Below are 107,699 nucleotides of genomic sequence, written 5' to 3'. Positions count from 1 at the left end.
AGCAGCGCTGCTCGAAGGCGGTCAGGTCGGCCTCGGCCTGGCTGTTGAGCCCGACCATGGCGAAGACCTGCACCTCGAACCCGAGTTCGCGGCTGTCGACCTCGGCGTGGTAGCCCTTGATATACCCCGCCTCTTCAAGCGCGCGCACCCGGCGCAGGCAGGGCGGCGCGGAAATGCCGACCTTCTCGGCCAGCGCCACATTGGTCATCCGCCCGTCGGCCTGAAGCTCGGCGAGGATGTGGCGGTCGATTTCATCAAGTTTGGAAGTGGCCATATTCTCCCCCGGTTTGGCGGTTTTTACTCTGGGGCACGACTTTGCGCAAGAATGTTTCGTGTTTGCGCAAGAACCGGAACGCCTGTCCTGCTGTAAGGCCCCTGCCCTTTCTCTTGCCGGTCGGGAGGCCTATATGGCCTGACACAGTTGATTCCAGCGAGGCAAGGGGACCGCCATGAGCGAGACGCGCCACACCAAGACCCTTATCATCGGCTCCGGTCCGGCGGGCTACACGGCGGGCGTATATGCAAGCCGCGCCATGCTCAACCCGATCCTCGTGCAGGGCATCGAGCCGGGCGGGCAGCTCACCACCACCACCGAGGTCGAGAACTGGCCCGGCGATACCGAGGTGCAGGGCCCCGACCTGATGGTGCGGATGGAAGCCCACGCCAAGGCGATGGGCTGCGAGATCATCGGCGACATCATCGTGGAGCTGGATACCGAGAGCCGCCCCTTCGTGGCGAAGGGCGACTCGGGCAACATCTACACCGCCGACTCGGTCATTCTGGCCACCGGCGCGCGGGCCAAGTGGCTGGGGCTGGAGAGCGAGGAGAAGTTCAAGGGCTTCGGCGTTTCGGCCTGTGCCACCTGTGACGGCTTTTTCTATCGCGGGCAGGAGATTGTGGTGATCGGCGGCGGCAACACCGCCGTGGAGGAGGCGCTGTTTCTGACCAACTTCGCCAGCAAGGTGACGCTGATCCACCGCCGCGACGAGCTGCGGGCGGAGAAGATCCTGCAGGACCGGCTGATGAAGAACCCCAAGATCGAGACGCTGTGGTTTCATGAGCTTGAGGAAGTGGTGGGCGAAGACAACCCGCTGGGCGTGGAGGGCATTCGGGTGCGCCACACCAAGACCGGCGAGATCACCGAGATCCCGGCCAAGGGCGTTTTCGTGGCGATCGGCCATGCCCCGGCGACCGAGCTCGTCAAAGGCAAGCTGGAGCTGCACAACGGCGGCTATGTAAAGGTGAAACCCGGCACCACCGAGACCTCGGTGCCCGGCATCTTTGCCGCCGGCGATCTGACCGACCACAAGTATCGGCAGGCCGTGACCTCTGCCGGCATGGGCTGCATGGCCGCGCTCGACGCCGAGCGCTGGCTGGCCGAGCAGGGCGAGGCCGCCGAGCCTGCGCCGGAAGCCGCCAACGAGCCTGCGAGCGCCTGACTTTATTTTGCATCGGCAGCCGTCCGCCCCTTCACGGGCGGGCGGCGCAACTTATCTGCTGATCGCGGCGTTATGCGCCGGGTGGTCCCTTGGCGTGGTGCAACATGGCAGACATTGCCGGTTTCGTGACGGAATGGCAGGTGGTGATCGCGCTGGCGCTGATCGGCCTGCTGCTGGTGCTCTTCGTGCTCGAGCTCTACCCGCCCGAGGTGCCTGCCGCCGGGATCGCCGCGGTTTTCGTGGCGCTGGGATATGTCGACGGCAAGGAGATGCTCGGCGTCTTCTCCAACTCCGCCCCGCTGACGGTGGCGGCGATGTTCGTGCTGTCGGGCGCGCTGGTGCGGACCGGGGTGCTGGAGGCGGTGTCGGATGCGGTGATTGCGCGCTCGGCGCAGCATCCGCGCCGGGCCCTCGCGCTGATGGTGGTGGTGACGCTGCTGGCCTCGGCCTTTGTCAACAATACGCCGGTGGTGCTGGTGCTGATCCCGGTGGTGATCCGGCTGGCGGCCGCGCTTGGCCTCGCCTCGACCCGGCTGCTCATTCCGCTCAGCTACATTGCCATCCTCGGCGGCACCTGCACGCTGATCGGCACCTCGACCAACCTCGTGGTGGACGGGGTGGCGCAGGCGCAGGGGCTTGAGGGCTTTTCGATCTTCGAGATCACGCCGGTGGGGCTGATCGTGGCGGGTGCGGGCATGGTCTACCTGTTCCTCGCCGGGCGGTTTGCGCTGCCCTCGCGCCCCGACAGCGACCCCGGCGCGCTGATGGGCGAGGCGACCTACATCACCGAGGTGGCGGTGCTCGACAACGGGCTGGTGGGCAAGGCGCTGGGGCAGGTGCCGGCGCTGAACCGCAACGGCATGAAGGTGACCGGCCTCAAGCGCCGGGGCGAGACCCGCCGCAGCGAGCTGGCGAGCCAGGTGCTGGAGGCGGGCGACCGGCTGATCGTGACCGCCACCACCTCGGAGCTGCTGACGCTGCACGAGGCGGCGGGCCTCAGCGTGGGCCTGCGCCGGGGCGACCGCTTTGAGGGCGAGGTGGCGCAGGTGGAGGTGGTGGTGGCGCCGCAGAAATCGCATGCCGGGCGGAGCCTGCGCGAGCTGTCGCTGGGGCGGCGCTACGGGGTGCGGGTGCTGGGGGTGCATCGCCACGGACATGCGACCGCCGGGCCCGACCTTGGCTCGGTGCGGCTGCGGGCCGCCGACAAGCTGCTGCTGGAGGGCCCGCCCGAGGCCTTCTCGACGCTGGAGGAAGAGGCGCAGCTGATCTCGGTCAGCCGCCCGGTGGGCCGCGCCTTCCGCCGCGGCCGCGCCCCGCTGTCGCTGATTGCCCTGCTCGGGGTGGTGGCGCTGGCGGCCTTCGGGGTGATGGATATTGCGACCCTTTCCATGCTGGCCGTGGCCGCGATGCTGATCTTGCGCTGCATCGACGCCGACGAGGCATGGGGCGCGCTGGACGGGGCGATTTTGGTGCTGATCTTCGCCATGCTCATCATCGGCATCGGGTTGCAGAACACCGGCGCGGTGGAGGCCATCGTGGGCGCGGCAACCCCGGTGCTGGCCGGGATGCCGCCGGTGATCGCGCTGGCGCTGGTTTACCTGCTGGCCTCGGTGCTGACGGAGACGGTGACCAACAACGCCGTGGCCGTGCTGCTCACCCCCATCGCCATCGGCCTCGGCTCGGCCCTCGGGGTGGACGCGCGGGCGATGGTGATCGTGGTGATGTTCGGCGCCTCGGCCAGCTTTGCCACGCCGATCGGCTACCAGACCAACACGCTGGTCTATGGCGCGGGCAACTACCGCTTCACCGACTTCCTGAAGGTGGGCGTTCCGATGAACATCGTTGCCGGGCTGGCGACGATCGCGGCGGTCTGGGCGCTCTATCTCTGAGGCGGCCCCGGAAGGCGGGCAGGACGCGGTGTTTTGGCAACAAATTGCCGCAGGCGTGTATCTTCGGGTTTTCTTTACGCCTCTCATGTCAGATGTGTTCATCAATGAACACACTTTGAGTCGCCTGCGATGACCACGCATCAGCCCCGCCTGCCCCTGCCGGAAGAGGACCAGCTCTTCCGCCTTCTGCGCCAGCTCGACACGGCGCCGGAGGCCTCGCAGCGCATGACGGCCGAGGCGCTGGACATTTCACTGGGGCGGCTCAACGCATGGCTCCGCGCCGCCACCGAAGCCCGGCTGGTGCAGGTGACCGAGCGCCCCGGACCCGACCGCCGCCAGCGCTTTGCCTATGCGCTCACGCTGCGCGGCGCCTCCGAAAAGACACGGCTCACCGACCGCTTTCTTGCCCGCAAACTTGCTGAATATGACGCCCTGCATGCCGAGCTGACCGGCACCGCAAGTGGCCTCGTCCCTCTCAAATACAGGAGAATTCCAATGCAGAACAACCTCGCGCCGATCCCGGAGCTCTATGTTTCCTACGAGAGCGCCCAGAAGCTGAAGGTCGAAGCCGCCGACCTGACCTCGCATGACCTGACCCCGCGCCAGATCTGCGACCTCGAACTGCTGATGAACGGCGGCTTTACCCCGCTGAAGGGCTTCCTGTCGGAAGAGGATTACAACGGCGTCGTCGAGAACATGCGGCTGGCCGATGGCAGCCTCTGGCCGATGCCGATCACGCTGGACGTGGGCGAGAAGTTTGCCGAGGGCATCGAGCTGGGACAGGACATTGCGCTGCGCGACCAGGAAGGCGTGATCCTCGCCACCATGACCGTGACCGACAAGTGGGAGCCCAACAAGGCCCGCGAGGCGGAGAAGGTCTTCGGCGCCGACGACTCCGCCCATCCGGCGGTGAACTACCTGCACAACCAGGCCGGCAAGATCTATCTCGGCGGCCCGATCACAGGTTTGCAGCAGCCGATCCACTACGATTTCCGCGGCCGCCGCGACAGCCCCAACGAGCTGCGCGCCTACTTCCGCAAGCTCGGCTGGCGCCGCGTCGTCGCCTTCCAGACCCGCAACCCGCTGCACCGTGCGCACCAGGAGCTGACCTTCCGCGCCGCCAAGGAAGCCCAGGCCAACCTGCTGATCCACCCGGTCGTGGGGATGACCAAGCCCGGCGACGTCGACCACTTTACCCGCGTACGCTGCTACGAGGCGGTGCTCGACAAGTACCCGGCCGCCACCACCACGATGAGCCTGCTGAACCTTGCCATGCGCATGGCCGGCCCGCGCGAGGCGGTCTGGCACGGGCTTATCCGCAAGAACCACGGCTGCACCCATTTCATCGTCGGCCGCGACCATGCCGGCCCCGGCAAGAACTCTGCCGGTGACGACTTTTACGGCCCCTACGATGCGCAGGACCTGTTTCGCGAGCACGAGGAGGAAATCGGCATCGAGATGGTCGATTTCAAGCACATGGTCTGGGTGCAGGAGCGCGCGCAATACGAGCCGATGGACGAGATCAAGGACAAGGATGACGTCACGATCCTGAACATCTCGGGCACCGAGCTGCGCCGCCGTCTGGCCGAAGGGCTGGAAATTCCCGAATGGTTCTCCTTTCCCGAGGTGGTGAAGGAGCTGCGCCGCACCCGTCCGCCGCGGGCCAAGCAGGGCTTTACCGTGTTCTTCACCGGCTTCTCGGGCTCGGGCAAGAGCACCATCGCCAACGCGCTGATGGTGAAGCTGATGGAGATGGGCGGCCGCCCGGTGACGCTGCTCGACGGCGATATCGTGCGCAAGAACCTCTCCAGCGAGCTGGGCTTCTCGAAGGAGCACCGCGACCTGAACATCCGCCGCATCGGCTATGTCGCCAGCGAGATCACCAAGAACGGCGGCATCGCAATTTGCGCCCCGATCGCGCCCTATGCCACCACGCGCCGCGCGGTGCGCGAGGACATCGAGGAGTTCGGCGCCTTCATCGAAGTGCATGTCGCCACCTCGATCGAGGAGTGCGAAAAGCGCGACCGCAAGGGGCTCTACAAGCTGGCGCGGGAAGGGAAGATCAAGGAGTTCACCGGCATCTCCGACCCCTACGACGTGCCCGAAACCCCCGAGCTGCGGGTTGAGACCGAAGGCACCGACGTGGACCACTGCGCCCACCAGGTGCTGCTCAAGCTGGAGCAGATGGGGCTTGTTGCGGGCTGATGTGCCCGGCAGCGGACTGAAGTGATCGGAAAGCCCCCGGCCAGAGTGCGCGGGGGCTTTTCATTGGTGCCATTGCCTCTTTTTCGCCCTGCGCCTACTTCTTGCTCATGCGCACACCCCGCCTTGTCATCAGCCTCACGTCCATTCCGAGCCGCTTCCCGGAGATCGGCCCGACGCTGGACGCCCTCTTGGCCCAGACTGCACAGGTCGAGGAGATCAGGCTGCACATTCCGCACCGGTACAGGCGATTTCCGGAATTCGACGGAACGCTGCCGAAGGTGCCTGCTGTCATTCGCATCGTGCGGCCCGAAGAAGACCTGGGCCCCGCAACCAAGGTGCTGTTCACGGCCGAGGATCTGCGCGGTGAAGAGGACGTGCAGATTCTGTTTTGCGATGATGACCGGCGCTATGCACCGGATTGGGCCGCGACCCTTGCAGCGGCACAAGCGGAGCGGCCCGGCGAGGCGGTGGCGCTGTCGGGCTGGGAAGTGGACGAGCGCCTTGGCCTTGCCACACCAGCCGGCCGGCGCGAGCCCCGCCATCGCCGCCGCGATCGCCGATGGGACTGGGCCTATCGCCGGGCGCGCATCAAGCAGCAATGGGCCCTGCGCAGCCTTCGAGCCACCCGCCGCAAGCCGCCTCGCCGGCTGATGGACCGGGCCGGCTATGCCGATGTGTTCGAGGGCTTTGGCGGGGTGGTCGTGCGCCCGCAGTTCTTTGGACCCGAGGCACATGACATTCCGTCCGTGGTCTGGACTGTCGATGATGTCTGGCTTTCGGGCCAGCTCGCGCGCAAGGGGATCCCGATCTGGGTGCCGCAGGGCCTCTATGCGCCGCAGACCACCGACGCCGATGATGCCGATGCGCTTTGGCGCAACGTGATCGACGGTGCCGACAACCCGACGGCCAACCTCAAATGTGCCGAACTGATGCGCGATCAATATGGCGTTTGGGGCCCGTAGAAAACGAATACCAGGGACAGGCCCGACATCTCCGATCTCATCATCTCGCTGACCACGATCCCTCCACGGTTTGCCGCCGTTCGGGAAACGCTGGAAACACTGCTGTGGCAGACCGCCAAACCGGCGGAGATACGGCTTTATGTGCCGCGATACTATCGGCGGTTCTCTGATTACGATGGCTCCCCGCCCGAGGTGCCCAAGGGTATTCGAGTCATCCGCACGGAGGACGACCTTGGCCCCGCGACCAAGGTGCTTCCCGCAGCGGCCAGCTTGCAGGGAAGCCCGGATGTGCAACTGCTCTTCTGCGATGACGACCGGCTTTACGACCGGGGCTGGGCCGCGTCGCTCAGCCGGTTGCAGCAGGTGCGGCCGGGCCAGGTTGTGGCCTTGTCGGGCCGCGACATTGACGTGGATCTTGGCGTGGAGCCACCCGCCGACAGGGCAGTTGGCCCGCGCTTCAGAGTGCGCAGCGGCTGGCGCCGTAGCCTCGACGCAGGGTACTTCGTCGACAGCGTCGTGCGACAGCTTCGCGCGGGCAGCCTGCGTCAGCAGCCGCGCGCGGAGCGGGCGGCGCGCCGGTGGGTGGGGCGGGCCGGGTATGCGGATATCCTGCAGGGCTGGGGCGGGGTTGTGGTGCGCCCGAGGTTCTTTGGCCCCGAAGATCTGGACGTGCCTGACGAGGCCTATCACGTAGATGATGTCTGGCTCTCGGCCATGGTGGCACGCAGAGGCGTGCCGATCTGGATCGCCAGCGGCCTGCCCGCGCCGCGCACATCGAAGGCTCACGAACATGAAGCGCTCTGGCAGTTCGCTGCCAGCAGGGGCGACCCGGACGAGCCGGATCGCACCTGCATTTCGTATGTGCGCCGGACGTTCGGGGTTTGGCCGACCTCGGCGGGCCGGAACCCGCCCCTCAGTGCACCGTGACCGGGGACATGTCGTGCTGGCGGGCGAGCACGAAGGCGAGTTCGCGGCCCTGGACCAGCGCGAGGCGCTCGCCCTCGTCGTTGTGCACGGCGTAGATGTCGTCCTGGATCTCGGCCTGGGCGCGGACCTCGTCGGGGAGGTCGTCGACCTCGACCTTGCGGACGTAGACGATGGGGCGCTCGGCCCCGGTGGTTTCTTCGTTAGCAGCAAACTTCGTGTCCATCACACGTCTCCTTTGCAGGTTGCCCGTCCCTCGAAAGTTTCGGCTGGGCTGCCGCGCTCAGGCGCGGTCGATCTTAATGGTCTGCACCACGGTTTCGGGCTCGGCGCGGGTGAGGTCCACGTGCAGGAGCCCGTTTTCCATGGTTGCGCCCGCCACCTCGACGCCATCGGCCAGCACGAAGCTGCGCTGGAACTGCCGCGCGGCGATGCCCCGGTGCAGGAACACCCGGCCATCTTCGTCGTCGGTGTGACGGCCGCGGATGACCAGTTGTGAATCCTCAACCGTGATCGAGAGATCCTGTTCCGAAAAACCGGCCACGGCGAGGGTGATCCGATAGGAACTGTCGCCCGATTGCTCGATGTTGAAGGGGGGATAGCCCTCGTTGCCCGACTTGGCGGTGCGCTCGACCAGCCGTTCAAGCTGCTCGAAACCGAGGAGAAACGGGTGAGCCCCGAGTGTAAGTTTGCTCATCTGGCACAGCCCTTTAGCTTAAGCGACAATGCGGAACGCAGCCCCTTCATGGCGGCCACGAAAGAAATATGGGGGCAGAAGGGCGCTGCGGCAAGGGCTGGGCATTGAGCGGGAGGCCAGAATCCTTATATTCTGCCGCACCTGCCCCAGAGTGAAGACCACCACAAAATGAACGCTCCCGGCGAAATGAGCCATGAAGAGGTGCTCCGCGTGAAGCTGGAAGTGCTCAAGCGCGAGCACCGCGAGCTGGACGAGGCGATTCATGCGATTCTGGAAAAGGGCAAGGGCGATGGCTTTACCCTCCAGCGGATGAAGAAGAAGAAGCTGGCGCTGAAGGACGAGATTGCCCGCGTCGAAGACGAGCTTTACCCCGATATCATTGCGTAACATTGCGTAACCCGGCGGCGCGGCTATAAAGGCCGCTCTTTCGCGGCAGAGGAGCCTTGAAGCATGGCAGAACCCGTTGTGGGCATCATCATGGGCAGCCAGTCGGACTGGCCGACGATGAAGCATGCCGCCGATGTGCTGGACGAGCTTGGCGTGGCCTGGGAGGCGAAGATCGTTTCGGCCCACCGCACGCCCGACCGGCTCTGGGCCTACGGCAAGGAGGCCGCCGGACGGGGGCTGAAGGTGATCGTTGCGGGCGCGGGCGGGGCGGCGCATCTGCCGGGAATGATGGCCTCCAAGACGCGGGTGCCGGTGGTGGGCGTGCCGGTGCAGACCAAGGCGCTGAGCGGGGTCGACAGCCTGTATTCCATCGTGCAGATGCCGCGCGGCTTTCCGGTGGCGACCATGGCGATCGGCGAGGCCGGCGCGGTGAACGCGGGGCTGATGGCGGCGGGCATCCTTGCGGTCTCCGACGCGGCGCTGGCGGAGCGGCTGGAGGCCTGGCGCGAGGCGCTTTCGGCCTCGATCCCGGAGGAGCCGAGCGATGTCTGAGCCGCTCGCGCCGGGGTCGGTGATTGGCATTCTGGGCGGCGGGCAGCTGGGGCGGATGCTTTCGGTTGCCGCCGCACGGCTGGGCTACAGGGCGCATATCTTCGAGCCGGGGGCGGCCCCGGCGGGGGATGTGGCGGCGCGGGTGACACAGGCGGGCTATGACGACGAGGCGGCGCTGAGGGCCTTTGCCGAGAGCGTCGATGTCATCACCTACGAGTTCGAGAACATCCCCACCGCCGCGCTCGACGTGCTGGAGGCGGTGCGCCCGATCCGCCCCGGACGCGAGGCGCTGCGGGTCAGCCAGGACCGGCTGACGGAGAAGGAGTTTCTGCGCGGGCTCGGGCTGGAAACCGCGCCCTTTGCGGCGGTGGCCTCGGAGGCCGAGATGGCCGAGGCGGTGGCGGCAATCGGCGCGCCCTCGATCCTGAAGACCCGGCGGCTGGGCTATGACGGCAAGGGGCAGGCCCGGCTGAAGGCGGCAGAGGATGCCCCCACGGCCTGGGCCGCGATGGAAGGCGCCGAGGCGGTTCTGGAGGGCTTCGTGGACTTCAGCCTCGAGGTTTCGGTGATCGCCGCGCGGGGGCTGACGGGGGAGGTGGTGTGCTTCGACCTTGGCGAGAACCTGCACAAATCCGGCATTCTGGCCACCACCACCGTGCCCGCGAAGCTGCCGCCCCGGCTGGCGGTGGATGCTTCACTTATGGCGGGCAAGATCCTGAATGCGCTGGATTATGTGGGCGTCATGGGGGTGGAGCTTTTTGTGACGCCGGGCGCGCTGATCGTGAACGAGATCGCCCCGCGTGTGCACAATTCCGGCCATTGGACGCAGAACGGCTGCACGGTGGACCAGTTCGAGCAGCACATTCGCGCCGTGGCCGGATGGCCGCTGGGCGATGGCAAGCGGCACTCGGACGTGGAGATGGAAAACCTCATCGGCGACGACATCCTGCGGGTGCCGGAGATTGCGCGGGAGGCCCATGCGGCGCTGCATCTCTACGGCAAGGCCGAGGCGCGGGCCGGGCGGAAGATGGGGCATGTGAACCGGGTGAAGCCGGTTACTCGGTGATCTCCTTCAGCCCCATGGCCACAGCGTCGGCGTAGCCGAGCGAGGGGTCGAAGGCGCCGGTATCGAGAAAGGTCATCACCTGTGCCATGACGACCGGGTTGGTCATCATGAAGGTGTGGGTGACGGGCAGCGCGAGCCAGTCGGCCTCGCCCTCGACATGGGTGTGATCGACGGCGACCTTGCTGTCATCCGGGCCGGGGATGATCGAGGAATAGACCGGGTTGAAGCTGAGGGTGCCGGCGATGATGCCGGGGCCGAACCACGCCGGGCCGAGGGTGTTGGGCACCGAGGCCGGGTCGGTGCCGAGCTGGTCGCCCGCCGGGCCGTTGACGGCAGAAAACAGCGCCCAGTCGGAGAGCGTATCGACCAGTTCGCTGCCCTCGTTGGGCGGCCCCATCATCACCACCCGGCCAAGCCGTTCGGGGCGGGCCTCTTCCAGCCACATCCGCAGCAGGATGCCGCCCATGGAGTGGGTGACGAAATGCACCCGCGCGCCCTCGCAGGCGGCATAGGCGGCGGGCACGGCGGCGACGAGGGTTTCAACCGGCTGGCGGGTGGAGGGGTAGCCCTTGTTGACCACGTTGTAGCCCGCCTCGGTGAGCGCCAGTTCGAGCGGCGCCATGGAGCCGGTGCCGCGGGCGAGGCCGTGGAGCAGCACCACGCAGTCTTTCGCCGCGGCGGGGGCGGCGGAAAGGGCGAGGAGGAGGGCGAGCATCAGGCGCATGGGAGGCATGTAGGCACGGCAAGCGCCCCTTGCCACTCCCGCGCCGCAGCGTCACGGTGCGGCCATGCCCATCCGCCTCGCCACCCGTGCCATCATCGTGCAGGACAACCGCCTGCTGATCGTCAACGCCTGGGCCGATCCCAAGAACCAGCTCTGGTGCGCGCCCGGGGGCGGGGCGGAGATGCACGCATCGCTCCCCGAGAACCTCGCCCGCGAGGTGCATGAGGAGACCGGGCTGACGGTGGAGGTGGGGCCGCCCTGCCTTGTGAACGAGTATCACGAGAAGGCGACGGGCTTTCATCAGGTGGAAATCTTCTTTCGCTGCAAGGTCTTGGCCGGTGAGGTGACGGACGATTGGGAAGACCCGGAGAAGGTGGTGAGCAAGCGGCGCTGGGTGACGGCGGGCGAGCTGGCCGCCCTGCCCCACAAGCCGGACAGCCTTGGCAGCGTCGCCTTCAATCGCGGGTTTGGCTACGATCCGCTGGAGCCGCTGGCGCGGTGAGCGCCAGCGCGATGCCGCCCAGCACGGCGGCGCCGGCAATCAGCAACTGAAGGCTCAGCGCCTCACCCAGAATCAGCGCGCCCGCGACCACGGCGATCACCGGCACGGAGAGCTGCACCACGGCGGCGGTGGTGGTTTCGATCCGGGGAAGCACGCCATACCAGAGCACGTAACCCAAGCCCGATGTCACCGCCCCGCCGACCATCGCGAGGACCACGCCGCCGGGCGCGGGCCAGTCTGGGCGGGCGAGCACGGCGGCCAGGGCGACAAGCGGCAGGCACCATAGAAAGTTGCGGGCACTGGCGGCCAGCGGGTCGGCTGTGCCGCGCCCTTGGAGGGTGTAGAAGGCCCAGCCGATCCCCGCCACGGTCATCAGCGCCGCGCCTGCCGGGTCGACAGATATGCGACCGCCGGGCCAGAGCAGAAAGGCCAGGCCGGAAAAGGCGGTAACTGCCCCGGCCAGCCTTTGGGCCCCGAGCGCGGCACCGGTAGTGACAGCGACGGCAAACATGGTGATCTGGATCACCCCGAAGAGGATGAGCGCACCCAGTCCCGCACCGAGGGTGAGGTAGGCCAGCGAGAAGCCCAGCATGTAGGCGGTGAGGGAGATCGCCCCTGCCACGGGCACCGGTTGTACAGACAGTCCCCTGCCCCGCAGCGCCAGCAGCAGCCAGAGCATTGCCGCGCCCGAGGCCACGCGTATCAGCGCATAGCCCAGCGGGTCGGTCAGCCCAGCATCCACCGCCGCGCGGTTGAGCAGCGAGTTGGCGGCGAAGGCGGCCATGGTGAGGGCGATCAGGAGGGCGAGGCGCATGGCGATGCCTAGCCTGCGGGAGCGCAAAGAAAAAGGGCCACCCGAAGGCGGCCCTTTCCCGTAGTCTCGAAAGCCGGGCTGGCTTACATCATGCCGCCCATGCCGCCCATGCCGCCCATGTCGGGGGCACCGCCGCCGGCACCCTCTTTGGCGGGCTTGTCGGCAACCATCGCCTCGGTGGTGATGAGCAGGCCGGCCACGGAAGCAGCGTCTTCCAGCGCGGTGCGAACCACTTTGGCGGGGTCGATCACGCCGAACTTGAACATGTCGCCATATTCTTCGGTCTGGGCGTTGAAGCCGAACGACTTGTCGTCGCTTTCGCGGATCTTGCCCGCGACGACGGAACCGTCGACACCGGCGTTCTCGGCGATCTGACGCAGCGGAGCTTCGAGCGCCTTGCGCACGATGGCCACACCGGCGTTCTGGTCGGAGTTGGCACCGGTCACACCGTCGAGCGCCTTGGCACCCTGGATCAGGGCCACGCCGCCACCGACGACAACGCCTTCCTGAACGGCAGCGCGAGTCGCGTTGAGCGCGTCATCGACACGGTCCTTGCGCTCTTTCACTTCCACTTCGGTCATGCCGCCGACGCGGATCACGGCAACACCGCCGGCCAGCTTGGCCACGCGCTCTTGCAGCTTCTCACGGTCGTAGTCCGAGGAGGTCTCTTCGATCTGCTGACGAATCTGCGACACGCGAGACTCGATTTCTGCCTTCTCGCCATGGCCGTCCACGATGGTGGTTTCGTCCTTGGTGATGGTCACGGTCTTGGCGGTGCCGAGCATGTCCATGGTGACATTCTCGAGCTTCATGCCGAGATCTTCGGAGATCACCTGACCGCCGGTCAGGATGCCGATGTCTTGCAGCATGGCCTTGCGGCGATCGCCGAAGCCCGGTGCCTTGACGGCAGCGATCTTCAGGCCGCCACGCAGCTTGTTGACCACGAGAGTTGCGAGGGCTTCGCCTTCGACATCCTCAGCGATGATCAGCAGCGGCTTCTGCGACTGGATCACCTGCTCGAGCAGCGGCACGAGCGGCTGAAGCGAGGTCAGCTTTTTCTCGTGAAGCAGGATCATGCAGTCTTCCAGCTCCGCGATCATCTTCTCGGGGTTGGTCACGAAGTAGGGCGACAGGTAGCCGCGGTCGAACTGCATGCCTTCGACAACTTCGGTCTCGGTCTCGAGGCCCTTGTTCTCTTCGACGGTGATGACACCCTCGTTGCCGACCTTCTGCATCGCGTCAGCGATCTGCTGGCCGATCTCGGCTTCGCCGTTGGCGGAGATGGTGCCGACCTGAGCCACTTCGGCGCTGTCGTTCACTTCGCGGGCGGCGTCCTTGATGGCCTGAACCACTTTGGCGGTGGCAAGGTCGATGCCGCGCTTGAGGTCCATCGGGTTCATGCCGGCGGCAACCGACTTGAGGCCTTCCTTGATGATGGCCTGGGCCAGCACGGTTGCGGTGGTGGTGCCGTCGCCGGCTTCGTCGTTGGTGCGAGAGGCAACCTCTTTCACCATCTGGGCGCCCATGTTCTCGAACTTGTCTTCCAGTTCGATTTCCTTGGCGACCGAAACACCGTCCTTGGTGATGCGGGGCGCGCCGAAGGATTTTTCGAGCACGACGTTACGGCCTTTGGGGCCGAGGGTGACCTTGACCGCATCGGCAAGGATGTTGACACCCTTCAGCATGCGGTTGCGGGCGTCGGTGTTGAACTTGACGTCTTTTGCCATTTTACAATTCTCCTATGTCTCTGAGGACGTTGGTGAAATTCGGGTGACTCAGGCGATGATGCCCATGATGTCGGACTCTTTCATGATCAGCAGCTCTTCGCCGTCGATCTGAACTTCGGTGCCGGACCATTTGCCGAACAGCACGCGGTCGCCGGCCTTCACATCGGGGGCGATGCGGGCGCCTGCGTCGTCACGCGCACCGGCGCCAACGGACACAACTTCGCCCTCGGCGGGCTTTTCCTTGGCGCTATCGGGGATGATGAGGCCGCCGGCGGTCTTTTCGTCGGATTCGACGCGGCGGACGACAACACGGTCATGAAGCGGGGTAAATGCCATCTCTGAACGCTCCTTCGTTCGAGGTTAATCTTGCCGTTAGCACTCACCATGAGCGAGTGCTAACGGAGCCGATGTAAGGAGGTGTGGGAGGGGAGTCAACCGAAGGCTTGCGGAAAATTCGCCCTAGCCGCGTTCGTCCTTGGGAGAGCAGACAACAACATAGGTCGTGATGGATGTCACCTGCGGCAAGGCGCCCAGGATGTCGGTGTGAAATGTCTTGAAGCTGGCGATGTCTTCGACCTCGACGCGCAGCAGATACTCGATGGTTCCCGTCACGCCATGCACCTCGCGCACCTGCGGCGCGTGCAGCATGGCGCGCTCGAAGTCTTCCTGCGCCGTCTTGGTATGCACCGACAAGCCGACGCCCAGCATTGCGACGAAGCCCTTGCCCATGGCCACCGGGTCGAGCACGGCGCGATAGCCCTTGATCACCCCGCTGCGCTCCAGCTCCTGCACCCGGCGCAGGCAGGCGGAGGGCGAGAGGCCCACCCGCTCGGCCAGATCGGTGTTGCTGATGCGGCCATCGCGGCTGAGTTCGCGCAATATTCGGCGGTTTATGTCATCAATCTTCGTCATATGTTGCGCATTATTCGCCTGCGCACCGGGAAAACGCAAGCACCTGCCGCAAGACCGCGGCGATAGTTGCGCCATGACCGACTCGCTCCTCTTCGCCCTCATCGGCTTTGCCTTTGTCTGCACCGCCACGCCGGGGCCGAACAACATGATGCTGCTCGCCTCGGGCGCCAACTTCGGCTTCCGCCGCTCGCTGCCGCATATGTTCGGGATCGTAGTGGGGATGCTGGTGCTGTTCTCGGCCGTGGGCGCGGGGCTGGCCGCCGTGTTCGAGGTGTTTCCGCAGGCCGAACTGGTGCTGAAGGCGGCAGCGGTGGGGTACATGCTGTGGCTGGCGTGGAAGATCGCCAATGCGGGCGCGCCGCGGGAGGCCAGCGCCGAGGGCCGGCCGCTGACGCTGCTTCAGGCGGCGGGGTTCCAATGGGTGAACCCCAAGGCCTGGACCATGGCGCTTTCGGGCCTGTCGCTTTACGCGCCCGACCACAGCCTGCCCGCCGTGGCTGCGGTGGTGCTGGCCTTCGCGCTGGTTGCCTTTCCGTCGATCAGCCTCTGGACGGCGCTTGGCCAGCAGATCCGCCGCCTGCTTACCTCCCCTGCCCGGCTTCGGGCCTTCAACATCACGATGGCGCTGCTTCTGGTGGCCTCGCTTTACCCCGTGCTGATGTGAACCACACCGCCGCCCCGCGCGTTTAGCCGGAGCCGCCTAGACGCGGCGATTGCCGGAGCGCGCGCCATGCTTTTTCTCACCGTTGCCGTGGTTTCCGCCGCGCTGATCATTGGCGCGGCCTGGGGCCTCTGGGGGAAGCTGCCCAAGGGGTTGGAAGGCTTCATGGTGGCCATGGCGGGCGGGGCGCTGATGGTTTCGGTGACGATCGAGCTGATCCAGCCCGCGCTGCAACAGACCTCGCTGATCGAGCTTTCGGTGGCGGTCGCCGCAGGCGCGCTGGTGTTTACCGGGCTGGACTGGTGGATCGAGAAGCAGACCGAGGGCAGCGAGGGCGCGGGGCTGTTGCTGGCGATCACGCTGGACGGCATCCCCGAGAACCTCGCCCTCGGTGTGGCGCTGATCGGCGCGGGCGTGCCGGAGGTGGCAGCACTGGCGGGCTCGATCCTACTTTCGAACCTGCCCGAAGCGGCGGGCGGGGCCAAGGAGATGCGGGAGGGCGAGATGGGGCGCGGGCGGATCATGTGGCTCTGGACCGGCACCGCGCTGATCCTCGCCGCCGCCGCGATCATCGGCAACTTCGCGCTGGCGGGCGTGGATGACGAGGTGCTGGCGCTGATCCGGGGCTTCGCGGCGGGCGCGGTGACGGCCTCACTGGCGACGGAGGTGTTTCCGCAGGCCTTCCGCGAAGAGCGCTATGGCACCGGCGTTGCCGTGACGCTGGGGCTGCTGATTGCCTTCGCGCTCTCGACCCTCTCGGGCGGCTGATCGTCACCCCGCGGGTGACAAGGCCCCCTGCCCCGCCTATAAGGCGCGCGACTCCTCCTCAAGACACGCAGGCACCACATGACGATCAAGGTTTTTGGCCACAAATCCCCCGACACCGACAGCACCGGCTCCCCGCTCATCTGGGCGTGGTACATGTCTGAGCATCGCGGCCAGCCCGCCGAGGCCGTGCTGCTGGGCGAGCCTAACACCGAGGCGGCCTTCGTGCTGAAGAAATGGGGCTACGAGCGGCCCGCGATCATCAGCGGCGTCGAGGCTGGTGAGAAGGTGGTGATCGTCGACACCAACAACCCCGCCGAGCTGCCCGAGGCGATCAACGACGCCGACATCCTCCAGATCATCGACCACCACAAGCTGACCGGCGGGATCGAGACCAAGGGGCCGATCGACATCACCATCAAGCCGCTGGCCTGCACCGCGACCATCATGCACAACCTGATGGGCGACAACGCGGCCAAGATGCCCGAGGGGATCAAGGGGCTGATGCTCTCCTGCATCCTCTCCGACACGCTGGAGTTCCGCTCGCCCACCACCACCGATCAGGACAAGGCGCTGGCCGAGGAGCTGGCCGCCGATCTTGGGCTGGACCTGAGCGCCTATGCTTCAGAGATGTTCGAGGCCAAGAGCGATGTTTCGGCCTTTTCGGATGCCGAGCTGCTGCGGATGGACAGCAAGGAATACCCCGTCGAGGGCACCAAGTTTCGCGTTTCCGTGCTGGAAACCACCGCGCCCAAGATCGTGCTCGACCGCAAGGAGAGCCTGATGGAGAGCATGAAGGCCGTGGCCGCCGAGGATGGCGTGGACCAGGTGCTGCTCTTCGTGATCGACATTCTGGCCGAGGAGGCCACGCTGCTGGTGCCGAACGAGCTGGTGAAGACCGTGGCCGAGAAGAGCTTTGGTGCTTCGGTCAGCGGTGACAGCGTGGTGCTGCCCGGCGTGATGAGCCGCAAGAAGCAGATCATCCCGGCGCTCAAGCTGTGAGCCGCATCGTCGAGAGCCTCGCGGAGGTTTCGCACCTTTACGACGCGGCTTTCGTCGATCTTTGGGGCTGCGTCCACAATGGCGTCACCGCCTTTCCCGAGGCGGTGGCCGCGTTGCAGACGTTTCGCGCTGCCGGAAAGAAGGTGGTGTTGCTCACCAACGCGCCCCGCGCCCGCGCCGAGGTGCAAAAGCAGCTTGGCAAATGGGGCGTGCCCGATGACGCATGGGATGTGATCGCCACCTCGGGCGATAGCGCCCGCGCGGCGATGTTCACCGGCGCGGTGGGCAGCAAGGTGTGGTTTGTCGGCCAGCCCTTCGACCAGACCTTCTTTGAGCCGCTGCACATTGTGAAAGACCCGGTGGCGATCGAACAGGTGGCGCTGGAAGAGGCCGAGGGCATCGTGTGCACCGGCCCGTTCGACCCGTTTGCCGACCCGTCGGAGATGCGCGCGCAGTTTCTCTATGCCAAGCAGAAGGGGCTGAAGCTGCTCTGCGCCAACCCCGATATCGTGGTGGACCGGGGCGAGAGCCGCGAGTGGTGCGCCGGGGCGCTGGCGCAGCTTTACACCGAGATGGGGGGCGAGAGCCTGTATTTCGGCAAGCCGCATCCGCCGATCTACGACCTTGCCCGCGCCCGTCTGGCGGAGGTGGGGGGCGACCCTGCGGGGCCGGTGCTGTGCATTGGCGACGGGGTGCTGACCGATGTGAAGGGGGCGATGGGCGAGGGCCTTGATTGCCTGTTCATCTCCGGCGGCCTCGGTGCGCTGGAAACCGGCACCGCGCCGGGCGGGCAGCCGGTGCAGGGCAAGCTCGACGAATACCTCGCGCATCACCAGATGGCGACGACCTACGCGATCGGCTTTCTGCGCTAGTTCACTTCGGTCTGGATGTAGCGGCGGCCAAGTTCGACCTCGCCGCGCCGGTGGATCACCGTGCCGATGTAGATGCCCCATGGCCAGCCGGCCGCGGGGGTGCGCTTGCCATAGGCGCGCAGCACGAAGGGCTGGGCCTTGTCGAGCACATCGGTATGGCGGCCGATCTCGCCCTCGGGGCCTTCGAACACAATCTCGATCTCGTCTCCGGCTTCGCCCGCAAAGGCATAGCCCCAGATCACCATGGCGGGCGTCTTGGGCGCCGTGACGGGCGCGGTGCGCAGGCCGGCGCGGACCTCTGCGATGCTGGGCACGGCGGAGGTGAGGCCCACGGCGATGAGGCCGCCGGGCACATAGGCGGGCGGCTCGAGCCAGAGTCCGGTGCGGCCGCCGGGGGTGGCGCGGGTGGCCTGCTCGGGCGCGGGCGCGTCGCCCTGCGCCCCGGTGGGGAGCGCGCAGGCGGAGGTGGGATCGGGCGCGAAGGGATCGACCTTGTCGGGGCCCTGCCGGACGCTCAGGTGCATATGCGGAAAGGAGGCCCGGCCCGACATGCCGATGAGCCCGAGCGGGGTGCCCATGGCAACGCGCTGGCCTTCCTCGACCACAACGGAGCCTTGGCGCATGTGGCAATACTGGGTGGTCCAGCCATCGCCGTGGTCGATCACGACGCCATTGCCGCAATTGCGGCCCTCGAGGTCGGGCGCGTCGTCGGACATGGAGGAGATGTCGGGCATCCCGTCGCGCAACCCGCGCACCGTCCCCGGGGCGGCGGCGATGACCGTGACCCCGGCGGCGACCTCGGCCAGGGTGGCGACGGCAAAATCGGTGCCGCCGTGGCCATCGTTGGCGAGCGCGCCACAGCTGAAGTCCTGCACCTCGCCGGGGGCCGGGTCGCGGTCGAAATATTGCTGGATGTAGCAGGTGCGCCCCAGCTCGCAATCGACCGGCAGGCCCAGCAGGGGCGGGCCGGCGAGCGCGGGGGCGGAGGAGAGGGCGAGGGCCAGAAAGGCGAAGGGGAGCGCCCGAAGGCGCCCCCCTGTTTCTGCTGGCCGTGCCGTCATTCGGCGGTGAGAAGCGGTGGCTTCTTCTTCGCCCCGAGGCGGGCCTTGGCCGGCTCCTCGATGCGCAGGTCGATCTCGCCGTTCTTGACGCCGACCTTGACGATACCGCCCTTCATCAGCCGGCCGAAGAGCAGCTCTTCCGCCAGCGGCTTCTTGATGTTTTCCTGGATCACGCGACCCAGGGGGCGGGCGCCCATCTTGTCGTCATAGCCCTTGTCGGCGAGCCATTCGGCGGCCTTGGGGGTGAGCTCGATGGTCACGTCGCGGTCCATCAGCTGGGCCTCGAGCTGGAGCACGAACTTTTCGACCACCGAAACGATGGTTTCCTTGCCCAGCGGCGAGAAGCTGATGACCGCATCCAGACGGTTGCGGAACTCCGGCGTGAAGGTGCGCTCGATGGCGGCGGTATCCTCGCCGACGCGGCGATCACGCCCGAAGCCGATGGCCTCCTTGGCCTGCTCCGCCGCACCGGCGTTGGAGGTCATGATGAGGATCACGTTGCGGAAGTCGGTTGTCCGGCCGTTGTGGTCGGTCAGCTTGCCGTGGTCCATCACCTGCAGGAGGATGTTGTAGACATCCGGGTGCGCCTTCTCGATCTCGTCGAGCAGGAGCACGCAATGCGGGTTCTGGTCGACGCCATCGGTGAGCATGCCGCCCTGGTCAAAGCCGACATAGCCCGGAGGCGCGCCGATCAGCCGCGAGACCGCGTGCTTCTCCATGTATTCCGACATGTCGAAGCGCATCAGCTCCACGCCGAGTTGCGACGCGAGCTGCTTGGCGACCTCGGTCTTGCCCACGCCGGTGGGCCCGGCAAACAGGTAGTTGCCGATCGGCTTTTCGGGCTCGCGCAGGCCCGCGCGGGCCAGCTTGATGGCCGAGGAGAGCGCGGAAATCGCTTTGTCCTGCCCGAAGACCACGCGCTTGAGCGAGGCTTCCAGATCCTTGAGAACCTCGGCGTCGTCCTTGCTGACGTTCTTGGGCGGGATGCGGGCGATCTTGGCCACGACGGCCTCGATCTCCTTGGTGCCGATGGTCTTGCGGCGCTTGCTTTCGGCCACGAGATGCTGGGCTGCCCCCGCCTCGTCGATCACGTCGATCGCCTTGTCGGGCAGCTTGCGGTCGTTGATGTAACGGGCCGAAAGCTCGACAGCCGATTTGATCGCGTCGGCGGTATACTTGATGTCGTGGTGCTCCTCAAAATAGGGCTTGAGGCCCCGGAGGATCTTCACCGAGTCTTCGACGGTGGGTTCGCTGACGTCGATCTTCTGGAAGCGCCGCGACAGGGCGCGGTCCTTCTCGAAGTGCTGGCGGAACTCCTTGTAGGTGGTGGAGCCCATGCAGCGCAGCTTGCCGCCCTGAAGCGCTGGCTTCAGCAGGTTGGAGGCATCCATCGCCCCGCCGGAGGTGGCCCCGGCGCCGATGACGGTGTGGATCTCGTCGATGAAGAGCACCGCGTCGGGGTGCTTTTCAAGGTCGGTCACCACGGCCTTCAGCCGCTCCTCGAAGTCGCCGCGATAGCGGGTGCCGGCGAGCAGCGCGCCCATGTCGAGCGAGAAGATGGTGGAGTTGGAGAGCACCTCGGGGGTTTCGCCCTGCACGATCTTGCGGGCCAACCCCTCGGCAATAGCGGTTTTGCCCACGCCGGGATCGCCCACCAGAAGCGGGTTGTTCTTGCGGCGGCGGCAGAGCACCTGGATGCAGCGCTCGACCTCGGACTCGCGCCCGATCAGCGGATCGACATCGCCGTCGCGCGCCTTGGCGTTCAGGTCGACGCAATACTTGGTGAGTGCGCTTTCCTTCTCTTCGGGCTCGGCATTGACGGTTTCGGCGCTGGCGCTCTCTTCATCCATGTCGGTTGCGCCCGACACCGAGCGGGCCTCGCCAAAGGCGGGGTCCTTTGCAACGCCATGGGCGATGAAGTTGACCGCGTCGTAGCGGGTCATGTCCTGCTCCTGCAGGAAGAAGGCGGCGTTGCTCTCGCGCTCGGCGAAGATGGCCACCAGCACGTTTGCGCCCGTCACTTCGGTGCGGCCGGAGCTTTGCACGTGGATCGCAGCCCGCTGGATCACGCGCTGGAAGGCGGCGGTTGGCACGGCTTCGGAACCTTCGATCTCGGTCACGAGAGTCGACAGGTCTTCGTCGATGAAGTCGTTGAGAGTGCTGCGAAGTTCGTCCAGATCGACCGAGCAGGCCTGCATCACCTTGGCGGCGTCAGGCTCATCGATCAGCGCCAGCAGGAGATGTTCCAGCGTGGCGAGCTCATGGCGGCGTGCGTTGGCCAGCGCCAGAGCGGCGTGGATTGCTTGCTCGAGGGTGTTCGAAAACGATGGCACGCGATGTGCTCCTTTCCCTGGTGGCCTAGGTGGGGTTGGCCCGTCCTTGACCGTGGCCTCATATGATTAAAGTTCGGTGGAAAACCCGAACCTTCAAGTCTTTTGTGAGAGTTTTTTCACGCGAGGGCCGGATTTGCACAAATTGTGATCGGCAAACCCGAGTGCGGCGCGGCGCCCCGAAAAGCGTTCGCGGCATTATAGGGCCCCGCGCTCAAAATGCATCCTTTCTCCGCCGGATTTCGGCAAAAACCTCTGCATCGGTGGCGTTTTCCATGCCGACTGTGGCGCGGATGCCTGCGTCACCGCACCGCAGGAAGGGGTTGGTGGCCAGTTCCTCGGCCAGCGTGACCTGCGCGGTGGGTTCGCCGGCCTCGCGCCGGGTTGCCACTTTCTTGACCCGTTCGAGAAGCGCGGGGTTGTCGGGATCGACGCTGAGGGCGAAGCGGGCGTTGCTCATGGTGTATTCGTGCCCCGAGTAGACCATGGTTTCGGGCGGAAGGGCAGCGAGTTTCTGCAGCGAGTTGTGCATCTGCTCGAAGGTGCCCTCGAACACCCGGCCGCACCCCAGCGCCATCAGGCTGTCGGCGGTGAAGAGCGCCCCGCCGTTGGGAAAATGGAAGGCGAGGTGGCCGAGGGTGTGGCCGGGCACCTCGAGGGGCACGGTGTAGCCCTCGCCGTTGCCCCCGTTCATCCCTTCGGCAAGCGCCATGTCGAGCGGGGGCAGCTTGGCCTCCTCGGCCTTGGGGCCCATGACCTTGAGGCCGTATTTCTCGCGCAGCTCCTCCACCCCGCCGACGTGGTCGTGGTGGTGGTGGGTGATCATCAGCACGCCCGGGGTCCAGCCGCTGGACTCCAGCGCGTCGATGATCGGCGCGGCCTCGGGCGCATCTATCAGGCAGACCCCGTCGGGGCCCTTGACCACATAGGCGTAGTTGTCGGAGAGGCAGGGGACGGTGAGGATTTCGAGGGGCATGGCGTTTCCCTTTCGCGCTGATATGGTCTGGCCAGACTAATCCAATCCCGACCCCGACCCAAGCGAGGGCTACCGGCAACCGATGCATCTGGACGTTCTCGACCTGAGGAACTTCTATTACCGCACCCAGCTAGGGCGTGTGGCGCAACGGGCAATCCGGGACCAGGTGACGACGCTCTGGCCGGAGGCAAAGGCACAGACGGTGGCGGGCTACGGATTTGCAACGCCGCTGCTGCGCCCCTACCTCGCGGATGCGCGGCGGGTGATGGCGCTGATGCCGGGCGCGCAGGGCGTGGCCCCGTGGCCCGCCGGCGGGCCCAACCATTCGGTGCTGGTGGAAGAGACGCTCTGGCCGGTCACCACCGGGCAGGTCGACAAGCTCGTCTGCCTGCACGGGCTGGAAACCACCGACAACCCGGGACGGCTGTTGGCCGAGGTGCACCGGGTGCTGGGCCCCGGGGGCCGCGCGATCTTCATCGTGCCCAACCGGGCCGGGCTTTGGGCGCGGCGCGATGTGACGCCCTTCGGCTTTGGTCGCCCCTACTCGCTGACCCAGCTCGAAGCGCAGCTGCGGGCCAACGGCTTTGTGCCGGAGCGCCACCTTGCCGCGCTGTTCAGCCCGCCGAGCCACCGGCGGTTCTGGGTGAAGTCTTCGAACTTCTGGGAGAAGACCGGGCGGAAGGTGTCGGGCTACCTCGCGGGGGGCGTGCTCATTCTGGAGGCGAGCAAGCGGGTCTATGCGCCCGGCGGCGCGGTGCGCAAGAAGCAGCGCCAGAGGGTGCCGGTGCTGGAAGGCGCGCGCCAGCCCGGGGTGGAACCGGCCTGAGCGGGTGGCGGTTGCGCCCGGGCCGATCCGGGCGGGCTGCGCCAAATGCCGCAGGTGCGAAATCGGCCGCGGGCCGGCAAAGCCCCTGCCCCGCGCCCGAGAGTTTGCAGCAAGCCACTGGCAATGCTCGGGAAATCGCGACAGGTCGACGGTATACAATGGCATTCAGAGCCAAAAGAGATTCCCCCCGCCGGGCAGCGGCCAAATGACACCAAACTGTCGCACAAGGGCTAACGCACTGTTTTACATGCATTTTACCTTCCAGCCCCCGACACTTTAAGCAGTTGCGAGCCCATAAACCGTCTGCTAGACACCCATCGACTTCGGGGGGCACCGGCGACGGTGATGCCCGATCTATGCCTAGAGCCCACATATTCAAACGGGCCAAAACGACAACGAGGGGTGGACGTGTCCGAGACGGCTTCGATATCCGCAAGCATCGCCGCGCGCTACGCATCAGCGCTCTTCGACCTCGCCAAGAGCGACAAGAAACTGAAATCGCTGGGAAGCGACGCCGACACGCTCGGCGCGGCACTCGACGAGAGTGATGCATTCCGGGATCTCATCAACAACCCGATCTATACCCGCGCCGAACAGGCTGCCGGGGCAACGGCGGTGGCCAAGAAGATGGGCCTCGACGCCCTGACCACTTCGACGCTGGGCCTGATGGCGCAGAACCGTCGCCTGTTTGCCCTGCCCCAGCTGGTGAAGGCGCTCAAGGCGATGATCGCTGAGGAAAACGGAGAGGTGACGGCAGAAGTCACCTCGGCCAAGGCCCTCACCGACGCCCAGAAGAAGAAACTCGCCGAGACTCTCGCAAAGAAGGTCGGCAAGGACGTGAAACTCGATACGCACGTCGATGAAGCCCTGATTGGCGGCCTCGTCGTGAAACTCGGCTCGCAAATGATTGACAGCTCGATCCGTTCGAAACTGTCTTCCCTTCAGAACGCAATGAAAGAGGTCGGCTAATGGCTCTCCAAGCTGCGGAAATCTCCGCAATCCTGAAAGACCAGATCAAGAACTTTGGCCAGGAGGCCGAAGTTGCCGAAGTCGGCCGCGTGCTCTCCGTCGGTGACGGTATTGCCCGCGTGCATGGGCTCGACAACATCCAGGCCGGTGAAATGGTCGAATTCCCCGGCAACATCCGGGGCATGGCGCTCAACCTTGAAAGCGACAACGTCGGCGTCGTGATCTTCGGTTCCGACCGGGACATCAAGGAAGGCGACACCGTCAAGCGCACCAAGGCCATCGTGGACGTGCCCGTGGGCGACGCCATGCTCGGCCGCGTCGTGGACGGCCTCGGCAACCCGCTGGACGGCAAGGGCGAGATCAAGACCACCGAGCGTTCGATCGCGGACGTGAAGGCCCCCGGCATCATCCCGCGTAAATCGGTGCACGAGCCGATGGCGACCGGCCTCAAGTCGGTGGACGCGATGATCCCGATCGGCCGTGGCCAGCGCGAGCTGATCATTGGCGACCGTCAGACCGGCAAGACCGCCGTGGCGCTCGACGCGATCCTGAACCAGAAAAGCTACAACGACGCCGCCGGCGACGACGAGAGCAAGAAGCTCTACTGCGTCTACGTTGCCGTCGGCCAGAAGCGCTCGACCGTGGCGCAGCTGGTGAAGAAGCTCGAAGAGACCGGCGCGATCGAATACACCACCGTCGTTGCCGCGACCGCTTCGGACCCGGCGCCGATGCAGTACCTGGCCCCCTATACCGCGACCTCGATTGCCGAGTTCTTCCGCGACAACGGCCGCCACGCGCTGATCATCTACGATGACCTTTCCAAGCAGGCCGTGTCCTACCGCCAGATGTCGCTGCTGCTGCGTCGTCCGCCCGGCCGTGAAGCCTACCCCGGCGACGTGTTCTACCTGCACTCTCGCCTGCTCGAGCGTTCGGCCAAGCTGAACGAAGAGCATGGTTCGGGCTCGCTGACCGCGCTGCCGATCATCGAAACCCAGGGCGGCGACGTGTCGGCCTTCATTCCGACCAACGTGATCTCGATCACCGACGGCCAGATCTTCCTTGAGACCGAGCTGTTCTACCAGGGCATCCGCCCCGCCGTGAACACCGGCCTCTCGGTGTCTCGTGTGGGTTCGTCGGCCCAGACCAAGGCGATGTCCTCGGTTGCAGGCCCGGTGAAGCTGTCGCTCGCGCAGTACCGCGAGATGGCCGCCTTCGCGCAGTTCGGCTCCGACCTCGACGCCTCCACCCAGCGCCTGCTGGCCCGTGGTGCGCGCCTGACCGAGCTGATGAAGCAACCGCAGTATGCGCCGCTGACCAACGCCGAGATCGTCTGTGTGATCTACGCCGGTACCAACGGCTACCTCGACAACGTGCCGGTGTCCGATGTGGGCCGGTTCGAAGCCGGGCTGCTGTCGCACCTGCGTGGCAAGCATGCCGACCTGCTCAAGGACATCACCGAGAACGATCGCAAGGTGAAGGACGAGCTGGCCGACAACATCAAGGCCGCTCTGGACGCGTTCGCAAAAGATTTTGCCTGAGGCTGGCCGGGGAGATAGCTCATGCCGAGCCTAAAGGACCTAAAAAATCGGATCGAGAGTGTCAAAAGCACTCGTAAGATCACCAAGGCCATGCAGATGGTGGCCGCCGCGAAACTGCGGCGGGCACAGGAAGCTGCCGAGGCCGGACGGCCCTACGCCGAGCGGATGAATGCCGTGATGGCGGGGCTGGCCGGTGCCAGTGCCGGTTCCGACTCCGCCCCGCGCCTTCTGGCTGGGACGGGCGACGACAAGGTGCAGCTGCTGGTGGTCATGACTGCCGAGCGGGGCCTCTGCGGTGGCTTCAACAGCTCGATCGTCAAGCTTGCCCGCGCCCGCGCGCAGGAACTGATCAAGGCCGGCAAGGAGGTGAAGATCCTCACCGTCGGCAAGAAGGGCCGGGAGCAGCTGAAACGCGACCTCTCCAGCCACTTCATCGGCCATGTCGACCTGAGCGGGGTGAAGAACCTCGGCTACACCGACGCGCAGGGTGTTGCCCGCGACGTGCTGACCCGCTTCGACGCGGGCGAGTTCGACGTGGCGACGATCTTCTATGCCGAGTTCGAAAGCGTCATTGCCCAGAAGCCGACCGCGCTTCAGGTGATCCCGGCGGCCTTCGAGGCCACCGAGGAAGCTGCCGAAGAGGCTGCGACGGTCTACGACTACGAGCCGGAAGAGGAGGCCATTCTGGCCGACCTGCTGCCGCGCGCCGTGGCGACGCAGATCTTCACCGCGCTGCTGGAAAACGGTGCGTCGGAACAGGGTGCCCGGATGAGCGCCATGGACAACGCGACGCGCAACGCGGGCGACATGATCGACAAGCTGACGATCCAGTTCAACCGCTCGCGCCAGGCCGTCATCACCAACGAGCTGATCGAGATTATTTCGGGCGCCGAGGCGCTCTGACGAAGAGGAAACGAAAATGGCTAACGCAAAAGGCAAAGTGACTCAGGTCATCGGCGCCGTTGTCGACGTGCAGTTCGACGACACGCTGCCCGCGATTCTCAACGCGCTGACCACCGAGAACAACGGCAAGAAGCTGGTGCTCGAAGTGGCGCAGCACCTGGGCGAGAACACCGTGCGCACCATCGCGATGGACGCCACCGAGGGCCTGGTGCGCGGTCAGGAAGTGACCGACACCAACGCCGCCATCCAGGTGCCCGTGGGCACCGCCACGCTGGGGCGCATCCTGAACGTGATCGGTGAGCCGATCGACGAGAAGGGCCCGGTCGAGGCCGACGAGCATCGCCCGATCCACGCCCCTGCCCCCGACTTCGCCGACCAGTCGACCGAAGCCGAGGTGCTGGTGACCGGCATCAAGGTGATCGACCTGCTGGCGCCCTACGCCAAGGGCGGCAAGATCGGCCTGTTCGGCGGTGCCGGCGTGGGCAAGACGGTTCTGATCCAGGAGCTGATCAACAACATCGCCAAGGTGCACTCGGGCCTCTCCGTGTTCGCCGGTGTGGGCGAGCGGACCCGTGAGGGCAACGACCTCTACCACGAGATGATCGAATCCGGCGTTCTGACCCCGGACAACCTGCCGGACTCCAAGATTGCGCTGGTCTTCGGCCAGATGAACGAGCCTCCCGGAGCCCGTGCCCGTGTGGCGCTGACCGGCCTGACCCTGGCCGAGCAGTTCCGCGATGCGACCGGCACCGACGTGCTGTTCTTCGTGGACAACATCTTCCGCTTCACCCAGGCCGGTTCCGAGATGTCGGCGCTTCTGGGTCGTATCCCCTCAGCCGTGGGCTACCAGCCCACCCTCGCGACCGACATGGGCGCGATGCAGGAGCGGATCACCTCGACGAAGAACGGCTCGATCACCTCGATCCAGGCCGTCTACGTGCCCGCGGATGACCTTACCGACCCGGCCCCGGCAACCACCTTTGCCCACCTCGACGCGACGACCGTGCTCAACCGCGCGATCTCCGAGCTGGGCATCTACCCCGCCGTGGACCCGCTGGACTCGACCTCGCGCCTGATGGACCCGCTGATCGTGGGTGAAGAGCACTACAACGTTGCCCGTGACGTGCAGGGTATCCTCCAGCGCTACAAGTCGCTTCAGGACATCATCGCCATTCTCGGGATGGACGAACTCTCGGAAGAGGACAAGCTGACCGTGGCCCGCGCCCGGAAGATCCAGCGTTTCCTCTCCCAGCCGTTCGACGTGGCCAAGGTGTTCACCGGTTCCGACGGCGTTCAGGTGCCGCTGGAAGACACCGTCAGCTCGTTCAAGGCCGTTGTGGCCGGCGAGTACGACCACCTGCCCGAGGGCGCCTTCTACATGGTTGGCGGCATCGACGAGGTGAAGGCCAAAGCCGAGAAGATGGCAGCCGACGCCGCCTAAGAGCTAACGCCCCCTGCCCCGCCTCACGGCGGGCGCGGGGGGCAGCACCAACCAACAGGAGCCACCCATGGCTGACACCATGCAGTTTGATCTGGTTTCGCCCGAGCGCCGTCTGGCCTCGCTGGCGGCCCGTGAAGTGCAGATTCCCGGTGCCGAGGGCGACCTGACGGCGATGCCGCAGCACTCCCCGATGATTACCACCCTGCGCCCCGGTGTTCTGACCGTGAAGGCCGAGGACGGTGCGGAAAGCAAATACGCGGTGATCGGCGGCTTTGCCGAGATTAACGAGAACGGCACCACCGTTCTGGCCGAGCACGCCGTGCCGGCCGAGGAGCTGACCCCGGAGACGCTGGAGCAGTTTCTCTCCGACGCCGCCGCCGCACGTGACAATGCAAGCGCCGAGGATCTCGACGCCCTCGCCAAGACCGCGGCCGATATCGCCGCTCTGGGCAACGATCTGGGTGTTGCGCCGCGCTCCGGCAGCTGACCCCCGAAACAAGACAATTTTCAGAAGCCCCGCCGAGAAATTGGCGGGGCTTTTTACGTTTTGGTTCCAATTTTCGCCCAAATCTACTTTTATCCACGGACCAGGGATGACGGGGTTATGACGAACTGAATGAAACGCTTGCGCAATCACCTGGTCGGGGTCGATGAGGGCTCTGTCGTGCTGTTCTCGGATTTCGAGGACGGCGGCGAGATGTGGACGGGCACAGGCCCGCGGCAGGCGCGTCGGGCGGTGAGCTTCTCGGAAACCTATCGTACGCCGCCCACGGTGATGGTGAACCTGTCTATGTGGGACATGGACCAGAAGACCAACCAGCGGGCCGACATCGGGGCGGAGAACATCACCGAAGATGGCTTTGAGCTGGTGTTCCGCACCTGGGGCGACACCCGAGTGGCCCGGGTGCGCGCGAGCTGGATGGCGATGGGCGAGCTGCGCCACGAGGACGACTGGGACATGTACTGAGGCCGGACGACCGCTGGCGCCCCCGGGGCGAGGCGGCGACGGCCTTGAGCACCACCGCATCACATGCTGGAGAAGGCGCCTGCGGCGGGGGATTTGACCCGGCCTGAAGCGAGACGAGGCCGGTTCAATCGGCCTGACGGCCCGTTCCTGTCATCAATATTTTGCTTGCCGGGCACATCGCCCGCAGCGAGAAGCCCACATGCCTCGCGTGAACGGCCCTCTGTTCTTCATCCTTGCCACCCTGATGCTCGACGCCATCGGGATCGGCATCGTGTTTCCGATCATGCCCGATCTGATGGAGCGGGTGGGCGCGGGGAACGTGGGCGAGGGCTCGCTTTGGGCCGGTGTGCTGATGGCGGCCTATGCCGGGGCGCAGTTCGTGTTCGGGCCGGTGGTGGGCTCGATCTCGGATGCCTGGGGGCGCAGGCCGGTGCTGCTGGTGGCGCTGGCCTGCCTGTCGCTCGACTACGTGGTGATGGCGCTGGCCGACAGCTTCTGGCTGTTGCTGCTGGGGCGGACGCTGGCCGGGGTGGCGGGCGCGACCTATATCACCGCGACGGCCTATGTCTCTGATATCACGCCAAAACACCAGCGTGCAGCCCGGTTCGGGCTGATCGGCGCGGCCTTCGGCATCGGCTTCGTCATGGGGCCCGCGCTGGGGGGCGTGGTGGCGGGCTGGCATGTGACGGCGCCGTTCTGGCTGGCCGCCGGGCTGGCGGCGGCGAACCTCTGCCTCGGGCTGCTGGTGCTGCCGGAATCTCTGAAGCAGGAGAACCGCCGCGCCTTCGGCGCCCGCGACATGAACCCCTTTGCCAGCTTCCGCCGGGCCTTTGCCCTGCCCGGCCTCGCGGTGCCTCTGATCTGCCTTGCGCTCTTCGAGTTCGCCAACATGGTCTACCCGGTGCTTTGGGCCTTCTGGGGCAAGGCGGCGCTGGGGTGGAGCACGCTGGCCGTCGGCCTGTCGCTCTCGGCCTACGGGGCGTTGATGGCCCTGTCGCAGGGCGTGGTGATGCCGCTGGCGGTGGCACGGCTGGGCGAGCGGCGGCTGGTGGTGCTGGGGCTGGTGATTTCGGGCTTCGCGATGGCGGTCTTCGGCTTTGCCACGACCACATGGATCGTGGTGCTGGTGATGCCGCTGGCCGCCCTGTCGGACCTGGTGCCGCCCACGCTCACCGCGATTGCGGCCAACGGGGCGGGAGAGGACGAGCAGGGCATGGTGCAGGGGGTGATCGCGGCGCTGGCCTCGCTGGCCGCGGTTCTGGCGCCGCTGATCTTCACGCCGCTGTTCCGGGCCTTCACCGCCGAGGGCGGCACGCTGTACTGGCCGGGCGCGCCCTTTGCCCTGGGCGCGGTGCTGGTGCTGGCGATCTTGCCGCTGGTGCTGCGCCGGTAGGAGGATGGCGGGACAAGTCCCGCCCTACGCCTCAGACGTCGGTGCCGTAGAAGCCCTCGTAGATCGGGACCAGCGTGTTGTGGTCGAAGAGCGAGGAGACGCTGGTGCCGGACCAGATGTTGAGGATCGCCTGGGCGAACATCGGGGCGGTGGGCACGATGCGGATGTTGGGGCAGGCCTTGACCGCCTCGGTGGCCTCGATGCTGTCGGTGATCACGAGGCTTTTCATCACCGACTTGGTGATCCGCTCCACCGCCGGGCCGGAGAGCACCCCGTGGGAGATGTAGCTGTGCACCTCGGTCGCGCCGTTCTCCATCAGGATCTCGGCAGCCTTGCAGAGCGTGCCGGCGGTGTCGCAGATGTCATCGACGATCACGCAGACCTTGTCTTTCACGTCGCCGATCACTGTCATCTCGGCCACTTCGCCCGCCTTCTCGCGGCGCTTGTCGACGATCGAGAGCGGCGCCCCGATCCGTTGGGCCAGCTCGCGGGCGCGGGCCACGCCGCCCACGTCGGGGCTGACGACCATCACGTCCTCGAGCTTGTCCTTCATGTGGTGCTGGATATCGAGGGCGAAGATCGGCGAGGCGTAGAGGTTGTCGACCGGGATGTCGAAGAAGCCCTGGATCTGGGCGGCGTGGAGATCCATCGTCAGCACCCGCTCGATGCCGGCCTCGGCGATAAGGTTGGCGACCAGCTTGGCCGAAATCGGCGTGCGGGCCTTGGTGCGGCGGTCCTGCCGGGCATAGCCGAAGTAGGGGATCACCGCCGTGGTGCGCGCCGCCGAGGAGCGCTTGAGCGCGTCGGACATGATGAGCAGTTCCATCAGGTTGTCGTTCGCGGGGTTGGAGGTGGGCTGGATGATGAACATGTCCTCGCCGCGGACGTTCTCGTAGACCTCGACGAAGATCTCCTGGTCGTTGAACCGCTCGACCCGGGCATCGACCAGCCCCACGGTCATGCCCCGGTGCATGGACATGCGCCGGCAGATCGCCTTGGCCAGCGGCATGTTGGCATTGCCGGACATCAGTTTGGGTTCGGTCGGATTGGGCATCGCGGTTCCCCTCGCGCGTGACAGAATCGTAATGTTGACACCCCATAGCACCGGCCTACCGTCAGGGCCAGAAACGCGCGAGCCCGGGAGGTGCAAATGCCGCATATAGATTACTTCTTCTCCACCATATCCCCCTTCTCCTATCTCGCGGGCGACCGGCTGGAGAAAATTGCGGCCGGCGCGGGGGCGAGCATCGCCTACAAGCCGGTGGATATCATGGCGCTCTTCGCCCGCACCGGCGGCACCCCGCCGGGCGAGCGGCACGAGAACCGCAAGGCCTACCGGATGCAGGAGTTGAAGCGGGCGGCGGCAAAGACGGGCCTGCCGATGACCTTCACCCCGGCGCATTTTCCGACCAATGCCGCACCGTCGAGCTACGCGCTGATCGCGGCGCAGTCCGAGGGCGGCGGCGACGTGGGCGCGCTGGCGCAGGGGCTGCTGCGGGCGGTCTGGGCGGAAGAGAAGGACATTGCGCAGGACGATGTGATCAAGGCCTGCCTGACGGCGGCGGGGTTTGATCCGGGCATCGCCGACCGCGGCCTGCTGGCCGGGGCGGAGACCTATGGGAAGAACCTCGACGAAGCCGTGGAGAAGGGGGCGTTCGGCGCCCCATTCTACGTGGTCGACGACGGGGCGCTGTTCTGGGGTCACGACCGGCTCGATGATCTCGAAGCCCATCTGAAGGGCTGATCGGGGCGGCGGGACAAGTCCCGCCCTACGGGGTGTGGCGCGCGGGGGGCTTTCTAACGGCTGTTGCGCGCGCCGCAGACCCTGCACTGGAGTATTTGCAGCAAGAAAATGAACAGGCGGTGCCCTGCCCCATTTTCTTGCTCGAAATACTCTGCCCGACATATCAACCCACGCCACGCCGCGGGGCCGACTGAGCGGCGGCCGTCCGGCGCGGGGTGGGCGGGTGGGAGCGCCGGGCGGGCGGGGCTCAGTCGGCCCAGCTTACGCCGGTGAGGTCGTTGGCCTGGGTCGGGGCGTTTTCCCAGAGGCCCTCGATCTTGGCATTGGCGACACCGGTCTTGGGGAGCTGGAAGAGGTAGCCGTTGACGAAGTCTTCCGCGATCTTTTGCTGTGCGGCTTTCAGGATCTCGGAGCGCGCGTCGGGGCCGGTGGTGCCTTCGAGCAGGGTCATCATGCTTTTGAAGTCCGGGGCGGCGTATTGGAAGTAATAGTCGTCGCGGGCGTAGATGTTGATGTCCATCGGCTCGGTGTGGCTGATGATCGTCAGGTCGAAGTCGCGGCCCTTGAACACCTGTTCGAGCCATTGGGCCCATTCCATGTTGGTGATCTCGGTTGCGATGCCCACGTCGCGCAGCTGGGCGGCGATGATCTCGCCGCCGCGCCGGGCGTAGGCGGGGGGTGGCAGGGCGAGACGCAGGGTCAGGTCGGAGACGCCGGCCTCGGCCAGCAGGGCCTTCGACTTTTCGGGGTCGAAGGCCGACAGCTCGGTCAGGTCGACGTAGTCGGGGTTGTGGGGGGCGAAATGGGTGCCGATGGGGGTGCCGTAGCCGTTCATCGCGCCGTCGATCAGGTCCTGCCGGTTGATCGCATGGGCGATGGCTTCGCGGACCTTCACGTTGTCGAGCGGGGGCTCGGCGTTGTTCATCGCCAGAATGGTTTCGCCCTCGGTCGAGCCGATGATCACCTTGAACTGCGGGTTGCCCTCGAACTGCGGCAGGGTTTCCTGCGCCGGGAAGTTGGGGAAGGCATCGACATCGCCGGCCATCATGGCGGCGAAGGCGGCGTTGGGGTCGGTGATGAACTTGAAGGTGGCCGAGGCCAGCGCGGGGGCCTCGCCCCAGTAGTCGGGGTTGCGGGTGAGGGTCACATGGTCGCCCTGCGCCCATTCGGTGAAGGTGAAGGGGCCGGTGCCGACGGGGTTGGTGGCGAGGTCGGCGGCACTTGCCTCGTCGACCATCACCGCATCGCCCCAGGCCATCTTGAAGGGAAAGGCGCCATCGGGCTGGCCGAGGGTGATCTTCACGGTCGTCGGGTTCACCGCCTCGACGCTTTCGATCCCGGCGAAGAGGGCCTTTTGCGCGTTGGTGCTGTCTTCGGCGCGGGCGCGGTCGAGGGAGAAGACCACATCGTCGGCGGTGAAATCGCTGCCGTCGTGGAATTTCACGCCCTCGTGCAGGGTGAAAGTATAGGTGGAGCCATCGTCCGAGACCTCCCAGCCGGAGGCCAGCGCGGGCACCACCGAGCCGTCGGCGGCAAAGCGGGTGAGGCCCTCGAAGACGTTGGCATAGACCACCTCGTCGATGGCCGCCGCCGCGCCGCCGGTCGGGTCGAGGTTTGGCGGCTCGAGCACCATGCCGAGGGTGATGCTGTCTTGCGCCAGTGCGGGCGTGGCAAGGAACGCGGTGGCGAGAAGGGTTGCGCGAAGGGTCATGGGGCTGGGCCTCCCTGAGTGGTTTCCCTCAGGTTAGCGGGCGAGGGCACGGCTGCATAGGCGGTTTAGCGGGCGAGCAGCTCGGCCAGCACGAGGGCCATGACCGTGGCGCTGTCGACCATGTCCTGCACGCCGACCCATTCGTCGGGCTGGTGGGCGAGGTCCAGTATCCCCGGGCCGTAGGCGATGCAGTTGGAGAGCTTGCCGATGCGGTCGATGTGCTTCTGGTCGTAGGTGCCGGGGCTGACGACGTAATCGGGCTGGCGGGCGAGCACCTTTTCGATGGCGGCCGCGGTGGTGCGCACGATGGGGGCATCTTCGGGGGCCATGGTAGGCTGCACTTCGAAGAGGTCCCGGATCTCGTAGGTAAAGCTGGGCCGGGCGGCTTTGACCTTTTCCATCAGCGCGGTGACCTCGCCCTTCACCTCGGCCAGCTCCTCCTCGATCAGGAAGCGCCGGTCGATCACGATGCGGCAGCTGTCGGGGACGCAGGGGGCGGGCAGGCCGGTGTAGTCTTCCGGGTGATCCCCCTCGCCGCCGTGGATGGAGTTGATGTTGAGCGTGCTCTGCTTGGCGCCCTCCGGCACCACCGGCATGTCGGTGCGCTTGGTGGCGAGCAGCGGAAAGAGCGTGGCCTCCATTTCGGCCAGCACGGCGCCCATGTGGCGCACGGCGGAGTCGCCCAGAAACGGCATGGAGCCGTGGGCGATGCGGCCAAAGGTTTCGATCTCGGCCCACCAGACGCCGCGATGGCCGAGGCAGATGCGGTCCTTGTTGAGCGGTTCGGGGATGATGACGTGCTGCACGCGCTCGGGCGAGAACCAGCCACGTTCGGCAAGGTAGGCGACGCCGCCGTAGCCGCCGGATTCCTCATCCGCCGTGGCAGAGATTTCGACCGCGCCGGAGAAATCGGGGCAGGTCTCGAGGAAGGCTTCGACGGCGATGATGGAGGCGGCGAGGCCGCCCTTCATGTCGCAGGATCCGCGACCATAGAGCTTGCCGTCCTTCACCTCGCCGCCGAAGGGGTCGACAGTCCAGCCGCGACCGACCTCGACCACGTCATGGTGGGAGTTGAAGTGCACGCACTCCCCTGCCCGCTTGCCCTCGCGGCGGGCAACCACGTTCCAGCGCGGATATTCGGTGGAGTCGGCGGGGGCGCCCTCGGCGCGGATCATCTCGACCTCGAAGCCCTGCTTGCCGAGGCGTTCGGCGAGGTAGCTGCATATCGCGCGGTAGTGCTGGCCGGGCGGGTTGAGCGTGGGGATCTGCACGAGGTCGCCACAGAGCGCCACCAGCTCGCCCTCGCGGGCGCGGATGGCTTGGGACAGGCGGGCGTCAAGATCGGAAGGCATGGCGGCACGTTAGGCGCAAAGCCCGTGCCGCCACAACGCCCGATCGCCTACTCCGCGGGTGCGGGGCGCTCCGGGGTGCGCCCGGCGGTGCTGCGGGCGTCGATTTCCACGTCGTCATCTGGGTGGAAGGCCTCGAGCTCGGGGCGGGTGCCGATGTTGATGTGCTCGATGTCTTCCTCGGCAAAGCCGCGGATCAACGAGGGGATCATCATGCAGACCAGCAGGAAGATCGGCAGGCCGACCACGGTGATGACTTGTTGCAGCGCCGTCAGCCCGGCCTCGCCGGCGAGGATGATGAGCATGGCGGCCACCAGCCCCTCGGCGGCGCCCCAGAACACCCGCTGCCCGACCGGGCCGGGGGTGGGTTTGCCGGTGCAGAGCATGTCGACCACCAGCGAGGCGGAGTCGGACGAGGTGGCGAAGAAGATCGCCACGATCACCACGGCGAAGCCCTGGATGAACTCGGTGAAGGGGAAATGCTCGAAGAAGGCGAACATGGCCAGCGGCACAGACTCGGCCACTGCCGCGCTGATCTCGCCTGCCGCCTCGCCCATGGCGGCGCGGGCGGCGAGGCCCAACCCGTCGAACTCCATCGCCTGCCAGCCGAAGATGGAGAACCAGACGAGGGTGAAGAGCGAGGGTGCGAGCAGCACGCCGAAGACGAACTCGCGGATGGTGCGGCCGCGCGAGATGCGCGCGACGAAGAGGCCGATGAAGGGCGACCATGTGACGGTCCAGGCCCAGTAGAACACCGTCCAGCTGCCCTGCCAGCCCCAGGGCGGGTTGTCGGGGTTCTCGTTGGCGAGCATGTCGTTCCAGAACATCAGGTGCGGCAGGTTCTCGAAATAGAGGCCGAAGGTTTCGACGATGCCGCGCAGCAGGAAGAGGGTGGAGCCGAAGACCAGAACGAAGATCATCAGCGCCACGGCCATGCCGATGTTGAGGTTGGAGAGCACCTTCACGCCCTTGTCGAGGCCGACGACGATGGAGCCGATGGCGACCACGGTGAGCACGGCGAGGATCATCACCTGCACGCCCGGGCCGGTGCCCGAGCCGGTGAGCGCATCAAGGCCCGCCGCGATCTGGCTGGAGCCGAGGCCGAGGGAAACGGCCACGCCGAAGAGGGTGCCGAGGATGGAGGCGATGTCGATCGCCTTGCCGACGGGGCCGTGGATGCCCTCGCGCAGCAACGGGTAGAACACCGAGCTGACCCTGACGGGCAGCTCATAGCGGTTGATGAAGTAGGCGAAGGCGAGGCCGGGGAGCGCGAAGATGGCCCAGGTGTGCAGGCCGAGGTGATAGATGGCGATGGAAATCGCATCCTGCGCCGCCTCCTCGCTGAAGGGGGTGACGCCCTGCAGCGGCGGCTCGGCGAAATGCGAGATCGGTTCGGCCACGCCCCAGAACATCAGCACGGTGCCGATGCCGCCGGCAAAGAGCATCGTGAACCAGCTGAGGTTGGTATACTCGGGCCGCGAGCCCTTCGGCCCGAGCCGGATATGGCCGTGGCGCGAGCAGGCTGCCCAGATCAGGAAGCCGAGCCAGACATTGACGCCGAGGATGAAAAACCAGCCGAGATTGGTCACGATCCAGGCCCTCCCTGTGGCGAAAGCATCGCCGATGGGCTCGGGCGCGATGACCAGCGCAAGCACGAAGAGCAGGGTCAGCCCCGCAGAGATGAAGAAGATGGTTGGATCGGTGCGCAGGCCAAGGCGGCTGGCGAGCTGGTGCAAGGAATCGTCCCCCGATTGTGATCACGTGTTACGCAACCAACGGGAGAGCGGCGGGGATGTTCCAAAATTCCTGCCCGGGGTGGCAGGGATCGGCCCCCGGATGACCGCATTTGGCACGTGACGATCCTTAACAAAACGCGCTAAAACCCCCACATACGCCCCAGCACCATGTAATTTGAGGACGCGAGATGGCCGATTTTGATGCGATGATCGAGAAATCCCAGGCCCAGGTGGCCGAGACCCAGGGCAAGATCTCCGAGCTTTCGAGCCGGATCGAGACCGCCCGCCAGAAGATGGCCGAGGGGCAGGACATTCAGATCGATATCGAGAACGCCACGCTTGAGGACGTGCACCAGCACACCGAGCTTATGAACGCCAATATCGCAGAGCTCATCATGGGCCTCGACGATGTGACCACCGGCTTCTCGGAGGATTTCTCGGAGATCCGCGACAAGACCGGCTGGGAGAGCTTCGTGGGCATCTTCTCGGCGGGCAAATCCGAGAGCCTGCGGCAGGAGCGCATCCGCACCGCCAATATCGACGACAAGCTGCAAGACCTCATCTCCAAGTCGGACGTGATCGTGAAGCTGCTGGAAAACCAGCTGACCATCCTGAACGGCGAGAAGGTGAAGGTGGAGGCCAACCTGACCGAAACCCTCGACGAGCGCGAGCTGACTGTGGGCGAACTTGAGGCGCTGCGCGCCGAAGTCACCGCCCTCGATCCCAAGATCATCGAGCTGGAAAACAAGATCTCGGTCGAGCAGGACGCCGCCGCCCGCACCAAGCTGGAAACCGAGCTGGCCGAGTTGAACAACAAGTACAACGAGCTGGTGCAGGAGGAGCAGGTCAAGCTGGCCAAGAGTCAGACGCTGGAGCGCTACATCGAGAAGGGCAAGACCTGGGTCGACTCGCTGCAGAACCAGGCCGCAACCCAGATGGTGCTGATCAACAAGCTGCAGACAGACACCAAGCAGCGCGTGGTGCTCTATGATGCGCTCACCAAGTCGCTGAAGACCGCCCAGCAGCAGGACGTCGCCCACCGGATCAACGAGATCGGGGTGAAGACCGACCAGGAGGCCCAGGCCGCCATGGCGGGCATCGGCGCGGCCACCAACCAGCGGATGGCCGACATGATGGAGGCCCATGAAGACCACATGGTCTTTGCCCGCAAGGTGCTGGAACAGAAGGCCAAGGCTGACGAACGCTTTGCCCGGCGCTTCGAGAAGATTGTCGAGAAGCACGACAAGAATATTTACGGGGCGTAAGCCCTTGCCACCCTCCGCACGGGGGGTGGTGGGTTTCACCCAGCCTACGGGAACGGCATGACCGATACCAAGAAGGCCCTCACCGCCGACCACGCGCAGCTGAACGACGAGTTTGCCACGCGGCGGTATTTCTCGAAGTTCGAGGCGATCACCGGGCATTTGGCCAAGGTGGCGGCGGCGATGGAGGTGGAGGGAAGCCTTTCGAAGGCGGAAGTTACCATTCTGGGTCGCTACATCGGCGGGCTGTCGAACGCCTTTGCGGCGCTCGGCAACAAATACCTGCTGACGGGCCGCGAGGGCACGCCGGTGGGCAAGCTCGATTTTGACCGGCACGAGAGCGGCTTTCCGGTGTTTCAGGAAATGTTGACCATGGCGGTGGATGCCCAGCAGGCCGGGCGGCATTTGCAGAACATGCCCGATGCCGCCGCGCTGAAGGATGACATGATCCGCCAGATCGTGGGCGAGCTGAGCATTCCGACAAAGCTGCAATATGCCATGGCGCAGCGGCTCTACTACGAGGCGTTGCTGGGCGAGAATATCTTCTGGGCGCGCAATGACCCCGAGGCGCTCTGGCAGAGCAGCAGCGGCGAGCGGCGCAACTTCCTGATCCACTGGGCGATCTTCGACAGCCAGGTGAACCTGCCGGTGATCTACCTGATGGATTGCGAGGATTCCGGCCGCGTGAGCCTGCCCAAGGACGAGCGCCGCTGGCCCGCAGCGCAGGCTCATCTGATGGCGCAGAGCTTCTCAGGCCTGAAGCTGCTGACCATCGCGCAAGGCTTCGATACCGATTTCGACGACCTGCACCCCAAGCGCATCCGGCGCTTCCACGTGGGGCCGATGTATTCTTCCGCCTATACGGTGCAATCCGGCCCGCTCTGCGAGGTGCTGGCCGAGGCCAAGGCCCCCGAGGGGCAGGACTGGGCGCTGGCCTGGACCGAGGAAGAGCTGGTGAGCGAACGGGTGCGCAGCGAGAAGGCGGGCTGGTTTTCGTCGGTGGAGCGCGAGGTATTCACCCTCGACCCTTTCTCGGGCCGCGGCGCCGACACCGGGGCCACGCGGCAGCAACGCGCCATCATCATGCCCGAACGCCCCTACCAGGTGCTGGCCGAGAAGAACCCGCCGGGCTTTTCGGGCGTGCGCAAGTTCGTGGTGTCGCCCGGTGGGCGGGTGTTTGGCTACAGATAGATTTTATGCCTCCGGCGGGAGATATTTCCGGCAAGAAAATGAGGCGGGTTTCGAGAAGGAATTGAGCGATGAGCCTTTCGAGCGACGAGATGGAACTTCGGGAAGAAGAGATCCGCAAGCATTACGAGGCGGCGGCGGGGATGCTGGAAGGCATCGACCATACCCCCCGGATCGCCGCACCCAAGGAGGCCGCCACGCCCGAGCGCTCGGCCGGGATTGGCACACGGCGGCGGTTTCGCTCGACCACGCCGGGACTGGTGACCCGCAGCAGCGCCCGCCCCGAGGGGGTGCGGCTGGTGGAGCGCATCGAGTCCGCCGATGAGGGCGACCCGCTGGTTTCGCCCACGCAGGCCACGGTTCTGCACGCCCTGCGCCGCGCGATTGCCGTGGCGCTCGCCGTGGGCGAAGGCTTTGGCGAGGCGACCGGGCTGGTGGAGCTGAAGAAGGAAAACCTTGAAGGCCGCCTGCCCGAGACCCGCAAGGCGGAATTTTCCGAGCTTCTGGCCGCCGAGGCGCTGGCGGTGATGTATTCCTTCGGCAATGCGACCTCCTTCCTGCTGGCAAGTTCGGCGGGCGAGGCTTCGGTGGAGATCGGGGCGGTGGAAGAGGTGCTGACCGACAACGCGCCGTTGGCGCTCCACGGCTGCCTCTGGGAGCTGGACCAGGAGCTGGCGAGCTTTGCCGATGCGGAGCCGAAGCTGGTGGCCACGGTCATGGCCTATGCCGAGCAACTGATGGAGAAGGTGGCGCTTCGGGGCCAGACCGCCCCGCGCGTGGGGGCCTTCACCGGCGCGAAGTATCGCGTGGAGGCCGATGACCTGACCATCGCGGGCTTTACCCCGGCGCGCAAGGCCAAGGGCAGCACGCTGGTGATGCAGTTCAAGAAGCCCAACGAGGTGGTGGGCAACCACATCGCCAAGTATCAGGCGATGCGGCTGGCGAAGATGATCATGGCCTATGATTTCGAGCGCAAGCTGAACCCCTTCGTCGAGTTGGGCGGCTTCATCTTCACTTTCATGGGCGATGGCGCGCCGGGCACCGGCAAGACGACGCTGATCCAGATGATGGCCGGTCTGGTGAGCGAATATTGCGGTGTGGCGGGCTATCCGTTCCGCTACCAGAACTTCGGCATCGACAATATCGACAGCTATCAGGGCAAGTCGGGGCAGAACGCGAAGGCCTTCATCAACAACGTGCTGGACCCTGGGGTGATCGGGTTTGGGACGGTGGATGATATCGACCAGATCGCGGGCAAGCGCGGCGACCGGCAGAGCAGCGCCGGCCAGCAGGAGGTGACGGCGGTGCTGATGGAGGCCTTTGCGGGGGCCAACACGGTGGTGCGGGGGAACTGCACCTTCGGGATGTTCTCGAACTACCCGGAGAACGTGGATGACGCCCTGCGGCAGCGGGCCGGGGCGCGGTTCCTGGTGGACGGGCCTCAGACGCGGGAGGATTACATCGACATTCTTTATCTGCTGATGGGCAAGAACCATTCGCTGCCCCTCGGGGATCACGAGGCCTATGCGGCGCAGGAGATCAAGAAGGCGGTGTCGGCCAGCTTCGAGGGGCATAGCAAGCCCCATGAGGCGGGGCTGCTGGAGGTGTTCGACCGGGTGCAGGCCGAGATCGGGGCGCTGGACACGATTGCCAAGGTAGGCCGCTACCTGAAGGCGATCCAGGAGGCGGATGAGCGGTTTACCGGGCGGGCGATCAAGAACATCACCGACGCGGTGAAGGTCCGCGCGATGGACTTCGAGCTGCCCGACGAGTGGATGGAGGAGCCGGAGCTGTTCCTGTTCAAGCCATATGAAGAGAAGCTGGGGATGGTTTCGGAGCTGCGCCAGCCGATCACCATGGAGATGGTGATTCAGGAGGTTAATAGGTACGCGGATAGCGAGTTCCGCTACGCCGACAAGTCGGACGAGGTGGCGATTGACGGGATGGTGCGGGACTTCGGGCGGCAGGAGGAGGCGAAGCGGCGGTATTTGGAGGGGAAGGGGTGAGGGACAAGCTAGCCCCAATCTCGTTCTGGAGAATTCAGAATCCAATCATCTGGGGATTGCTTGGAACAGCTACCGTCGGATTAGTTACCTTTGCCCTCGCCCAACAAGAAGTTTGTTCGTTTCACGTTTGGCAGGGCAAGGTTTGTTCCGAGCGATGGAGCATGTTCCTGAAGTCGAGCTCAAACGAGATTGGTGATACCCTAGCTGGGATAGCCGGAACTCTCGCTTTTCTATGGATAATAGTTACCGTCTGGCTTCAAAGCCAAGAGCTGGCGGCGCAGAGAGAAGTACTTTCTGCTACTGAAGAAGAGTTCCACGAGTCGAACCTGAATTATGAGAAGCAGAGATTCGAAACTTCATTCTTTGAGCTGATTTCAACTCAAAATTCAATAACCAGTTCGATTAGACACACATACCGACCTTTAAGGTTCTCGGAGGGTCGGTTGGTGAGCGAAGAGCGGCTCACAGTATCAGGAAGAGACTACTTTCCGTTCTTCTACAACCTCCTGTTTGACAAAGACAAGGATTGGAGCGGTGTTTCCCCGGCTGAATCATTGGCTGAAACCCTAGCCGAATATCGGGATTTGTACGAAAAGCAAGGCGCAAATTTGGGCCACTATTTTCGCTTCACATATAACGCAATGCGGACGATTTCGGAGAACCCACACTGCCAGCCTCGACATAAGAAGCTGTTTCGAGCACTTTTTTCAGACTACGAACTCGCCGTGCTATTTTATAACTGCCAAACCACTACCGGCGCCAACATGATGAAATATGCGGAGACTTTCGCGCTGTTCAACAATCTTCCAAAAGGCATACTTATTAGCGAGGCGCATCGAGACTTTGTACCTCCGTCTTGCTTTGGAGAGGAATCATGAAACGCCTCATCACCCGCGGCCTGATGTTCGGCAACCTCATCGAGGTCGCCTCCCCTGCCCTGATCGACCGCTACAACCGGGCGCTCCACAAGCTCACCGGCAAGCGGACGGAGCTGCCCGACTTCCACGTCGATATCTCCGGCTTCTCCCCCGAGATCGCCTTCGAGTTCGACGATCTGCTCTATCTCAACCCAAACGGGGTGAACCGGCAGTTCATCCTCCTCACAACCGCGCAGAAAACCGCCCCCCTGCTGAACGCCAAGTTCTCCATGAGCCGCGGCATTCTGCGGCAGTTCATCGAGGAGAACGAGAGCCAGCTTTTTGCGCTGACCTCGCGGGATGCGGTGCTGGGGGAGCTGGATAATACCGTTTTCGAGGTCAACACGCCCGCCCGCCTCTTCGACATCAAGAAGATCACCGTGCGGGCCGATACCACCTCGGGGCATATCGAGCAGGCCGAGGCGCTTTCCGAGAAGATCGCCACCTTCAAGACCAAGCCCGATGCCTGGTGGGATGATGTGCTGATTGCCGAGATGATCGGGCTGGCCAAGCAGACTGGGGATGTCACCCGCAACCCGGTGACCTTCAAGGCGCCCAGCTTCACCCAGGGCAACTTCTGGACGGCGCATTTTGGCGGGCTCTACATTTTCCGCGATGTGGAGCATCCGGCGACGATTGCCTGCGGCGACAAGGCAAGCATCGGCAAGATCCCCTCGCCCTATCTGTTCGACCTCTCCGACCGGGCCGGGATTGCGAAGTTTCTGGAGCTGAACAACCTCGTCGAGCCGATCGTGAAGGCGAAAGGCACCGATGCGACGGCGATCCTGAAGCAGAAGATGGATTTCATCCTGGTCGATGTGGCCGCGACGCTGGGCAAGGACGTGCCCTCGCGCTCGCGGGGCGATCTGCGCAAGCTGGCGCAGACGCTTGGCAGCGCCCTGCCGCCGGAGTTTCATGCGCTGAACGAGCTGGTCCGCTGGGCCGAGCAGGGCGGGGGCTGGCCGAAGATTACCTCGAGCCATCCGGCCTATTTCTATACGCTGCGCGCCACCAACCACCCCGACCGCGATCTGATCAACCAGTTGCTTTCCGAGCTGTCGCGGCTCGACGTGCGCCAGCTCTTCATCTGCCACAAGGAGCTGTTCTACGCGCTCTACCGGGAGTGGCCGGACAGCAAGAAGGAATTTGTCGCCGATTTCCTCGCCCGCGAATACGCGGTGGACAAGCAGGGGGCGCGGGCGGCACTCTTCGGCACCGGGGAAGATGCGATGGAAGAGCCAAGCCCCCCGCCCGAACCCCGTGTCTCGGAAGAGCGCATCAGGATCGTCGGGCCATGGGGCGCGGTGAGGAGGTAACGGATGGGGTTGATACGGCTGGTCGTGGTGGGGTTCATCGTTCTGACGGTGCTCTATTTCTGCATCTCGATCTACTCGCGCTCGATCCGCCGCGAAAAGCTGGAGGACCGCTGGGCCGAGGATCACCCGGACGGGGGTGACGATGCGGCGCGGAGTGCCTATATCGAGGGCGGGATGGCGGCCTATCACAGCGGGCTGCGCAAGAAACTGATCTTGCTGGTCTATGTCATCCCGGTGATCGTCGTCGGCGTGATCCTCTACCTGACCAACGCCAACTGAGGGGCAATATGCGGATACTCTGGCGCGCGATCAAATGGGCTTTCATCACCATGATCGCGCTGATCTTCCTCTACGTGCTGCCCCAGCATGACGTGGTGCGCATCACCGGGACCGAGGTGATCCGGCAGGACTTCTCTGGCTTCAACCGGATGTTCTACGCGCAGGCCGACAGCGGCGCGGCCGAGATGGCCACCCGCGATGTGCGCTTCATCCAGACCGTGAAGCAGAAGTCGTTTCTGCTCGGGTTCATCCCGCGCGAGGCGACCGGGGTGATGGTGTATCGCAACGAGGATTCGGGTTGGATCTGGCCGCCCTACTTCAAGTTCGACAGCTCCGACCTTCAGGCCGACGCGCAGGAATACATCTCGACCAGCGCCGCCCCGCAGTGGGTGCTGATCACGCATTACGGCTTTCGCAACCGGTTCTTCTCGATCTATCCCAACGCGATCGGCGTGAAGCCGATCGACGGGCCGGATCATTACTCGATTCCGTGGTTCAACATTTCCTTCTTCGTGCTGCTGGGCATCGCGCTGTTGTTCATCCGGGCGATGTGGCGGCAGTTCCGCGAGCGGGCCTTGGACCCGACGCTCGATGCGGCGGAGGACCGGTGGGACCGGGTTGAGGCGGCGGCCAATGAAAAGCGGGCCGGGTGGCGGAAATGGCTCGGGACGTGGAAGAGCAAGCCGCCGCGGTATTGATCGCGGGGCCCCTGCCCTTCAGCTTCCGCCAAGCCGCAGGATGGTTTTGACCAGCGCATCGGGCTGCGAGAAATAGGCCGAATGGCTGGCCTTCAGCTCTTCCACCCGTTCGACCGGCGTTTCGGACAGGCATCTGTCCTGCAATGCGGGCGTTACCGCGCGATCTTCGGTCAGCCGGATGTAGGCGCGGGGCACGGAGCCGTATCGAGCTGCTGTGAGCGCAAGGCGGGCCAGCGCGGGGCGCAGGGGCTCGCGGCAAAGCAGGCTGTGGCCCAGAGCCACGTCTTCTGTGCTGCAATCGTGGTAGAGACCCTCGTGGTAGATCTCCGGGGCGAGATCATCCCACATGCCGAGCTTTCCGATGGAGATATGAGGCCGCAGGAGCGAACCCTTGTCGGCGCGAAAGTAATCGGCGGCGCGGGCGCCTTCGGGCAGCATGAAGGAGGCGAGGTAGATGGTGCGCGCGATGCGCTCGGGGGCCAGTTCGGCCAGCCGGGAGGCGAGGATGCCATAGCGGCTGTGAACGACGATGGTGGTTTTCTCGCCTTCGGGCAGCAGTGGTACGAGGTGGGCGGCCATCATGTTGAGCGTGATGAGCTGGCGCGGGCGCTGCGCCCGGCCGCGTCCGGGCAGATCGGGCACGATCACCCGGTGCCCCTCGGTCCGCAGGCGCGGCGCGACCTTGTACCAGCACCAGGCCCCGTGCCAGCTTCCGTGGATCAGCAGAAAGTTCATTGCAGCGATCTCCCTCTTTCCCGGCCTGCATGACCGGGAAGGGAGCGCCGCTCGACCCGGATGTTGCGGGAAGCGGAGGCGGCGGCAAAGGAAAAGGCGCGCGAGTTTCCCCGCGCGCCCCTGTCGTTACACCGAAACCGGAAGCTTACGCCTCGACGGTCTCTTTCGTGGCCTCGATGGTCTTGGTCGACCCACCGGCAATCTCGATCCGGCGGGGCTTCAGGGCCTCGGGGACTTCGCGCACGAGGTCGATGTGCAGCATGCCATCGGCGTGGGTTGCGCCCGTCACCTTGACGTGGTCGGCCAGGGTGAAGCGGCGCTCGAAGGCGCGGGTGGCGATGCCACGGTGAAGGTACTTCTTGCCCTCGTCGCTCTCGCCCTTGCTGGCGGAGACGATCAGGGCACCCTCTTTCACTTCGACCGAAAGCTCAGAGTCGGCAAACCCGGCCACGGCAACCGAGATCCGGTAGTCGTTTTCGGCGACTTTCTCGATGTTGTAGGGCGGGTAGGTCGGCTGGGTGCCGTCGGCGGTGAGGGCGCGGTCCATCAGGTCGGCGAAGCGGTCGAAGCCGACGGTGGCGCGGTAGAGGGGGGAAAGGTCGTAATTACGCATGGGTATCCTCCATTGAGCGATAGATAAGCGTTTTCAGTCACATGCGCCTTCCTGCTGCGGACAGGCGCGGGGTTCTGCGCGGGCCCGTGTGGCGCCCGTGCAGGAGATATGTGGGGGTGGATTTTGGTGGATTCAAGGGGTGTGGGGTGCCCGGATCGGCGGGCGGAAAGCGCGCAGATGCACGGGTGTCAGGGTTTGACGAACCTCGGCCCAGAGCCCGGCCGCACGAAGCGGGCCCCGGTGCTGGACGACGCCCCGACGGCAACCCGCTTGGCCGCGCCGACAACTTGCGGAAAAACCCCGCGCCCGGCCCGCAGGTCGGCGCGAAGCTGGCGCACCGCAGGTTCGACCCGCATGCCGAGCGAGAGCACCTTGCCCTCTTCGCGCGCGCCTTTGGAAATGATCGACACGATCTCGGGCCGCCCGCCGGTGAGGTCGAAGACCGGTGCCCCGGAAGAGCCGAAGGTGACATCGCAGGAGAACGCCAGAGCGCCGAGCCGCTCGCCCAGCACGGAGCAGGAGCGTTGCAGCGACAGCGCCTCTTCGCGGCCCTGCCCGTAGGAGGCCACGGCCACGTTCTCTCCGGCGCGGACATTGGCCGAAATCCCGTAGGGCTCGGCATTGGCCGCTGCGATGGGCCGGTCGAGCTGGAGCAGGGCGACATCGGCCATGAGCTGGCCGATCACATCGTCGCTCCCCGGCACGTAGCCCGGCATCACCACGGCGCGGAGCCCGGTGCGCGTGGCCACCTCCATCCCGTCGCGATAGCCAGCCCGAAAGATGATGGCACGCGGGTTGGCGCGGTTGCCCGCATGGTCAAACAGGCAATGCGCGGCGGTGAGCACGAGGTCGGTCTCTATCAGCGCGCCGGAGCAGAAAGAGCCGCCGCCAAGGTCGAGCCGCCCGACGGCCTCCCAGCCCAGCCCCTCGGAGCGCAGCGACAGGCGGCGCAGGGCGCTGTCGGCCAGCGCGGGAGTGGCGGTGGCAAGGGCCAGCGCGGCAAGGAGGGCGCGGCGGATCATGGCTTGACGAAGCGGGCGCCGATCTCGCGGCGTTCGCCCCCATCGGTGCCGCCCAGAAAGCGCACCGTGCCGCCCCGGTTCAGCACGTCGCCGCCGGTTGCGATTTCTGCCATGAGCACGTCGAGCACGGGGCCGATCTCGGTGCCCAGCGCCACCGGACGGCCCTGCATGGTGGCCTTGGCCGAAATCACCGAGGCCACCTGCGGCCCATGTGCCCCGATGGTGAAGATCGGGGCGCCGGAGGAGCCGAAATCGACCGAGCAGGAGAGCATCAGCACCCCGCCTCGCCGCTCGATCACCTCGCAACCGCTCTCGTAGGAGGGCGCCTCGGCCCGGTCCTGCGCGTAGGACACCACCCCGACGCTGTCACCCTCGCGCGGCGCGGCGGCGGTGTCGAACGGGGTGACGCGGATGTTGCGGATCGGCCTGTCGAGCTGAAGCAGCGCCACGTCGAGCGCGACCCGATCCAGCTGGTCGCGGCCCTTGTAGACATAGTTCGGATGGGTCACGGCCCGGCGCACGCCCCGATAGGCCTCGGCGCGGCCCTCGCGCCAGCCCGCGCGAAACTCGACATCGCCGATCTCGATCCGCTCGCCGGTGTCCATGTGGTAGAGGCAATGGGCCGCCGTCAGCACCAGGTCGGGCGCAATCAGCGCCCCGGTGCAGAAGCTCTTGCGCCCCATCTCCAGCCGCCCGACGGCCTCCCAGCCGCGCCCCTGATCGGAGGTGGCCATCCGGGTCAGCCCGGTGTCCTGTGCGGTGGCGGGAAGACCAAGAAGGCAAAGGGCCCCGGCAAGGGCGGAGAAGAAGGCTTGGCGCATGACGGTCCCGAACTGATCTCTGCGCCCGGACCTATCGGCGCCGTGGGGCGATTTTGTGGCAAGGGGCGCGCCGCGGCTGCAAACGTTGCAGGAAAGCCGCGGCGCTGCCTGAGTTGGCGGAGGTCAGCCCAGCGCGGGCGGTTTTGGCCCGCCGGTCGCCCAATCGAGCAGCTCGACGGTGTGGACGATGGGCGTGGCCGTGCCCGAGCCGATCTGCATCATGCAGCCGATGTTTCCCGCCGCGATGATGTCGGGGGATTTTGCCTCCAGCGTCTGCACCTTGCGGGCCTTGAGCTGCCCCGAGATCTCGGGCTGCATCAGGTTGTAGGTGCCCGCCGAGCCGCAGCAGAGGTGGCTGTCGGCCGGCTCCACCACCTCGAAACCTGCCGCCTTCAGCAGCGCCTTGGGGTGGTCCTTGATCTTCTGCCCGTGCTGGAGCGAGCAGGCAGCATGATATGCCACTCGGATCGGCCCGCTGCCCTCCGCGCTCTGCGCCATGGCGTCGGTGCCCGCGATCTCGGACTTGGCAAGGTTGCGGGCCGCAACCGGGGCCTCCGGCATCAGCTCGGCCAGTACCTCGGATATATCCTTGGCGATCCCGGCCACCCGCGCGGCCTCATCGGCCAGCTCGCTTTGGCCGAACATGTGGCCGTAGTCCTTGACCGTGGTGCCGCAGCCCGAGGTGTTGATGACGATGGCATCCAGGCCGTGCCCGTCCATCTCGGACACCCAGGCGCGGATGTTCCTTGCGGCGGTGCCATGCGCCTCGCTCTCGCGGCCCATGTGGTGGGTGAGCGCGCCGCAGCAGCCCGCGCCCTCGGCCACCACCACCTCGCAGCCAAGCCGGGTGAGCAGGCGGATGGTGGCATCATTGATATCGGTGTTCAGCGCCTTCTGGGCACAGCCCGTCATCAGCGCCACGCGCTTGCGGCGTGGAGCGGTGGGGGCAAAGCTCTGCGGGTCGTCGTTGCGGGAGACCGGCGGAATGCGCTTGGGCGCCATCTCCAGCATCGCGCGCAACCGGGCCGAGGGGATCAGGCTGCGGAATGGTCTGCCAATCTTGGCCCCCAGCAGCGCCAGCCGAAACCGCCCCGGATAGGGCAGGATGCGCGCAAGCAGCCAGCGCAGGGCGCGGTCGGGGAGCGGGCGCTTGTAGTTGTCTTCGATGTAGGCGCGGGCGTGATCGACAAGGTGCATGTAATGCACGCCCGAGGGGCAGGTTGTCATGCAGGCAAGGCAGGAGAGGCAGCGGTCGATGTGCTTGACGGTCTTCTCGTCGGGCACCCGTTCGTTCTCGAGCATGTCCTTGATGAGATAGATCCGCCCGCGCGGGCTATCGAGCTCGTCGCCCAGCACCTGGTAGGTCGGGCAGGTGGCGGTGCAGAAGCCGCAATGCACGCAGGCCCGCAGGATCTCGTTGGCCCGCGCGGTGCCCGGATCGGCCAGTTGGGCCTCGGTGAATTCGGTTTTCATCTTTGGTTCGTCCCGTCAGAGAAAGAGAAGGCCAACAAGGGTGAGCAGCACGGCGGAGACCACGATGGAGAGCAGCCGCGTACCCAGCCCGGCCTCGCGCCCGGCCACCAGCCGCCAGAGCACCGCCGCCAGTGCCCCGCAGACCAGCGGAGCGGCCACGGACATCAGGATCAGCGCCTCAAACCCGCTCGACATGCCACAGCCCGCCGCATCGCCGGTGCAGGGCGAGGTGTTCATGGAATAGCCCATAAAAGCAAGGATCGCGCCGCCGAGGCCCACGATCGCCAGAGGCACGGCGACAGGGCGTGCCAGCGCCGTGGCCAGCATGGCGGCAAGCACGATTAGGCCGCCCATGATGAGGCCTGTCATCAGGTCCATCCGCTCACCCCATCAACCCGGGGTTCAAGATGCCACGCGGATCGAACTTGGCGCGCAGCCCCGCCGTGAGCGCCGCCAGAGCGGGCGGCTCGGGGTGGAACCGGGGGATACCGCCCCCCTGCCCGCGCACCCGCGTTGCATGGCCATCGAAAGCCCCGAGAGCGGCGCGCAGGTCGGTGCCCTCCGGCACGGCGGCCCAGATCAGCGCCCCGCCCCAGTCGAGCATCACCTTCGCCCCCTCGGGGAGCCGCTCCACAAGGCCGGCCGCGTCGGAAGGCTTGCAATGCAGCCGCCAGACATCCTCGGCCCCGCCCGCGAACCTCTGCACATCTCGGAACCACGGCCAATCGTGGCTGTCGCTCACCACGGTTTCGACCTCGCCGAAGCCGCCCAGCGCCTCCTTCAGCCGCCCGAGCCGATAGGCCACGGACCCGGCCATCCCTTCGATCCTGAGCTGCGTCGAGGCGCGGTCATTCGCATCAAAGTCGGTATGGCAGGCCGCCGTGATCTCCCAAGGCGTGCCCAGCGCGGCAGACATCGCCGCCACCGCCTGCGCCACCGAGAGCCCGCCGAGCGAGAGCACCCCGGCCACCTCGGGCCTCGGGAGCACCTTCAGCGACACCTCGCTCAACACCCCCAGCGTGCCATGGCTTCCGGCCATCAGCTTCACCAGATCGTAGCCGGTGACATTCTTCATCACCCGCCCGCCGTTCTGCACCACCCGGCCCGCGCCATCGACAAAGCGCACCCCGAGGCAGAAATCACGCGCCGCCCCGACCGACACCCGCCGCGGCCCGCTCGCATTGGCCGCGACCACGCCGCCAATGGTGCTTTCTCCTTCGGTCCCGAGCAGCCCACGCATGTCGGGCACCTCGAAGGCCAGCCGCTGGCCCTCTGCCGCAAGCGCCGCCTCGATCTCGGCCACCGGCGTGCCGGCCTGTGCCACCAAGGTCAGCGCGCCCGGCTCGTAAAGCGAAATCCCCCGCCCCGCGTAGCGCAGCGGCTCGCCCTCGCCCCGCACCCCGCGTGTGCCGCCGCCGCGCACCGAAACCGGCCCGTCCGCCGCCGCCAGCGCCTCTGCCAGCTCAACCTCGCTCGCCGGTTCCATGATGCTCAACCTGTTCATTTTCTTGCTCAAAATACTCTACCCCGATCCCACAGCGCTCACGCCGCCCGATCAGGCGCGCGCCGCCGCCCCGCCGAGACCGTCAGCGGAAACACCTTGGCCGGGTTCAGGATCCAGCCCGCGTCGAACACGTCTTTCACGTCCATCTGCGCGGCCAAATCGTCGGGGCGATATTGCACCTCCATCAGGTCGCGCTTCTCGATGCCCACGCCATGCTCGCCGGTCAGGCAGCCGCCGACCTCGACGCAGAGCTTCAGGATCTCGGCCCCGAAACGTTCGCACAGTTCGAGCTGGCCCTCCTCGTTGGCGTTGAACAGGATCAGCGGGTGCATGTTGCCGTCGCCTGCGTGGAAGACATTTGCGACCTCCAGCCCGAACTCCTCGCTCATCTCCCCGATGCGGCGCAGCACGAGGGGCAGCTCGCTGACCGGGATCGTCCCGTCGAGGCACATGTAATCGTTGATCTGGCCCATCGCCCCGAAGGCCGATTTGCGGCCCAGCCAGATGCGGGCACTTTCCTCCGCCGAGCCGCTCTGGCGCACCTCCACCGGGTTCAGCTCTTCGGCGATACCGCAGATCAAGGCAAGCTGCGCGTCGATCTCCGCTTCCGAGCCTTCGACCTCGACGATCAGCAGCGCCTCGCAATCGGGGTAGCCCGCGCCTGCGAAGGCCTCGGTGGCACGGATGCAGGGGCGGTCCATGAACTCGATGGCCACGGGCAGCACGCCCGCCTTGATGATGTTGGTCACGCATTGGCCCGCCACCTCGGAGCTGTCGAAGCCGATCAGCACGGGCCTAGCGCCTTCGGGCTTGGGCAGGATGCGGAGCCAGGCCTCCGTGACCACGCCAAGCTGGCCCTCGGAGCCGCAGATGAGACCGAGCAGGTCGAGGCCGGGCGCATCCATCCACGGGCCGCCGACACGGGTGATGGTGCCATCGGCGAGCACCATGGTCACGCCGAGCAGGTTGTTGGTGGTCACGCCGTACTTGAGGCAATGCGCCCCGCCGGAGTTCATGGCGATATTGCCCGCGATGGCGCAGGCAAGCTGGCTCGAGGGGTCGGGCGCGTAGAAGAAGCCGTCCGCCTCCACCGCACCGGTGACGGAGAGGTTGGTGCGCCCGGTCTGCACGTGCACGTAGCGGTCGGGGTAATTGCTTTCCAGCACATCGGCCATGCGCGAGACCCCGAGGATCACGCTGTCGGCGGTGGGAAGCGCCCCGCCCGCGAGCGAGGTGCCCGAACCGCGCGGCACAACCGGCACGCCCTCGGCGTGGCAGACTGCGAGCGCGGCAGAGACCTCTTCGGTCGTGGCGGGCAGCACCACGGCGAGGGGCGGGCATTTGTAGGCGGTGAGCGCGTCGCACTCATAGGCCCGCACTTCTTCGGGCGCGTCGATCACCCCGCCGGGCAGCACGGCGCGCAGGCGCTCGACGATGCGGGCCTTTCGAGCAAGGATCTGCGGGTCTGGCTCGGGCATTTCCATGGCGGCGGGCTCCGTTGCTGGCGAATTGGTCAGAAAATATAACCAATTTTGCCATCTGGCAACCGGAGCTGGCGCGACATAGGGTCCGGCCATGGATCTGATGCCTCTTCTTGCCCCGTTTTCCAGTGCCGATGCCGTGGCCGTCGCGCTCATTCTCACGCTCTGGGCCGGGCTTGGATGGGTGGTGGAGCATCCGCCCGCCGGCAAGCCCTCAGTCTCCGTGCTGATGCAGGCCTACCGGCGCGACTGGCTGCGCGAGCATGTCACCCGCCAGCCGCGCATCTTCGACGCCACCATCCTCGGCAACCTTCGGCAGGGCACCACTTTCTTTGCCTCGGCCTGCATGATCGCCATTGGCGGCGGGCTGGCGGTGATCGGCAACCCCGAGCAGCTGGCGAGCGTTGCGGCAGACCTTTCGCTCGGCACCACGACCACGCTGGCCTTTGAGGTCAAGATCACCTTGATCCTGTTCTTCCTCGCCAATGCTTTCCTCAAGTTCGTCTGGGCGCACCGGCTGTTTGGCTACTCCTCGGTGGTGATGGGCGCGATTCCCAATGACGAGGACCACCCGGCCACCTACCCCCGCGCCGCCAAGGCCGCCGAGATCAACATAACCGCCGCCAAGAGCTTCAACCGCGGAATGCGCTCGATCTACTTTGCGCTCGGCGCGATTGGCTGGCTGGTGGGGCCGTGGGGCCTTGGGCTGGGCGCGGTGGTCAGCGCCGTGGTGATCTGGCGGCGGGAGTTCTGGAGCCAGTCGCGCGAAGTGCTGATGCAGCCCGACGGCTGACAGGGTTGTGACCCAGAGCAGCGCAATACTGTGGCACAGTGCCCGGCATGCGCTGGCTCATCCCGTTTCTCTTCGCTCTTCCCGCAATGGCCGATCCGGCGGTGGTGGAGGCCGTGAAGGCCGCGCCATCGGGCGGTGCCTGGCGGTTTGACGTGACCCTCTCCCATGCCGACACAGGCTGGGAGGATTACGCCAACGGCTGGCGGGTGACGAACGAGACCGGCCGGGTGCTGGGCACCCGCAAGCTGCTCCATCCCCATGTCGACGAACAGCCCTTCACCCGCAGCCTGTCGGGGGTGAAGATCCCGCAGGGCGTGACTCGGGTCTGGATCGAGACCAGCACCCTGCCCGAAGGCTGGGACGGCACCCGATACCAGGTGGATCTGCGCTAGCGGGATGGTGGGTTGGCACCCACCCTACGGCCTGCGGCAATGGACTGGTGGCCAACAGCCGCGTGGCGGCGTCAGGCGCCCTTCGCGCCGCGTCGCCCCTCGATCAGCCAGGCACCCAACGTCAGCAGTGCGGCCAGCACGAGGAAGAGCAGAGGGTTCACCAGCGGAATCACCGTGACATCAGCCGTGACATAGGCCCCGCGCGGGGTGATCCCGACCCAGCCGCGACCCGAGGCCACGCGGCCTTCGCGCACTTCGCGAATGCCGGGGGTGCCCTCTTCCAGCGCCACCACGCCACCGCGCCGCGTATCCACTGCCGCCTGGACGACCTCGCCCGTGGCAATGGTCTGCTCGAACTCCTTGGGCGCGGACGGCCCGAGCGCCACGACGGCGGTCTTGTCGCCTTCGGCAAGACGATAGAGGCCAAGGTCCGGCCCTTCGAAGACGCCCTGGTAGAGCCCCGGCGAAACCTCTTCGAGCGGCACCACGTAGACCGAGCCATCGGGGCCGATCACCTCCACCTCGGAGGGCGCATCGCCAAGGGTGCGGCGGGTGATCGTCATCTCCTGGCCCACGGCCTCGGCGGTCAGGCTCTCTTCTTCGAGGTCGGGCTCCTTCATCATCCAATGCGCCAGTCGCCGCAGCAGCTCGAGCTGCGGCCCGCCGCCCTCGAAGCCGCGTGACCAGAGCCATGCGTGGTCGGAGGCCATCAGCGCCACCCGACCTTCGCCGTGGCGCTGCAAGACCAGCAACGGGCGGTCTTCCAGACCCGACATCACCACCTGCCCGCCATTCTCGCCCGGCGTGGGGATCAGATCGACGAGGCGGAACCAGCGGCCCCAGCCCGGCACGCCCTCTTCCTCGGAGGGATAGAGCGCCTCGAGCCCCTCGGTGACAGGGTGCTTCTCGCCCAGTTCGGTGACTTCGGGCAGGTAGCCGTCTTCCAGCACGCGGGCCGAGGGCGAGGCGGGCATGATGTCGCCCAACGGCGAGCGGTAGATGGAATCGGCGCTGGCAAAGTCCGGCCCGGCGGCCACCAGCACCGCCCCGCCGCGCTCGACGTAATCACGGATGTTGTCGAGGTAGAGCGTGGGCAGGATGCCGCGGCGCTTGTAGCGGTCGAAGATGATCAGGTCGAACTCGTCGATCTTCTCGATGAACAGCTCGCGGGTGGGGAAGGCGATGAGCGACAGCTCGGAGACCGGCACGCCATCCTGCTTTTCGGGCGGGCGCAGGATGGTGAAGTGCACGAGGTCGACGGAGCTGTCGGACTTCAGCAGGTTGCGCCAGGTCCGTTCGCCCGGATGCGGCTCGCCGCTCACCAGAAGCACCCGCAGGCGGTCGCGCACGCCGTTGATCTGCACGACGGCGGCGTTGTTGCGGTCGGTCAGCTCGCCCTCCGCCGCCGGGGTGATGAACTGGATCACGTTCTTGCCGCCATGGCTGAGGGTGACGGGCAGCGACAGCTCCTCGCCCACCGGCACGTCATAGGTGCGCGGCTCCTCACCGTCGATCGCAATGGAGAGCGGCACCGTGGCGCCGGCGCCCGCGCCGGAGGGCACGTCGCCCTGGTCCTCGATCATCAGGGTGAGGTTGACCTCTTCCCCGAGGATGCCGAAGGCGGGGGCGTTCTGGATCACGAGGCGGCGGTCCCAGTCTGTGGAATGGCCGGTCATCAGCAGGTGCAGCGGGGCGGGCAGATCGGGGGTGCGCTCCATGTCGTGCACCCGGCCGTCGGAGATGAGGATCGCCCCGGCGACCCGGGCGCGCGGCTCTTCGGCCAAGGCCTCGGAGAGCGCGGCCATGGCACGCGTGCCTTCGTCGCCCTCACCATCGCCCACCACGGCCACGCGGGCCTCGGTGTTGGGCATGGCGGCGATCTGCGCCAGCACCCGGCCAAGGGCGGCCCCGGTCTGGTCGGCGCGGTCGGAGAGGGCCTGCGACGAGCTTTCATCGACCACCACCAGCACGATGTCGGAGAGCGGGTTGCGCTCTTCCTGTTGCAGCGAGGGGTTGGCCAGCGCCACAAGCAGCGCCACGGCGGCGAGCGCCCGCAGCCACCAGCCGGCCAGCCCGCGCCAGATGGCGAGCACGATGAGCAGCACCGCGAGGGCACAGGCGGCATAGAGCGCGATCCACGGCAGGTGCGGCGCGAAGACGATGCTGTCGGCGTTCATCATTGGCCCAGCCTGTCGAGCAGCGCAGGCACGTGGACCTGGTCGGATTTGTAGTTGCCGGTGAGCACATGCATGATGAGGTTCACCCCGAAGCGATAGGCGATCTCGCGCTGCTGCTCGCCCGCGTAGCCGCGCCCCACGGGGAACATCGCCGCGCCGTTGTTTTCCACTGCCCAGGCCGCGGCCCAGTCGTTGCCGCCGATGACCACCGGTGTCACGCCGTCATTCAGGTTGCGGAAGGGCATGCCCTCGACCACCTCGGCATCCTCCGGCGCGGCCTCGACCCAGACGTCACGGCTGGCCCAGCGGCCGGGGAAATCCTGCAACAGGTAGAAGGTGCGGGTGAGCACGTGGTCCTGCGGGATCGGCTCCAGCGGCGGAATGTCGAGCGGGCGGGCCAGCTCCTGCAGCTTGCGCCCCTCGGGCGTGGCGGCGCCAAAGCCACCGATATCGGCATCTCGGGTGTCGAACAGGATCATGCCGCCGGTGCGCAGGTAGCGGTTGAGCTTGGCATAGGCCTCGGCGGAGGGGGTCGGCTGGTTGGGGTTCACCGGCCAGTAGAGGAAAGGGAAGAAGGCGAGCTCGTCGGTTTCGAGGTTCACCGCCAGCGGCTCGGCGGGCTCGATAGAGGTGCGGCGGAAGAGGGTGTCCGAGAGGCCGCGCAGCCCGGCGTGGGCCACCTCGTCGAGCCGCGGATCGCCGGTCACGACATGGGCGAGCACCACCTCGGTGGTGGCCTCGAGCGCCAGAAGGTCGACGTCTTCCTGCTGCGCTGATGCGCCATCGGGCGCGGTGATGAGGAGCGCGGCGATGAGCACGGCGCCCGCCGCGCCCGTGCGCCGGGTGCTGCGCGCACGCGGGGCGAAGAGGCGGCCACCGAGCCAGAGGGAGGCGATGATATCGAGTGCCAGCGCCACCAGCGCCGCGGTGAGGACGAAGCCCTTCAACGCCGTCTCGCGGTTGACGGCCAGCCCCTCGACCGGCACCCGCGCAGGCCAGCTCACCGGCTCCAGCACCGCCTCGGGCCCCAGCACGTTGAGCGCGATCAACCTGTCCTCCCCGGCATAGAGCCCCGGGCGCAGGTCCGGCCCGATCGGGGCGGTGCCTGCAAGGGCCGCGCCGAGGTCTGCGCCTTCGACACCGGGCAGCGTGCCCGCGTCCTGCACCACGCCGAAGCCGTCGAGCACCCGCTCGGGTGTCCAGACGGTGCCTTCCAGCTCGCCCGCATCGGGGGTTGCGGGGCGGGTGGAAATGGCCAGCCGTTCGAGCATCTGCACGAAGAGGCCGGAGAGGGGGAGCGACGACCATTCGGCATTGGCGGTGACGTGAAACAGCACCACAGAGCCCTGCCCCAGCCGCTTGCGTGTGACCAGCGGCGTGCCATCGGCCAGCGAGGCAATGACCCGGTCGGCCAGCTCAGGGTCGGGCTGGGCCATGACCTGGGCGGTCACGGTCACGTCGTCCGGCAGGGCGAGGCCGTAGAACGGCGAGGTCTCGGGAAAGGGCCGCAGCGCCTTGGGCTCGCCCCAGCTCATCGCGCCCCCCACCGAGCGCCCGCCCTCCCGCAGGCGCACCGGCATCAGCGTGTCTTCCTCGCGCCGGCTCACATCGGAGGCCGCCAGTTGCGGCCCGGCGAAGCGTAGCAGCAGGCCGCCCTCCTCGACCCAGGCCAGCAGGTCTTCCTTTTCGGCGTCCGGCAGGTCGGCCACGTCGGCGAAGACGATGGCGTCGGGGTTGGCCAGCAGGATATCGGGCAGGGTGCCCTCGACCAGATCGGCGGTCGGCTCCAGCGCGCGTTCGAGGTAGTGCAGCGGCGAGAGCAGCTCCAGCCCCTCGCGATCTTCGCGGCCTGCGATCAGCGCCACCTCGCGCCGGCGCAGCCCGTCGTCGGAGAGGGTCACGGCCCCTGCCCCGCGAATGCCCTGCACTTCGAAGCGGGTGATGCGGTTGCGCAGCTCGGCGGGCAGCACCAGGGCCACCTCAGCCTCGGTGGCGGCCGTGTCGAACGCGACCTCGGCGCGCGCCAGCGCGCGCTCGGTGCCGGAGGGGTCGCGGCCATAGGCCAGCACGGTGGCGGTCTGGGCGGCAAGCGCGTCGGGGCGCAGCACGGTGAGGCGCACCTGCCCGTCTTCGAACCGGACGGGGCGCAGCCCGAGCGGGCGGCGGGGGCTTTCGAACACCGTCACCGGCCCCTTGTCTTCCAGCGCGGCCAGCACCGTCTCGCGGCCGTCATGGGCAAGACCGTCCGACAGCCAGTAGGTTTCGAAACCCTCATCGAGGCTCTCGATCCACTCCGTCGCTGCGCCGCTCTCGGGCGGCCATGCGGTGGGCTCGAGGCCGGCAAGGCGCGGCGACCATGCACCGGCGGCCAGCATGGGCAGTTCGCCGGGAGCCGGCAGCGCGGTGAGCGACACCACGGCAACGGGGCGATCGGTGGCGGCGGCATCGGCCAGAAGCCCTTCGATCCGGGCCATGCGGCCCGGCCAGTCGCGGGCATCGGCCCAGCCGCCATCGAGCGCGATCAGCAGCGGGCCGGTGCCCTCGCGGCGCTCTTCGGGGTTCAGCACGGGGCCGGCGAAACCGATGATGATGGCGGCCACGGCAAGCATCCGCAGCAAAAGCAGCCACCAGGGGGTGCGATCGGTCTGGCTGTCTTCATCCTCGAGGCCCAGCAGCAGGGCGACACCGGGAAAGCGGCGGCGGATCGGCGCGGGCGGCACGGCGCGCAGCAGCAGCCAGAGCAGCGGCAGCACGACCAGCGCCCAGAGCAGGAGCGGCGCGGTAAAACCTATGGGGCCGATGGCAAACATCAGCGGCCATGCTCCAGCGCACCGTAGAGCCAGAGCAGCGCGGTTTGCGCCGGGGCGTCGGTGTGGTGGGTGGTAAACTGCCAGCCGGTGGTGCGGGCAAGCTGCTCCAGCCGGTCCTTGCGGGCGGCGAGCCGCGCGAGGTAGCGGCTGCGCAGATCGCCGGCCTTGCGGGTTTCATGGGCGAGGCTGCCCCCCATGCTCTCGAAGATCGTGCGCCCGTCGAAGGGAAACTCCTCTTCCTGCGGGTCGAGGATCATCACCATCGCGCCGCGCACACCACGGTCGGCGGCGCGGGCCAGCGCGGTTTCGACCGCGTCGATGTCACCCATGAAATCGCTGAGAAACACGGCACGGGAATGCAGCGGCAGGGTATCGCCGCGCGGTGCGCCGTAATCGGGGCCGGGCAGCGCCTTTTCCTCGGCCTCCATCGCCCCGCCCAGCGCATCGGCGATGCGGATCAGTTGCAGCGGGCCGGAGCGGGGCGGCTGATCGAGCCGGGCAAGCCCCACGCGCTCCCCGCCGCGCACCAGCAGCACGGCCACGGCAAGGCTGAGGAGCCGGGCGCGCTCGGCCTTGGAGGGGCGCTTGCCGGGAGCACCGGAAAAGCGCATCGACATCGCCTCGTCGGCCCAGAGCATCACCGATTGCGCCGCCTGCCATTCCTTCTCGCGCACGAAGTGCTGATCGGACTTGGCCGAGCGCCGCCAGTCGATGCTGCGCGCCTCATCGCCCACCGCCAGCGGGCGGTATTGCCAGAACTCGTCGCCCATGCCCGAGCGGCGGCGGCCATGGGCCCCCAGCAGCACGGTTTGCGCGAGGTGCTCGGCATCGGCCAGCAGCGGCGGCAGCGCGGCGGCCAGCCCCTCGGCCCGGGACCGCAGCCCGCGCCCTACGCCGGCATGGAGAGCAACTGAAGGCGCATCGCTCAAGCGGCAGACTCCACGCGGGTCACGCCTTCGGCGACGGCGCGGATCACGCTCGAGAGCTCCTCGCCCCGCGCACGCGCCGCGAACGACAGCGCCATGCGGTGGGTCAGCACGGGGGCGGCCATGGCCAGCACGTCCTCTGCGGAGGGCACGAGGCGGCCTTCCAGCAGGGCGCGGGCGCGCACCGTCATCATCAGGGCCTGCGCGGCACGGGGGCCGGGACCCCAGGACACCGAGCGCTGCACCTGCTCGGGCGCGGTCGGGTCTTCGGGGCGGCAGGCGCGGACCAGATCGAGGATCAGCTCCACCACGTTCTCGCCCACGGGCATCCGCCGCAGCAGGCCCTGCGCGGCGATCAGTTCGGCTGCCGAGAAGATCTGATGGCTCTCGGCCTCTTGGGCGCCGGTGGTGGCGAGGATGATGTCGCGCTCGGTGTCGCGGGTCGGATATTGCACGTCGATCTGCACGAGGAAGCGGTCGAGCTGGGCCTCGGGCAGCGGATAGGTGCCCTCCTGCTCGATCGGGTTCTGCGTGGCGAGCACGTGGAAGGGCGCATCGAGCACCCGGTGCTGGCCGCCGACCGTCACCTCCTTTTCCTGCATCGCCTGAAGCAGGGCCGACTGGGTGCGCGGGCTGGCGCGGTTGATCTCGTCGGCCATCAGGAGTTGGCAGAAGATCGGGCCTTCGATGAAGCGGAAGGCGCGGGTACCATCTTCGGCGGTTTCGAGCACCTCGGAGCCGAGGATATCGGCCGGCATCAGGTCGGGGGTGAACTGAATACGATTGCCGTTCAGCCCCATGACGGTCGAGAGCGTGTCGACCAGCCGGGTCTTGCCGAGGCCGGGCAGGCCGATCAGCAGGCCGTGACCGCCGCAGATGAGGGCGGAAAGCACGAGGTCCACCACTGTCTCCTGACCGATGAACCTGCGGCTGATGGAGGCCCTCGCCTGCCCCAGCTTTTCGGCCAGCGCCTCGATTTCAGGCACGAGCCCCGCTTCATCGGACATGACATTTCTCCTTGGTCGGCTAGGTTAGGGCCCAGTAAGCCATCTATCGCATGTGAGACCAATGGCGAAATCGAAGGCCAGACAAGATATTGTGAAACCCGACGCCCAAAGCATCGAAAGCGCGGCCAGAAGCGCCGCCAAAAAGGGCAAGCTGCCGCCCGTTCACCTGTGGAACCCCGAGTTCTGCGGCGACCTCGACATGCGGATTGCCCGCGATGGCACGTGGTTTTACCTCGGCACGCCGATCGGCCGCCCCGAACTCGTGCGGCTGTTCTCGACCATCCTCAAGAAGGAGGGCGGCGATTACTTTCTCGTGACCCCGGTGGAGAAAGTCGGGATCACGGTGGATGACGCCCCCTTCGTTGCGGTGGATTTCACCGCTTCCGGCAGCGGCGAAGCGCAGGTGCTGACCTTCGAGACCAACGTGGGCGACCTTTCGGAAGCCGGGCCGGAAAACCCGATTCGGGTGGAGCGCGACCCCGAAACCGGCGAACCTTCGCCCTACGTGCATGTGCGCGCAGGGCTGGAGGCGCTGATCGACCGCAAGAGCTTTTACCGGCTGGTAGAGATCGGCACCGTGCAGGACGACTGGTTCGGCCTGTGGTCGGGCGGCAGGTTCTTCAGGATCATCCCCGCCGCCGAACTGCCCTGACCTCCTGTTCAATTGAGCGCCTGCGGCGCATTCCATTTTTTGGGATGCCTCCGGCGGGAGTATTTTCCGCAAGAAAATGAACGGGCTGCGAGAAACTTCAGAGCGGCTGACAGGCTCCTGACAGGTAGCTGTCAGGAGGGGGGGGCCATGATGGGGCATGTTCAACCCTGCCGAGGAGTTCCTGCAATGACCGAAACGATGACAAACCCCGCCGATGCAACCGCCCTGCCTGATGACGCGCTGGTGTGGTGCGAGATTCCGGTGAGCGATCTGGATGCTGCCATTGCCTATTACGGCGCGGTGCTGGGCCATCCGCTGGAGCGCAATGACGAGGGGCCGAACCCGGTGGCCATGCTGCCGGTGAAATCGCCGATGGATGGGGTGGCGGGCCATCTCTATGCCGGCAAGCCTGCGGGCGATGGCACCGGGGTGACGGTGCATCTGCATGTGCCCGTGCTCGAAGCCGCGCTGGAGCGGGCGATGGAGGCCGGGGGCCGGGTGCTGCCGGGGATTATCCCCATTCCTTCCGGGCGCTTTGCCTATACGATCGACCCGGATGGAAATTCCATCGGGTTGTTCGAATACAGCAAGGGCTGAGGGATGCGCCGCGCGGATCGCCTGTTTCAGATCGTCCAGCTGCTCCGAGGGGGGCGGCTGGTGACGGCGCGGATGCTGGCCGAGCGGCTGGAGGTGTCCGAGCGCACGATTTACCGCGACATTGCGGATCTCGTGGGCTCGGGCGTGCCGATCGAGGGCGAGGCGGGTGTAGGCTACCTGATGCGCGCGGGCTTTGACCTGCCGCCGTTGATGTTCAACCGAAGCGAGATCGTGGCGCTGGTGGCGGGTGCCCGGCTGATCCGGGCCTGGGGCGGGCTGGAGATGGCCGAGGCCGCCGAGGAGGCGCTGGTGAAGATCTCTGCCGTGCTGCCCGAGGCCGAGCGCGACAAGGCGGCGGGCTTGCAGATACATGCGTTTTCAATGCCCTACCTGATGGATGACGACACCCGGCGGCGGCTGGATGGAATCGAGCGGGCGGTGGATGCCCGCGAGCGGCTGGTGCTGGACTACGGCGATGCCGAGGGGGCCGTGACGGCGCGCGTGGTGCGGCCCTTGTCGCTGATCTTCTGGGGCCGGACGTGGACATTGATCGGCTGGTGCGAGTTGCGAGACGACTTCCGAATGTTCCGCGTGGACCGGATCAAGGGCATGGACAGCGGCGAGCGCTTCCGGATCGAGCCGGGCAAGGCGCTGGCGGATTTCTACCGGATGGAGCGGCATCGCGGCGGGTTCGACGAGCGCCGTAGCGGGGCCTGCTAGCGCTTGAGGCGCAGGGTCTTCCGGCGGGGTTCGGGCGGCGTCGCGTCGAGTTCGCGCCATGCGCCCGGGGCGAGGCCGTCGAGCGCCCAGGGGCCGATCTGTGCCCGGATGAGGCGCAGGGTCGGGTGGCCGACGGCGGCTGTCATCCGGCGGACCTGCCGGTTGCGCCCCTCGCGGATGGTGAGGGTGAGCCATGTGTCGGGGGCCTTGCGGATGCGCACGGGCGGGGCGCGTTCCCACAGGCCCTCGGGCGGCGCGATCACGGAAACCTCGGCGCGTTTGGTGGGGCCGTCCTTGAGGGTCACGCCCATCTTCAGTGCTTCCAGCGCGGCGGCATCCGGCGTGCCCTCGACCAGCACCCAATAGGTCTTGGCCATCTTGAACTTGGGCGAGGAAATGCGGGCCTGCAGCGCGCCGTCATCGGTGAGCAGCAGCAGGCCCTCGGAGTCCCGGTCCAGCCGCCCCGCCGGGTAGACCTTTGGCGGCAGGCCAAGGCGCGAAAGCCCCTGCCACTGGCCCTCGTCGGTGAATTGCGAGAGCAGGTTCATCGGTTTGTTCAGGGCGAGGAGCATGGGGGCAGCCCGTCAATCAATGTGCTTCGGCCCAGCTGTCGCCCTGCCCCGCATCAACCTCCAGCGGAACGTCGAGATGCACCGCCGGGCTGGCGGCGCCTTCCATGACCTTTTTCACCACGGCGATGGTGTCGTCGATGGCCGCCTCTTCGACTTCGAAGATCAGTTCGTCGTGGACCTGGAGCAGCATCTTTGCCGGAAGGCCCTCGATCGCCTCGGGCATCCGCACCATGGCGCGGCGGATCACATCAGCCGCCGTGCCCTGAATCGGCGCGTTGATCGCGGCGCGCTTGGCAAAGCCCGCGCCGGGGCCCTTGGCGTTGATCTCTGGCGTGTGGATCTTGCGCCCGAAGAGGGTTTGCACGTGGCCGTGTTCCTTGGCGAAGGCCACGGTGTTGTCCATGTAGGCGCGGATGCCGGGGAAGCGTTCGAAGTAGCGGTCGATGAAGGCCTGCGCCTCGGCGCGAGGGATGCGCAGGTTGCGCGCGAGGCCGAAGCCGGAGATGCCATAGATGACGCCGAAGTTGATCGCCTTGGCCTGACGGCGAATGTCGGGCGTCATTTCGTCGAGGGGCACGTTGAACATCTCCGAGGCGGTGAGCGCGTGGATGTCCTGCCCCTCGCGGAAGGCCTGCTTCAACTCTTCGATGTCGGCGATATGGGCAAGGATGCGCAGCTCGATCTGGGAATAATCGAGTGATACCAGCTTGTTGCCCTTCTCGGCCACGAAGGCCTCGCGGATGCGGCGGCCCTCCTCGGTGCGCACCGGGATGTTTTGCAGATTGGGGTCGGTCGAGGCCAGCCGTCCGGTGTTGGCGCCGGTGATGGCGTAGGAGGTGTGCACCCGGCCCGTCTCGGCGTTGATGTGCGTTTGCAGCGCGTCGGTGTAGGTGCTTTTCAGCTTGGAGAGTTGCCGCCAGTCGAGCACGCGGGCGGGCAGCTCGTGCAACGTGGCGAGGTCTTCGAGCACATCGGCGGGGGTGGAATACTTGCCGGTCTTGCCCTTCTTGCCACCCTCCAGCCCCATCTTTTCGAACAGGATCTCGCCAAGCTGGGCGGGGGAGCCGACGTTGAAGCTTTCACCCGCAAGCTCGTGAATCTCGGCCTCCAGCCCGGCCATCTTCTGGGCGAAGGCGTTGGACATGCGCGAGAGCGTGTCACGATCCACCTTCACGCCGTGCATCTCCATCTGCGCCAGCACCGGAACCAGCGGGCGCTCCAGCGTTTCATACACCGTCGTCACCTTGGCGCGGTGCAGGCGGGGCTTGAAGACCTGCCAGAGCCGCAGGGTGATGTCGGCATCTTCGGCGGCGTATTTCACGGCCTCCTCCAGCGGCACCTTGTCGAAGGTGATCTGGCTCTTGCCCGAACCGATCAGCTCTTTGATCGGGATCGGGTTGTGACCGAGGTAGCGCTCGGACAGCGCGTCCATCCCGTGGCCGTGCAAGCCGCCGTACATCGCGTAGCTGAGCAGCATGGTGTCGTCGAAGGGGGCCACGTTTACGCCGTAGCGGGTGAAGATCTTTGCGTCATACTTGATGTTCTGGCCGATCTTCAGGATCGACGGGTCTTCGAGCATCGGCTTCAGGGCATCCAGGGCCTCGTTCAGCGGCAGTTGCCCTTCGGCGGGGGTGTCATCGGCGAAAAGGTCATCGCCGCCGCCCTTCACATGGGCGAGCGGAATGTAGCAGGCCTCGCCGGGGGTGACGGAAAGCGAGATGCCGACGAGGCCGGCCGTCATCTCGTTGAGGCCGGTGGTTTCGGTATCGACGGCGACGTAACCGGCGGAGGCCACGCGCATGAGCCAGTCGTCAAGCTGTTGCCGGGTGGAGACGTGCTCGTATTTCGCATGGTCGAAGGGGATTTCGGAGGCCGTCGGGTCCGGCATGTCGGAGGCGTCTGCGCCATCGCTTCCGCCAGTGGTGCCCGGCGTGTCGTCGATCACCGGGGCCTCGGCGCCGAACTGCTCGGCGACGCGCTTGGCGAGCGTGCGAAACTCCATTTCGGCGAGGAAGGCGAGCAGGGCTTCCGGGTCCGGGTCTTTCACCTCAAGGTCGTCGAGGGTGAAGTCGAGCGGGGTGTTGCAATCGAGCTGGACGAGGCGCTGGGAGATGCGGATCAGCTCGGCATTCTCCTGAAGGCTCTCGCGCCGCTTGGGCTGCTTGATCTCGCCCGCCCGCTCCAGCAGCGTGTCGAGATCACCGTATTCGTTGATCAGCAGCGCCGCCGTCTTGATGCCGATGCCGGGCGCGCCGGGCACGTTATCCGTGGAATCCCCAGCCAGCGCCTGCACGTCGACCACGCGCTCGGGCTTCACGCCGAATTTCTCGATCACCCCGTCCACGTCGATACGCTTGTTCTTCATCGCATCGAGCATTTCCACGCCGTCGCCGACGAGCTGCATCAGGTCCTTGTCGGAACTGATGATCGTCACCCGCCCGCCCGCGTCCCGCGCCTGGCAGGACAGGGTGGCGATGATGTCATCTGCCTCGTAACCCTCGATCTCTTCGCAGGCGACGTTGAAGGCGCGGGTGGCGTCCCGGGTCAGTGGAAACTGCGGCACGAGGTCTTCCGGCGCGGGCGGGCGGTTGGCCTTGTACTTGTCGTAGATCTCGTTGCGGAAGCTCTTGCCGGAATAGTCGAAGATCACCGCCGCATGGGTGGGCGCATCGGGGCCGGTGTTGGCCTCGATATACTTGTGCAGCATGTTGCAGAAGCCCGCCACGGCGCCAATCGGCAGCCCGTCGGACTTGCGCGTGAGCGGGGGCAGCGCGTGGTAGGCGCGGAAGATGAAGGCCGATCCGTCGATCAGATGAAGGTGGCAGCCCTTGCCGAATGCCATGATATGCGCCTCCCGGGTGGTGTCGGGGATTACATGCCACGGGGGCGCGTCGGGGGCCAGCGGGTTGCTGACAGGGAGGGGGGGGTGGCCGCCCAACCCCGACCTATTCCACGTGCCGCTTGAGCCGTGCCAGCGCGTCCTCCCAGCCACGTTCCAGCCGGGCGAGGTGGCCCTGTGCCTCTGTGAGCGCGTCGGGCGCGAGCAAAAAGAGCTTTTCCCGGCCCTGCTTCTCGGCCCGCACCAGCCCGGCCTGTTCCAGCACGGCAAGGTGCTTGCTCGCCCCCTGCCGTGTTACCCCCAACCCCTCCACGAGCCGCCCCAGCGGCAGGGCTTCCACCCGCGCCAGCCGACCCAGCAGTTCGAGCCGCAACGGATCGCCAAGGGCGGCGAAGAGCCGGGCGGGGTCAGGCCGCGACATGGGCCGTGAGGTTCTGAAGCTGGATGGTCCAGCCACCCTCGTTGTCGGGATATTTCCGCTCCGCCACCTCCGGGGGCAGGGAGAGGAAGCCAGACTCCACCACCGTCACCCGTGTGCCAGCGCCCTCCTCGGCGAGGGTGAAGGTGACGCGGGTTACAGGCGCATCGCCCGACACCTCCTCGCCCGCAGGCCAGTCGAACACCAGCCTCTCCTGCGGCGCGATCTCGACCGGTTCGATCCAGAAGGGCATCCCTTCATGGCCGTAGCCGGTGATCTCGGCACCCAGCCGCTCGCCGATCACGAAGGGCCCGTCGAAACGGCAGAGGAACCATGTCCCGAAGGCCTGCGCGTCCACCAACGCGGCCCAGACGGCAGCGCGCGGGGCGGCGATATGGGTGCTTTTCTCGATGCTGTCTTTCATGACGCAACTCCCTGGTTGCATGATGTCTGGCAGGCCTGCGCGATTCGTGCAACCTTTCAGTTGCACATCAACCGTGCCACCAGAGCGAGAGGGTCACGGCATAGGGGGTCGGCGTCCAGGCGCCCGCGGGGTGGCCAGCCGCGCGCAGGGCATCGGTGATCCATGTGTTGCAGGTGCGAAAGAGGTGGAAGCGCCCGCGTGCTTGGAAGAAGGCATCGGTCTGGCTGAAGCCCGCGCCCTCCACCGCCGGGCCGGAGCGGGTGTGGGCGATGAAGGCGAGGAGCGCGCTGTATTGTCCTGCCGTGAGGCGGAGGCGCGGGTAGTCGAGCCCCTCGGGAAGCGCAGCATAAACCTCGACCCGCAGCACCGAGGCATCCCCGGTTGCCGCCCGCAGCACGGTGGAGGCGGTAACGTCGCCGTAGCTGCCTGCGGTGGTGTAAAACCCGGCCGCGCCCCAGCCCACCAGCACATGAGCCACCTCCGGTGCATCCAGCGGCACACCGCCCTCTGCTGCAAAGGCGAGGGCAGCGCGGGTCTCGGGAGTTGCGGGCAAAAGAAAGTCATAATGGATGGGCCCGGCGATCAGCCCGATCTCCACGGGCGCGCCCTCGCCCGGCGCGACATTGGCCACTGGTCCCGGCACCAGCCCGCCAACAGCCGCTGCTGCGAGGTAAAGCAGCGCCGCAACGAGCGGCCAGAGCAGCACCCACCGCAGCACGCGCGAGATCTGTCTCATGCCCCGCCCTCCCCCATGGCCTTATCGCTCGGGTCAAGGTGCCACGCAGGCCATGCAGCGCCAATCAACAAAAGGAATGCGCCCGCAAGGGCACGCCATTGAGCAGCGGTCACACCGCCGATTGCGCGGCGTGGAGAAAGACGGCGATGAAGAAGATGATCGAGGCGACCGCAACGAAGAAGTGCCAGATCGCATTGTGAAAGCGCATCCGCCCCAACATCAGGAACAACGTGCCCGCCGAGTAGAGCCCGCCGCCCACGGCCATCAGCACGATGACAGGTGTGGAGGTGACGGCCAGAAGATCCTGCCCGCCAAAGAGCACCGCCCAGCCCATGGCGAGGCACAGGCCCACGCCCACCACCGTGGGGCGGCGCGGCAAGGCAAAGTTGGCCACGGTGCCCACCACCGCCAGCACCCAGATGAACACCAGCAGCCCCTGCCCCGCCCCGGCCAGCAGGGCGAAAGGCGTATAGGTGCCCGCGATCTTGAGGTAGATCGCCGACTGGTCGAAGCGCAGCAGCATGGCGCGCCACTCGTCGCGCGGCAGGTGGTTGTAGAGCAGCGAGCAGGTGAGCATGGCGATGAGCGTGGCCCCGTAGATGGAGACGCCCACGATTCCCATGGCATCGCCGCGCCAGACCGCCGTGAGGGTGATAAGCACCGGCACCGCCCCCACCGCAAGCGCCAGCGCCGCGATGTGAACAAGGGCATCGGTCATCAGCTCGGCGCGGCTGTAGGGACGCGTCGCATGAGGCAGGATGGAGGGATCGGTGATGTCAGACATATGCTTAACCTAAAGCCGCCGTGCGCCCCTGCAATGCTAAACCGGATGGCCTAAGAAAACGTGACCGGATCTGCCGCTTCATTGGGCACAGGTCCAGAAGCCACGGTAGCCCCGGGTCGGTCCGTTCTCGATCGAGAAGACCAGCGCGGCATCGGCGCGTCCCCCCGCCTCCTCGCCAAGCGGGGTGATCTCCATGCGCAGACTGTCCGCCTCATAGGTGCCTGCGCCGCCCCCGAGGCGCAGGAAGGTGCCGTTGAGCAGCATCACCCCCATGTCGCCCTCGGCACTGGTCCAGAAGATCGGCGTGTCGGCTTTGGTCTGACGAAAGTTGCACCCCGCCGTCGGCCCCGAGACCAGCTCCGCCGCCTGTGCGGCCGTAAGCGGCGCGGGATGAAGGGTCGACAGGCGCAGGGTCGTAAGCGCGCCCTCCACGCTGCCGGGCAGCGGGGCCGGGTCTTGGTAGGTCGAGGCCACGCTGCGGCCCGCCTCGAGCTCGGCGATGAGCCAGCGCATCTCGGCGATCTCGCGCCGCTGGGCCGCCGCGATCCCGCCCGCCAGCTCCGCCACCCGGGCGTCCTCGATCCCGGCCCGTGTCGATGTCATCACCGCGATCGAGTGATGCGGGATCATCGCGCGCATGTAGCTGAGCCCGCCCACCGTCACCTGGCTGCGGATCAGAAGCAGCGCCAGCGAGAAGACAACCAATGCCCCGGCAAGGATCGCCAGCTTCACACCCCGGCCCGGATACATCCCCCACATGAACCCGAGCATGATCGCCGCCATGACCGCGCCCATGAGCAGCGCCATGTAAAGACGCGTCTCGGAAAAGAACACATGCTCCAGCGCGTAGGTGTTCAGATACATCAGGCCGAACATCACCACCGTAGAGGTGGCGATCATGGCGGCGAAACGGGTGTAGGTCATCGGGCTCTCCTGAGGGGACGTCTGCCACCTCAACCCCGCGCCTGCCCCCATGGGTTCCGCACAAAAGAAAACGGCCGCCCCGAAGGACGGCCGCTCTGATAGGTTTCCAGCAAGCTCAGTGCAGCTTGACGCCAGCCTCGTCGATGGCGCTGTCGATCAGCTTGTTGGCCTCGGCGGCCCCCATCTGCTTGGCGATCACGTCGCCTGCGGCGGCCACGGCCACCTGCACGGCACGGTCGCGCACCGAACGGACGGCAGCAGCTTCGGCAGAGGCAATCTGCTCGTCGGCCCCGGCAAGGCGGCGGGCGATGGATTTCTCCAGATCGACCTTGGCCTGCTCGGCGGCGAGCTTGGACTCTTCCTTGGCCTGCGCCACGATGCGCTCGGCCTGCTCGGCCACTTCGGCCTGCTTGCGCTCGAAGCTGGCCAGAACGGTCTGGGCCTCTTCGCGCAGGGCGCGGGCTTCATCCAGCTCGGCGCGGATCGTGTCGGCCCGCTTGTCGAGCAGACCGGCAATCATCGAAGGCACCTTGAAGAAGAGCAGCACGCCGATGAACAGCAGGAAGGCGATGAGCACAACGAAGTTGGAGTTGCGCAGCGAGAAGAACGGGCCGGAGGCGGCCAGCGCGGGCGAGGCCGCGAGGGAAACGGCGGCGGTGGTGAGCCAGTAACGCATGTTCATCACGACGCTCCTTTCAGCCGGGCTTCGACGGCAGCGGTCACGGCCTTTGCATCGGCCTTGCCACCCAGAGCCGCGACGATTTCGCCGGCGGTATCCTTGGCCACGACCTCGACATTGCTGAGCGCGCTTTCACGGATCTCGGCAATCGCCTTTTCCGCTTCGGCGGTGCGGGCCGCAATCTCGGCATCGGCCTTGGCGATGGCAGCGTCCACATCCTTCTGCACCTCGGCACGGGCCTCGGCTGCAATCGCCTGTGCCTCGGCGCGGGCATCGGCCAGCGCCTTCTCATAGGCTTTCTCGGCCTCACCGGCCTTCATCTTGAATTCTTCGGCCGCCGCGATGTCATTGGTGATCGTGCCGGAGCGCTCGGCCAGAACCGCGGCGATGCGCGGCAGGGCGATGCGGCTCAGCACGAAGTAGATCGCGACAAGCGTGACGAGGAGCCAGAAGATCTGGTTCGGAAACCAGTCAAAGCACAGCTGCGGCATGCCGATGGCACCGCCATCGGGCCCGACACAGCGGCCAGCCGCTTCCATGTCGGCGGGGCTGACGTGCTCGGCTACAGAGTTTTCAGTTGCCATGGGCTCTCTCCGGAAACCTTAAAGGGACACCGGGGGACGCGGATCGCTGCCCCCCGGCCGTAAGGATCAGAAGTTTTGCCTCAGACGGCGAACATCAACAGAAGCGCGACAAGGAACGAGAAGATCCCCAGGGCTTCCGCAAATGCGATGCCGATGAACATGGTGGCCGTCTGGCCGCCAGCGGCGGAGGGGTTGCGCAGAGCGCCGCTGAGGAAGTTGCCCACAACATTGCCCACACCGATAGCAGCGCCGCCCATGCCCACAGAGGCCAGGCCTGCACCGATGAAAGCACCCATTTGAACGATATCGCCTTCCATGTCGAATTCTCCTTACGTTGGAATTGGCTAGAAACTTGGTTGTCTGACCGCCAGCCTTAGTGGGCCGGGTGCAGCGCGTCTTTCAAGTACACGCAGGTCAGGATGGTGAAGACATAGGCCTGGATGAAGGCCACGAGCAGCTCGAGCGCGTAGATCGCTGTGATCGCCAGGATCGACAGCGGCGTAACCGCGATGCCGACGGCAGAAAACAGGACCAGCGGCGCGAAGGCTGCAAAGACTTTGATCACGGCGTGACCGGCCATCATGTTGCCCATCAGACGAATGGAGTGGCTGACCGGGCGCACGAAGTAGGAAATCACCTCGATCAGCGCGAGGATCGGGCGCAGCGCCAGCGGTGCCGACGAGACCCAGAACAGCTCGAGGAAGTGCGCGCCGTTCTTGACGAAGCCGATCACGGTGACCGAAATGAAGACGAAGAGCGCCAGCACTACCGTCACGGCGAGATGCGAAGTCGTGGTGAAGGCGCCGGGCAGCAGACCCAGCATGTTCGCCAGCAGGATGAACATGAACAGCGTCATGATGTAGGGGAAGTACTTGAGCCCGTCTTTGCCGCAGACATCCTCGATCATCTTGTGCACGAGGCCATAGGCCATTTCGGCAATCGACTGGCTGCGCGACGGGATCACCGCGCGGCGGCGGGTGCCGATGACGAGCAGCAGGATCACGGCAAGAACGGTGAGGGCCATCCAGAACGTCACGTTCGTCGGGGTATACCACGCCACCGGGCCGTCTCCGAAGAGCGGCTTGACCATGAACTGGTCCATCGGATGGAACGCGAGGCCGTCCTCTGCGCCGTGGGCTTCTGTCGCCATGTCAGTCCCTCTTCTCGTCCTCTGCCCCGGTGTGCGGGGCGTTTTGAAACTCTGCTGCCGTGCGCATCATCACGCGAACACCGGCGGCAAAGCCCAGCAATGTGAACAGCAGCAGGAAGAGGGGCAGCGTTCCGAACAGAACGTCGAGCCCGTACCCGATGCCGAAGCCGATCCCGAGACCGGCAACCAGCTCGATCACCATCCGCCAGCCCTGCGAGGCCGCGTGGTAGTGATCGTCTTTCGGCGGGGGCGGCGCGTATTTTGCCTTATGCGCCGAGAGCTTGCCTTCAAGCTCCTTAAGTCGCTGCTCGTCATCCGAGCCGGCCATGTTCGCCCCCATCGACAGTTGCGCGGAAGCTAGGCGGAGGGGGGCGGGGAGTCAATTGGCTGATGGCGGAGCTAAGCCATTGATTTATATGGCACGAGCCCGAGGCGGGCGTGGTCATTTCGGCGCTGCGGCATCGGATCGGAGCCCGCGTCCATATTCAACCGAATGGTTGACGATTGCCCGCCCCCGTCCTACCGCTCGGCCATGACCCTGCGCCCGCGCCCCTCGCTCGACACCATCTTCGCCGCCCTCGCCGACCCGACCCGGCGGGCGATCCTTGCGATGCTGCTGGAAGACGACATGGCCGTGACCGACGTGGCCGAGCCCTTCGAGGTGAGCCTTGCCGCGATCTCCAAGCACCTCACCATCCTCGCCGGCGCTGGGCTCATCAGCCAGGAAAAGCGCGGCCGGGTGAAATGGTGCAAGCTGGAGCCGGGCGCGATGAAGGCCGCCTCGGTCTGGATGCAGGGCTTCGGCCAGTTCGAGCCGGTGAACCTCGATGCCTTCGAGCGGTTCCTCGGCGCCGAGCTGGGGCTTCAGGGCGAAGACCCCTAGGGCAAGGCCCAAGCCCCTGCCCCCTCACATGGTCGAGGGGTCGTAGGTCTCTTTCAGATGGGTCAGGATCGACTGCACCTTAGCTGTGCGATGCAGATCCACATGCGTCACCAGCCACACCGCCGCACGCCACTCCTCGCGGGTGGACATCATCTTCACGAGGTCAGGCTGCCTGTCGCCCGCCGCTTCGGGCAGAAACCCGATGCCGGCCCCGGCGCGGATCGCATCCACCACCGAGCGCTGCGCCGAGGCGCGGTAGGTGATGCAGCGATCGGGCACCATCTCGTGCAGCCAGCGATAGAAGGGCGCACGGCTGTCGCGGTCGTCTTCCGAGACAAAACGGTGCCGCGTCATGTCATCCTCGTCGAGCGGGCCCATCTCGTCGACGTAGTCTTGCGTGGCATAAAGCGCGTGGCCCAGTTCGAAGAACTTCTGCACCACGTTGTCGGGCTGGTCGGGCCGCTTGCCGGCACGGATGGCCACATGCGCCTCGCCGTATTCGAGCCGGAACAGCCGCTCGTCGGTCATGAAACGAAGCGTGACCTGCGGATTGGCGCGGCTGTAGCTGGCCAGCGTGGCGGTGAGCGAGGGAGAGAGCGACGGGATCGAGGTGACGATCAGCTCGCCGGTGACCTCTTCGCCGCGCCCCTTGATCCGGCCCGCAAGCTGCGAAAACTGGTCATCGGTCGCCTTGGCCACCTGCAACAGGTCCAGCCCGGCCTCGGTGGCGGTGTAACCGCGCGCGTGCCGCTGAAACAGCTTGGTCCCGAGCCGTGTCTCGAGCGCGTCGATGTGGCGGATGACCGTGGCATGGTGCACGCCCAGCGCGTCGGCCGCGCCCGAAACCGTGCCAACGCGCGCCACATGATAGGCGGTGCGCACTTCATCCCAGGTATCGAGGCTGTTCATCCGTCGCCCTCCGGCAGAAATCTGTTCACCATCCAACATGAGCCACGACCTTCCTGTTTTCTGTGCGCCCGCACAAGGGTATCAACTGTTCTGAACAGTTCAGTATAGATTATCACATTCCGCTGCCTCCGCAAGCAGCGTCTTCAGTTTTGCGCGCGGCTCAAGCCATATCCTGCCATATGGGGGCCGGATGGGCATATTGTGAGCCGATGTGAGGTAATACGTGCGAGCCGCGCAATTCCTTCGCAGGCGGATGAAGTTTTTATCGCGCCTCCCGATCAAGGGCAATGACGGACGCGATCAGATGGCTTGACCTCGGGGGCCGCGCGGGCGTCAATGTGACATGGGAGAGGAGCCCCCGCATGAGCCCGACCGCCGGACAAAGCCCCAGGCTGACTCTGCGCAACCGCCCGGCACCGCGCCCGTCCGCCCTCTGGCTGGCGGCACTCGGGGGGCCGCTGCTGATCGTCGGCATCCTGGTGCCACCGCTCCAGCCGATCACGGCGGCAGGTGCCCTGCTCCTCCTGCCCCTGCTCTGGGCCCTGCGCCCCGGCCCGGTCACCGTGATCGACTGCCGAGCCGGCTGCATCGAAGAACGCGGCACCCTCGGCCGGCTGCACCACGCCACCCGCTTCGACCACATCGAAGGTGTCGCCTGCGACCGCGTCACCCTGCCCGCCCGCGCCCCCGGCGGCACCGGGCTGACCATTCACCGCACCATATTGCTCACCGACAAGGCGCCCGTGCCGGTGCGCGGCTTCGGTGCCCCCGGCCCGGCCCGGGAGCTGAAACAGCGGATAGAGCAATGGCTGGCCGCACGCCCGAACCCTGCGGACCGCCCCGAAACCACCCAGTGAACATCCGCGAGCACACCGCCGACCGGCTGGTCCTCGTTCAGGGTCCGGGCCGAGTTTCGGCGGCTCTGCTGCTGATCGTGCTCGCCGTCTTCTGCCTCGGGCTGGTGAACCTGCTCATCGGCTCCGCCACCGCCCCCCTGATCCTGATGCCCCTCGGCGCGGCCTTCATGCTCCTCGCCCTGATCTGGTCCGCCCTGCTTGCCCTCACGCCCCACACCACCGAAATCACCCTCGACCGGCGCGAGGGCCGCATAACCTTCCGCCACCGCGCCCTCCTGCGGGCGCGCCACGAGGCCATGGCCCTCGCCAAGGTCACCGGCGTCGCCGTGGAGCGCACCACGCGCCGCTTCCGCCAGAAGGACCCGGCCACCGGCAAGCGCCGCAGCGTGACCGACATCGCCTTTCGTCCAATGCTGCTCACCCCTGCCCTTCCCCGCCCGCTCCTCGGCACCTTCACAAACCAGCCCGCCGCCACAGAACCCGCCCGCATAGTGCTGCGCTGGCTGTTGCAGGACCCGGCAGCAGAGCCTCCCGTTCTTGACCATATGGTTGACTCGCCCCCAAGCGCGGCGTAAATCCGCCTCACACCTCCGGGAGTCCTCAACGCTTCCGGTCCTGGCTTTCACAGGATCGCCCCCCGTCAGCGAGTTTCGCCCACGGGGGCGCAACTGCATTCGAGCCCGGAAACTCAGGTTGCGAAATGAGCCGCCGGCCCCATCTGGGGTGGGCATGTTGCAAGAGGCCGAAGGAGGGCCGGGCGTATGTTTGAAAATCTGTCCGAACGTCTCTCCGGCGTCTTCGACCGGCTGACCAAGCAGGGCGCGCTGTCCGAGGACGATGTGAAGACCGCGCTGCGCGAGGTCCGCGTGGCGCTGCTGGAGGCCGACGTGTCGCTGCCCGTGGCACGGGACTTCGTCAAGGCGGTGCAGGACAAGGCCACCGGGCAGGCGGTCACCAAATCGGTGACGCCGGGCCAGCAGGTCGTGAAGATCGTCCATGACGAGCTGGTCCATGTGCTTCAGGGCGAAGGCGAGCCCGGCGAGCTGAAGGTCGACAACGCCCCGGCCCCGATCCTGATGGTCGGCCTGCAGGGCGGCGGCAAGACGACGACCACCGCCAAGATCGCCCGCCGCCTGAAGGAACGCCAGAACAAGCGCGTCCTGATGGCCTCGCTCGACATCTACCGCCCCGCCGCCATGCAGCAGCTTGAGGTTCTGGGCCGCCAGATCGGGGTGGATACTCTGCCGATCGTCGAAGGCCAAACCGCCGTTCAGATCGCCAAGCGTGCGCAGCAGCAGGCGACGATGGGCGGCTACGATGTGTATATGCTCGACACCGCCGGGCGCCTGCACATCGACGAAACCCTGATGGGCGAGGTCGAGGACGTGCGCAACGCGGTGAACCCGCGCGAGACGCTTCTGGTGGTCGATGGCCTGACCGGCCAGGTCGCCGTCGAGGTGGCCGAGGAGTTTGACGCCAAGGTCGGCATCTCCGGCGTCGTGCTTACCCGAATGGACGGCGACGGACGCGGCGGTGCGGCGCTTTCCATGCGCGCTGTCACCGGCAAGCCGATCAAGTTCGTCGGCCTCGGCGAGAAGATGGAGGCGCTCGAGGAGTTCCGCCCCGAGCAGATCGCCGGGCGCATCCTCGGCATGGGTGACATCGTGGCCCTCGTCGAGAAGGCGCAGGAGACCATCGAGGCCGAGCAGGCCGAGCGCATGATGAAGCGCTTCCAGAAGGGTCAGTTCAACATGAACGACCTGAAGATGCAGCTCGAGCAGATGCTCAAGATGGGCGGCATGGAAGGCATGATGAAAATGATGCCCGGAATGGGCAAGATGGCCAAGCAGGTCGAGGACGCCGGCTTTGACGACACCATCATCCGCCGTCAGGTCGCGCTGATCCAGTCGATGACCAAGAAGGAACGCGCCAACCCCGCGCTGCTTCAGGCGTCGCGCAAGAAGCGCATCGCCAAGGGCTCGGGGCAGGAAGTCAGCGAGCTGAACAAGCTGCTGAAGATGCACCGCCAGATGTCGGACATGATGAAGAAGATGGGCAAGGGCGGCATGCTCAAGAAGGCCATGGCCGGCATGTTCGGCAAGGGCGGCCCGTCCGAAGCCGACCTTGCGGCGGCCCAGCAACAGATGGGTGGCGCCATGCCCAAGGGTCTCGGCGGCATGCCCGGCATGGGCGGCAGCGGCCTTCCCGGCCTCGGCGGCAGCGCGCTGCCCCCCGGCCTCAGCGGGTTCGGCAAGAAGAAGTAGGCCATGACCACCGCCCCCACCATTGAAACCGAGCGCCTGTGCCTGCGCCCCTACCGGATCGAGGATTTCGAGCCGCTGGCGGCGCTGATGGCATCGGAGTGGTCGGAGCACATGGGCGGGCCGTTTGGCCGCGAGGAGAGCTGGGCCTACTTCGCCTCCGAGGTCGCCATGTGGGCGCTGCGGGGCCACGGCGGCTGGTCGGTCGACCTCAAGGACGGCACGCTTGCCGGGCAGGTCTCGCTTAACCGCATGGCGCATTGGCCCGAGGTCGAGCTTGGCTGGACGATCTGGCCGGAAATGCAGGGCAAGGGCATCGCCTTCGAGGCGGCGACGGCCGCGCGCGACTGGGCCTTCGGGCCCGGCGGCCTCTCCACGCTGGTCAGCTACATCGCGCCCGAAAACGCCCGCTCCATCGCGCTGGCCAAGCGTCTGGGTGCGCAGCACGACATCTCCGCGCCCCTGCCCACCGGCGAAACCGCGGCCGACACCCACGTCTACCGCCATCCCCGTCCGGAGCACGCCTGACATGCCCGCGCTGAACCGACCGCCCCACGAAACCCCCATCCCCGGTGCCGCCGCCCGCCTCGCCGCGCAGGTCTCCGCCCTGCTGCCCGTGGCCGACACCGCCCGCACCCGCCTGCGCCCGGCCACGCTGGCCGATTTCGACGTGTTTGCCGAGATCGCCTGCGACCCGGTCCGCGCCCGTGGCCTCGGTGGCGTGCAGGACCGCGAAGGCGCCTTCCGTGAATATGCCGCCATGGTCGGCTGCTGGCTGCTGCGCGGCCACGGCCTCTGGGCGGTGATGCACGAGGGGGCCTGCGCCGGTTTCGTCCAGATCGGCTTCGAGCCGGGCGACGAGGAGCCGGAGCTGGGCTGGTTCTTCACCGAGGCCTACGAGGGCATGGGCCTTGCCCGCGAGGCCGCCGAAGCGGCACGCGAGATCGGCTTCTGCCTGCTCGGCCTGCCCTCGATGGTCAGCTACGTCGACAGCTTCAACACCCGTTCCAACGCGCTGGCCAAACGGATGAACGCCGACCGCATCCCCTCGCCCAACCCGGAGCTGTTCATCTGGCGCCACCGGAGGCCGGAAGAATGAGCACGATCCCCACGCTGGAAACCGATCGCCTCGTGCTGCGTGCCCCCGAGCAGGCCGATTTCGAGACCTTCGCCGCCTTCTACGCCTCGCCCCGCGCCCAATACGTCGGCGGTCCGCTCGACCGCGCCGCCGCCTGGCGGATGCTGGCGATGGAAGTGGGCCAGTGGCGGCTGCGCGGCTTCGGGCGCTGGATCGTCGACATCAAGGATGGCGCCACCACCGCCGGGCTCGTGGGCCTCTTCGGCCCCGAGGGCTGGCCCGAGCCGGAAATCGGCTGGGATCTCTTCGAGGGCCATGAGGGCAAGGGCTATGCCACCGAAGCCGCCCTCGCCGCCCGCGCCTATGCCTACGACGTGCTCGGCTGGCAAACCGCCATCAGCCTCGTCCACCCCGACAACACCGGCTCCGCCCGCGTCTGCGCGCGCCTCGGCGCGGCCTACGACAGCGACTTCGCCCACCCGAAGTTCGGCACCATCCACATCTGGCGCCACCCCGCGCCCGCCGATCTGGCCGCCGCCGGCATGGAGGCCAGCGCATGAGCGCGTCCCCCGCCATCTTCTCCGGCAACCCGCTGGAAAACCCGCTGACTATCCCCGGCCCGCGCCCGGTGACGATCCCGACGCTGGAAACCAAGCGGCTCTGGCTCAAACCGCCCGCGCCGCAGGATTACCCCAACTTCAAGGCCACCTTCGCCTCCTACCGTTCGCGCTTCATGGGAGGGCCGCTTAACCCCTATGAAAGCTGGATGCTCTACGCCGCCGAGATCGGCCACTGGCAGATCCGGGGCTTCGGCATGTGGATGGTCCATCTCAAGGACACGGGCGAAACCGTCGGCATGGCCGGCGGCTGGGCGCCTGCGGGCTGGCCCGAGCGCGAGATCGCCTGGATCATCTGGCCCGAGAAGGCTGGCAGGGGCTATGCGCTCGAAGCGACCGATGCGGCGCGGCGGCACTTCTACCACGATCAGGGCTGGGACGGCGCGGTAAGCTACCTCGACCCCCACGACCTCAGCTCGATCCGCCTGGCCGAACGTCTGGGCTGCACCAAGGACAGGGAGGCCCCCTCCATCGGCAACGATGAGGCCGCCGTCTACCGTCACCCCGGCCTCGAAACCCTGCGCACCACCCAGCTCGGGGACGGCATCGCGCTGGAAATCGAGCACCACATCAACCCCATCTTCAAACCCAAGGGAGGCACCGTTGACTGACGACGTCACCAAAAGCGTCGGGTCCGCCGACGCCGTGGCCCGCGCCGCCGAGCTGCTCAAAGGTCACCGCGAAAGCATCGACCGGCTCGACGCCATCCTCGTCTACACCCTTGGCGAGCGCTTCAAGCACACCCAGGCCGTGGGCGTGCTGAAAGCCGAACACGACCTTCCCCCGTCCGACCCCGCCCGCGAGGCGGTGCAGATCGCACGGCTCGAAGACCTGGCAAAACGGGCCGACCTCGACCCCGAATTCGCCAAGAAATTCCTGGAGTTCATCATCCGGGAAGTCATCAAGCACCACGAGGAACACCAATCATAGGGCATCTCGCCCTTACCCCATGCCGGGTGTGCACTCACCGCGCACTCGCACCGCCATTTCAAAGGAGAAACCCACAATGGCCATGAAAATTCGTCTCGCACGCGGCGGCTCCAAGAAGCGCCCGTTCTACTCCATCGTCGCCGCCGACAGCCGGATGCCCCGCGACGGCCGCTTCAAGGAGAAGCTCGGCACCTACAACCCGCTGCTCCCCAAGGACAGCGAAGACCGCGTGAAAATGAACATGGAGCGCGTGCAGTTCTGGCTCGACCAGGGCGCCCAGCCGACCGACCGCATCAGCCGTATGCTCGAAGCCGCCGGCGTGCTGGAAAAGAAAGAGCGCAGCAACCCCAACAAGGGCAAGCCGGGCAAGGCCGCTGAAGAGCGCGCCGAAGAGAAAGCCGCCAAGGCCGCCGCTGCCGCCGAGGCCGCTGCCGCTCCGGCTGAAGAGCCCGCCGCAGAAGAAGCGCCCGCCGAAGAGGCCGCTGCCGAAGAAAAAGCCGAGTAATCGCGCTATGGCCGAGGCGCTGGATCGCCCGGTGCGCGTGGTCGTCCACATGGGCTTCCACAAGACCGGGACGACCTCTGCCCAGAGTTTTCTGCGCTCAAACGGCAAGCACCTCTGGCCCCTCATGGCTCTCGGGCTCCGGCAACAGCTGGAGCCCGTTCTCTTTGCGACCCGCGCCTTCTCCACCTGGCGCGACTTTCTCTCCCTCGAAAAGCTGCGCTTGCGGCTGACGGACTATCTCGCCGGCCTCGACCTCGGCCGCAAACGCGACCTGCTGCTGTCCTCCGAGGAGCTGGCCGGCCACATGGCGGGCCGGGCCGGGCTGCCCGACTATTCCGCCGTGCCCGAAATCGCCCAGGTCATCGAAGACTGCCTGCTGGCGCGATTCCCCGTGGCCGACATCACCTTTTTCTTCTCGCTGCGCGCACCCGCGGCCTGGATGAAGAGCGCCTGGGGCGAGCACGTGAAGAGCTCCCGGATGACCCTCGATTTCGACTCCTTCGCCGCCGCCAACCCCGCGGCAGCCAATTTCGCGCCGATCATCGAGGCCACCCAATCCTGCCTGCGCAGCCCGGTCCAGACCGCCTGGCTGGAAGAGATGGCCGATCTCCCCTTCGGCCCGGCCACCCCGCTCCTCGATCTCATGCAGGTGCCCGCCGCCCGGCGCGACAGGCTCGACGCCGCCCGTCACATGAACCCGCACCGCGACCCGGCCGTGCTGGACGCCCTCCTCGAGCTGAACCGCTCCGACATGGACGACGACGCGCTCCGGGCCGCCAAGGACAGGCTGCTCGGCCGATAGCCGCCGGGCCGAAGCGCCCCGGAACGCTGAAGTGCACCGCCTCCAAGGCGCCCCCCTGCCCCCCACCGCCTCTTCCCCATTGCCCCACCCCGCCCGAATCCACTAACACCCCCGTCATGTTCTGGCTCCTGCGCAAGCTCCTCATCCCTCTCGCCGCCTTCGCTTTCGGCTATGCCGCCCATTGGCAGTTGGCGGTCGATGCCTGTGATGCGGCGGGCGGCACGTATGGCGGCCACCTCTGCGCGGGAGACGGGCGATGAGCACGGCAACGGAAGGTGAGATGATCTGCGTCGGCGCGATCGGCGGGGCGTTCGGGGTGCAGGGCGAGGTCCGACTGAAGAGCTTCTGCGCCGAGCCCTCCGATATCGCCGACTATGGCCCGCTTTCCACCGAAGACGGCAAGCGGCAGTTCACCGTCACCCTCACCCGCCCGCTCAAGGGTGCCCTCGGGGCACGGGTCAGCGGCATTGCCACCAAGGAGCAGGCCGACGCGCTCAAGGGCACCCGGCTCTACGTCCCGCGCGAGCGCCTGCCCGCCCTGCCCGACGACGAGTTCTACCACAACGATCTCATCGGCCTGACCGTGACCGATGCGGGCGGCGCCGAGCTGGGCAAGGTTCAGGCCGTGCACGATCACGGCGCCGGCGACCTGCTGGAAATCCGCCGCACCGGCAGCAGCGACAGCTTCTACCTGCCCTTCACCCGCGCCGCCGTGCCCACGGTCGATCTTGCCGCGGGCCGCATCGTGGCCGACCCGCCCGACGAAAGCTGACCCCATGCGCCTGCGCCTGTTCTGGCTCGCCATCGCCGCGCTCTATGTCGCCCCCGTCACGGCCGGGCTCTATGGCGCCGGGTGGTTGGCAGTGGCGGGCTTCGCGGTGCTCTTCGCGCTGTTCAATCTCGCCATGGAGCGGATCCCGCCCCAGCCGCTGCTCGCCCTCGCCTCGCTGGCGGTGGTGGCCGGGCTCGCGATCGTGCTGGTCTCGGCGGGCTGGGGCCTGCGTGCCCTCACCGGCTTTGCCACCACCCTGCCCGCCTGGCCCTGGCTCGCCCTCGGGCTCGGGGCCACCGCCCTCGCCCGTCTTGTCTGGCCGCCGCGCCTGACCCGCGAGATGGGCGCCCTGATCGACGACGCCACCGAGCAGCTCGAAACCATGGCCGAAGAACTCGGCCGGCTCGACAGCGAGGTGCCCAGCACCACGCTGGATGACGAGGCCGCCGACCGGATGAATGCCGCGCTCGACGCGCTGCCCCCCGATGCCGGCCCCGAGCCCGTCGCCGCAGTCGTGCTGCCCCTCACCGATCAGGCCTCGCCCGGCGCCCTCTTCGACGCCGCCCTCGCCCGCGCCCGCAACACCCCCTGCCCGCGTGACCATGCGGCGCTGCACTGGGCCGCCGTGAACGACGACGCCATCGACCTGTGCACCGGCCATCGCCAGCTTGCCCTCGCCTGGGCGCAGTTTGTCGAAGCCGATGACCACCCCGCGCTCGACCGTTTCGCAGGGGCCACCATCCGCATCATCCACGACGATCCCCATGCCTGGCGCGACATGCCCGAGAGCGGCGAGATCATCCGCGTGGCGCTCGCCATCGAGCCCGCCAATCCCGCGCTCGGCGAGGAGCTGGCCGGGCTGGGCAAGGCGATGATCGCGCTGGAGCGCAGCGCCGATGTCTAGCCTCACCCCCGAATTCGGCTGCACCGACATTGCCGCTTCGGTCCGTTTCTATACCGAGCGGCTCGGCTTCAAGGTCGACTATTCGCGCCCCTCCCAAGGCTTCTTTCACCTCTCCAAGGAGGGCAACGCGCTGATGCTGGAACAGCTCGGCCCCTGGAGCTGGACATCCGAGCCCCCCGAGCCGCCGCTGGGCCGCGGGATGCACCTGCAGATCACCATCGAAAACGCCCCCCGCCTCGCCGGCTACCTCGCCGAGCGCGACGTGCCGCTCTTTCGCTCGCTGGAGGAAGCATGGTATCGCGACGGCGCCCGCTGGCATGGGCAGTCGCAATTCGTGGTGGCCGACCCCGATGGCTACCTTCTGCGCTTCGCCTCATCTCTCGGCACCCGGGACGAGCGCCCGACAACAGGCAGGATCGTGGAATGAGCGACACCCCCAAGGCCCCTTCCAAATCCCACGGCGCCAAGTCCCATGGCCGCCTCTCCATCTCGGCCTGCCGCGCGCCACGCGACCTGATGAGCGATGCCCCCCGCCTCGCCAGCGCCTGGACCGCCAAGATCGTCACCCTCTTCCCCGAGGCCTTCCCCGGCGTGCTCGGCCACTCGCTCACCGGGCGGGCGCTGGACGAGGGCAAATGGGCGCTCGAAACCCTGCCGCTGCGCGCCTACGGCAAGGGCCGCCACCGCAATGTAGATGACACGCCCGCCGGCGGTGGCGCGGGCATGGTGCTGCGCGCCGATGTGGTTGCAGAGGCGCTGGAAGAGGCCGCGCAGGGCACCCCGGACCGCGCCGAATGGCCCGTGCTCTATGCCTCCCCGCGCGGCAGGCCCTTCGATCAGGCCATGGCCCGCCGCCTCGCCTCCGGGCGCGGGCTCACCCTCCTCTGCGGGCGCTTCGAGGGCGTCGACGAGCGGGTGCTGGAGGCCTTCGAGATCGAGGAGGTTTCGCTCGGGGATTTCGTGCTCACCGGCGGCGAGATCGCGGCCCAAGCCATGCTCGATGCCACGGTGCGGCTGCTGCCCGGCGTGCTCGGCAACGAGGCCAGCACCGAAGAAGAGAGCCATTCCAACGGCTTGCTTGAACATCCGCAATATACCAAACCGGCAAGCTGGCGCGGGCGCGACATTCCCGAGGTGCTGCTTTCGGGGCACCACGGGCGCATCGAGGCCTGGCGTCGCGAGATGAGCGAAAAGCTCACCGCCGCCCGCCGCCCCGACCTCTGGGCGAGGCGCGAGAAGCCATAGGGCACGTGGCCCACCCCACCCCCGACCCGGCGGTTTCTCCGGCGCCCGAACACAGCGTTTCCATCCCGTGCACAGGCCGCCCAACCCTTGCCACCCTGCCGCCCGGATTCGCGCCTAGGCAGGGCTCCGAAATGAACCGGAAGACTGCTGAATACCTTGAAACACACCCTCGCCAACCTGCCGCTTGGCACCAAGATCATGCTCATCGTCCCGACCGCATTGCTGTTGGTGCTGCTCGTCCTCACCACGCCCCTTCTCGGCGTGCCGCTGGTGCTTATCCTGCTGGTAGCCCTGCGCCCCGAGCTGCTGAGCCCGACATGGTGGAAGAGCTTCTCCGCCGATAAGGACTAGCCCTCGCCACCCGTCACCCCACGGCGCCAAGAAACCCCTTGATCGAAAGGGCCCAACGCCCTAAACAGCGCCGGTCTGCGGGCGGAATCGTCCCCGGACCGTCTGGCCGTGGCACCAGCTCCGCCGGACGCACACCAAGGAACAGTGGCTGAACCCTTCGGCGGGCGCAAATCGGCGGACCCGGCATAAAACCCGAAGCTCTGAGACACGCCAAACCTCCGTGGCATACCACGGGCAAAGATAGGAGTGGATCAGATGGACCTGATCGCTGAACTGGAGGCCGAACAGGTTGCCTCCCTCGGGAAGAGCATTCCCGATTTCAAGGCTGGCGACACCATTCGCGTCGGCTACAAGGTGACCGAGGGCACCCGTACCCGCGTTCAGAACTACGAAGGCGTGTGCATTTCCCGCAAGAACGGCGGAAGCATTGCCGGCTCGTTCACCGTGCGCAAGATTTCCTTCGGCGAGGGCGTCGAGCGGGTGTTCCCGCTGCACTCGACCAACATCGACACCATCGAAGTGGTGCGTCGTGGTCGCGTTCGCCGCGCCAAGCTCTACTACCTCCGCTCGCGCCGCGGCAAATCTGCCCGTATCGCGGAAGTCACCAACTACAAGCCGCTCGGCGGCGCTGACGCCGACGCGTAAGGAGCAGAGACATGAAAAAAGACCTGCATCCCGAATATCACATCATCGACGTGAAGCTGACCAACGGCGACGTCGTGCAGATGAAATCGACCTGGGGCGCCGAGGGCGACACGCTGTCGCTCGACATCGACCCCTCGGTTCACCCGGCCTGGACCGGCGGCAACACCCGCCTGATGGACACCGGCGGCCGCGTGTCGAAGTTCAAGAAAAAGTACGAGGGCCTCGGCTTCTGAGCCTGCCTTCAACCGCGAGATCAACGCCGCCCCTTCGGGCGGCGTTTTTCGTTTTCAGACCGGGGGTTTGCACCGGCTGAAGCGCCCCGCTGCCAGCACCCCGCACGCGGTGGCTGATCGCACCGGATCGGGGCGTAAATTTAGTTGCCAAATTTACTAAGAAAAGAAAATTTAAATGCCCGCATCGCCTTTGGATTGTAATTTTCAATCCGCCCCTGTAACTTGGTTCACAGGGTTAACGGAATGGGCCGCGTGCGACGCCTCCGAATTGCTGGTCTGAGAGACGCGCGACGCCCACGGATTGTATGACGAAAACGAGTAACTATAGCGCACGCGTCGCCGTGTTGCGCCGGGCAGAACGTGTGCGTAGCCCGGAATTTGTGGCCCGGATCAGCCTGATGCTGGTCGGCACCGCCGCGGGCACCCTGTTCCTCGATCTTCACTTCCTGCCGTGGTGGCTCGCCGCCTACTACGGGGCCGTCGCGCTCGAAAAGGGCGTGCTGGCGATGTGGTCTGCCGCCAGCTCCCGCGGCTTCTTCGCTCTTCTCGTCGGCCTCAACGCGCTGGTCGCAACCGCCTACGCCGCCCTGCCCACCTACCTCTGGCTGCTGGCCGACCCGGCCACCAAGTTCGGCGCCATGGTGCTGATGGTGGGCGGCGTGCTCAACGTCTTCCTCGTGCGCGCCCGGCTCTGGCAGATCTCGGCGGCCTACATGGTGCCCCTCGGCGTCGCCTTTCTGGTCATCGCCGCAGGCAGCTGGGAGGGCGTGCATGGCGGGGTCCTCTTCCACACCTCGCTGGTCCTCGCCATCCTGATCATTCTCTACTTCCTCGTCGCCGTGTACGAGGCCAATCTCGCCCACCGCAAGCTGCTGGAAACCGAGCGGCAGTTCTTCCAGGCCCAGAAGATGGAGGCCATCGGCACCCTTGCGGGCGGCCTGTCGCACGACTTCAACAATCTCCTCAGCGTGGTGCAGGGCAACCTCGAGCTGATGCAGCTCTCCGACGACAAGGCCGCCCGCGATGCCTGCGCCACCGAGGCCCTCACCGCCTGCTGGCGCGGCGCCGCCCTCACCCGGCAGCTCATGGCCCTCGGGCGCGGCTCGGTGGTCGAGCCCCAGCCCATCGACGCCGCCGAGGCGCTCTACGCGGCCGAACGCCTCGTGCGCCGGGTTCTGCCCGAAAGCATCGGCCTGACCGCCACCACCGAACCCGGCCTGCCGCCCGTTCTCGCCGATGAAACCAACCTCCAGGCCGCGATCCTGAACCTCGCCATCAACGCACGCGACGCCATGCCCGACGGCGGTGCACTGCTCTTCGAGGCCCACCGCCTCACCCCGACCGAGCAGCGCCCCAATTTCCTGCACCATTCCGATTACGTCGCCCTCTCCGTCTCCGACAACGGCGCGGGCATCCCCCGGGAGATGATCACCAAGGTCTTCGACCCCTTCTTCTCAACCAAGCCCGAGGGAAGCGGCAACGGGCTCGGCCTCGCCATGGTCGACGGGTTTGCCCGCAGTTGCGGCGGCCGGGCCCATGCCGAATCGCTGCCCGGCAAGGGCAGCCGCTTCACCCTCTACCTGCCCACGCAGGAGCCAACCCCGGAAATGGGCCTCGCCGCGGCGAGCCAGCTGCCCATCCCCACCGCCGAGCAGGTGCCCCCCGAGGCCGCGCAGCAGGCAGCCGTCTGATCCGCCTTTCCCTTGCAAGGGCCACGCGCACCGCTAGGCTCGCTCCCATGCGCCTCGCCCTGCCCCTCCTTCTCACCGCCCTCGCCCTGCCCGTCGCCGCCCAGCAGGCCGAGCCCACTCTTCCCGCCGACATCTTCGCGCACCTCGCCGCCAACCGCTGGGCCTTCCCCGATGTCGACACCATGCGCTGCGACGAGAACCCCCACACCATCGCCTTCAACGAAGAGCGCAGCCTGTCATGGTTCGACTGGTATAGCCCGATGACCAACTACCTCGGCGAAACCGACCAACAGGGCGTCTATGACGTGATAGAAAGCGACGAGAGCTCGATCACCATGTACCTGCACGACGAGCAGCGCCGCACCGACGAGGGCTCTCCCGTGGTCTGGATCCTGCGCCTGATCGACGGGGGAGAGGCCTATTGCTGGGACCGCACCGACTGGTCGCCGCCCCGCTGCACCCATCTCCACATCCGCTGCCAGCCCCCGGCGCCGATCAGCTGAGGCCGACGTAGGGCGGGACTTGTCCCGCCACCCGAAAAGCGAACCTAACCGCGCAGCGCCTCCGGCAGCCGCACTGGCCGCCCGCCCGTGCCCATGGCCACCAGCGTCACCTGCGCCTCGAACAGCACCGCGCCCGCCCGCAGAACCCGCTGCGCCAGCACCAACCGCGCCGCCGTGCGGCTCGCCACCCCGGTCTCCACCGACAGCCGGTCGCCCATTCGGGCGGGCGCCAGAAAATCCGCCTCGATCCTGCGCACCGCAAAGACCAGCCCGGCCTCGCGCATGGCATTCTGATCCACCCCCAGCCCGGCCACCCAGGCCGAGCGGGCGCGCTCGATGAATTTCAGGTAGTTGGCGTGGTAGACGAAGCCCGAAAGGTCGGTGTCTTCGTAGAAAACCTCGGTCTCAAACAGATGCCCCATCACGTGGCCCCCACCCGCGCCGCCAGCCGCAGCGCATGGCTCGCATCATGGGCGACCGCCGGCATCACTGGGTCGTAGCCCGCCTGGATCACCGCCGCGATCTCGGGCCGAAGCACCGCCTCCCCGCCGGCCAGCGCCAGCGGCGAGGCCCCTGCAAAGGCCGTCTCGCCCCAATCGAGCATCACCCGCACCATCTGGCTCAGGGCAAGGGCCTCCGCCGATTGCGCCCGGTTCGCCGCATCCATCCGCACAAACACAAACCCGGCCCGGATCGCCCCCTCCTTCTCGAACCGCAGCGCCCGGTAGGACGAGGCCTCCGCCTCCTCCAGCCGCGCCACCAGCGCCTCGAGGTCCGGGATCATGCCGCCAAGGTCGGGCACGGCCAGCAGCTCCTCCCACTCGCGGAAGAAAAAGAAGAAAAGGTTCGCCCCCTGCTCGTGGTCCATCTCGGCCATCTTGTGGCCCGCCATGGCCACCAGCGCCTCGCAGGCGCCCTTGACCACCGCCAGCGTCTCCTCTTCCACGCCGAAGACGATCGGCACGATGGGGCGCTGCCAGCGGGCAAAATGGTAGCTCCCGTCGGCGCGGGTAAAGAGGCGGGCAATATCGTCAGGGCTCATGGCCCGCTTTTGCCAAAGAGCGGCAGGCGCGGCAAGTCGGGCGGCAGGCCTCAGCCGCAGCGGGTGTATTTGAGCGGCCCCGGCAGGTCGGTATTGCCATAGGTCCGGCGGATCAGCGTTTCGCCGCCATCCTGCCCGTCGAGGATCATGTCCGAGGTCCAAGTCTGCCCCTCGCCGCTGAAGCTGAAGGTGGCGCGGATCCGGCTGGAATCCCGCTCCTGCACCTCGCCCAGCGTGGCGCGGCTCTCGTAAAAGCTCACGGTGGTCGCCCCCACCGTCATCAGTCCCTTCGCGGCCGCACCGCCCTCGCAATCCAGCGCGGTCAGGCCCCATTGGCCCTGAAGGCTGGCAGGAATGGTGCCGGGCGCAGGCTCGGCGCCGGTTTCGGGCACGCAGGCGGCAAGGCCCAGCAGGGCGGCGGTGGCAAGAATGGTATCACGCATGGAAGTCTCCCTTCAGACCCGCTCAACGTCAGCGCGCCCGACGGGTTCCTCACTCGAAGAGGTCACCCGGCGTGATCGGCGGAGCCATGCCCAGATGCGCCCAGGCCCGCTGCGCCAGCATCCGCCCGCGCGGGGTGCGCTGGATCAGCCCCTGTTGCAGCAGGTAGGGTTCGATCACCTCTTCAATCGCATCCCGGCTTTCGCTGAGCGCCGCTGAAAGGGTTTCCACCCCCACCGGCCCGCCTTGGTAGGCCTCGGCAATCAGGCTCAGGTAGCGCCGGTCGGCCCCGTCGAGCCCCAGTCTATCCACCCCGAGGCGGGTCAGCGCGCCATCGGCAATCGCCTTGGTGATCCGCCCGTCGCCCTCGACCAGCGCAAAATCCACCACCCGCCGCAGCAGCCGCCCGGCAATGCGCGGCGTGCCCCGCGACCGGGCCGCAATTTCGCGCGCGCCCTGCTCGTCGCAGGCGATCTTCAGCAGACCCGCCCCGCGCATGGTGATGCTGTGCAGCTCGTCCACGGTGTAGAAATTCAGCCGCGTCGGAATGCCGAAACGGTCGCGCAGCGGGGTCTGCAGCAGCCCGAGCCGCGTGGTCGCCCCCACCAGTGTGAACGGCTCCAGCTCGATCCGCACAGAGCGCGCCGCCGGCCCCTCCCCGATCACCAGATCCAGCGCAAAATCCTCCATCGCCGGGTAGAGCACCTCCTCCACAACCGGGTTCATCCGGTGGATTTCGTCGATAAAAAGTACATCCCGCGGCTCGAGATTGGTGAGGATCGCGGCCAAATCGCCCGCCCGCGCCAGCACCGGCCCCGAGGTCATCCGAAAGCCGACGCCCAGCTCCTTCGCCATGATCTGCGCCAGCGTGGTCTTGCCAAGGCCGGGGGGGCCGTGAAACAGCGTGTGGTCCATCGCCTGCCCGCGCCGCCGCGCGCTCTCGATGAACACCTTGAGGTTGGCCCGCGCCTCCGCCTGCCCGGTGAAGTCATCCAGCGTTTCGGGGCGCAACGCGCCCGAGGCGGCATCCTCTTCACGCGGCTCGGGGCGCAGGGTGGGGTCCGGCTCTGCCATCTCAGCCCTTCGGCGCCAGCAGCTTCAGCGCCGCGCGGATAAGGTCGTTCGCCCCCTCGCCCTCCGCCTGCGCCACCGCCTGCGCGGCCTCGCCCTGACCGTAGCCAAGGTTGACCAGCGCCGAGAGCGCATCGGCCTGCGCTTCTGCCCGGCCACCCGCCACGGGCGCCGAGGCGGCCGCGCCGGCAGCAGGAGCCGCATCGGCCTCCACCACCTCCAACGGCTCCGGCGTGAGCGCGCCGCCTCCAAAGCTGCCCATCGCCATTACGCCCGCGGCCTTTTCCTTCAGCTCGTTCACCACCCGCGCCGCCAGTTTCGGCCCCACGCCCGGCGCCGATTTCACCGCCGCCGCATCCCCCAGCGTAATCGCCCGGCCCACACCCTCAGGCCCCAGCGTGCCGAGGATCGCCAGCGACACCTTCGCTCCAACCCCCTGCACCGAGGTCAGTAGCCGGTGCCATTCCTTTTCCAGCAGGGTCGGAAAGCCGAAGAGTTGCAGGTTGTCCTCGCGCACCAGCAGGTCGGTATAGAGCGCCACCGCCTCGCCCGGTCCGGGCAGCGAGGCCAGCGTCCGCTCGGACACATAAACAAGGTAGCCCACCCCGCGCACGTCGATCAGCACATGATCGGAGGCGCGGTAATCCAGCCGTCCGGCGATCCGCCCGATCATCCCGCCGCCCTCAGCGCCGCGGCCAGCTTCGCCGCCCCCGGCCCGGAATGGTGCGAATGGCAGATGGCAATCGCCAGCGCATCGGCGGCATCCGCGCCCGCAACCTTCGCGCCGGGAAAGTAGTGCGCGACCATATGGGCGATCTGCCCCTTGGCGGCGTGCCCTGTGCCGACCACAGCCTTCTTCACCGTGTTCGGCGCATATTCTCCCGGGGCCAGCCCGGCCTCGGCCAGCACCAGCAGCGCCACGCCGCGGGCCTGCCCCAGCTTGAGCGTGCCCTGCCCGTCGCGGTTCACGAAGGTTTCCTCGATGGCCGCCGCCTCGGGGGCATATTGAGCGATCACATCGCTGAGGCCCCGAAAGATGGATTGCAGGCGCAGCGCAAGCGGCAGGGCAGAATCACTGCGGCAAATCCCGTTGGCCACATGCACCATCCGGCTGCCCTCGGCCTCGATCACGCCCCAGCCCAGGTTGCGCAGGCCCGGATCGACCCCGATTATCCTCATGCTCGCCCTCTCGAATGCCCGCATTTCGCGACGCTTTTGAAAGAGCTAGCACGAAACGTGAACAGTCCCAAGCGCGAAAAGTTTTCATACTGCCGTCACATTGCGCGCTTCCCGGTTCATTTCCGACATTTCGGGCCGCCAAAGTGTCGCTTTTCGCCCAACGAGCAGAGCCGTTAACCCCCTTTTAAACAAGGCTCAAACGGCCCCGAGAAGCCATGCACAAAGCGCATGGCGGACATGTTTTCACTCTGCTTGTTTTTTAAACAGCAGACCTCTAACTGAGCCTCACAGCGCGGCGAAAGTGAAACGTCGTGCCCCCAGTTATCCGTGCCACGATGGAGTTTCCGATGGCCTACTTTGACCCGACCGCTCGCGCCACCGGCAGCACTCTCGCCGGCAAGATCACCCGTTTCCTGACCCGTCCCACCGGCATTATCGCCGAGTGGAACGACCGCCGCGTCACCCGCAAGGCCCTCTCCAAGCTCACCGACCGTGAGCTGGACGATATCGGCCTGTGCCGGGGCGACGTCGAGGCGCTCTGAACACGAACTCTCCCTGTCAGAAATGACAAAACTTCAGGGGCGGCACCGCAGGGTGTCGCCCCCTTTTTTGTTCGCCCTCCCCGGCCTTGGCCCACAAAAAAGGGCGCCCCGCAGAGCGCCCTTTTCCACATATTCCAGCCCGGTCAGGCCTTCTTCAGCGAGTCCCGGATCTCGAGCAGAACGTCCAGCTCGGAGGGGCCGGTTTCAACTTCCGGCGCCACTTCCTCGGGCTTCTCGGCCAGCGACTTCACCTTGTTGACGTAGCGCACCAGCATGAAGACCACGAAGGCGATGATCAGGAAGTTGATCACGGCCATTGCGAAGGAGCCCCAGGCAAACACGTTCGCACCACCCTCACGCGCCGCTTCCAGCGAGGTGCCCTCGGCCACCTCGCCGCTCAGCACGACGTAGTTGTTGGTAAAGTCCAGACCGCCGGTGAAAAGACCGATGATCGGGTTGATAAGGTCGGCCACCATCGAGCTGACAATCGCGGTAAACGCGGCACCGATAATGATACCCACCGCCATGTCCATCACATTGCCCTTGGCAATGAAGTCCTTGAATTCTTTCATCATGTTCTTGGTCCCTCTCGCAACTGTTCGTGCGCACTTGTTATGCCCCACCTGAGGCTGGCGGGCTTGTAAACAATTTCGACTGATTTTTCAGCTTTTTTTCCGGGCCACTGACGCTACGTAGCCAAAAAGCCATAACTCAGGGACCAAGACATGACAGACCTCTCCGACTTCCTCGTCACCAAACGCTGGCCGGTGGAAGACTCCTCCAAGCTGCAACTCTTCTCCTTCCCCACGCCCAACGGCCGCAAGATCGGCATCGCGCTGGAGGAGATGGGCCTGCCCTACGAGGCACACCGCGTCACCGTCTCCGACAAGGACGTGAAAAGCCCCGAATTCCTCAGCCTGAACCCCAACAACAAGATCCCCGCCATCATTGATCCCGACGGCCCCGGCGGCGAGCCGCTGGCGCTTTGGGAGAGCGGGGCGATCCTGATCTATCTCGCTGAAAAGACCGGCAAGTTCTATGGCGCCCCCGGCACCGGCAAGCACATCGTCAACCAGTGGCTGATGTGGCAGATGGGCGGCCTCGGTCCGATGCTGGGACAGCTCGGCTACTTCGTGAAGTTCGCCGGCTCCGAGATCGAAGACCCCCGCCCCCGCGAGCGTTTCATCAACGAAGCAAAGCGCCTGCTCGGCGTGCTCGACGGTGCGCTCGAGGGCAAGGACTGGGTCGCGGGCGACTATTCCATCGCCGACATGGCCATCGTGCCCTGGCTCATGGGGCTGGAGTTCTACGGCGCCGAAGATCTCGTCGGCCTGCCCGACCTCAGGAACGTCACGGCCTATATCGAGCGCTTCAAGGCCCGGCCCGCCGTGCAGGCCGGCCTCAACGTTCCGCCGCGCGAGGGCTGAAGCCCGCAACGCCGCAACACCAGATGCGTGGATGGGCCGCCTAGCGGTGCATCCACGTCCGGCGGAAGCTGTCGACCGATTTCATCAGGTTGCAGGCCGCCGCGAGGCGGGTCACGGCCGGGCGCGGAAACAGCCGCACATGCCGCCGCCCCTCCACCATCAGAAGCCGATACCGATACTGCGTGCGCCCGCCCGAGGCTTCCTGCGTCAGGGTGATCTTGCCAAACCGCGTTTCTGTATCCACCACCATCCGGCAACTCCGCCCGGCCCCGCCCGAGCGGGCGCAGGTGCTCGCCGTGTTCTTGGCCGTCCACGGATAGGTCTTGCCGTCATGGGTCAGGTGGATGGTGTCGAGGTAATGTTCGTCCAGATATTCGAAGGCCCCCGCGTCGGCAGGCAAGCCCGTCAACTGGTCGAGTGGCGCATCGAGATCGCGGAACATCCCCTCCGAAAGGGGCAATGAAATATCGCAGGCCGTGACGGGTGACGCCAGAAGGGCGATGCTGAGCGCCGCAGCCGATAATCGGGCCATAAAGGGCCTCCTTGAAACCAATCAGGTTTCAAACGCTTGGCACGGCCCCTCGGTTCCATGCAATCGGCATCTTTTTTCGGGCACCCCAAAAGCCGCGCCCGGGGGCCGCGCGATCAGCCGCGCAGCACCCCGCCCGTGGCCTTGCTCACCTTCTCGACCACCTTGGCCGAAACCCCGGCAATATCGTCGTCGGTCAGCGTCTGCTCGCTCGGCTGGAGCCGCACGGTGATGGCAAGGCTCTTCTTGCCCTCCCCCAGCGAACCGCCGATGAACTGGTCGAACAGCCGGACATCCTCGATCAGCGCCTTGTCCGCCCCGCGAGCGGCATTCATCAGGTCCATCGCGGCCACGCCCTCGTCGACGACGAAGGCAAAGTCGCGCTCGACGGCCTGAAGATCGGCCAGCACGACCGCCCCGCGCGACGCGCCCTTGGCCTTCTTCGCCGGCACCGCCTCGGGCCAGATGGTGAAGCCCACGGCCGGGCCCTTCACGTCCATCTCCCGCAGGATGCGCGGGTGGATCTCGCCGAAGACCGCCAGAACATTCTTGCCCAGCGCCATCACCGAAGAGCGGCCCGGGTGCCACCAGTCGCTCGCCTCGCGGCGGAACTGCACACGCTCAGGCGCACCCAGCGCCGCCAGGACCGCCTCGCAATCGGCCTTGGCGTCATAGACATCCACATCGCGGCGGGCGCCAAAGCTGTCACGCGGGCCGGTCGCCCCGACCAGAAGGCCAGTGGCCAGCATGTGCTGCTCGCCCGGCTCCCCGCCGTGAAAGGCCGCGCCCACCTCGAACAGCGCCATGTCGGAGAAACCCCGTGCCTGGTTGCGGGCCGCGGCCTGCAACAGACCGGGCAGGAGCGCGGGCCGCATATGGCTCATCTCCGACGAAATCGGGTTCTCCAGCCGGCTGGCCGCATCGCCGCCGTTGAACAGCTTGGCCGTCGCCTCGTCGATGAAGCTGTAGGTCACGCATTCGTTGTAGCCCAGCGCCGCAATCGTGCGCCGCGCCGCACGCTCGCGCTGCTGGCTCTCGGTCAGGATCGGCTTGGGCACACCGGGGGCCACGCGGGCCATCGGCTTGCCGACAAGGCCGGTGAGCGAGGCAATGCGGGCCACCTCTTCCACCAGATCGGCCTCGCCCTTCACGTCGGGCCGCCAGCTCGGCACCTGCGCCATGTCGCCGTCCATCACGAAGCCCAGCGCCTCAAGCGAGGCCCGCTGCGTGGCTTCCGAAATGTCCATGCCCACCAGCGACGAGCACCGCGCGGCATCGAGCTTGTAGGCCCGGCTCACATCCGGCACCTGCCCGGCTTCGATCAGCTCGGAGGGCTCACCGCCGCACAGCTCGAGGATCATCGCCGTGGCATCATCCACCGCCTGCCGGTTGTAGCCCGGATCAATCCCGCGCTCGTTGCGATAGCGCGCGTCGGAGTTCACCTTCAGCGCCCGCCCGGTCAGCGCGATCTGGACGAAATCCCAATAGGCCGCCTCCACGATCACATCCACCGTCTCCTCGGTGCAGCCCGACTCCTCGCCGCCCATGATCCCGCCAATGCTTTCCACGCCCTTGTCGTCGGAAAACACCAGCGCGCCCTCGGGCATGGCATAGGTCTTGCCATCCAGCGCCAGCAACTCCTCGCCGCCCTTGGCGCGGTGGATCAGCAGGTCGCCCTGCGCCTTGCCGCCGTCAAACACATGGAGCGGGCGGTTGCGGTCGAAGGTGAAGAAGTTGGTGATATCCACCAGCGCCGAAATCGGGCGCAGGCCGATGGCCCGCAGCCTCTTTTGCAACCATGCCGGGCTGGGGCCGTTCTTGACGCCGCGGATGTAGCGGCCCTGAAACACGTGGCAGCCGTCCGCCGCCTCGGGCGAAATGGTCACGTTCACCGGGCTGGCGAACTTGCCCTCGATCCTGTGCTGCTTCAGCGGCTTCAGCGTGCCCAGCCCCCGCGCGGCGAGGTCGCGGGCAATGCCGTGCACGCCCAGCGCATCGGGGCGGTTGGGCGTGATCGCGATCTCGATCACCGGGTCCACCGCCTCGGGGCGGTTGGCAGCAAGCCAGTCGGTGAACTTCTCGCCCACCTCCCCGCTCTCCAGCTCGATGATCCCGTCGTGCTCGTCGCTCAGCTCCATCTCGCGCTCGGAGGCCATCATCCCGTGGCTCTCGATGCCCCGGATCTTGCCGACCTGAATCGTGGTGTCGATCCCCGGCACATAGGTGCCCGGCTTGGCCACCACCACGGTGATCCCCTCCCGCGCATTGGGCGCACCGCAAATGATCTGCTTCTCGCCCTCGTCAGTCGCCACGCGGCACACCTTAAGCCGGTCGGCGTCGGGGTGCTTCTCGGCGGCAAGCACCTTGCCGATGGTAAAGGCCCCGAGCTTCGCGGCGGGGTCTTCGACCCCCTCCACCTCAAGGCCGAGGTCCGTCAGCGCATCGAGAATGCTATCAAGGCTCGCATCCGTTTCCAGGTGCTCCTTGAGCCAGCTCAGGGTGAATTTCATCGGGTCGTCCTCTTGGGTGTCGGGCGCGGTTTAGCGCATCGGCCCGAGCGGGGAAAGGGCGCGGCGCCATGGCCCGCCTCAGCGCTCGATCCGCTCGGCCAGGGTTTCATATTCGCCCATTCGCAGCAGCTTGATCTCGCGCGCCAGCCGGATCGCGGGCTTGGCCAGAAACAGCACTGAGCCCACAGTGAACAGCCAGATCGCCGGGGTCTCCACCGAGGGCCAGAAAAACAGCACCGACCCGACCAGAAAGCAGATCGCCGCCCCGAAATCGACCGCCGTATAGGCCAGCTCGTAAAGCGCGTAGACGCGCCGCGTGTGGTGGTTTCTTTCGCGGTTCTCATGGCGAAACAGCTTCATCCCCGGTCTCCCTTTCTGGCGCTTGCCCCCCTTATCGGCCCGCCGCCTTCGACACAAACCTGCCCCGTTTGCCAAAATTTCGCCACATTTGCGCCCTATCACGGGCATGAACCGGTGGGGGCCGATTCTACTGACGGATATTTGGGGGTTCCAATGCTGTCGTCCGTTCTCGACTCCCTCGGAGGTTTTCTCCGCCCACTTGCTATTGCTGTGCTCGTGATCATCGGGCTCGGGTTCGTGTCAAACGGCCCCGACGGTTCGGGAGCCAACTCCTGCCGCCAGCTCACCGACAACATCGAGCTCAACCGCGCACTCTGCCGGATGAACCCGGCGCGTCTGTGGAATACGCCGGTGGCCGACCTCATCCCCGGCCTGCGCCCCGAAGGCGCGGCCAGCAAGGAAGAAGCCGCCACCAACTAGGCGTGCCTCCCCGCCCCGCTCCAAGGCCGATTTCCCTCGTTTCCGGCCTCGGAGCGGGGCGGGCACTTTTCAATCCCGAAACAATCCCGCCATTCCACCCGGCTTTGTTTCCGAAATTTTACCTAAAACTTGCCCTGATCCCGCCCCATTTCGCCGGCTAACTGACCCTGCGACATCCCGGAAAGGGAGCGCAAAGAGACCCGTGCAAGCCGGAAAACCGGCACGCGGACAGTGCAAGGACGAGCAGATGCAAACCTATCTCAAGACCGCAGCAGGCGGTGCACGTTTCCCCGTGCTCGTTGTGCTGACACTCACCGTCGCGGCCCTTCTGGCCGTGCCGGTCCTCGACGCCAAGGCGATCAGCCTGGCGCGTGGAACCATCATGGACGTGATCGACCAGGGGTCGGTGACATTCGTGAAGGGTTATCTGCCCGACTGAGGCTTCGGGTGGGGGCAAAAGCGCGGGCGTGGCGGTGTTCCAGGGGGCTGGATATCGCCGCGCCCTCTTTGCTGTCCGCTGGGTGGGGGCAACCCACCAATCGACCCGCCCGCTCCGCCGGTAGGGTGGGTGAAACCCACCAATCCCCTTACCGCGACACGCCCGCGTGCAGCGTCGGCACGTCAAGCGCCGCAAAGCCGTAGTGCCGCAGCCAGCGCAGGTCGCTCTCGAAGAAGGCGCGCAGGTCGGGGATGCCGTATTTCAGCATCGCGATCCGGTCGATCCCCATGCCGAAAGCAAAGCCCTGCCATTCGTTCGGGTCGATCTTGCCCGCCCGCAGCACATCCGGGTGCACCATCCCGCTCCCCAGAACCTCCAGCCAGTCGTCGCCCTCGCCCACCTTCACGGTGCCGCCCTCGAAGCTGCACTGAATGTCCACCTCCGCCGAAGGCTCGGTGAAGGGGAAGTGGCTGGCGCGGAAGCGGGTCTTCACGTTGGTCCCGAAGTAGGCCGTGAAGAACTCCTCCAGCACCCACTTCAGGTTCGCCATCGAGATGTCGCGGTCAATCGCCAGCCCCTCGACCTGATGGAACATCGGCGTATGGGTCTGGTCGTAATCGGCGCGATAAACCCGCCCCGGGCAGATGATCCGCGTCGGCGCGCCGCCGGCTTCCAGCGAACGGATCTGCACCGGGCTGGTGTGAGTGCGCAGCACGTGAGGGGGGCGGTTGTCGCCCTCTTCCCGCGCCATGTAGAAGGTGTCCATCTCGGCCCGTGCCGGGTGGTGGCCGGGGATGTTCAGCGCATCGAAGTTGTACCAGTCGGTCTCGATCTGCGGGCCCTCGGCCACGGCAAAGCCCATGTCGGCAAAGATCGCCGTGACCTCTTCCGTCACCTGGCTCACCGGGTGGATCGTGCCCTGACGGCGCGGCCGGCTCGGCAGCGTCACGTCCAGCCACTCCGCCTTCAGCCGCTCGTCCAGCGCCGCATCGCCCAGCGCCGCCTTGCGGGCGGCCAGCGCGGCGTTGATCTCGTCCTTCAGCGCGTTCAGCGCGGGACCGGCCACCTGGCGCTCTTCCGGGGTCATCTTGCCCAGCTCGCGCATCTTCAGCGAAACCTCGCCCTTCTTGCCCACGGCCGACAGGCGCAGCTCTTCCAGCGCCGCCTCGTCGGTGGCTCCGGCAATCGCCTCAATGTATTTTCCGCGCAGCTCGTCCATCAGCGGGGCCTCCTTTGGTCCGCCGCTTGCTACTCCCCCGCGCCCTCACGTGCAAGCCGGGAACCATCGCCGCTCGGCCCACGTTGGTTTGCTGAAAGGACCGACGATGCACGCCCAAGCCAGCCAGACCGCCCTCTCCCCCGACCACACCCGCCACCAGCCCGACACGCGCACCAAGGGCAAGGCTCGGCTCTACCGGATGGCCACCCCCGATCACCTCTGTCCCTTCGGCCTGAAATCCAAGGCCATGCTCGAGCGCTGGGGCTACGAGGTCGAAGATCACCTCCTCACCACCCGCCGCGAAACCGACGCCTTCATGGCCGAGCACGGGGTCGAGACCACCCCGCAAACCTGGATCGGCTCCGAGCGGATCGGCGGCTACGACGACCTACACGCGTTCTTCGGCATCCCGCTCCGCGGCGAGGACGAGAAAACCTATCAGCCCGTCATCGCCACCTTCGGCATGGCCGCCGCCATGGGCCTCGCCATCTCGTGGCTCCACCACGGCGCCCTCACCGGCGCGGCGCTGGTCTATACCATCGCCGCTGCCATGTGCCTGCTCGCCCTGCAAAAGCTCCGCGACGTCGAGAGCTTTTCCACCATGTTCCTCGGCTACGACCTGCTCGCCCGGCGCCGGGTCGAATACGCCTATGCCTACCCCTTCCTCGAAGGCGCCGCCGGCGTGCTCATGCTCGCGGGCATCGCCACATGGGCGGCGGCCCCCATCGCCATCGTCATCGGCGGCATCGGCGCGGTTTCCGTCATCAAGGCGGTCTACATCGACAAGCGCGATCTGAAGTGCGCCTGCATGGGCGGCGGCTCCAACGTGCCGCTCGGGGCGGTGTCGCTGACCGAGAACGTGATGATGTTCTGCGTCGGCCTCTGGATGATCCTACAACCCCTGATAGGCATCGCCGGATAGCCACTCACCCCCCGGTTTGGCGATTCTCCGGCGCCTCCCCCGCGACCCTCCCGATCGGGCCCTGCGAGGGCTTCAGGAGCCGCTTTTTCTCCACAAGCCGCGCGGCCCCTGCCCACACCTCAAGGTCGCAGCCGAAGGCCCTGCCCGCAAAGGATTAATCCCGCAGGTGGCGCCCCGTCAGGCCACCGCCCGGCTCAGCCCGCCAAAAGTTATCCCCGGTTAAATATCCGCTCCCCTTGACGCTGGGTTAGACCTCCCCCAAACGCCATGGTAAACTTACTAGATGTTGTAGGCACATAATTCCGCTGCCACGGAATATTGCGGTGCCCGCGATATTGTTGTGAAAGGTCCCTGGGGGTAACGATGAGCAAGTTTGGTAAGAATCCGACCGTTTTGAGCCGGGTGGCCGTGCCTGCCGGCAGCGCGGCCTTGGCGGTCGTCGCGGTCATGGTGGCAAACTCGATGGGTGGGTTCTCCGGCAAGTCCGAAGCCTCCATTTCGGCGCTCGACGAGCTGGCCGCCGCAGTCGCCGCACTCGAGGCCCGCACCGCCCCCCAGCCGCTCGTGAGCCCTACCGCCCTGCGCGCCGCAACCGAGGCTCCCGCTCCCGCCACCCCGGCCCCGGAAAAGACCGACCTCGCCGCCCTCGCACCCACCCGTGGTCTCGAGCTCACCCTCGCGCCCGAGGCCCCGGCAGAGCCTGCCCCCGAGGTCGCCGCCACCGCGCAGCCCGAGCAGGACGGTGCCCCGCTTCTCCTCCCCGTCGAGGATGCGCTGGCACAGGTGCAGCCCAACATCACCTGGTCCAGCATGAACCCCGCCAACCAGGCGCCCACCACCGAGGACAAGCTGGCAGAACTGGTCGCCGCCAGCGCCTCGGTCGAGCTGCCCACAGAGCCGCAGGACGATGCCATTCTCGACCTCGAGCAGCAGATCGACCTCGTGATGTCGCTGGCAGCCCAGGCCGATGCCCATGACGCGGCACATGACGAGACGCAGGGCGAAGAACACGCCGCACTGGCCGGAGAAGGCCATGACAGCCACGGCGATGACCACGGCATGATGGAGATGATGGCCCCCGACCCCAGCCTCTCCAAATGCACCAACGAGATCAAGGCCATGGCCCATCGCGCCCAGATCCACTTCGAGCCCGGCTCCACCGAGCTCGACTCCCGCGGCCGCGCCATCGCCCTCATCCTCGCCCGCAAGGCCGCCGACTGTCCGCAGGCACGGATCACCATCGAGGGCTTCGCCGACCCCTCGGGCAACTACAAGCTCAACACCCGCATCGCCCTCGCCCGCGCAGAGAACACGCTGGCACATTTCAGCCGCCTCGTGGGACGGACCGAGGGGTTCTCGGCCAAGTCCCACCTGACCGGCGAAAGCCACCCCGATTTCTGCCCGCATTACGACGTGGTCGACCGCCGGGTTCAGTTCATCGTCGAAGAAGCCGAGATGTCGCTGGCACAGGCCGACTGACACCGCACCTCACAGCGCAAACACCGCCCGCTCCCGCTGCGGGCCTTCTACCCCGCCCCCGCCAGCACAACAAAAAAGGCCGCCCCGAAGGGCGGCCCTTTCAAATTCTCTGCGTCCGGCCTCAGGCCAGAGCGGCTTTCGCCTTGTCGACGATACCGCCGAAGGCCTCGGGCTCGTGCACGGCCAGATCGGCCAGCACCTTGCGGTCAACCTCGATACCGGCCAGCGACAGGCCGTTGATGAAGCGCGAGTAGGTCAGGCTTTCATCATGGCTGCGCACGGCGGCGTTGATCCGCTGGATCCACAGCGCACGGAACTGGCGCTTGCGGTTCTTGCGGTCGCGCGTGGCGTATTGGTTTGCCTTGTCGACGGCCTGCGTGGCTGTCTTGAAGTTGGTAGACCGGCGACCATAGTAGCCTTTGGCGGCCTTGATTACCTTCTTGTGGCGGGCGTGGGTGGTCGTGCCACCTTTTACTCGGGACATATCTCTGGCTCCTCAGCGGGCGTAGGGCATCATTTTCTTGACGATTTTCTCGTCGGCGTCGCTCATCACGGTGGTGCCGCGCGCATTGCGGATAAACTTGTTGCTCCGCTTGATCATGCCGTGACGCTTGCCCGCCTGGGCCGTCTTGATGCGGCCATTGGCCGTCACCTTGAAGCGCTTCTTGGCGCTCGATTTCGTCTTCATCTTGGGCATTTGCCATCTCCATGAGTTGGTCGTATTTGCGCAGGAAGGCATGCCACTTTCGGCCCGCCCGCGCGGATGAGAGGTGGCGTATAGGGGCGAATCCCGCATCTGGCAAGGGGTTTCATCGCGTCGGGAGCCTCGGGGGCCATGCCCGCCCCTGTCGCCCGCCACCATCTGTGGCACCATGCGCCGGCACGCATGATTCGAGGGAGCGACAATGCAGCACCAGGACCAGACCTACGAGGGCTTTTCCGGCACCATCGTCACCGACCCGGCCCACAGCGGCCCGCGTCCCGGCGTTCTGGTCTTCCATTCCATCGCCTGGCGCGGCCCGATCGAGATGGCGGCCGCCGAGCGTCTCGCCGCCATGGGTTATGCCGCCTTCGTGGCCGACACCTACGGCAAGGCCCCCGACGGCCCCGAAGAGTGCCGCACCCTGATGAACGGCCTCAACGCCGATCGCTCCGAACTGCGCCGCCGGATCGAGGCGGCCCTCGACTGGATGCGCGGCGCGGGCGAAACCAACGGCAACCACGCCGCCATCGGCTTCTGTTTCGGCGGCAAATGCGTGCTCGACCTTGCCCGGATGGGCCATGAAGATGTGAAGGCCGTCGCCAGCTTCCACGGCCTCTTCGACAAACCCACCTGGCCCGGCGCCCCGCGCTTCCCGGCCTCGGTCCTCGCGCTGCACGGCTGGGACGACCCGCTGGCCACCCCCGAGCAGACCCTCGCCCTCGCCGCCGAGCTCGATGCGGCAGAGGCCGACTGGCAGATCCTCGCCATGGGCGGTGTGGGCCATGCCTTTACCAATCCGGGCGCAAACGACAAGGCCGGCGGCAAGCACTACGACGCCCGCGCCACCGAACGCGCCTGGGCGGCGGCGGCGCAGCTCTTCGCAACGACGCTCTAGTTCACGATGTCGCCGACAACCTTCATGAACACCTCGGGCGCGCCGCTCACCGAGTAGCCGCCGGGCTTCTGCAGCACCGCGACCGAGACCAGCCCCGCCGATATCAGCACCATGATCGCAGCCGCCCGCGGCGGGCGGCTCTCCGAGAACGCGCCGATCAGCGCCGGGATCGCCAGCAGACCGACCACCATTCCGATAACGAAAATCACATCGGGATCGATATTCACCCTGTCACTCCTTACCTGCTCGCCACGCGTCTTGCCTCAGCGGAAACTATCCGGGCACCGCGCAGAAAAATCAATCGTCCTGCGCGGTCGGCCGTTCAGGGCATGGCTCGGGTGGCGCGGCGATCACTCCGGGTCAGAGGCAAAGATCAGCCGCTCGGCGCAGGGGGCGACACGCAGGATGTTGGTGGAGCCGGGCACGTTGAAGGGCACACCGGCGGTCACCACGATCTGGTCGTCCTCGGTCGCCAGTCCCAGCTCGCGGGCATTGCGCGCGCCGCTGACAACCGCCTGCTTGAACCGCTCCAGCCGCGCCGTTACGGCGCAGGTGCAGCCCCAGGTCAGGGCCAGCCGGCGGGCGGTGCCGATGTTGTTGGTCAGCGCAAGGATCGGCACCCGCGGGCGCTCGCGCGCCACCAGCGAGCCGGTGGTGCCGGTCTGGGTGAAACAGGCAATCGCCTTGATCTCGGTGGCCTCGGCAATCTCGCGGGCCGCGCTCACGATGCCATCGGCCACGGTGGAGCGCTCGATCCGCCGCGCCGCCTCGATCACGTCGCGATAGGTCGGATCGCTCTCCACCTCCTGCGCCACGGCGTCCATCGTCTTGACCGCCTCGATCGGATACTGCCCCGCCGCGCTCTCGGCACTGAGCATGATCGCATCGGCGCCCTCGTAAATGGCGTTCGACACGTCCGAAACTTCGGCCCGGGTCGGCATCGGGCTGTCGATCATGCTCTCCAGCATCTGGGTCGCCACGATCACCGGCTTGGCCGCAGAGCGGGTGGTGCGCACAAGGCGCTTCTGGATCGGCGGCACCATCTGCACCGGCAGCTCCACGCCAAGGTCGCCCCGGGCCACCATGATCCCGTCGCTGACCTCCAGAATTTCCTCGAAGGCCTTCACCGCCGCAGGCTTCTCGATCTTCGACAGGATCGCCGCCCGGCCCTTGGCCAGCTCGCGGGCCTGCAACACGTCTTCCTTGCGCTGCACGAACGACAGCGCCAGCCAGTCCACACCAAGCGCGCAGACGAATTCCAGATCCTTCAGATCCTTCTCGCTCAGCGCCGCCAGCGGCAGCACCACATCGGGCACGTTCACCCCCTTGCGGTTGCTGATCGTGCCGCCCGCAATCACCTCGCAATCCGCGTAATCGCTGCCACATGCCGTCACCTTCAGGCGGATCTTGCCGTCGTTGACCAGCAGGTGCGATCCAGGCTCCAGCGCATCGAAAATCTCCTTGTGCGGCAGGCAGACCCGCGAGGAGTCGCCCTCCGCCGGGTCGAGATCGAGCCGAAAGCTCGCGCCCTCCACCAGCTCTTCGCTGTCGCCCGCAAAGGTGCCAACCCGCAGCTTGGGGCCCTGAAGGTCGGCCAGAATGGCAATCGGGCGGCCCACGTCCTTCTCGACCTGCCGGATCATCGCATGGCGCGCCTTGATCTCGTCGTGCGAGCCGTGGCTCATGTTGAGCCGGAACACATCGGCCCCGGTCTCGTGCAGGGCACGGATCATCTCGTAGGTGTCCGAGGCAGGGCCCAGCGTGGCCACGATCTTGACGTTGCGGTTGCGTTTCATCTCGTGGCTCTCCTCATGGCGTCTCCGACCCGTGTTAGCGCTAAACCCGAGCAACGGGAAGGGGCCGCGCGCATGGTTGCGCTGGCATACCCGTCGCCTCTTGCCTATCAGAGCGTGATCCGAAATCAAAACACCGCCATGACATATCACCCCTTTTCCCTGTACGGACAGGCCCGCCCCGGGCGCTGGTGCGTAACTTGTGACCACGCAACAAACTTCGTGCCCGCCGAGGTGAACGGCGGCAGCCTCGGGCTGCCCGCCGCCGAGATGGCCCGCCACATCGCCTTCGACCCAGGCGCCGCCGGCGTGACCCTCGCGCTGGCCGAGGCGCTGAACGGGCCCGCGATCTGCTCCAACTTCTCCCGGCTGGTGATCGACCCCAACCGCGGAGAAGACGACCCGACCCTGCTGATGAAGCTCTATGACGGCACCATCATTCCGGGCAACCGCGCCGCGGGCCCCGAAGAGCTGGACCGGCGCAAGACGCTCTGCTACCGGCCCTACCACGACGCGCTCACCGCACTGCTCGCCAGCCGCGCGGCTCCGGTGCTCTGCTCGATCCACAGCTTCACCCCCAAGCTCAAGGGTCGCCCGGCCCGACCCTGGCAGATCGGCGTGCTGCACTCCCACGTCGACCCGGTGCTGGCCCATGCCCTCATCGCCCGCCTGCGCCAGGAGAGCGACCTCGTGGTGGGCGACAACGAACCCTACGGCGGCCACCTCCCCGGCGATGCGGTCGACCGCCACGCCCTGCAACACGGCCGCCCCAACGTGCTGATCGAACTGCGCCAGGACCTGATCGAAACCGAGGCCCAGCAGGCGGCCTGGGCCAAACGGCTCGCCCCCATGCTGGAAGACGCACTGGCCACCACCGGGCTCTGAGCTACCTGCCCCCAAAGAGGAGAAAGATCATGGACACCGCAACCCGCACCGAACTCGAAGCCGCCGCCTTCCGCACCCTGCAAAAGCACCTGATGGAAAAACGCCCCGAGGTGCAGAACATCGACCTGATGAACCTCGCCGGCTTCTGCCGCAACTGCCTGTCCCGCTGGATGCAGGAAGCCGCCGCCGAACGCGGCATCGAGATGGGCAAGGAAGAGGCCCGCGAGTTGTTCTACGGCATGCCCTACGACGACTGGAAAGCGCAGAACCAGGGCGAGGCCAGCGACGCGCAGCAGGAGGCCTTCAAGAAGTCCTTCGACGAGAACGTCACAAAGGGCTGACCCCGGGGCGGGCTGTCGGTGGCCTCGCTGCGCTCGGCAGAAGCAAACCGCCACGCCCCGCGCCTCCCCGCCGACTCACGGGGTGAACCGCGGCACCAAAAAAGAGTTGGGCCTCCGGCGGGAGATATTTGAAGCAAGAAAATGGACAATTCGATTCAAATTGTCCCCGCCCCGCTCCATTTTCTTGCTGCAAATATCTCCACGGGGGTGTGGGGGTGTGAAACCCCCACGGCGCAACACCAAAGCCGGGCGCCCCGCTCAGTCGTAGACGCCGCCCTTGTCGACCTTCTTCGAAAACGCGGTGTCCTCGCCGGCAGCCAGCAGCTTTGCCTGCTCCACCCAGTTGTCGCGGCTCACACGGCCCTTGAAGCCGATCAGGTTGGCATTGACCCAGGCCACCTCCTGCGAGGTCCAGCCCGCGATCTGGTCGTAGTGGAAAAAGCCCATGGAGTGCAGCAGCGCCTCCAGCTTCTTGCCCACGCCCTTGATCTTCTTCAGATCATCGGCACCGCCCTCGCGCGGCGCGTCCAGCGTGGCGGGGGCAGAGCCCTCGTCCTGGCCTTCCTGCACACCGTCGCCATCGTAGTCGGGCGCGCCCACCGGGTCGGCGGGGGTGCCGGAGGTTTCGTCGAAGGCGCGGATCTCGTCGTCATCGGCCTCGAAGGCGGCCAGCGGGGCGGTGAAGGCCGCCTTGCCGCGCAACTCGTCCAGCTCGCCCTCCATTTCCTTCATCCGGACGTCTTTCTTTTCGCCATCGCTGCGGCAGCGGTCCAGCCGGGTGGCGAGCTCGTCGCGCTCGGCCCGCAGCCGGTGCTCGTTGGCCACAGCCTGGTCGAAGGCCACGCGATCCACCTCCTCGCCGTCCCCGGCCTCCACCGGCACCGATTTGCCCCAGAAGATCCAGCCCGCCAGCAACCCCACCAGCGCGGCGAGGATCAGCAGAAACCAGATTTCGGTGAGCAGAAAGCCCCAGTTCTGAAACATCTCGCGTCCTTCTCTACTCTCGCCAGTCGAGGGTTGTGCGGCGGTTTGCGGCGCGTCCCTCTTCGGTCTCGTTGTCGGCCACCGGCTGCTCGGCGCCGTAGCCCACGGCACTCAGGGCCGCCTGCGGCACGCCGCGTGCCACCAGGGCGGCGGCCACCACCTCGGCGCGACGCTGGCTCAGCGCCTTGTTGCTTTCGGGATTGCCGGTGGCATCGGTGTGCCCCCCCAGCTCCAGCACCATGCCCGCCTCGGCGCAGGCCAGCGCCACGGCAGCCACGCCGTTGACCGCCCGGAACGAGGCCGCATCCAGCCGGAACGCCCCGGTGACAAAGCCGATCCGCTCGCCCTCCAGCGCCGCTTGGGTCGCCGCGTTGCAGCCCGCAACCGTGGTGTCGAGACCCTCGACCACAGGCAGCCAGACCCCGCCCGAAAGCTGTTGCTGCTCACCCGTCGCCGGATTGCTGCGCCGCGCACCTTCCGCAGCCTCAGCCTGCGCCACCGCCAGCGTCACCGCGCCGCCCAGTGCCTCGGTGAGGCGTGCCTGAAGCAGCTCGCCATCCACGCCCGGGCTCGCGGTCACATCGGCGCTCACCGTGCCATCCTCGGCCAGAACCAGCGCCACCTCCTCGATCTCGCCCAGCCAGGGGCCCAGCGCCGCCAGCGCGCCCCGCATCGCCTCGGCCCCGGTGTCATCGTCGCGCGATTGTCCCGGCGTGCCGCTCAACTGTCCAAGCCCGGCGAGCTCGGCAATCTCGGTCGGGGTCAGCCCGGCAGGCAGCTTGCCACTCAGGCTGCCGCCATTCGTCACCGCGTAAGAAAAGGTGAAGGCCGGCGGTGTTCCGTCCTCCACCAGCTCCAGCGCCAGAGCGGGCGCAAACCCCTCGGGCAGCGCCGAAAGCGCCGCCTCCGCCTCTGCCGCCATGGCGGGGTCATCGGCCTCGCCCTCAAGCTCCACCGCCCCCTCGCGCACCGTCAGCCGGCCCGAGTTCAGCACCGCGAGCGCCGCCAGCCCCGGCGGCACCGCATCGGCAAAACCCTGCGCCTCGCCGCCGATCCGCGCCACGCTCACCCCCTCCGTCGCCAGCGCCGCGACTCCGGCGGCAGCGCCGTAGTCGAAGCCCTCCAGCACGGCGGGCACCTTGCCACTTGCGCTCCACGCGCCTTCCGGCGACTTGTCGACCACCAGTGCAAAGGGCTGGCCATCATCCTCAACGTCGATCTGGATCGACACCGGCACCTGCCCGGCCACGGGGGCCAGCGCCGCCTCCGCCTCTTCGGCCTCGTTCGGCGTGGGGGCCAGCGCCACGAAATCCAGCCCCGCCTCGCCCAGCGCCACCTCGGCCGTCTTCATCGGGGCAATCGCCTTCAGCGCCGCCCGTGCGAGGGAGGAAAACACCTCCTCCTCCGCGCCGATCCGGGCCACCACAACCTCGCCCCGCAGCGGCTGCCTGGCCAGCGCGCCAAGGTCATCGTCCTGCATCGCGGCGGGCAGCTTGCCGCTTGCCTGAAGGCCGCCGGCGGATTTCACGAGGCTGAGGGCAAAGGGCTTGCCGTCATCGTTCAGATCCAGCTCGACCATCGGAGACACCGCCTCGGGCAACCCCTCCAGCTCGGCCCGCGCGGCGGCGGCGGCGCTCGGGTCGGCGGCAAGGCCGGTCAGCGCCAGCGTCTTCCCCTCGATCCGGAGCCGCCCGCGCATCAGATGCGCCAGCGCCATCATCCCGGCCTGCGCAGCCCCGGCAAAATCCGCCTCGCCCTGTCCGATCTTCGACACGGTGATATCCCCCGC

At 66.6% G+C, this 107,699-nt stretch carries 121 protein-coding genes (2 of these 121 only partly in view); 64 read left to right on the top strand and 57 right to left on the bottom strand.

What is annotated here, in order from left to right; translation table 11 throughout:
• On the bottom strand, positions 1-274 hold the 5' portion of the coding sequence (locus GTH22_RS20940) for an Lrp/AsnC family transcriptional regulator (RefSeq protein WP_252947537.1). It extends 227 nt beyond the left edge of the window; the window shows 274 of its 501 coding nt (coding positions 1-274); its start codon is at positions 272-274; the stop codon falls past the left edge of the window.
• Positions 275-449: 175 nt separating this feature from the next.
• Between GTH22_RS20940 and trxB the strand changes: the two genes are divergently transcribed.
• The 5 genes from trxB to GTH22_RS20915 all read left to right on the top strand — a co-directional run bounded on the left by trxB (position 450) and on the right by GTH22_RS20915 (position 7,422).
• On the top strand, positions 450-1,439 hold the full coding sequence (trxB, locus tag GTH22_RS20935) for a thioredoxin-disulfide reductase (RefSeq protein ID WP_252947536.1): 990 nt from the start codon (positions 450-452) through the stop codon (positions 1,437-1,439).
• A 104-nt stretch (positions 1,440-1,543) separates the two neighbouring features.
• The gene (locus tag GTH22_RS20930; protein ID WP_252947535.1) at positions 1,544-3,328 is read left to right on the top strand and encodes an SLC13 family permease; all 1,785 of its coding nucleotides are present in this window, start codon (positions 1,544-1,546) and stop codon (positions 3,326-3,328) included.
• 129 nt (positions 3,329-3,457) lie between these two features.
• Complete coding sequence (locus tag GTH22_RS20925) at positions 3,458-5,533, top strand: bifunctional sulfate adenylyltransferase/adenylylsulfate kinase (protein ID WP_252947534.1); 2,076 nt, start codon at positions 3,458-3,460, stop codon at positions 5,531-5,533.
• 107 nt (positions 5,534-5,640) lie between these two features.
• Positions 5,641-6,495: a glycosyltransferase family A protein gene (locus tag GTH22_RS20920; protein WP_252947533.1), complete on the top strand. Its 855-nt coding sequence runs from the start codon at positions 5,641-5,643 to the stop codon at positions 6,493-6,495.
• 141 nt (positions 6,496-6,636) lie between these two features.
• On the top strand, positions 6,637-7,422 hold the full coding sequence (locus tag GTH22_RS20915) for a hypothetical protein (protein ID WP_252947532.1): 786 nt from the start codon (positions 6,637-6,639) through the stop codon (positions 7,420-7,422).
• Here GTH22_RS20915 and GTH22_RS20910 read toward each other — a convergent pair.
• Positions 7,409-7,645, bottom strand: coding sequence for a DUF1150 family protein (locus GTH22_RS20910; RefSeq protein WP_252947531.1), 237 nt, complete (start codon positions 7,643-7,645; stop codon positions 7,409-7,411). The two genes, GTH22_RS20915 and GTH22_RS20910, sit on opposite strands and share 14 nt — an antisense overlap.
• 57 nt (positions 7,646-7,702) lie before the next feature.
• A complete protein-coding gene (locus tag GTH22_RS20905) occupies positions 7,703-8,116 on the bottom strand; it encodes an Hsp20 family protein (protein WP_252947530.1) in 414 nt (137 codons plus the stop codon).
• A gap of 168 nt (positions 8,117-8,284) precedes the next feature.
• Between GTH22_RS20905 and GTH22_RS20900 the strand changes: the two genes are divergently transcribed.
• The 3 genes from GTH22_RS20900 to GTH22_RS20890 all read left to right on the top strand — a co-directional run bounded on the left by GTH22_RS20900 (position 8,285) and on the right by GTH22_RS20890 (position 10,121).
• Positions 8,285-8,503 (top strand): YdcH family protein, encoded by a 219-nt coding sequence (locus GTH22_RS20900; RefSeq protein ID WP_252947529.1) that lies wholly within the window; start codon positions 8,285-8,287, stop codon positions 8,501-8,503.
• A 63-nt stretch (positions 8,504-8,566) separates the two neighbouring features.
• Complete coding sequence (purE, locus tag GTH22_RS20895) at positions 8,567-9,055, top strand: 5-(carboxyamino)imidazole ribonucleotide mutase (protein ID WP_252947528.1); 489 nt, start codon at positions 8,567-8,569, stop codon at positions 9,053-9,055.
• Complete coding sequence (locus tag GTH22_RS20890; RefSeq protein WP_252947527.1) at positions 9,048-10,121, top strand: 5-(carboxyamino)imidazole ribonucleotide synthase; 1,074 nt, start codon at positions 9,048-9,050, stop codon at positions 10,119-10,121. The genes purE and GTH22_RS20890 overlap by 8 nt, the downstream gene beginning before the upstream one ends.
• On the opposite strand, the gene GTH22_RS20885 is transcribed toward GTH22_RS20890, so the two are convergent.
• Positions 10,111-10,836, bottom strand: a complete 726-nt coding sequence (locus tag GTH22_RS20885) for an esterase/lipase family protein (RefSeq protein WP_371928378.1) — start codon at positions 10,834-10,836, stop codon at positions 10,111-10,113. The two genes, GTH22_RS20890 and GTH22_RS20885, sit on opposite strands and share 11 nt — an antisense overlap.
• A 73-nt stretch (positions 10,837-10,909) precedes the next feature.
• On the opposite strand from GTH22_RS20885, the gene GTH22_RS20880 reads away from it, so the two are divergent.
• A complete protein-coding gene (locus GTH22_RS20880) occupies positions 10,910-11,347 on the top strand; it encodes an NUDIX domain-containing protein (protein WP_252947525.1) in 438 nt (145 codons plus the stop codon).
• Here GTH22_RS20880 and GTH22_RS20875 read toward each other — a convergent pair.
• The 4 genes from GTH22_RS20875 to GTH22_RS20860 form a co-directional block, all read right to left on the bottom strand.
• Positions 11,301-12,161 carry a DMT family transporter gene (locus tag GTH22_RS20875; RefSeq protein ID WP_252947524.1) on the bottom strand — a complete coding sequence of 287 codons (861 nt, stop codon included), beginning with the start codon at positions 12,159-12,161 and terminating at the stop codon, positions 11,301-11,303. The genes GTH22_RS20880 and GTH22_RS20875 overlap by 47 nt on opposite strands.
• Before the next feature lie 83 nt (positions 12,162-12,244).
• Entirely contained in the window at positions 12,245-13,888 is a 1,644-nt protein-coding gene (gene groL / locus GTH22_RS20870; protein WP_252947523.1) for a chaperonin GroEL, read from the bottom strand.
• Between the two features lie 48 nt (positions 13,889-13,936).
• Positions 13,937-14,224: a co-chaperone GroES gene (locus GTH22_RS20865; protein WP_252947522.1), complete on the bottom strand. Its 288-nt coding sequence runs from the start codon at positions 14,222-14,224 to the stop codon at positions 13,937-13,939.
• A 123-nt stretch (positions 14,225-14,347) separates the two neighbouring features.
• Positions 14,348-14,800, bottom strand: coding sequence for an Lrp/AsnC family transcriptional regulator (locus tag GTH22_RS20860; protein WP_252947521.1), 453 nt, complete (start codon positions 14,798-14,800; stop codon positions 14,348-14,350).
• 73 nt (positions 14,801-14,873) lie between these two features.
• Here GTH22_RS20860 and GTH22_RS20855 point away from each other — a divergent pair, with 73 nt between their 5' ends.
• The 4 genes from GTH22_RS20855 to GTH22_RS20840 all read left to right on the top strand — a co-directional run bounded on the left by GTH22_RS20855 (position 14,874) and on the right by GTH22_RS20840 (position 18,100).
• Entirely contained in the window at positions 14,874-15,464 is a 591-nt protein-coding gene (locus GTH22_RS20855; RefSeq protein ID WP_252947520.1) for a LysE family translocator, read from the top strand.
• A 66-nt stretch (positions 15,465-15,530) separates the two neighbouring features.
• Positions 15,531-16,229: a ZIP family metal transporter gene (locus tag GTH22_RS20850; protein WP_252947519.1), complete on the top strand. Its 699-nt coding sequence runs from the start codon at positions 15,531-15,533 to the stop codon at positions 16,227-16,229.
• 78 nt (positions 16,230-16,307) lie between these two features.
• A complete protein-coding gene (locus GTH22_RS20845) occupies positions 16,308-17,228 on the top strand; it encodes a manganese-dependent inorganic pyrophosphatase (RefSeq protein ID WP_252947518.1) in 921 nt (306 codons plus the stop codon).
• Entirely contained in the window at positions 17,225-18,100 is an 876-nt protein-coding gene (locus GTH22_RS20840) for a TIGR01459 family HAD-type hydrolase (RefSeq protein WP_252947517.1), read from the top strand. Before GTH22_RS20845 ends, GTH22_RS20840 begins: the two co-directional genes overlap by 4 nt.
• Here the strand turns inward: GTH22_RS20840 and GTH22_RS20835 are convergent.
• The 3 genes from GTH22_RS20835 to gloB form a co-directional block, all read right to left on the bottom strand.
• Complete coding sequence (locus GTH22_RS20835; RefSeq protein ID WP_252947516.1) at positions 18,097-19,161, bottom strand: M23 family metallopeptidase; 1,065 nt, start codon at positions 19,159-19,161, stop codon at positions 18,097-18,099. The two genes, GTH22_RS20840 and GTH22_RS20835, sit on opposite strands and share 4 nt — an antisense overlap.
• Complete coding sequence (gene clpA / locus GTH22_RS20830) at positions 19,158-21,494, bottom strand: ATP-dependent Clp protease ATP-binding subunit ClpA (protein ID WP_252947515.1); 2,337 nt, start codon at positions 21,492-21,494, stop codon at positions 19,158-19,160. The genes GTH22_RS20835 and clpA overlap by 4 nt, the downstream gene beginning before the upstream one ends.
• A gap of 211 nt (positions 21,495-21,705) precedes the next feature.
• Entirely contained in the window at positions 21,706-22,467 is a 762-nt protein-coding gene (gene gloB, locus GTH22_RS20825; protein WP_252947514.1) for a hydroxyacylglutathione hydrolase, read from the bottom strand.
• An 82-nt stretch (positions 22,468-22,549) separates the two neighbouring features.
• On the opposite strand from gloB, the gene GTH22_RS20820 reads away from it, so the two are divergent.
• The 8 genes from GTH22_RS20820 (at position 22,550) to GTH22_RS20785 (ending at position 30,504) form a co-directional block, all read left to right on the top strand.
• A complete protein-coding gene (locus GTH22_RS20820; RefSeq protein ID WP_252947513.1) occupies positions 22,550-23,293 on the top strand; it encodes a methyltransferase domain-containing protein in 744 nt (247 codons plus the stop codon).
• Positions 23,294-23,695: 402 nt separating this feature from the next.
• Positions 23,696-24,262 carry a F0F1 ATP synthase subunit delta gene (locus GTH22_RS20815; RefSeq protein WP_252947512.1) on the top strand — a complete coding sequence of 189 codons (567 nt, stop codon included), beginning with the start codon at positions 23,696-23,698 and terminating at the stop codon, positions 24,260-24,262.
• Positions 24,262-25,800: a F0F1 ATP synthase subunit alpha gene (gene atpA / locus GTH22_RS20810; protein WP_252947511.1), complete on the top strand. Its 1,539-nt coding sequence runs from the start codon at positions 24,262-24,264 to the stop codon at positions 25,798-25,800. The genes GTH22_RS20815 and atpA overlap by 1 nt, the downstream gene beginning before the upstream one ends.
• Before the next feature lie 21 nt (positions 25,801-25,821).
• Positions 25,822-26,703 (top strand): F0F1 ATP synthase subunit gamma, encoded by an 882-nt coding sequence (locus tag GTH22_RS20805; protein ID WP_252947510.1) that lies wholly within the window; start codon positions 25,822-25,824, stop codon positions 26,701-26,703.
• Positions 26,704-26,719: 16 nt separating this feature from the next.
• Positions 26,720-28,144, top strand: coding sequence for a F0F1 ATP synthase subunit beta (gene atpD / locus GTH22_RS20800; RefSeq protein ID WP_252947509.1), 1,425 nt, complete (start codon positions 26,720-26,722; stop codon positions 28,142-28,144).
• Positions 28,145-28,211: 67 nt separating this feature from the next.
• Positions 28,212-28,631: a F0F1 ATP synthase subunit epsilon gene (locus tag GTH22_RS20795; protein WP_252947508.1), complete on the top strand. Its 420-nt coding sequence runs from the start codon at positions 28,212-28,214 to the stop codon at positions 28,629-28,631.
• A 129-nt stretch (positions 28,632-28,760) separates the two neighbouring features.
• Entirely contained in the window at positions 28,761-29,111 is a 351-nt protein-coding gene (locus GTH22_RS20790; protein ID WP_252947507.1) for an H-type lectin domain-containing protein, read from the top strand.
• Positions 29,112-29,310: 199 nt separating this feature from the next.
• On the top strand, positions 29,311-30,504 hold the full coding sequence (locus tag GTH22_RS20785) for an MFS transporter (RefSeq protein WP_252947506.1): 1,194 nt from the start codon (positions 29,311-29,313) through the stop codon (positions 30,502-30,504).
• A gap of 31 nt (positions 30,505-30,535) precedes the next feature.
• Here GTH22_RS20785 and GTH22_RS20780 read toward each other — a convergent pair whose 3' ends face one another.
• A complete protein-coding gene (locus GTH22_RS20780; RefSeq protein ID WP_252947505.1) occupies positions 30,536-31,558 on the bottom strand; it encodes a ribose-phosphate pyrophosphokinase in 1,023 nt (340 codons plus the stop codon).
• A 96-nt stretch (positions 31,559-31,654) separates the two neighbouring features.
• Between GTH22_RS20780 and GTH22_RS20775 the strand changes: the two genes are divergently transcribed.
• Positions 31,655-32,248: a 2-hydroxychromene-2-carboxylate isomerase gene (locus tag GTH22_RS20775; RefSeq protein WP_252947504.1), complete on the top strand. Its 594-nt coding sequence runs from the start codon at positions 31,655-31,657 to the stop codon at positions 32,246-32,248.
• Between the two features lie 247 nt (positions 32,249-32,495).
• On the opposite strand, the gene GTH22_RS20770 is transcribed toward GTH22_RS20775, so the two are convergent.
• From GTH22_RS20770 to GTH22_RS20760, 3 genes are all read right to left on the bottom strand, one after another.
• Positions 32,496-33,959, bottom strand: a complete 1,464-nt coding sequence (locus GTH22_RS20770) for an ABC transporter substrate-binding protein (RefSeq protein WP_252947503.1) — start codon at positions 33,957-33,959, stop codon at positions 32,496-32,498.
• 65 nt (positions 33,960-34,024) lie between these two features.
• The gene (locus tag GTH22_RS20765; RefSeq protein WP_252947502.1) at positions 34,025-35,311 is read right to left on the bottom strand and encodes an acetylornithine deacetylase/succinyl-diaminopimelate desuccinylase family protein; all 1,287 of its coding nucleotides are present in this window, start codon (positions 35,309-35,311) and stop codon (positions 34,025-34,027) included.
• Positions 35,312-35,358: 47 nt separating this feature from the next.
• On the bottom strand, positions 35,359-37,044 hold the full coding sequence (locus GTH22_RS20760; RefSeq protein ID WP_252947501.1) for a BCCT family transporter: 1,686 nt from the start codon (positions 37,042-37,044) through the stop codon (positions 35,359-35,361).
• A 188-nt stretch (positions 37,045-37,232) separates the two neighbouring features.
• On the opposite strand from GTH22_RS20760, the gene GTH22_RS20755 reads away from it, so the two are divergent.
• The 7 genes from GTH22_RS20755 to GTH22_RS20725 all read left to right on the top strand — a co-directional run bounded on the left by GTH22_RS20755 (position 37,233) and on the right by GTH22_RS20725 (position 44,710).
• On the top strand, positions 37,233-38,309 hold the full coding sequence (locus GTH22_RS20755) for a hypothetical protein (protein WP_252947500.1): 1,077 nt from the start codon (positions 37,233-37,235) through the stop codon (positions 38,307-38,309).
• 57 nt (positions 38,310-38,366) lie between these two features.
• The gene (locus GTH22_RS20750) at positions 38,367-39,497 is read left to right on the top strand and encodes a hypothetical protein (RefSeq protein ID WP_252947499.1); all 1,131 of its coding nucleotides are present in this window, start codon (positions 38,367-38,369) and stop codon (positions 39,495-39,497) included.
• A 68-nt stretch (positions 39,498-39,565) separates the two neighbouring features.
• Positions 39,566-41,500 carry an ATP-binding protein gene (locus GTH22_RS20745; RefSeq protein ID WP_252947498.1) on the top strand — a complete coding sequence of 645 codons (1,935 nt, stop codon included), beginning with the start codon at positions 39,566-39,568 and terminating at the stop codon, positions 41,498-41,500.
• Complete coding sequence (locus GTH22_RS20740; protein ID WP_252947497.1) at positions 41,497-42,378, top strand: putative phage abortive infection protein; 882 nt, start codon at positions 41,497-41,499, stop codon at positions 42,376-42,378. The genes GTH22_RS20745 and GTH22_RS20740 overlap by 4 nt, the downstream gene beginning before the upstream one ends.
• On the top strand, positions 42,375-43,733 hold the full coding sequence (locus tag GTH22_RS20735; protein WP_252947496.1) for a DUF6638 family protein: 1,359 nt from the start codon (positions 42,375-42,377) through the stop codon (positions 43,731-43,733). Before GTH22_RS20740 ends, GTH22_RS20735 begins: the two co-directional genes overlap by 4 nt.
• Before the next feature lie 3 nt (positions 43,734-43,736).
• The gene (locus GTH22_RS20730; protein WP_252947495.1) at positions 43,737-44,012 is read left to right on the top strand and encodes a hypothetical protein; all 276 of its coding nucleotides are present in this window, start codon (positions 43,737-43,739) and stop codon (positions 44,010-44,012) included.
• An 8-nt stretch (positions 44,013-44,020) separates the two neighbouring features.
• Positions 44,021-44,710: a DUF1523 family protein gene (locus GTH22_RS20725; protein ID WP_252947494.1), complete on the top strand. Its 690-nt coding sequence runs from the start codon at positions 44,021-44,023 to the stop codon at positions 44,708-44,710.
• An 18-nt stretch (positions 44,711-44,728) separates the two neighbouring features.
• Here GTH22_RS20725 and GTH22_RS20720 read toward each other — a convergent pair whose 3' ends face one another.
• The 8 genes from GTH22_RS20720 to GTH22_RS20685 all read right to left on the bottom strand — a co-directional run bounded on the left by GTH22_RS20720 (position 44,729) and on the right by GTH22_RS20685 (position 52,362).
• Entirely contained in the window at positions 44,729-45,445 is a 717-nt protein-coding gene (locus GTH22_RS20720) for an alpha/beta fold hydrolase (protein WP_252947493.1), read from the bottom strand.
• Positions 45,446-45,590: 145 nt separating this feature from the next.
• The gene (locus GTH22_RS20715) at positions 45,591-46,058 is read right to left on the bottom strand and encodes an Hsp20 family protein (protein WP_252947492.1); all 468 of its coding nucleotides are present in this window, start codon (positions 46,056-46,058) and stop codon (positions 45,591-45,593) included.
• Between the two features lie 188 nt (positions 46,059-46,246).
• Entirely contained in the window at positions 46,247-47,080 is an 834-nt protein-coding gene (locus tag GTH22_RS20710) for a serine protease (protein ID WP_252947491.1), read from the bottom strand.
• Complete coding sequence (locus GTH22_RS20705) at positions 47,077-47,901, bottom strand: serine protease (protein ID WP_252947490.1); 825 nt, start codon at positions 47,899-47,901, stop codon at positions 47,077-47,079. The genes GTH22_RS20710 and GTH22_RS20705 overlap by 4 nt, the downstream gene beginning before the upstream one ends.
• Before the next feature lie 123 nt (positions 47,902-48,024).
• Positions 48,025-49,374 (bottom strand): glycolate oxidase subunit GlcF, encoded by a 1,350-nt coding sequence (gene glcF / locus GTH22_RS20700; protein ID WP_252947489.1) that lies wholly within the window; start codon positions 49,372-49,374, stop codon positions 48,025-48,027.
• Positions 49,375-49,389: 15 nt separating this feature from the next.
• Complete coding sequence (locus GTH22_RS20695; protein ID WP_252947488.1) at positions 49,390-49,743, bottom strand: hypothetical protein; 354 nt, start codon at positions 49,741-49,743, stop codon at positions 49,390-49,392.
• Positions 49,744-49,756: 13 nt separating this feature from the next.
• Entirely contained in the window at positions 49,757-50,860 is a 1,104-nt protein-coding gene (locus GTH22_RS20690) for an FAD-binding protein (protein ID WP_252947693.1), read from the bottom strand.
• Positions 50,861-50,916: 56 nt separating this feature from the next.
• Entirely contained in the window at positions 50,917-52,362 is a 1,446-nt protein-coding gene (locus tag GTH22_RS20685) for an FAD-linked oxidase C-terminal domain-containing protein (protein WP_252947487.1), read from the bottom strand.
• 91 nt (positions 52,363-52,453) lie between these two features.
• On the opposite strand from GTH22_RS20685, the gene GTH22_RS20680 reads away from it, so the two are divergent.
• Both GTH22_RS20680 and GTH22_RS20675 read left to right on the top strand, forming a co-directional pair.
• Complete coding sequence (locus tag GTH22_RS20680; RefSeq protein ID WP_252947486.1) at positions 52,454-53,152, top strand: DUF599 domain-containing protein; 699 nt, start codon at positions 52,454-52,456, stop codon at positions 53,150-53,152.
• Between the two features lie 47 nt (positions 53,153-53,199).
• Positions 53,200-53,544: a hypothetical protein gene (locus GTH22_RS20675; RefSeq protein ID WP_252947485.1), complete on the top strand. Its 345-nt coding sequence runs from the start codon at positions 53,200-53,202 to the stop codon at positions 53,542-53,544.
• Between the two features lie 71 nt (positions 53,545-53,615).
• Here GTH22_RS20675 and GTH22_RS20670 read toward each other — a convergent pair whose 3' ends face one another.
• Genes GTH22_RS20670 through GTH22_RS20655 form a run of 4 tightly spaced genes read right to left on the bottom strand, consistent with a single transcriptional unit; the run spans position 53,616 to position 60,464 of the window.
• Complete coding sequence (locus tag GTH22_RS20670) at positions 53,616-55,721, bottom strand: hypothetical protein (RefSeq protein ID WP_252947692.1); 2,106 nt, start codon at positions 55,719-55,721, stop codon at positions 53,616-53,618.
• Complete coding sequence (locus GTH22_RS20665; RefSeq protein ID WP_252947484.1) at positions 55,721-58,531, bottom strand: DUF4159 domain-containing protein; 2,811 nt, start codon at positions 58,529-58,531, stop codon at positions 55,721-55,723. Before GTH22_RS20665 ends, GTH22_RS20670 begins: the two co-directional genes overlap by 1 nt.
• Entirely contained in the window at positions 58,531-59,460 is a 930-nt protein-coding gene (locus tag GTH22_RS20660; protein WP_252947483.1) for a DUF58 domain-containing protein, read from the bottom strand. The genes GTH22_RS20665 and GTH22_RS20660 overlap by 1 nt, the downstream gene beginning before the upstream one ends.
• Positions 59,457-60,464, bottom strand: coding sequence for a MoxR family ATPase (locus tag GTH22_RS20655; RefSeq protein ID WP_252947482.1), 1,008 nt, complete (start codon positions 60,462-60,464; stop codon positions 59,457-59,459). The genes GTH22_RS20660 and GTH22_RS20655 overlap by 4 nt, the downstream gene beginning before the upstream one ends.
• Before the next feature lie 61 nt (positions 60,465-60,525).
• Here GTH22_RS20655 and GTH22_RS20650 point away from each other — a divergent pair, with 61 nt between their 5' ends.
• The 3 genes from GTH22_RS20650 (at position 60,526) to GTH22_RS20640 (ending at position 62,433) form a co-directional block, all read left to right on the top strand.
• Positions 60,526-61,116, top strand: coding sequence for a DUF1285 domain-containing protein (locus GTH22_RS20650; protein ID WP_252947481.1), 591 nt, complete (start codon positions 60,526-60,528; stop codon positions 61,114-61,116).
• A 186-nt stretch (positions 61,117-61,302) separates the two neighbouring features.
• Positions 61,303-61,713 (top strand): VOC family protein, encoded by a 411-nt coding sequence (locus GTH22_RS20645; protein WP_252947480.1) that lies wholly within the window; start codon positions 61,303-61,305, stop codon positions 61,711-61,713.
• A 3-nt stretch (positions 61,714-61,716) separates the two neighbouring features.
• Positions 61,717-62,433: a YafY family protein gene (locus GTH22_RS20640; RefSeq protein ID WP_252947479.1), complete on the top strand. Its 717-nt coding sequence runs from the start codon at positions 61,717-61,719 to the stop codon at positions 62,431-62,433.
• Here GTH22_RS20640 and GTH22_RS20635 read toward each other — a convergent pair.
• The 12 genes from GTH22_RS20635 to GTH22_RS20580 form a co-directional block, all read right to left on the bottom strand.
• Positions 62,430-63,005, bottom strand: coding sequence for a pseudouridine synthase (locus GTH22_RS20635; protein WP_252947478.1), 576 nt, complete (start codon positions 63,003-63,005; stop codon positions 62,430-62,432). The two genes, GTH22_RS20640 and GTH22_RS20635, sit on opposite strands and share 4 nt — an antisense overlap.
• A gap of 16 nt (positions 63,006-63,021) precedes the next feature.
• Complete coding sequence (gene polA / locus GTH22_RS20630; protein ID WP_252947477.1) at positions 63,022-65,847, bottom strand: DNA polymerase I; 2,826 nt, start codon at positions 65,845-65,847, stop codon at positions 63,022-63,024.
• 103 nt (positions 65,848-65,950) lie between these two features.
• A complete protein-coding gene (locus GTH22_RS20625) occupies positions 65,951-66,265 on the bottom strand; it encodes a helix-turn-helix transcriptional regulator (protein ID WP_252947476.1) in 315 nt (104 codons plus the stop codon).
• Positions 66,252-66,686: an SRPBCC domain-containing protein gene (locus GTH22_RS20620; RefSeq protein WP_252947475.1), complete on the bottom strand. Its 435-nt coding sequence runs from the start codon at positions 66,684-66,686 to the stop codon at positions 66,252-66,254. The genes GTH22_RS20625 and GTH22_RS20620 overlap by 14 nt, the downstream gene beginning before the upstream one ends.
• 67 nt (positions 66,687-66,753) lie before the next feature.
• Positions 66,754-67,422, bottom strand: coding sequence for a DUF2459 domain-containing protein (locus GTH22_RS20615; protein WP_252947474.1), 669 nt, complete (start codon positions 67,420-67,422; stop codon positions 66,754-66,756).
• Between the two features lie 109 nt (positions 67,423-67,531).
• Positions 67,532-68,206 (bottom strand): hemolysin III family protein, encoded by a 675-nt coding sequence (locus tag GTH22_RS20610; RefSeq protein ID WP_252947473.1) that lies wholly within the window; start codon positions 68,204-68,206, stop codon positions 67,532-67,534.
• Positions 68,207-68,284: 78 nt separating this feature from the next.
• A complete protein-coding gene (locus GTH22_RS20605) occupies positions 68,285-69,130 on the bottom strand; it encodes a DUF305 domain-containing protein (RefSeq protein ID WP_252947472.1) in 846 nt (281 codons plus the stop codon).
• A 115-nt stretch (positions 69,131-69,245) separates the two neighbouring features.
• Complete coding sequence (locus GTH22_RS20600; protein WP_252947691.1) at positions 69,246-69,806, bottom strand: F0F1 ATP synthase subunit B; 561 nt, start codon at positions 69,804-69,806, stop codon at positions 69,246-69,248.
• Positions 69,807-69,811: 5 nt separating this feature from the next.
• Positions 69,812-70,393 carry a F0F1 ATP synthase subunit B' gene (locus GTH22_RS20595; protein ID WP_371928377.1) on the bottom strand — a complete coding sequence of 194 codons (582 nt, stop codon included), beginning with the start codon at positions 70,391-70,393 and terminating at the stop codon, positions 69,812-69,814.
• Positions 70,394-70,473: 80 nt separating this feature from the next.
• Complete coding sequence (locus GTH22_RS20590; RefSeq protein WP_140015448.1) at positions 70,474-70,710, bottom strand: F0F1 ATP synthase subunit C; 237 nt, start codon at positions 70,708-70,710, stop codon at positions 70,474-70,476.
• 56 nt (positions 70,711-70,766) lie between these two features.
• Positions 70,767-71,543, bottom strand: a complete 777-nt coding sequence (locus GTH22_RS20585; RefSeq protein WP_252947471.1) for a F0F1 ATP synthase subunit A — start codon at positions 71,541-71,543, stop codon at positions 70,767-70,769.
• Position 71,544: 1 nt separating this feature from the next.
• Positions 71,545-71,871, bottom strand: coding sequence for an AtpZ/AtpI family protein (locus GTH22_RS20580; protein WP_252947470.1), 327 nt, complete (start codon positions 71,869-71,871; stop codon positions 71,545-71,547).
• A 204-nt stretch (positions 71,872-72,075) separates the two neighbouring features.
• Here GTH22_RS20580 and GTH22_RS20575 point away from each other — a divergent pair, with 204 nt between their 5' ends.
• Positions 72,076-72,426 (top strand): helix-turn-helix transcriptional regulator, encoded by a 351-nt coding sequence (locus tag GTH22_RS20575; protein WP_252947469.1) that lies wholly within the window; start codon positions 72,076-72,078, stop codon positions 72,424-72,426.
• Positions 72,427-72,450: 24 nt separating this feature from the next.
• Here the strand turns inward: GTH22_RS20575 and GTH22_RS20570 are convergent, their stop codons facing one another.
• Positions 72,451-73,335, bottom strand: coding sequence for a LysR family transcriptional regulator (locus tag GTH22_RS20570; protein ID WP_252947468.1), 885 nt, complete (start codon positions 73,333-73,335; stop codon positions 72,451-72,453).
• Positions 73,336-73,697: 362 nt separating this feature from the next.
• On the opposite strand from GTH22_RS20570, the gene GTH22_RS20565 reads away from it, so the two are divergent.
• The 20 genes from GTH22_RS20565 (at position 73,698) to GTH22_RS20470 (ending at position 86,729) form a co-directional block, all read left to right on the top strand.
• Positions 73,698-74,192: a hypothetical protein gene (locus GTH22_RS20565; protein ID WP_252947467.1), complete on the top strand. Its 495-nt coding sequence runs from the start codon at positions 73,698-73,700 to the stop codon at positions 74,190-74,192.
• Positions 74,189-74,767, top strand: coding sequence for a hypothetical protein (locus GTH22_RS20560; protein WP_252947466.1), 579 nt, complete (start codon positions 74,189-74,191; stop codon positions 74,765-74,767). The genes GTH22_RS20565 and GTH22_RS20560 overlap by 4 nt, the downstream gene beginning before the upstream one ends.
• A 186-nt stretch (positions 74,768-74,953) precedes the next feature.
• Positions 74,954-76,456, top strand: coding sequence for a signal recognition particle protein (gene ffh / locus GTH22_RS20555; protein ID WP_252947465.1), 1,503 nt, complete (start codon positions 74,954-74,956; stop codon positions 76,454-76,456).
• Positions 76,457-76,459: 3 nt separating this feature from the next.
• Positions 76,460-76,981 carry a GNAT family N-acetyltransferase gene (locus GTH22_RS20550; protein WP_252947464.1) on the top strand — a complete coding sequence of 174 codons (522 nt, stop codon included), beginning with the start codon at positions 76,460-76,462 and terminating at the stop codon, positions 76,979-76,981.
• Between the two features lies 1 nt (position 76,982).
• Positions 76,983-77,552, top strand: a complete 570-nt coding sequence (locus GTH22_RS20545) for a GNAT family N-acetyltransferase (RefSeq protein WP_252947463.1) — start codon at positions 76,983-76,985, stop codon at positions 77,550-77,552.
• Entirely contained in the window at positions 77,549-78,091 is a 543-nt protein-coding gene (locus GTH22_RS20540) for a GNAT family N-acetyltransferase (protein ID WP_252947462.1), read from the top strand. The genes GTH22_RS20545 and GTH22_RS20540 overlap by 4 nt, the downstream gene beginning before the upstream one ends.
• Positions 78,088-78,759, top strand: a complete 672-nt coding sequence (locus GTH22_RS20535) for a GNAT family N-acetyltransferase (RefSeq protein WP_252947461.1) — start codon at positions 78,088-78,090, stop codon at positions 78,757-78,759. The genes GTH22_RS20540 and GTH22_RS20535 overlap by 4 nt, the downstream gene beginning before the upstream one ends.
• Complete coding sequence (locus GTH22_RS20530; RefSeq protein WP_252947460.1) at positions 78,752-79,078, top strand: chorismate mutase; 327 nt, start codon at positions 78,752-78,754, stop codon at positions 79,076-79,078. Before GTH22_RS20535 ends, GTH22_RS20530 begins: the two co-directional genes overlap by 8 nt.
• A 76-nt stretch (positions 79,079-79,154) precedes the next feature.
• Positions 79,155-79,583, top strand: a complete 429-nt coding sequence (rpsP, locus tag GTH22_RS20525; protein ID WP_252947459.1) for a 30S ribosomal protein S16 — start codon at positions 79,155-79,157, stop codon at positions 79,581-79,583.
• Between the two features lie 7 nt (positions 79,584-79,590).
• Entirely contained in the window at positions 79,591-80,385 is a 795-nt protein-coding gene (locus tag GTH22_RS20520; RefSeq protein ID WP_252947458.1) for a hypothetical protein, read from the top strand.
• Positions 80,386-80,501: 116 nt separating this feature from the next.
• A complete protein-coding gene (locus tag GTH22_RS20515; RefSeq protein WP_252947457.1) occupies positions 80,502-80,645 on the top strand; it encodes a hypothetical protein in 144 nt (47 codons plus the stop codon).
• Positions 80,642-81,157, top strand: coding sequence for a ribosome maturation factor RimM (gene rimM, locus GTH22_RS20510; RefSeq protein WP_252947456.1), 516 nt, complete (start codon positions 80,642-80,644; stop codon positions 81,155-81,157). The genes GTH22_RS20515 and rimM overlap by 4 nt, the downstream gene beginning before the upstream one ends.
• 4 nt (positions 81,158-81,161) lie before the next feature.
• Positions 81,162-82,061 (top strand): hypothetical protein, encoded by a 900-nt coding sequence (locus GTH22_RS20505; RefSeq protein ID WP_252947455.1) that lies wholly within the window; start codon positions 81,162-81,164, stop codon positions 82,059-82,061.
• Positions 82,054-82,488, top strand: a complete 435-nt coding sequence (locus tag GTH22_RS20500) for a VOC family protein (protein ID WP_252947454.1) — start codon at positions 82,054-82,056, stop codon at positions 82,486-82,488. Before GTH22_RS20505 ends, GTH22_RS20500 begins: the two co-directional genes overlap by 8 nt.
• Positions 82,485-83,306, top strand: coding sequence for a tRNA (guanosine(37)-N1)-methyltransferase TrmD (gene trmD / locus GTH22_RS20495; RefSeq protein WP_252947453.1), 822 nt, complete (start codon positions 82,485-82,487; stop codon positions 83,304-83,306). The genes GTH22_RS20500 and trmD overlap by 4 nt, the downstream gene beginning before the upstream one ends.
• A gap of 156 nt (positions 83,307-83,462) precedes the next feature.
• Positions 83,463-83,657 carry a hypothetical protein gene (locus GTH22_RS20490; RefSeq protein ID WP_252947452.1) on the top strand — a complete coding sequence of 65 codons (195 nt, stop codon included), beginning with the start codon at positions 83,463-83,465 and terminating at the stop codon, positions 83,655-83,657.
• Between the two features lie 255 nt (positions 83,658-83,912).
• Positions 83,913-84,302 carry a 50S ribosomal protein L19 gene (gene rplS, locus GTH22_RS20485; RefSeq protein ID WP_252947451.1) on the top strand — a complete coding sequence of 130 codons (390 nt, stop codon included), beginning with the start codon at positions 83,913-83,915 and terminating at the stop codon, positions 84,300-84,302.
• A gap of 11 nt (positions 84,303-84,313) precedes the next feature.
• On the top strand, positions 84,314-84,535 hold the full coding sequence (gene rpmE, locus GTH22_RS20480) for a 50S ribosomal protein L31 (RefSeq protein WP_252947450.1): 222 nt from the start codon (positions 84,314-84,316) through the stop codon (positions 84,533-84,535).
• Positions 84,536-84,915: 380 nt separating this feature from the next.
• The gene (locus GTH22_RS22305; protein WP_252947449.1) at positions 84,916-86,226 is read left to right on the top strand and encodes an ATP-binding protein; all 1,311 of its coding nucleotides are present in this window, start codon (positions 84,916-84,918) and stop codon (positions 86,224-86,226) included.
• 47 nt (positions 86,227-86,273) lie between these two features.
• On the top strand, positions 86,274-86,729 hold the full coding sequence (locus tag GTH22_RS20470) for a hypothetical protein (protein ID WP_252947448.1): 456 nt from the start codon (positions 86,274-86,276) through the stop codon (positions 86,727-86,729).
• A 44-nt stretch (positions 86,730-86,773) separates the two neighbouring features.
• Here the strand turns inward: GTH22_RS20470 and GTH22_RS20465 are convergent, their stop codons facing one another.
• From GTH22_RS20465 to ruvC, 6 genes are read right to left on the bottom strand one after another with little or no spacing between them, the layout of a single operon-like run.
• The gene (locus tag GTH22_RS20465; RefSeq protein ID WP_252947447.1) at positions 86,774-87,151 is read right to left on the bottom strand and encodes a YbgC/FadM family acyl-CoA thioesterase; all 378 of its coding nucleotides are present in this window, start codon (positions 87,149-87,151) and stop codon (positions 86,774-86,776) included.
• Positions 87,151-87,771 carry a hypothetical protein gene (locus GTH22_RS20460; RefSeq protein WP_252947444.1) on the bottom strand — a complete coding sequence of 207 codons (621 nt, stop codon included), beginning with the start codon at positions 87,769-87,771 and terminating at the stop codon, positions 87,151-87,153. The genes GTH22_RS20465 and GTH22_RS20460 overlap by 1 nt, the downstream gene beginning before the upstream one ends.
• Positions 87,772-87,821: 50 nt before the next feature.
• Positions 87,822-88,214, bottom strand: a complete 393-nt coding sequence (locus GTH22_RS20455; RefSeq protein WP_252947443.1) for a hypothetical protein — start codon at positions 88,212-88,214, stop codon at positions 87,822-87,824.
• Positions 88,215-88,263: 49 nt separating this feature from the next.
• Complete coding sequence (ruvB, locus tag GTH22_RS20450; RefSeq protein ID WP_252947441.1) at positions 88,264-89,286, bottom strand: Holliday junction branch migration DNA helicase RuvB; 1,023 nt, start codon at positions 89,284-89,286, stop codon at positions 88,264-88,266.
• Between the two features lies 1 nt (position 89,287).
• Positions 89,288-89,956 carry a Holliday junction branch migration protein RuvA gene (gene ruvA / locus GTH22_RS20445; RefSeq protein ID WP_252947440.1) on the bottom strand — a complete coding sequence of 223 codons (669 nt, stop codon included), beginning with the start codon at positions 89,954-89,956 and terminating at the stop codon, positions 89,288-89,290.
• Entirely contained in the window at positions 89,953-90,462 is a 510-nt protein-coding gene (ruvC, locus tag GTH22_RS20440) for a crossover junction endodeoxyribonuclease RuvC (protein ID WP_252947438.1), read from the bottom strand. Before ruvC ends, ruvA begins: the two co-directional genes overlap by 4 nt.
• 347 nt (positions 90,463-90,809) lie before the next feature.
• Between ruvC and GTH22_RS20435 the strand changes: the two genes are divergently transcribed.
• Positions 90,810-91,004: a DUF1127 domain-containing protein gene (locus GTH22_RS20435; RefSeq protein WP_252947436.1), complete on the top strand. Its 195-nt coding sequence runs from the start codon at positions 90,810-90,812 to the stop codon at positions 91,002-91,004.
• 143 nt (positions 91,005-91,147) lie between these two features.
• Here the strand turns inward: GTH22_RS20435 and mscL are convergent, their stop codons facing one another.
• Entirely contained in the window at positions 91,148-91,579 is a 432-nt protein-coding gene (gene mscL, locus GTH22_RS20430) for a large conductance mechanosensitive channel protein MscL (protein WP_252947434.1), read from the bottom strand.
• A 150-nt stretch (positions 91,580-91,729) separates the two neighbouring features.
• Between mscL and GTH22_RS20425 the strand changes: the two genes are divergently transcribed.
• A complete protein-coding gene (locus GTH22_RS20425; protein WP_252947432.1) occupies positions 91,730-92,431 on the top strand; it encodes a glutathione S-transferase family protein in 702 nt (233 codons plus the stop codon).
• Positions 92,432-92,471: 40 nt separating this feature from the next.
• Here the strand turns inward: GTH22_RS20425 and GTH22_RS20420 are convergent, their stop codons facing one another.
• From GTH22_RS20420 to GTH22_RS20410, 3 genes are all read right to left on the bottom strand, one after another.
• Entirely contained in the window at positions 92,472-92,963 is a 492-nt protein-coding gene (locus GTH22_RS20420) for a hypothetical protein (protein WP_252947430.1), read from the bottom strand.
• 113 nt (positions 92,964-93,076) lie between these two features.
• Positions 93,077-95,470: a phenylalanine--tRNA ligase subunit beta gene (gene pheT, locus GTH22_RS20415; RefSeq protein WP_252947428.1), complete on the bottom strand. Its 2,394-nt coding sequence runs from the start codon at positions 95,468-95,470 to the stop codon at positions 93,077-93,079.
• Between the two features lie 78 nt (positions 95,471-95,548).
• A complete protein-coding gene (locus GTH22_RS20410; RefSeq protein ID WP_252947426.1) occupies positions 95,549-95,830 on the bottom strand; it encodes a YrhK family protein in 282 nt (93 codons plus the stop codon).
• A 210-nt stretch (positions 95,831-96,040) separates the two neighbouring features.
• Here GTH22_RS20410 and GTH22_RS20405 point away from each other — a divergent pair, with 210 nt between their 5' ends.
• Together GTH22_RS20405 and GTH22_RS20400 are read left to right on the top strand one after the other, a co-directional pair.
• The gene (locus GTH22_RS20405) at positions 96,041-96,250 is read left to right on the top strand and encodes a hypothetical protein (RefSeq protein ID WP_252947425.1); all 210 of its coding nucleotides are present in this window, start codon (positions 96,041-96,043) and stop codon (positions 96,248-96,250) included.
• A 247-nt stretch (positions 96,251-96,497) separates the two neighbouring features.
• Positions 96,498-96,689, top strand: a complete 192-nt coding sequence (locus GTH22_RS20400; RefSeq protein WP_252947424.1) for a hypothetical protein — start codon at positions 96,498-96,500, stop codon at positions 96,687-96,689.
• Positions 96,690-96,837: 148 nt separating this feature from the next.
• Here the strand turns inward: GTH22_RS20400 and pheS are convergent, their stop codons facing one another.
• Positions 96,838-97,908, bottom strand: coding sequence for a phenylalanine--tRNA ligase subunit alpha (gene pheS, locus GTH22_RS20395; protein ID WP_252947423.1), 1,071 nt, complete (start codon positions 97,906-97,908; stop codon positions 96,838-96,840).
• Positions 97,909-98,014: 106 nt separating this feature from the next.
• On the opposite strand from pheS, the gene GTH22_RS20390 reads away from it, so the two are divergent.
• Together GTH22_RS20390 and GTH22_RS20385 are read left to right on the top strand one after the other, a co-directional pair.
• Complete coding sequence (locus tag GTH22_RS20390) at positions 98,015-98,830, top strand: MauE/DoxX family redox-associated membrane protein (RefSeq protein WP_371928376.1); 816 nt, start codon at positions 98,015-98,017, stop codon at positions 98,828-98,830.
• Positions 98,831-99,193: 363 nt separating this feature from the next.
• Complete coding sequence (locus GTH22_RS20385) at positions 99,194-100,309, top strand: hypothetical protein (RefSeq protein ID WP_252947422.1); 1,116 nt, start codon at positions 99,194-99,196, stop codon at positions 100,307-100,309.
• Between the two features lie 121 nt (positions 100,310-100,430).
• Here GTH22_RS20385 and rplT read toward each other — a convergent pair whose 3' ends face one another.
• Together rplT and rpmI are read right to left on the bottom strand one after the other, a co-directional pair.
• Positions 100,431-100,793, bottom strand: a complete 363-nt coding sequence (rplT, locus tag GTH22_RS20380; protein ID WP_252947421.1) for a 50S ribosomal protein L20 — start codon at positions 100,791-100,793, stop codon at positions 100,431-100,433.
• 12 nt (positions 100,794-100,805) lie between these two features.
• Positions 100,806-101,006 (bottom strand): 50S ribosomal protein L35, encoded by a 201-nt coding sequence (gene rpmI, locus GTH22_RS20375; RefSeq protein WP_252947420.1) that lies wholly within the window; start codon positions 101,004-101,006, stop codon positions 100,806-100,808.
• Between the two features lie 208 nt (positions 101,007-101,214).
• Here rpmI and GTH22_RS20370 point away from each other — a divergent pair, with 208 nt between their 5' ends.
• Positions 101,215-101,907 carry a dienelactone hydrolase family protein gene (locus GTH22_RS20370; protein ID WP_252947419.1) on the top strand — a complete coding sequence of 231 codons (693 nt, stop codon included), beginning with the start codon at positions 101,215-101,217 and terminating at the stop codon, positions 101,905-101,907.
• On the opposite strand, the gene GTH22_RS20365 is transcribed toward GTH22_RS20370, so the two are convergent.
• Positions 101,904-102,134, bottom strand: a complete 231-nt coding sequence (locus GTH22_RS20365; protein WP_252947418.1) for a hypothetical protein — start codon at positions 102,132-102,134, stop codon at positions 101,904-101,906. The two genes, GTH22_RS20370 and GTH22_RS20365, sit on opposite strands and share 4 nt — an antisense overlap.
• Before the next feature lie 123 nt (positions 102,135-102,257).
• Positions 102,258-103,703 (bottom strand): pyruvate kinase, encoded by a 1,446-nt coding sequence (pyk, locus tag GTH22_RS20360; protein ID WP_252947417.1) that lies wholly within the window; start codon positions 103,701-103,703, stop codon positions 102,258-102,260.
• A 138-nt stretch (positions 103,704-103,841) separates the two neighbouring features.
• On the opposite strand from pyk, the gene GTH22_RS20355 reads away from it, so the two are divergent.
• Both GTH22_RS20355 and GTH22_RS20350 read left to right on the top strand, forming a co-directional pair.
• Positions 103,842-104,585 (top strand): N-formylglutamate amidohydrolase, encoded by a 744-nt coding sequence (locus GTH22_RS20355; protein WP_252947416.1) that lies wholly within the window; start codon positions 103,842-103,844, stop codon positions 104,583-104,585.
• Positions 104,586-104,614: 29 nt separating this feature from the next.
• A complete protein-coding gene (locus tag GTH22_RS20350; protein ID WP_252947415.1) occupies positions 104,615-104,926 on the top strand; it encodes a DUF1244 domain-containing protein in 312 nt (103 codons plus the stop codon).
• Positions 104,927-105,184: 258 nt separating this feature from the next.
• Here the strand turns inward: GTH22_RS20350 and GTH22_RS20345 are convergent, their stop codons facing one another.
• Together GTH22_RS20345 and GTH22_RS22300 are read right to left on the bottom strand one after the other, a co-directional pair.
• Entirely contained in the window at positions 105,185-105,910 is a 726-nt protein-coding gene (locus GTH22_RS20345) for a hypothetical protein (protein WP_252947414.1), read from the bottom strand.
• A gap of 13 nt (positions 105,911-105,923) precedes the next feature.
• A protein-coding gene (locus GTH22_RS22300; protein ID WP_252947413.1) for an OmpA family protein crosses the window boundary here: on the bottom strand, positions 105,924-107,699 show its 3' portion. The gene runs 744 nt beyond the window's last position; only the last 1,776 of its 2,520 coding nucleotides appear in the window; its start codon lies off the right edge, out of view; its stop codon occupies positions 105,924-105,926.

Origin of the sequence: Oceanicola sp. 502str15 (genome assembly GCF_024105635.1) — a bacterium.
Taxonomy (GTDB): domain Bacteria; phylum Pseudomonadota; class Alphaproteobacteria; order Rhodobacterales; family Rhodobacteraceae; genus Vannielia.
The sequence above is the reverse complement of the archived record's forward strand: the minus strand, read 5'-3'. Positions and strand labels throughout refer to the sequence as shown.

What these genes read in the sequence shown, in the direction of transcription:
- trxB (WP_252947536.1), top strand. Translation starts at nt 450, where the DNA reads ATGAGCGAGACGCGCCACACCAAGACCCTTATCATCGGCTCCGGTCCG.
- GTH22_RS20930 (WP_252947535.1), top strand. Translation starts at nt 1,544, where the DNA reads ATGGCAGACATTGCCGGTTTCGTGACGGAATGGCAGGTGGTGATCGCG.
- GTH22_RS20925 (WP_252947534.1), top strand. Translation starts at nt 3,458, where the DNA reads ATGACCACGCATCAGCCCCGCCTGCCCCTGCCGGAAGAGGACCAGCTC.
- GTH22_RS20920 (WP_252947533.1), top strand. Translation starts at nt 5,641, where the DNA reads ATGCGCACACCCCGCCTTGTCATCAGCCTCACGTCCATTCCGAGCCGC.
- GTH22_RS20910 (WP_252947531.1), bottom strand. Translation starts at nt 7,645, where the DNA reads ATGGACACGAAGTTTGCTGCTAACGAAGAAACCACCGGGGCCGAGCGC.
- GTH22_RS20905 (WP_252947530.1), bottom strand. Translation starts at nt 8,116, where the DNA reads ATGAGCAAACTTACACTCGGGGCTCACCCGTTTCTCCTCGGTTTCGAG.
- GTH22_RS20900 (WP_252947529.1), top strand. Translation starts at nt 8,285, where the DNA reads ATGAACGCTCCCGGCGAAATGAGCCATGAAGAGGTGCTCCGCGTGAAG.
- purE (WP_252947528.1), top strand. Translation starts at nt 8,567, where the DNA reads ATGGCAGAACCCGTTGTGGGCATCATCATGGGCAGCCAGTCGGACTGG.
- GTH22_RS20890 (WP_252947527.1), top strand. Translation starts at nt 9,048, where the DNA reads ATGTCTGAGCCGCTCGCGCCGGGGTCGGTGATTGGCATTCTGGGCGGC.
- GTH22_RS20885 (WP_371928378.1), bottom strand. Translation starts at nt 10,836, where the DNA reads ATGCTCGCCCTCCTCCTCGCCCTTTCCGCCGCCCCCGCCGCGGCGAAA.
- GTH22_RS20880 (WP_252947525.1), top strand. Translation starts at nt 10,910, where the DNA reads ATGCCCATCCGCCTCGCCACCCGTGCCATCATCGTGCAGGACAACCGC.
- GTH22_RS20875 (WP_252947524.1), bottom strand. Translation starts at nt 12,161, where the DNA reads ATGCGCCTCGCCCTCCTGATCGCCCTCACCATGGCCGCCTTCGCCGCC.
- groL (WP_252947523.1), bottom strand. Translation starts at nt 13,888, where the DNA reads ATGGCAAAAGACGTCAAGTTCAACACCGACGCCCGCAACCGCATGCTG.
- GTH22_RS20865 (WP_252947522.1), bottom strand. Translation starts at nt 14,224, where the DNA reads ATGGCATTTACCCCGCTTCATGACCGTGTTGTCGTCCGCCGCGTCGAA.
- GTH22_RS20860 (WP_252947521.1), bottom strand. Translation starts at nt 14,800, where the DNA reads ATGACGAAGATTGATGACATAAACCGCCGAATATTGCGCGAACTCAGC.
- GTH22_RS20855 (WP_252947520.1), top strand. Translation starts at nt 14,874, where the DNA reads ATGACCGACTCGCTCCTCTTCGCCCTCATCGGCTTTGCCTTTGTCTGC.
- GTH22_RS20850 (WP_252947519.1), top strand. Translation starts at nt 15,531, where the DNA reads ATGCTTTTTCTCACCGTTGCCGTGGTTTCCGCCGCGCTGATCATTGGC.
- GTH22_RS20845 (WP_252947518.1), top strand. Translation starts at nt 16,308, where the DNA reads ATGACGATCAAGGTTTTTGGCCACAAATCCCCCGACACCGACAGCACC.
- GTH22_RS20835 (WP_252947516.1), bottom strand. Translation starts at nt 19,161, where the DNA reads ATGACGGCACGGCCAGCAGAAACAGGGGGGCGCCTTCGGGCGCTCCCC.
- gloB (WP_252947514.1), bottom strand. Translation starts at nt 22,467, where the DNA reads ATGCCCCTCGAAATCCTCACCGTCCCCTGCCTCTCCGACAACTACGCC.
- GTH22_RS20820 (WP_252947513.1), top strand. Translation starts at nt 22,550, where the DNA reads ATGCATCTGGACGTTCTCGACCTGAGGAACTTCTATTACCGCACCCAG.
- atpA (WP_252947511.1), top strand. Translation starts at nt 24,262, where the DNA reads ATGGCTCTCCAAGCTGCGGAAATCTCCGCAATCCTGAAAGACCAGATC.
- GTH22_RS20805 (WP_252947510.1), top strand. Translation starts at nt 25,822, where the DNA reads ATGCCGAGCCTAAAGGACCTAAAAAATCGGATCGAGAGTGTCAAAAGC.
- atpD (WP_252947509.1), top strand. Translation starts at nt 26,720, where the DNA reads ATGGCTAACGCAAAAGGCAAAGTGACTCAGGTCATCGGCGCCGTTGTC.
- GTH22_RS20795 (WP_252947508.1), top strand. Translation starts at nt 28,212, where the DNA reads ATGGCTGACACCATGCAGTTTGATCTGGTTTCGCCCGAGCGCCGTCTG.
- GTH22_RS20790 (WP_252947507.1), top strand. Translation starts at nt 28,761, where the DNA reads ATGAAACGCTTGCGCAATCACCTGGTCGGGGTCGATGAGGGCTCTGTC.
- GTH22_RS20785 (WP_252947506.1), top strand. Translation starts at nt 29,311, where the DNA reads ATGCCTCGCGTGAACGGCCCTCTGTTCTTCATCCTTGCCACCCTGATG.
- GTH22_RS20780 (WP_252947505.1), bottom strand. Translation starts at nt 31,558, where the DNA reads ATGCCCAATCCGACCGAACCCAAACTGATGTCCGGCAATGCCAACATG.
- GTH22_RS20775 (WP_252947504.1), top strand. Translation starts at nt 31,655, where the DNA reads ATGCCGCATATAGATTACTTCTTCTCCACCATATCCCCCTTCTCCTAT.
- GTH22_RS20770 (WP_252947503.1), bottom strand. Translation starts at nt 33,959, where the DNA reads ATGACCCTTCGCGCAACCCTTCTCGCCACCGCGTTCCTTGCCACGCCC.
- GTH22_RS20765 (WP_252947502.1), bottom strand. Translation starts at nt 35,311, where the DNA reads ATGCCTTCCGATCTTGACGCCCGCCTGTCCCAAGCCATCCGCGCCCGC.
- GTH22_RS20755 (WP_252947500.1), top strand. Translation starts at nt 37,233, where the DNA reads ATGGCCGATTTTGATGCGATGATCGAGAAATCCCAGGCCCAGGTGGCC.
- GTH22_RS20750 (WP_252947499.1), top strand. Translation starts at nt 38,367, where the DNA reads ATGACCGATACCAAGAAGGCCCTCACCGCCGACCACGCGCAGCTGAAC.
- GTH22_RS20745 (WP_252947498.1), top strand. Translation starts at nt 39,566, where the DNA reads ATGAGCCTTTCGAGCGACGAGATGGAACTTCGGGAAGAAGAGATCCGC.
- GTH22_RS20735 (WP_252947496.1), top strand. Translation starts at nt 42,375, where the DNA reads ATGAAACGCCTCATCACCCGCGGCCTGATGTTCGGCAACCTCATCGAG.
- GTH22_RS20730 (WP_252947495.1), top strand. Translation starts at nt 43,737, where the DNA reads ATGGGGTTGATACGGCTGGTCGTGGTGGGGTTCATCGTTCTGACGGTG.
- GTH22_RS20725 (WP_252947494.1), top strand. Translation starts at nt 44,021, where the DNA reads ATGCGGATACTCTGGCGCGCGATCAAATGGGCTTTCATCACCATGATC.
- GTH22_RS20720 (WP_252947493.1), bottom strand. Translation starts at nt 45,445, where the DNA reads ATGAACTTTCTGCTGATCCACGGAAGCTGGCACGGGGCCTGGTGCTGG.
- GTH22_RS20715 (WP_252947492.1), bottom strand. Translation starts at nt 46,058, where the DNA reads ATGCGTAATTACGACCTTTCCCCCCTCTACCGCGCCACCGTCGGCTTC.
- GTH22_RS20710 (WP_252947491.1), bottom strand. Translation starts at nt 47,080, where the DNA reads ATGATCCGCCGCGCCCTCCTTGCCGCGCTGGCCCTTGCCACCGCCACT.
- GTH22_RS20705 (WP_252947490.1), bottom strand. Translation starts at nt 47,901, where the DNA reads ATGCGCCAAGCCTTCTTCTCCGCCCTTGCCGGGGCCCTTTGCCTTCTT.
- glcF (WP_252947489.1), bottom strand. Translation starts at nt 49,374, where the DNA reads ATGAAAACCGAATTCACCGAGGCCCAACTGGCCGATCCGGGCACCGCG.
- GTH22_RS20695 (WP_252947488.1), bottom strand. Translation starts at nt 49,743, where the DNA reads ATGACAGGCCTCATCATGGGCGGCCTAATCGTGCTTGCCGCCATGCTG.
- GTH22_RS20690 (WP_252947693.1), bottom strand. Translation starts at nt 50,860, where the DNA reads ATGGAACCGGCGAGCGAGGTTGAGCTGGCAGAGGCGCTGGCGGCGGCG.
- GTH22_RS20685 (WP_252947487.1), bottom strand. Translation starts at nt 52,362, where the DNA reads ATGGAAATGCCCGAGCCAGACCCGCAGATCCTTGCTCGAAAGGCCCGC.
- GTH22_RS20680 (WP_252947486.1), top strand. Translation starts at nt 52,454, where the DNA reads ATGGATCTGATGCCTCTTCTTGCCCCGTTTTCCAGTGCCGATGCCGTG.
- GTH22_RS20675 (WP_252947485.1), top strand. Translation starts at nt 53,200, where the DNA reads ATGCGCTGGCTCATCCCGTTTCTCTTCGCTCTTCCCGCAATGGCCGAT.
- GTH22_RS20670 (WP_252947692.1), bottom strand. Translation starts at nt 55,721, where the DNA reads ATGAACGCCGACAGCATCGTCTTCGCGCCGCACCTGCCGTGGATCGCG.
- GTH22_RS20665 (WP_252947484.1), bottom strand. Translation starts at nt 58,531, where the DNA reads ATGTTTGCCATCGGCCCCATAGGTTTTACCGCGCCGCTCCTGCTCTGG.
- GTH22_RS20655 (WP_252947482.1), bottom strand. Translation starts at nt 60,464, where the DNA reads ATGTCCGATGAAGCGGGGCTCGTGCCTGAAATCGAGGCGCTGGCCGAA.
- GTH22_RS20650 (WP_252947481.1), top strand. Translation starts at nt 60,526, where the DNA reads ATGGCGAAATCGAAGGCCAGACAAGATATTGTGAAACCCGACGCCCAA.
- GTH22_RS20645 (WP_252947480.1), top strand. Translation starts at nt 61,303, where the DNA reads ATGACCGAAACGATGACAAACCCCGCCGATGCAACCGCCCTGCCTGAT.
- GTH22_RS20640 (WP_252947479.1), top strand. Translation starts at nt 61,717, where the DNA reads ATGCGCCGCGCGGATCGCCTGTTTCAGATCGTCCAGCTGCTCCGAGGG.
- GTH22_RS20635 (WP_252947478.1), bottom strand. Translation starts at nt 63,005, where the DNA reads ATGCTCCTCGCCCTGAACAAACCGATGAACCTGCTCTCGCAATTCACC.
- polA (WP_252947477.1), bottom strand. Translation starts at nt 65,847, where the DNA reads ATGGCATTCGGCAAGGGCTGCCACCTTCATCTGATCGACGGATCGGCC.
- GTH22_RS20625 (WP_252947476.1), bottom strand. Translation starts at nt 66,265, where the DNA reads ATGTCGCGGCCTGACCCCGCCCGGCTCTTCGCCGCCCTTGGCGATCCG.
- GTH22_RS20620 (WP_252947475.1), bottom strand. Translation starts at nt 66,686, where the DNA reads ATGAAAGACAGCATCGAGAAAAGCACCCATATCGCCGCCCCGCGCGCT.
- GTH22_RS20615 (WP_252947474.1), bottom strand. Translation starts at nt 67,422, where the DNA reads ATGAGACAGATCTCGCGCGTGCTGCGGTGGGTGCTGCTCTGGCCGCTC.
- GTH22_RS20610 (WP_252947473.1), bottom strand. Translation starts at nt 68,206, where the DNA reads ATGTCTGACATCACCGATCCCTCCATCCTGCCTCATGCGACGCGTCCC.
- GTH22_RS20605 (WP_252947472.1), bottom strand. Translation starts at nt 69,130, where the DNA reads ATGACCTACACCCGTTTCGCCGCCATGATCGCCACCTCTACGGTGGTG.
- GTH22_RS20600 (WP_252947691.1), bottom strand. Translation starts at nt 69,806, where the DNA reads ATGCGTTACTGGCTCACCACCGCCGCCGTTTCCCTCGCGGCCTCGCCC.
- GTH22_RS20595 (WP_371928377.1), bottom strand. Translation starts at nt 70,393, where the DNA reads ATGGCAACTGAAAACTCTGTAGCCGAGCACGTCAGCCCCGCCGACATG.
- GTH22_RS20590 (WP_140015448.1), bottom strand. Translation starts at nt 70,710, where the DNA reads ATGGAAGGCGATATCGTTCAAATGGGTGCTTTCATCGGTGCAGGCCTG.
- GTH22_RS20585 (WP_252947471.1), bottom strand. Translation starts at nt 71,543, where the DNA reads ATGGCGACAGAAGCCCACGGCGCAGAGGACGGCCTCGCGTTCCATCCG.
- GTH22_RS20580 (WP_252947470.1), bottom strand. Translation starts at nt 71,871, where the DNA reads ATGGCCGGCTCGGATGACGAGCAGCGACTTAAGGAGCTTGAAGGCAAG.
- GTH22_RS20575 (WP_252947469.1), top strand. Translation starts at nt 72,076, where the DNA reads ATGACCCTGCGCCCGCGCCCCTCGCTCGACACCATCTTCGCCGCCCTC.
- GTH22_RS20570 (WP_252947468.1), bottom strand. Translation starts at nt 73,335, where the DNA reads ATGAACAGCCTCGATACCTGGGATGAAGTGCGCACCGCCTATCATGTG.
- GTH22_RS20565 (WP_252947467.1), top strand. Translation starts at nt 73,698, where the DNA reads ATGAGCCCGACCGCCGGACAAAGCCCCAGGCTGACTCTGCGCAACCGC.
- ffh (WP_252947465.1), top strand. Translation starts at nt 74,954, where the DNA reads ATGTTTGAAAATCTGTCCGAACGTCTCTCCGGCGTCTTCGACCGGCTG.
- GTH22_RS20550 (WP_252947464.1), top strand. Translation starts at nt 76,460, where the DNA reads ATGACCACCGCCCCCACCATTGAAACCGAGCGCCTGTGCCTGCGCCCC.
- GTH22_RS20545 (WP_252947463.1), top strand. Translation starts at nt 76,983, where the DNA reads ATGCCCGCGCTGAACCGACCGCCCCACGAAACCCCCATCCCCGGTGCC.
- GTH22_RS20540 (WP_252947462.1), top strand. Translation starts at nt 77,549, where the DNA reads ATGAGCACGATCCCCACGCTGGAAACCGATCGCCTCGTGCTGCGTGCC.
- GTH22_RS20535 (WP_252947461.1), top strand. Translation starts at nt 78,088, where the DNA reads ATGAGCGCGTCCCCCGCCATCTTCTCCGGCAACCCGCTGGAAAACCCG.
- rpsP (WP_252947459.1), top strand. Translation starts at nt 79,155, where the DNA reads ATGGCCATGAAAATTCGTCTCGCACGCGGCGGCTCCAAGAAGCGCCCG.
- GTH22_RS20520 (WP_252947458.1), top strand. Translation starts at nt 79,591, where the DNA reads ATGGCCGAGGCGCTGGATCGCCCGGTGCGCGTGGTCGTCCACATGGGC.
- GTH22_RS20515 (WP_252947457.1), top strand. Translation starts at nt 80,502, where the DNA reads ATGTTCTGGCTCCTGCGCAAGCTCCTCATCCCTCTCGCCGCCTTCGCT.
- rimM (WP_252947456.1), top strand. Translation starts at nt 80,642, where the DNA reads ATGAGCACGGCAACGGAAGGTGAGATGATCTGCGTCGGCGCGATCGGC.
- GTH22_RS20505 (WP_252947455.1), top strand. Translation starts at nt 81,162, where the DNA reads ATGCGCCTGCGCCTGTTCTGGCTCGCCATCGCCGCGCTCTATGTCGCC.
- GTH22_RS20500 (WP_252947454.1), top strand. Translation starts at nt 82,054, where the DNA reads ATGTCTAGCCTCACCCCCGAATTCGGCTGCACCGACATTGCCGCTTCG.
- trmD (WP_252947453.1), top strand. Translation starts at nt 82,485, where the DNA reads ATGAGCGACACCCCCAAGGCCCCTTCCAAATCCCACGGCGCCAAGTCC.
- rplS (WP_252947451.1), top strand. Translation starts at nt 83,913, where the DNA reads ATGGACCTGATCGCTGAACTGGAGGCCGAACAGGTTGCCTCCCTCGGG.
- rpmE (WP_252947450.1), top strand. Translation starts at nt 84,314, where the DNA reads ATGAAAAAAGACCTGCATCCCGAATATCACATCATCGACGTGAAGCTG.
- GTH22_RS20470 (WP_252947448.1), top strand. Translation starts at nt 86,274, where the DNA reads ATGCGCCTCGCCCTGCCCCTCCTTCTCACCGCCCTCGCCCTGCCCGTC.
- GTH22_RS20465 (WP_252947447.1), bottom strand. Translation starts at nt 87,151, where the DNA reads ATGGGGCATCTGTTTGAGACCGAGGTTTTCTACGAAGACACCGACCTT.
- GTH22_RS20460 (WP_252947444.1), bottom strand. Translation starts at nt 87,771, where the DNA reads ATGAGCCCTGACGATATTGCCCGCCTCTTTACCCGCGCCGACGGGAGC.
- GTH22_RS20455 (WP_252947443.1), bottom strand. Translation starts at nt 88,214, where the DNA reads ATGCGTGATACCATTCTTGCCACCGCCGCCCTGCTGGGCCTTGCCGCC.
- ruvB (WP_252947441.1), bottom strand. Translation starts at nt 89,286, where the DNA reads ATGGCAGAGCCGGACCCCACCCTGCGCCCCGAGCCGCGTGAAGAGGAT.
- ruvA (WP_252947440.1), bottom strand. Translation starts at nt 89,956, where the DNA reads ATGATCGGGCGGATCGCCGGACGGCTGGATTACCGCGCCTCCGATCAT.
- ruvC (WP_252947438.1), bottom strand. Translation starts at nt 90,462, where the DNA reads ATGAGGATAATCGGGGTCGATCCGGGCCTGCGCAACCTGGGCTGGGGC.
- GTH22_RS20435 (WP_252947436.1), top strand. Translation starts at nt 90,810, where the DNA reads ATGGCCTACTTTGACCCGACCGCTCGCGCCACCGGCAGCACTCTCGCC.
- mscL (WP_252947434.1), bottom strand. Translation starts at nt 91,579, where the DNA reads ATGATGAAAGAATTCAAGGACTTCATTGCCAAGGGCAATGTGATGGAC.
- GTH22_RS20425 (WP_252947432.1), top strand. Translation starts at nt 91,730, where the DNA reads ATGACAGACCTCTCCGACTTCCTCGTCACCAAACGCTGGCCGGTGGAA.
- GTH22_RS20420 (WP_252947430.1), bottom strand. Translation starts at nt 92,963, where the DNA reads ATGGCCCGATTATCGGCTGCGGCGCTCAGCATCGCCCTTCTGGCGTCA.
- pheT (WP_252947428.1), bottom strand. Translation starts at nt 95,470, where the DNA reads ATGAAATTCACCCTGAGCTGGCTCAAGGAGCACCTGGAAACGGATGCG.
- GTH22_RS20410 (WP_252947426.1), bottom strand. Translation starts at nt 95,830, where the DNA reads ATGAAGCTGTTTCGCCATGAGAACCGCGAAAGAAACCACCACACGCGG.
- GTH22_RS20400 (WP_252947424.1), top strand. Translation starts at nt 96,498, where the DNA reads ATGCAAACCTATCTCAAGACCGCAGCAGGCGGTGCACGTTTCCCCGTG.
- pheS (WP_252947423.1), bottom strand. Translation starts at nt 97,908, where the DNA reads ATGGACGAGCTGCGCGGAAAATACATTGAGGCGATTGCCGGAGCCACC.
- GTH22_RS20390 (WP_371928376.1), top strand. Translation starts at nt 98,015, where the DNA reads ATGCACGCCCAAGCCAGCCAGACCGCCCTCTCCCCCGACCACACCCGC.
- GTH22_RS20385 (WP_252947422.1), top strand. Translation starts at nt 99,194, where the DNA reads ATGAGCAAGTTTGGTAAGAATCCGACCGTTTTGAGCCGGGTGGCCGTG.
- rplT (WP_252947421.1), bottom strand. Translation starts at nt 100,793, where the DNA reads ATGTCCCGAGTAAAAGGTGGCACGACCACCCACGCCCGCCACAAGAAG.
- rpmI (WP_252947420.1), bottom strand. Translation starts at nt 101,006, where the DNA reads ATGCCCAAGATGAAGACGAAATCGAGCGCCAAGAAGCGCTTCAAGGTG.
- GTH22_RS20370 (WP_252947419.1), top strand. Translation starts at nt 101,215, where the DNA reads ATGCAGCACCAGGACCAGACCTACGAGGGCTTTTCCGGCACCATCGTC.
- pyk (WP_252947417.1), bottom strand. Translation starts at nt 103,703, where the DNA reads ATGAAACGCAACCGCAACGTCAAGATCGTGGCCACGCTGGGCCCTGCC.
- GTH22_RS20355 (WP_252947416.1), top strand. Translation starts at nt 103,842, where the DNA reads ATGACATATCACCCCTTTTCCCTGTACGGACAGGCCCGCCCCGGGCGC.
- GTH22_RS20350 (WP_252947415.1), top strand. Translation starts at nt 104,615, where the DNA reads ATGGACACCGCAACCCGCACCGAACTCGAAGCCGCCGCCTTCCGCACC.
- GTH22_RS20345 (WP_252947414.1), bottom strand. Translation starts at nt 105,910, where the DNA reads ATGTTTCAGAACTGGGGCTTTCTGCTCACCGAAATCTGGTTTCTGCTG.